Genomic DNA, 115,343 nt, shown 5'->3' on the forward strand with positions numbered 1-115,343 from the left:
TACATCTTTACGTTTCTTGATTTCTTCCCTTGCGGTTACAGAAGGAGATTGGGAAACTACGGTTTTTGAATGAACATTTGTTACTGAAGGTTTTGGGTCTGATTCTTTCGCATTCTGATCCGTACATCCTGCCAAACTCATCATTACGACAAGGGATAAAAGAATTTTAATATGTTTCATAAACACTTACCTCACTTTTTTATGCGGCGTATAACTAAAAAAAGCTTGGCTGTGAACCAGCCTTTTCACATAGAGTTATTCTTTATATTGTGGTTCTTCCTGTTCAATTTGTTTAATACGAGGAGAAATAGTATTTACAATTTCCTGCGTTTGCTGGGCTGCTTCCTGATACAATGTTTTGGCTTGCTGATTGTCTGTACTTAGTGCAAACGTTTCAAAACTTGCTTGAGCACTTTTAAGTTCAGCAACTGCAGTTTTCACCTGATTAATCACGGTCATTTTCATTCCTCCTTTATATAGCCTATTTCTTTAATAGAATGACAAAATACGGATAGGTTTATTCTTTCTAATTTTTCCCACATCAGTTGAAATATTTCACTCTGTTCTTTCCCCTCTACTATGAGCGGGGTTTTCACATAAAAAAAGACCCCATTATGGAGTCATTCCTTAGAATATGAACAAAACTAGATGAAGTCGGGCTTGTTTAAACTACGTGTTCAAACGCAAAAGAGGTTCAGAATGTATCATTCCGAACCTCTTTTGCGTTTATTTACCAATTCTATGATTTAATAAATCAATTGCTTGATCTTCGGTTATTCCATTTATGAGTCCAAGTTCGCTTGAAAGAAATTTCCGTGCATTCCCAAGCATTGATTTTTCACTTGAATTGAGTGTTTTTTCTTTATTCATTCGCATTAAATCGCGTAAGACTTCTGCACCTTCTTGAATTTTACCTGTTTTCATTTTTTCCATATTCGACTTATACCGTTCTTTGAAATTCAGAGTTCGGTCCGTTTCACCGTTATGAAATAAGCGAAGAACGTTTTCAAGGGTAAGAGTATCTACTACTTTTCGTATGCTGAAATTTTTAATTTTCCCGACAGGAAGCATAACTTGTATCTTATTTGGCATTTGCAGAACATAATACTGATGAACCTCTCCTTGAATTTCTTTGTCTTCAATTGATTCAATTATACCTGCTCCGTGCATCGGATAAACAATCTGATCGCCAATTTGAAACAAATAACGCACCCCCATATATAGTAACTACGTTAATCATATCACATTTTTCTATTTTTAACAAATTTATTATAATATCATATTTTCAAAACTTAAGTCAATCATTTAATCTTGAATTTTTAACTTTTTTATCTTACTTATTTTTATATTCCGAGGGCACTATTCTAGCTATTCAAAGAACGAATTCTTCTTTCTGGCTCGTAAGATATCTCCCATCCAACCCTTTTTTTTCAAATACAGATAAAGTGCCAATGTATTAATGACTATAAGGATTACAGAAATCAAATAACCAAACTGCCATTTAAGTTCTGGCATATGCTTAAAGTTCATCCCCCATAACGCACCCCACGCCATTACCGGAGTAAACAATGTGGTTAATAACGTTAATGTTTTCATAATTTCATTTCCTCGGAGGGAAGCCACCACATTTTCAAGATTGACCATCGATTCAATTTCTTGTTCGTATTCACGTAAAAGTGTCTTCGTACGTTGTATGCGAAGCTTAGTTCGTTTAAACTGGATTGACTCTTTAATTTCTTCTCCAAAAGCTTCCTCTAGAGCAATAATAATTTCCATCACCGGGACGACTAAATTTTTCCACACTAACAATTCATGCCGGCAATCAGCTATTTTCTCTAAAATTTCCTTGCCGTTCTTCGCTTTTACATCCCATAATAAATTATTGATTCTTTGTTCGAAGTGGCCTATCTTAATTAAAAATGATGAAATGATTTCACTTAAGATAATCATAAGGCCGTCAATTGGTGTTTCGACGCGGTCTAATAGATGGATAAGATCTTCTCCACTGATATCATCCAATAAAGAAAAATCTAGATATCCGGTTATTAAAAATTCATTTGTCAGGTAAAAATGAAATGTATGCTGTTTCTCTTTCTCCTCAACATCCTGTATATAAACAAGCGAACCCCAGATTGCTTCCTTTCCTTCATCTGCTATGTGTAATCCAAGATTTATCGATTTTTTGGAAAGGGTATTCTCCACCCATTTTTCACATTTTTTAGTCGTGCTTATCAACTGGTGTAATTGATGTTCATTGGTTAAATCCAGCTCATGCCACTGCCATCTATTCTGATTAAACGAATGTTCGCCCATAAGTTCCTCCAGTATCTCTCTTATTCACTCAATTCTTGCTATCCTATTAATTTCCCTTGCAGGTTTATATATATCTATTAAAAAGAGGCGCGCCAGGTATAGCGCGCCTTCTGTCATTTATTTACGCAAATAATCAAGTGCTTGATGAAGACTGGAAAACGTTAGGGTTGAATTAAATTTAATGCCGAACCCAACCATTGTTTGAGCAATTTCCGGCCTGATCCCTGTCAATGTTGTCTCGATTCCAACAAGTTTTAATGCCGCAATCACTTTAAAAATTTGATCCGCTACCATGGTATCTATAATAGGGACCCCAGAAAGATCAATAATGATGTAATCTAAGTTATGTTGAGTCCCTTGTTCAAGGGCTCGATCCATCAAAACTTGTGCTCTTTTGGTATCTAGGTCACCAACAATCGGTAGCACACCTGTTTTTTGGGTGACACGAACAAGCGGAATCGCAAGTTCATTCATTGCATACTCTGCCGACATAAGTTTAGCTGTATAACTCCTAGTATAAGAAATACTTAGCCAATAAACAGCCTCATCCACTACTGCATCGAATTGAGAAATAACTTCGTAAAATACATCAAGGCTAAATTGGTATTTTTGCGCTTCATTCTTAATAATATGACCTATGGTGTCACGGTAGAACCGAACTTCCTGTATCGCTACATCCAGCGGGAGCTCTAGTTCAACTAGTAAATCAACCAACTTTCCTCCCCACTGCTTTAATCGATCTATGGTTTCTTCATGGTCCTTAGAAATGGATTGTCCATAAATATCAATTAAATTCTCTCTCCAAGAGGTTAAAGAATCCGTAATCGTTTTACTATAAACATGCTCATCCGCTGCTTCCCGCTGCAGAGCTAGTTCTGACTTTCTTTTGAGTATAGTATGGGTTAATGCCTTAAATTGTCCTTCTAATTGGTTAGTTTCCATTGAATCCTCCTACAAACAAGTATCGAGAAACAATAACAAGTTTTTTTATTCCTTGTTTCTTTCTAAAGAGATCGTATTCCCATCTCCTCGATATAGATATATACCCAGATTTATAAGCAAGTTAATCCTTTTTCACCGACATGAGCACATTTACGGAATAAAAAAGAACCTCTAATGAAGACTTCCCTTTAAAAAAGGATATCTCCATTAGAGGCAGTTGTGTATCATTCATGTCATTTAATTAAGTCTGTTGCTCTTAGAAGAAAAAGAACGGCAAGAACGCAAGCGTTGCGATAGCACCTAATGCAAATCCTGCTGCTGCTCCTCCCCAACCATAGCCATAGCCGGGACCATAATAACCGTAGCCATAGCCGCCAAAGTTCCTTCTTCCGCCATTCATCGGCCGAAGATACACTCTATTTCGATCCACTCGCTCGACGATGCCTCTATGCACCGCACCCTGTTTCGTCCGTATTTCGACTGGTCTGCCTACACCTTGACGTAACGTGTGATAATGATTCATTCAACCTAACCTCCATTCACTTCTCGATTATCATATGTACAAAGTGATTTTCCTGCATGGACATACACACAGGAAATGGAAAAAGGACCGTCCATTTAGTTAGAACGACCAAGGATACCCCTTATATTACATTTGTAATACGAATAAATAATACATGATACATTTTGTTGATGCATACATAATCTAATGTACTGACGTGCAGGAGAGGAGACCCAAAGATGAATGATTCTTACCAAGATGCATTAGCTTTTTATGGAATTGACGGCGCACATCCAGGCGGGTTTCAACTGACTAAACAATTACTTCATGATGAGAAAATTACCCCTTATACAAAAGTACTTGATGCAGGCTGTGGAACTGGTCAAACTTCCGCTTATCTCGCAAAAACGTTTTCTTGTCAGGTTTATGCCCTCGATCAGCATCCAAACATGCTTAAGAAAGCGAAAACCAAATTTAAAAAAGAACACCTCCCCATTCACCTTATCCAAGGATCGCTCGAGAAGCTCCCTTTCTCTGACCAATTCTTTGATTTAATCGTCGCAGAATCTTCAACGGCTTTTACTAACATCCCTAAATCTCTAAGTGAATATGGTCGTGTCCTGAAACCAAATGGTGTTCTTCTTACCATTGATATGACCGCTGAGCCTCAACTTGAACTTGAAGCAAAAACAGAGTTGATTCAGTTTTACGAAATTCAAGACCTTCTCACTGAAAAAGAATGGCTCCAAGCATTAAAGCGTTCTGGGTTTAAACAAATTCAGATACTAAAGGCAAACACCGTGCTTAATGAACTCATGAATATGGAATTGGACGTAAATGATGACTATACACCACCCTCTTTTTCCGCCGATTCTTCGCTTGAACACATTATACTTACGCATCAAAATCTTACCCTTTCCTATGGTGATCGACTGGGTTATCGTGTATTTCGTGCGGGTAAAATAGATCTTCCGTATCAACCGCACAAAACGAACTCATAAAACAACCCATTTTTTTTGGAAGGAGACCTTGAGGAGTAACCAACTCTCCAGTTTATCAAAGTTTCCTTCAGAGCTTTTCTCTTTCAATACATAGTTAAGCTCAAGCGAAAAATGTAAATAAATGTCTGAAGTTTGAATTATGAAAAAATTAGATATCTCTTAGTTACGTGTTATAGTTCCAGAGGAGTTATTTATTGGAAAAAACGAAAGGGAGGTTATTCCCAATTATTGAATTACTCATCTCACACTTTATCTCCTATAAAAACCGGAAACCTACACATGCTGATGAATTACTGGATTACATTCAAGAGCAGTATGCAACTGGAAATCTATCTGCAGCCAACTACAAACACCTCTATTCAGAACTCGATAAACGAGGAGCGAAAAAAGCAAAATTCATTAAATAATCCTCAAAAAAAGCCTCCTGCCAAGTATTGATCTTGGCAGGAGGCTCATTTTATTGTGCTGCTGTTATTTTGACTTGGTTTTCTTCAACTAAGGTCGTAAAATGTTTAACGTCAGGTTGTTCAAAAATATAATCGGCAATTCCATCTTCAAGCTGTTCTTGTATGATCCTGCGAAGTGGTCTTGCACCAAATTCCGGATGATATCCTAATTCTGCGATTTTTTCTTTCGCTTCGGTTGTTACGTCTAGTTTTAATTCTTGAGAATTCAACGTTTCTTCTAATTCAATCAACATTAAATCGACAATTTGAACAAGATGCTTTTTATCTAAGGCTTTAAATTCAATAATGCTGTCGAATCTGTTTAAGAATTCAGGTTTGAAGAAACTTCCTAACGATTGGAGAATCGTAGCTTCTTCCACTGCACTGCTTGCTCCAAAGCCCATGACCTTCGGTTTATCCGTTGCCCCAGCATTACTTGTCATAATAATGACCGTATCTTTAAAATTAACCGTACGTCCTTGGCTGTCTGTCAAACGTCCATCCTCTAACACCTGCAAGAACATGTGCATGACATCTGGATGCGCTTTTTCAATCTCATCCAGCAAGATAATACTGTAGGGATTGCGTCGTACTTTTTCCGTCAGCTGACCTGCTTCTTCATGTCCAATATATCCAGGCGGAGAGCCAATCAGTTTCGCTGCACTATGTTTTTCCATATATTCGCTCATATCAAGACGAATCATAGCATTTTTGTCTCCAAATAGCTCCTCTGCTAACGTTTTAGAAAGCTCCGTTTTCCCAACACCTGTAGGACCAACGAACAAGAAGGATCCAATTGGGCGATTCTTAGATTTTAAGCCAGCCCGGCTTCTGCGCACTGCCTTAGCTACCTTCTTGACAGCCTCTTCCTGACCAATTACCTTTTTCATTAATTCTTCCTGCAGATGAACCATTCGTTTCTGTTCATCTTCTTGAAGCTTCCCAACTGGAATACCTGTTTTTTGTTCAATTATTTTTTGAATATCTGAAACGCTCACGCTCGGTGTGGCCGCTTGAGTTCCATCCTTAAGGATGTTTTCTAATTTTTCTTCTTCATCGCGTAAAACAGCTGCTTGTTCGTAGTTTTCTTCTTTTAATGCGCGTTCTTTTTCTTTATAGATTTCCGTAAGGCGATTCTTAACATCCTCCTCTTGACCTGTTTCAATCGTCAGATTCAGCTTAGCTCCTGCCTCATCAAGTAAATCAATCGCTTTATCTGGTAAATGTCGATCTTGAATGTAGCGATGTGACAATTCAACGGCTGCTTTCAGCACATCATCACTATAGGTTACAGAATGATATGCCTCATAATGCGGCTTCAATCCTTCTAAGATAGTCAACGCCTCTTCCGGTGTTGGCTCATCAACTTGAATAGGCTGGAAACGGCGTTCGAGCGCGCCATCTTTTTCAATCTTACGGTATTCAGAAAGCGTTGTGGCACCAATTAATTGTAATTCACCACGAGCTAATGCAGGTTTTAGTATATTCCCGGCATCCATCGATCCTTCTGCAGAACCCGCACCAACAATTTGATGAATTTCATCAATAAACAAGATTACATTTTTTCTTTCCTGTAGTTCTGCAATCAGCTGTTTCATTCGTTCCTCGAATTGACCTCGAATACCGGTATTTGATACAAGCGAAGCCACATCAAGCATATAGACCGTTTTTGTACGTAGTTTCATTGGAACTTTGCCTTCTGTAATCTTCAAAGCTAAACCTTCCGCTATGGCTGTCTTACCGACCCCAGGCTCACCAATTAACACGGGATTATTTTTATTTCGACGATTCAGAATCTCAATGACACGTGTTACCTCTTCATCACGGCCAATTACCGGATCAATTAACCCAGCTTTCGCTGCGTCTGTAAGGTTTCGGCCAAATTGTTCAAGCAGACCGCCGCTTTTCCCTTGTTCCTTACTTTCTTGCTTTTGTTCATTATGATTAAATGGATTTCCCCCGAATGCTTCAAATGGTGTTTGCCCATTGTTAAAGCTGTTCATGGCTGCCCCTAGTTTTGTACGTTCCTCTTTATAACAACCGGAGCACAAGTTCACTTCATATCTGTGCCCTTGAACGGCCATTCGAACTTGAAAATTCGCTTGATTTTCTTGACACTTTTCACAATACATACATGTACTCCTCCTTGATTTCGTTGTAATGTTTGACTATCTTTGACTATAGTATACTCTGACCTTCTTTGACTTTCAAGTATCATGCTTACATTTTAAAACTAACTATCTATTAATTGGGTATGATACTTAATTCCCTTCTCTAAAGCAAATGAAACGAACCGAAAGCCTGAGGCTTTCGGTTCGTTTCATTTGTTCGTCAGATAAACAGTAGTAAACTTACAGCCATTACAGCCATTCCTGCAATTAAACCATATATCGAGAGATGACTTTCATCATATTTCTTTGCAGCTGGTAATAACTCATCAAGCGAGATAAAGACCATGATTCCTGCAACACCTGCAAAAATAATACCAAACATTACATCATTCAAAAACGGCATTAAGAATAAATAAGCTACGATTGCCCCGACAGGTTCTGCTAAACCTGATAAAAAGGAAAGTTTAAATGCTTTTTTCTTATCACCCGTCGCAAAATAAATGGGAACCGAAACCGCGATTCCTTCTGGTATATTATGAATTGCCACAGCAACTGCAATTGCAAAACCAAGTCCCGGATCTTGGATAGCAGAAGTAAATGTCGCGATTCCTTCTGGAAAATTATGAATGGCAATTGCTAGGGCCGTGAAGGTCCCCATTTTTAATAGAGCAGCATCCTTTGCAGCAGGCTGATCCATATCTTCTACTTTTTTGACTTCATGCGGATTTCCAGCTTTTGGAATGAATTTATCAATCAAGGCAATGACCAGCATCCCACCAAAGAATCCAGCAACAGTCAGCCAATTTCCAGCAACGTTACCCATTGCTGCAACCAATGCATCCTTGGCTTTAACGAAAATTTCAATCATTGAAATATAAATCATAACCCCTGCAGAGAACCCGAGTGCTATGGATAAAAACTTCGTATTCGTAGTCTTTGTAAAAAAGGCAAGTAGGCTGCCGATACCTGTAGCAAGACCTGCCATTAAGGTTAGACCAAAAGCCATTAATATTTCTGATGACATCCTAAATTCTCCCCTTTTTCTTTTCATTACATTTCACGCACACTAAAATGTTTCCTTAATGAAACATTTTACCTTATAGGCAACTCTTACGTCAACGATTAACGCACTTCACTCTTATTCTCCATTTTAGAAACCTCTTCAGCTGGGTTTTTTGCTTTTACAGCCTATGCATGTAACTATTTAATGGTGTTTATGTATTAGTAAATTCATTTAACCCTAATTCCTATCAACATTTATATGTTTCATTTTTAAAAAAGATTTTGTATACTACTATTTAGGAATCCGAAATACATGTAAAGAAAGAAGTGTCATTTATCTATTCATCAATAGCAAAGCGTAACTTACTTATTATGTGGTTTGCCAACTTCTTCATAAACGGCAGTACCACCATGGTACTTCCGTTTATCTCGTTATATATAGGTACATTTGGAGATTACAGTGATCAATATATCCAGCAATGGTCAGGCTGGACATTTGCGGTTACCTTCGTCGTCGCCTTTTTTGTTTCTCCTATTTGGGGCAGAATCGGCGATAAGATCGGCCGTAAAAAAATCCTCTTATTCTGTGCATTTGGTATGGCCATTTCCATTTTCTTAATGGGCTATGTTACATCTGTCTGGCAGTTATTTGTTTTACGACTGTTTATGGGGATCTTTACCGGATTCGTCTCAATTTCACAGGCCTTTATCTCGACACAAACACCCAAAGAAATTGCAGGGCGCGTTCTCGGAACATTGCAAACTGGCAGCATTACAGGCACCCTGGTCGGTCCATTACTCGGCGGCGTTTTAGTTGATTCTTTAGGTTACTCCACTACCTTTAGGTGGACGTCCATTTCGATTTTCATATGTACGGCACTTGTACTGTTTACAAAGGAATTTCAGATGGAAGTAAAAGCTGGAACGAAAACAAATTATTCAAGTAAGGAAGTTATCTCTCATATTGTTCATAATCCTGTATTATTAACCGTATTGTTGATTTCCATGCTTGTTCAAATTGCTCATTTCAGCGTTCAGCCCATTCTTTCCTTATATGTTGGAGAACTTCATGGTCCTGAAAACCTCGGATTATTTGCGGGGATTGCCTTTTCTGTTGCAGGGGTGGGTAATCTCTTCATGTCGCGAAAATGGGGGGAGATTGGAGATGCACACGGACATATTAAGGTGCTCCTAGCCCTGCTTTTCTTTGCAGGTATTGCCTATATCCCTGGTGCGTTTGTGACAAGCTTCTGGCAGCTCGTTATTGTTCGTTTCACACTAGGAATTGCTATTGGCGGCATCATCCCTGTCAGAATTGCCTTCATCCGTCAGGAGGCACCGATTGCCATGCAAGGTGAGGTTCTTGGTTACAGCACGAGTTTACGCTTCCTTGGCAACGTCATCGGACCTATAATGGGCGGCATGATTGCAGGATTCTATGGAATCTCAGCAGTCTTTATCTCGACGAGTGCGTTGCTGATTATTGCTGGTCTATTCCTTTATGCATCGTTACACCGACATCCAGAGGTCATTAAAGATTATTAATGAAGGAAAGCTGTTGAGGAAGTACTCAACAGCTTTTTTCTATGGCTATTTAATTAAAAAACTTGCGCCATCAATGATTTCAATTTCCGGGTACTGTTTCAAATCATCCATAAGTTGAAACAGTGCCTCATCCTTTTGTTTCGCTTCAATCATACAATCAAGATGCGGAAGACTCCCCTTCATCCCATTTAAAAAATCGAGGAACATCTTACTGTCAATATAATCAGAGTGTGCACGGTACTCTTCATCTGAACGCGGGCTTGATATATGCATCTTAGGAGGAAGACTGGAATGCTGCCATGTTCCAATTACCCGCTCCCACTCCTCTTCCCAAGAAGGCATTGCTGGATGATTAGCAAGATGGTGGTGATAATCAAATACTTGCGGTATCCCTAGTTTTTCACATAAATAAAGGGTATCTGCCAGTCCAAAGGTTTTATCATCATTTTCTAAGATAATCATCTGCTGTAATGAAACTGAAATCAGCCCCCAATTATGGATAAACTGCTCCAGCGCTTTCTCCTTATCCTGATATCCTCCTCCAACATGAAGAACACATCGATGTTCCGGATTGATCTTCATCCCCTTTAATAGTTGTTGATGAATCCTAAGGGTTTTAACGGAATTAGTTAGAATATCTACCTGTGATCCATTTAAAAGCACAAAATGATCTGGATGAAAATCAACTCTCATTTTCGGATGTTTAGTCAGAAATTCAGCGATTTGTCCGAGCACATCACTAAGCGGCTTTAAAAACTTCCATTCCGGAAGATCTGGATGATTCGCTAATGGAATGAGCTTAGAACTTAAACGAAAAAAGGCAATATCATGAACAGCACAATGCCTTAAAATCCGTAGACAATTTTCAAGGTTAGAAGCAGCAATTCTCTCTAGTTTACGAATGGCCGCTTCCCGGTCTTTAATTTTCGAAAACTGAGCAAATGTCATCGTCTGCGATGGCGATGCATTCTTCAGAGACATACTCATCGCAACAAAACCTAACCGAACTACTGTCAAGATAACACCCCATCTCTCTTTACACTTTAGTATGCTCATTTCTTAGCAGTTTTAAAGCTTGAATAGAGTTGTAGTTCAGTTAATGAGGATAAACTCCCCTTCGTTATGTATGTGTATAGATCGCTCATTTAGAATCTAATCTAAATCCTTCGAATAAACGCCCTCCAAATGGCTCTAAAATTTCATCTGCTATTTTAATAATTTTAAATTTATTTCCATTCCTATAAAAATCATTAAAACGCAATGTTCCAAAACAGATTATAACGACAACAGTTTTTCAATTTCACAAGTGATTCCGTAGGGTCCCTTTTCTTTATTCGAAGGAATCACGAGTTTGACCTGACTGTTCGGATAAACGGAAGAATGGAAGCTCCCACCGGGATCATATCCCATTAGATGATACTTAAAAATCTCTCCCTCACGCTTAGTTATCCAGATACCATATCCATAATACTCTTCATCTTTCTCACAGACATAGGGTGTTAAAAGTGCATTCGTCATGCTTTCATTAAGAAGCTTATGGGCAAATAATGAATCCCATAACTTCATCATATCTTGAGCCGTAATAAAGGCTCCTCCGTCCGATCCACCTTTAATTGGCAGCGAATAGATATTGGTCGTCCACGTACCGTTCTCCTTATCCATATAACCTATCGCCGTATGTGCAGGCAGCTGATCTAATTCGAAATAGCCAGATTCCATCATATTTGCTGTTCTAAACACATTTTTTTCAATATATTCCGTAAATTCTACCCCTGTCTGTTGTTCAATGACTAAGCCTAGGATAATAAATCCCGCGTTATTATAGGAAAATTTTTCACCAGGTTGGAAATTCATGTGCTGACTTTGAAAAAGCGGTAAAAAGTCATGCAGCCTTTTAATGGTATACATTGGAACCGCCTTCCAAAGATCTGCAAAATCGTCCATGACCGCTTCATCAAAATAATCAGGAATTCCCGAAGAATGAGTTAATAGGTGATGTATCGTTATTTCCGAATCAAAATGGGGAAAATCTATGTCTAGACAATCACTAACTTTTGTATCAAATGATAGTATTCCTTTTTCAACGAGCTGACAAATGGCTATCGCAGTAAACAGCTTACATCCTGAAGCAATCCCAAAACGAGTATCGAGTGTATTGCTTAGGTTATTTGAACGATCAGCTTGTCCAAATGCTTTTTCTACGAGAATTTGATTCCTCTCTTTTAACAATACGACCCCAGAGAATCCCGTTTTTTCTGCATGGATCGAAACCATTTGACCAATGTCCATTTCCTTCACTCCATCAACTATTTTATTCCATATTATAACATAAGCAGACTTGCAAAATAGACTAGCATATAGTGAATCTATCCTGCTAATCTATTTTTTTGACGCTATTTATTTTTCGTATAAAAGTATAGAAACCAGACTGCGTGATTTTGCTCATCTGCTGCTGCATCGCGAAATACCTTTTTAATCATCCGATTCTCTGTAGTCTGAGCTATATCTAAATAATCATCCACGGTTTCCTGTTCATCAATAATAGATGCTTCTAATCCCGCTAAGTATTTGGTCGGGCAGAAGCCAATAATCTGCGGAGTGGGTTTCATGCCTGTAAGTGCTTCGTAAATACCGGTAAAAGCATTAAAATGCTTAATTTCATCCTGACGAATCTCTAGGATTTGATTTCTTTCCTTTACACCTTTAGCCATTCCTGCCAGCCGTTCATAGCATTGAATCGCGCTGTATTCACCATTAATTGCTTTTTCAAGGTCCTTAATTAATTCCTGCTCCCTGTTGTAGGCAGGATCCTGATAATACATACGAAGATCTCCCTTCCATTACTACTGACAGGATAGCCTATGTTGGGAACATCCTTCATGTACCTACTATTTTAGTTGAGTTGTTTTGATTTTCAGTCCAACTGCTTGTAATAAGCATCTACGATCGGATAAATATCCGGGTTTGACTTAATAAGTATCACCAATTTTACTAAGTGTTTTTCGTTATCAACAATTGTTATCGCATACAGCCATCTAAAAAAACCTTGAAGGGCAAACTGCCCCTCAAGGTTTACAACTTTATTACTTATTCCCAACCAAGACATAACTGCTCAATGCTGGTACAGTAACTTGGGTTGTTTTTATTTTTCCAAGCTCTTTCGTTCCAGCTTTTTGACCATTAACAAGGATTGACCACGTGCCTTTTTTCGGCAGCGTAATTTTCACATCTTTATTATTGGCATTATGGATGACGATGAGCTGTTTCTTAGCTTGTGCCTTCTCTGGATTCGTTACCCGATAGGCGATCACATTTTTAGGTGCATCAAAGAACTGTACATTCTTTTCTATTTCCTTTGCTGTTGCTAAACGGAACCCGGAGTACTGTTTACGGAGCTTTATCAGTCCCTTCATATACTCCACTTCTTTCGTAAATTCTGCTCTTCTCTTCCAATCTAACTGGTTAACTGCATCAGGAGATTTGTAGCTGTTATGGTCTCCCCCTTTCGTCCGCATAAATTCTTGTCCCGCATGGATAAAGTTAATACCTTGTGAGGTCAATGAAATGGACGAAGCAAGCTTATGCATTTGCTTTCGTTTTGTTAATGAATCTTTAGGATTAGTCAGTGCTAATTTATCCCAGAGTGTATGATTATCATGTGCTTCAACATAGGTGACTACCTGCTGCGGGTCTTTATAGGTTGCTAGACTGTTATCGTAGTTGATTCCGCCGGCAATGCCCTTTTTGATGATGTCTTCCATTCCTTGCTTTCCGTTGACAAAGCCCGTATCTAACTCATTAAAGACACTGCCTTTCAACCCATCGCGAATGCTGTCATTAAAGTGAGCGATTCTTGGCATTTGTTCAGCATTTTTTTGATTCGCCTTACGATTTGCGGCAAGCGGCGTATTTAGATCCCAGCCCTCCCCAATAACCATAATACTTGGATCAATCTTATCTAAAGCTCTACGGACATCGTTCATAGTTTGAACATCATGGATTCCCATTAAATCGAAACGGAAACCGTCTAGATGATACTCCTTAGCCCAATAACTTACTGAGTCAACAATGAACTTACGCATCATTTTCCGCTCAGAGGCCGTATCATTTCCGACACCGGAACCATTTGCAAGTGTTCCATCTTCGTTATAGCGGAAATAATAGCCAGGGACGAGTTGATTAAAATTTGATTCATTTACCGCGTACATATGGTTATAAACCACGTCCATCACGACCCGTAAATCCTGATTATGAACAGCTTGAATCATTTGTTTCATCTCGTTGATTCGAACCTTTGGTTTATAGGGATCAGTGGAGTAAGAACCTTCTGGTGCATTAAAGTTCTTTGGATCATACCCCCAATTATATTGCGGCTCATTCAGTTTTGTTTCATCAACGGTTCGATAGTCATACATCGGTAAGAACTGAACATGTGTGACACCCAGATCCTTAATATGATTCAGCCCTGTTTTCACACCCTTTGGACCCGTTGTCTTACTTTCTGCCACACCTAGGTATTTTCCTTTTTGTTTAATTCCACTTTCAGCTTGAATCGAGAGATCACGAATATGCAGTTCATAAAAAATGGCATCCTCTGCTTTGGCAGATTTCGGTTTTTTATTATTCCACTTTTTCGGATTCGTGCTCGATAAATCGGTCACAACTCCTTTATCCCCATTAACAGTAACCGCCCGAACATACGGGTCCACTGCCTCATTCCATTTATCTCCGATTTTTACCTTATACGTATAGATCAATCCATCTTGGTTTCCTTTAAGTTCCGTACTCCAAACGCCTTTGTCTCCTCGTTTCATGATTATTTCCTTACCTTCTGAGTCATTCCACGACTTATAAGTGACCAGTTTTGCTTCAGCTGCAGTCGGAGCCCAAAGTTTAAAAGTCGTTTTCTTTTTTTGATAAATGTTCCCTAACGTTCCAGTATAAGCGTATAGTTTATCGAAAGCTTCCGTTCGAATAGCTGCACCCATATCCACTGAAGCCGTTCCAAACAATTTCTTGGTAACTTGATAATTCTTAGATAAATCCAGATTTTTCGTTGTTACAATCCGGACTTTATTCGTTACATTTTCTTTGCCGGCATATGGAAGTACTTCTTTGATGTCTGCCCCATTTAGGGTGATTCCCGCATTGGTTTCTTCATCTAATGAGAAAGGGAAATTAGTTTCTAAGGTGATTTCGTTCAATTTATCAATCGTTGATTTGACAATTTTAGGTGAGCGGTCAATTTGAGCAGGATCATAAAACACTCGTTCAACTCCTTGTGTCAGCCAGATTTCTGCACTACCATCTTCTTTAAATTTTGTTATAAAGCGCTCATTAAATTCTTTATTCGCCCAATCGTTCCCATCCTTGCTTTGCCTCATAATAAATCCAGCTTTTTTAATTCCCTCAAGATCGGTTAATTCTACTTCAGCTACCTTCCCGAACTCATCCTCTTCCTTAAACTGAACGGCCTGTCCATCTTTTCCATCCGGCCACATCCACAAATTCCAGCCATCATATTGTTTGTCATAGCGGAAGTAATGAATCTTAATTTTCACTTTTTCATATGCTGGGAAATCTCGATACTCCCCGTCTGGCGGCTCTGAATAAGTCATTTCATCACCTGACTTTACCCATACTTCGCCTTCACCATTTTGAACATCCAGCCAGCGGTCATTCTCTCCATCTTTTTCCCATGACTCCGTACGAATAATGAATCCGACTTTCTTCGTATCAACAGGGAGTTCAATCTCAGCCGTTTTCCCAAACGCATCCTTTCCAGTAAACGAATATGCCTTTCCTTCCCCGCCTTCAGGCCAAACCCATAGACTCCAGTCCTTTGTATTTCCCTTCTCTTCTTGATAATGAATCGTGATTTTCGTCGTACTGCTGGCTTCTGCAATCGGTTGCACAAATGAAACGAGTAAAATAGAAACCAACAACGATACCACGGTCACCCAACTAATTACTTTTCTTTTAAACAAACTCTCTCCTCCTTCTTGGAAAATACTACATATTAATTATAGTATTTTTTGTAAGCGTTTGCATAATACTTTTCATATTTAAGCCATTTGAACTATGAATACCGGAGATGTTCTATTCCCGTCTGAAGTCGTCGTATTCCCGTCAGGAACATGGTTATTCCCGTCTAAGATAGGCATAATCCCGTCTGGCGTTAACTATATACCCCTATAGGTATTGACCTGTTCAAAAAAAGACCAGCACGAATGCTGATCTACTGTATGGAGACGATTTGTCTGGTTTCCTGTGATTCTATCGCTGCAAGGATGATTTCTAGGGATTTCATGCCTTCCTCACCAGGAATAGGGGGTTCTGAATTCTCTAGTATACTTGTAATAAAGTAGTCAATAATACTTGAGTTGCTTTGCCCGCCTTCTTCATTGGTTTGGATTTTCTCAAGTTGATGGTTAATGATGGTTCCATCCCGATACTCTTCAATGAGTGAATAGACTGGGTCCGCTTCTAATCGGAGGGTTCCATTTTCTCCATAAATAATGGTGGAATTATCTCCTCCAGTCACATAAGCCCAACTGGCGGTAAGCGTCCCTATTATTCCGCTCTCTGTCCGTAGAATACATACGGCATTATCATCAACTTCTGTATTTTGTTTGGCATTCGTTTCAATAAAAGCTCCTACCTCTGAAAATTCTCCCAGTAAGTACCGCATTAAGTCCGCTTTATGAACACCGAGATCGCCCATTGCCCCGATAAATGCCCGTTCTTTGTCGAAGAACCAACTTTCAGCTCCATCAATGCTCCACTCTTCAGGTCCTGGGTGTCCGAACGTCGTGGAGAAACTGTATAGTTTCCCAAGCTTTCCACTCTCGATAATTTCTTTCGCCTTTTGGTGGGAAGCAACAAACCGTTGATTATGAGCAATCATGAGTTTTTTTTCATTTAGCTTTCCTGCAGCAATCATGGCTTCTGCTTCATCCTTTGAGGTAGCCATTGGTTTTTCACATAAAACATGTTTGCCTGCGTTTAACGCAGCAATCGTTACTGAAGCATGAAGATAGTTTGGCAGACAGATACTGATCACATCAATCTCTTTATTCGCTAATACGTCCCGATAATCCGTATATGCTTTAGCACCATAGAGCTTCGCCATTTCTTCCGCGCGTTCTTCGACAATGTCGCACACGGCTGTAATCTCTACTTCTTTGTTATTATCGTATTCTAGTAAATGACGAACTCTTGCAATCGTTCCACATCCAAGTACTCCAACTTTAAGCATATGCGGTTCTCTATCCTTTCTTTAGTAAGAGTGGTTTTAAGTAATTTATACTGATTTCAATACTTTCAAATGGTGTGAGGCGGCTCATATCCTGCTCAATAATCCACCACTGAACCCCTGCGTCTTTTCCTTTTTCAAGTACAGCGTCTAAATCTACCCCGCCAGTTCCTAATTCAGCAAAAAATTGTTCTTCATCTTTGGTCATATCTTTCAAATGAACTAAAGGGGTTCTATTTGTGCAGCGTTCCATCCATTCGACTGGTTTTTCTCCGGCTTTTTCCAGCCAATAAATGTCCAATTCTGCTTTGACGTTTTCTTCTTTGGTATCTTCATAGATGGCTTGAAGCGCCTGTCTTCCATCATTCATGCGCTCAAGTTCAAAATCATGATGATGATAACAAAGAGTTAATCCTTCTTCTCGGCAAATCGTCCCCGCTTCGTCTAAAAATCGGATCAGCTTCTGATAATCTTCTTCCTTTCTTTGTTCAGGCATTAGGTATGGGCAGACAATATAGCCGCTTCCGAGTATCTTCTGATTCTCTATAACTTGCTCTAAATTGGATTCTAACTCTATTAGAGGGACATGGCTGGCTGCCGCTTGAAGCCCCAGTTCATCCAGTAATTCCTTTAAGTCTTTTACATCCCATCCTTCATATCCAGCAAACTCTACGCCATCAAATCCCAGCTCTGCCACTTTTCTTAACGTTCCAGCAAAATCTTTTTGACTTTCTTCCCGTAATGTATACATTTGGACAGCTACTTGAGTTGTTTTCATTTTATCTCCACCTCCATACTTTCATAATTAAATTAGAACCACCCCTTACTCAGGATGGTTCTATAAGCAGTTGATTGGTGTTTATTTATCCCAAAGTTCTAATCTGCTTTTGACTAACTTCGTATATTCCTCTTCAGCCTTCTCCACATCCGCTTTCTCTAAATCATTCATAAATGTATCCCATATCTTATCAAAATTTTCGGGTTTAGCTAAGATTGCTTCAGGTATCCGTTTTTTAACAATATCCAGACTTTTTTGCAAAATCAGCTCCAAATCAGAACCACCTGGTACTGGAATGTTATAGGCAGCACCCCAAGGCTTAACCGGGAAGTCTTCTTTCTGTGGATACAGATCTTTCCACATCTCTACATCATAATTTGCTAATACTTCTTTTTCTGTATCTGTGTACGCGTCTTTAATTTGGTCTGGGCTTGCAATCGTATATGTTTGACCAGTAGAATCCTCTACCCCATCTCCATACGGCGGTGCGAAACCTTTCAGTGCTCCTACTCCAGTTTGTTTCACGTAATTCGCATTATTGTTGCGTTCTTTCATTACGTCTTCTGGAATCACACGCTTTCCATCAACAATTTCATAATGTTCCCCTTCTATGCCCCAATTTTGAAGGATTTGACCTTCATCCGAAGCCAAGTAATCAAGGAATTTAATCGCCCGCACTGGATCCTCGTTATCGATTGAAATACCAATGCCCCACCCGCCTAGGTATCCTGTATCTTGAAAATTATGGTGTTCATATTCCTCGGTTAGTGTGACCGGATACATTCCATACATCCGCTCTTCCTTGCCAGCTTCACGTAATGCTCTTTGCGCCTCAGCCATTTCCCAATCTGCATCAATGAGGCCGATCACTCGTCCTGATGATATTTTCGCTAAATATTGATCATATTTTTGAACGAAGCTTTCTTTGTCTAATAATCCGATATCATTCATATGATTTAACCAACGGAAATATTCTTTTTCTTCTGCACGACGATAGTGCATTTTTGCTTCAAAGGTCTCAGGGTCAATATAAAACTCTCCGTCATCGGGTGCTCCTGTTGCAAAGAATGCAGGATTAGTCGTTGTAATTTGTATCCTCCAGTCATCTGCTAACAAAGATAAACCGACAGTTGGCTGCCCATCTATACTTGGGTTTTTCTCTTTATAGTCTTTAATGGCTTTTTCAAAATCCTTTACGGTACGAATCTTTGGATATCCGAGCTGTTTAACCACATCGTTCTGGAGCATGAACCCCGTGCCTGGCTCCCAATAGGTCTGATCAACCTGTGAAGTCGGCAGGATATAGATTGAATCATCTTCATTATCCCATTTTAACCGATTAAAATAATCCCCATAAATCTTCTTTAAATTCGGTCCATGTTTATCAATTAAATCCGTCAAATCAATTAGCGCTTCTGCTTCAACTAATTTAGCTGCATTCCCCTTTGGCAGAATCAAATCTGGATACTCCCCGCTGGCAATCATTAATGGAATCTTTTGTTCACCGCCGGCCACATCAAATTCCGCTTCCAGACTTACTCCGGTTTTCTCATTCACTTTTTTGCTGACCGGACTCTCCATTTTATCCCATTGCGGATGAGGGTCAGCACTGAATAAGGTAAATGAAACGGCTCCGGTAGATTCTTTATCCAAATCGACTTTTTTAGAAGCACCATCATTTTGACATCCAGCTAGAACCAGCATCGTTGTTGCGATTAATAGTCCAGATTGTTTAATTATTCGTTTCATCTTTACATCTCCCTTATGATTAAAATTAACTTTTGACTGCTCCTAATGTCATTCCTTGTACAAAAAACCGCTGTAAAAATGGATACACAATGAGGATTGGAATAATCGTCACCACAGAAATCGCCATTTTAATCGATTCCGGAGAGACATTTTTAGCTCCTTCTAGAGCCTCTGTCCCCCTGTATGCATTGGGATCGGTAGAACTAATCGATGTATTTTGTAAAATTTTCATCAATTCATATTGAAGCGTAGTCAAGCTTGGATCAGATCCATTATATAAGTACGTATCAAACCAAGAATTCCACTGACCTACCGCGATAAATAGAGCAATCGTCGCTAAAACCGGCGTACATAGGGGAAGAATAATTCTCCAAAAAATGGAAAAGTCGTTCGCGCCATCCATTTTAGCTGATTCTTGTAGAGCATAGGGCAGTCCATCCATAAAGGAACGAACAATAATAATATTGAAGGCATTCACCATGCCAGGAAGAATATACACCCAAAATGTACCTACTAGGTTTAAATCTCTCATCAGCATGTAACCAGGAATTAATCCACCGCTAAAATAGAGCGTTAAAACAAGGGTCGTTGAAACGAATTTTCTTCCTTTAAAATCAGCACGACTTAGCGTAAATGCAACCATTGCTGATGAAATGACGCCCAAAATCGTCCCAATCACTGTCCGTAATGTTGAATTGACAAAGCCTGTAATCAAGTTGTCGTATTCAAATATCGTAATATAGTTTTTAAATGTGAATTCTCTTGGGAAAATCGTGATACCGCCGCGAACCGTATCCGTCGCATCATTGAGTGAGATCGCCAGTACGTTTAAAAATGGGTACAAGGTGACCACAAACACTAACGTTAAAAACGTATAATTACAGATCGTAAAAATTAAGTCACCCTTACTAGATTTCACCGTCACTCTCCCCCTTTACATAACACTTTGGTTCGTAAACCGCTTAAAGATTCCATTCGCTAAAAATAAGAGAATAATACTAACTAAAGAATTGAAGATGCCAATAGCTGTTCCGTATGAAAAACGCCCTAAGCCAATACCATAATTTAAGGCATATAGATCTAATACTTCTGAATAATCGACAATCGTTGAATTTCCTAATAAAAACTGTTTTTCAAAGCCAATTGAAATCAGATGACCAATTGAAAGGATAAGGACCACTAATATCGTTGGGCGGATTCCAGGCAAGGTAATATGCCATATTTGCCGCAGTCGTCCAGCTCCATCTACTTTTGCTGCTTCATATAGTTGTGTATCAATCCCAGCCATGGCAGCTAAAAAGATAATGGAGTTCCAGCCCATTTCCTTCCATAAATCGGCGAGCGTGACAATTATCCAAAACAATCCGCCTTTGGTCATAAATTGTATCGGTTCATCCACTAGTCCAGTCGCCGTTAATAACTGGTTAACAGCTCCTCCATCACTAGACAATACTTTTGTCACAATTCCAGCTACAACTACCCATGAAACAAAATGCGGCAAATACGTAATCGTCTGGAGCGTGTTTTTAAATGCTTTCTTACGAACTTCATTGAGTAAAATCGCAAACACAATCGGGACCGTAAAACCTAAAATAAGACCCATAAGACTCATGGCAAGCGTGTTACGCAGAACTAAATAAAAACGCTCATCTTGGAAGAGCATAATGAAATGCTGCAGCCCCACCCATTCCTGTTCGCCCATCGACTTACCGGGGCGATAATTTTGAAAAGCCATCGTCCATCCCCATAAAGGCAAATAATTGAAAACAAAGACCCAAATCACAAAGGGCATCGACATAAAATATAAGTACCTTTGATGAATGAGTGATCCCCAAAAACTTTTTTTATTTTTGATGGGCTTGTATGTATGCGCTTTCTTTTTGGCGATTTCCATTGACTTCTCCCCTTTCTCTCTATCATCATACCTTACATTTCACTACGTCAATACCTGCTAGATTACGAGAAAAATCAGGTATAAATTTTAGGTATACGATTCGTGAATCAGCAAAAACAGACAAAATCAACTGACTTTGTCTGTTTTATGATATTCAGCTTATTTTTCCACATTGGTTTCGATAGGCGGAGGGAGAGGTTCCGACATATTTCTTAAACTTACGATGAAAATAGTCCACATTTGCGTAGCCAATCTGATCAGCCACCTCATAGACCTTGCTCCCCTTTTGCAATAGCTGCTTTCCTATGTCAATTCTCACTTTATCAAGATACGTGTTAAAATACTCACCCGTATAGTTTTTAAACAGCTTGCCTAAATAGGCACTGTTATAATTAAATACCTCTGCTAACGTTTCTAAACGCAGGTTTTTATTGTAGTGTTTATGAATTAAATCAATCATTTTCTTAATCTGTGTATCCGTATTTCCATTATCCAATACACCTATTATTTCACTGAATCGTTTTAGTAAAAATTGTTTTACACTCGGTAATGTTGGTAAGTCATAAATCTCCGCCGCCCGGGCATGAATGGCGGTCAGACTTGGATTATTTTTATTGGAAAGCAGTAATTTATTTAATAGGTTTGTATAAAGTTGAATACATCCTTTTTTGATTTCCATTTCGGTCATTCTGCAATGAACCATCTCTTCAGCGAGTTCATCAATCATTTTCTCTGCTGTCTTACTGTTAATTGATTCAAAAGCATATTGCAGACGACTAACATACGATTCAATCGCCACTATAGTCTTTTCGTCTGTTTCAATCATCCACTGATCCGAAAGATTACTTTTATCCATTACCATCTCTTTATCAAAATAATAATGATGAGTTAAGAGGGTTGAAGCGGTTTGAAACGATTGGTAAATGTGTGATAGAGGAACCTGTTCTCCTATTGCTGCAAAAAAGGTCTCATTGCCAATGCCCGCTTTCAGTTCTTCATATAGGTTCTCTTTAGCATGTTTGGACGTATAGGATTGTCTCAAGAGAACACCAATCTCATAATTATTGGTGAAAACATACCCTTTTTCAGTATATTCAAACAACTCTTTCGCTTTCTGTTTCAAAAAGCTGATGTCAGAATGAGCAGCCGGTGAGGTTACCTTCAGTAAGAGAACTTGAAAATTTCGTTGTACATGACTAAGTTCTTCATACATAGGCAAAAATTCTTTATTGAGGGAAACGTCATTCTCTTGGCATAAAGCAGTAATCAGTTTTTCTCTTTGCTGGTTTTTTTCTTCCGCTGCAAGCTGCTTTAATTTTTTTTCATCTGCTAATTTATTATAAATCATTTGTAAATAGAGAATTAATTCATCTTCATCGAGCGGTTTTAATAAATATCCATCTACATGACACCCCATCGCTCTTTGTGCATAGGTAAAGTCTGCGTGTCCGCTTAATATAATAAAATGAGTGTGTCGGTTGTCTTTTCTTATTTTCTCAATAAGTGTGATTCCGTCCATTTCGGGCATACGTACATCAACAATCATTAAGTCGGGCTTATATTCTTGATGTTTTTCAAAGCCTTCACGGCCATTCTGTGCAATATTAATGACCTTGAATCCATAAGTTTCCCAAGCAATAAGTGTTCGGAGTCCTTCTCTTATCATTGGCTCATCATCAACAATGATTACTTCAAACATCCTGCTTCCTCCTCTAGTGGAATCATAAATTGAATGCACGTACCTGTCCCTTTTTTTGACGTAATTTGAAGACCGCACCCTTTTCCATATGTAAGAACTTGCCTTTGGTGTACATTACGTAAACCAATGCGAATCCCCTCATCTTCCTCATTTATAAACTGAAGAATTTCCTTCAGCCTTTTATTTTCAATCCCAATGCCATTATCCGTAACGGTTACTTGCAGATAATGCCCGGACACTTTTGTTTGAACGACTACCTTTCCCCCAGCTTCTTTATTATCCAGGCCATGAATCACTGCATTTTCAACCAGCGGCTGGATTGTCAGTGGATTTACGAGAATGTTCCTTGAATCTGGGTCGATAGCTAGTTCATATTCCAGGCGTTCTTTATATCGGAATTGCTGGATTTCCAAGTAACAGCGTACTGTTTCAATTTCATCCCAAAGAGGGATTTTTCTGCTTCCTACCTCAAGACTCTTTCTCATTAATTTACCCAGCCGCTTCACGACATCTGCCACTTCATATACACCCTCTATATGTGCCTTCATCCGGATTGACTCCAGCGTATTAAATAAAAAATGGGGATTAATCTGACTAGCCATCATTTTAAGTTTGCTTTCATTTTGGCTTACCTGAAGAATATTCTTTTGTCGATTCGTTTCATGTACCTGATCGATTAACTGTCTCAAATTAGCAACCATCTCATTAAACTGATGCGATAGCTGTCCAATTTCATCGTTTCCATCGATCACAATTTGAGTATTCAAGTCACCCTTTGAGACGTTTTTAATTTGGGTGCCCAGGTTGGAAAGACGCTTTGTGAACAGATTACTGACTAATATAATGATGAGCATGGCTGCGATAAATCCGGCAATTGTTACCGAAATCCCAAATAAGCTTAATGAATTTGCATCTTTTACAATCAGTTTATTGGCTGAAATGGATACAATCTTCAATTGATTTTGACTCTGTTCAGGAAATAATTCTTCCATTATAATTTGGGAAGGCTCTCCCTCCCACACACCCTCATAGATAGAATTTTCCTTTTTCTTCATGTTATCAATCATATGATTAAACTGTTTTCCAATTTTATTTTTTTGATTAGAAGCTACCACCGTGTTGTTGTCATCTATAAGCATAGTAAGAAATGCTTCTTGATTTAATATCCAGTTTAATTGACTTGGATTAATGGTAATAATCAGCATCCCAAACGTACTATAGTCTAGAAAGTTAATGCGTCTGACTAAACTTAAAAAAGGTTGATCTTTTTTTGTTTCATCTTGTGCATAAAACCAACGAATATAGCCTGCTTCTTTCTCAGCTTCGTGATACCATTGCCTTTTTTTTGTCTCTGAATTAACGGGAATAAAGTCCCAGTTATCAATTAATGTAGGGTTATCCATGTAGAATCGAATTTTTTCAATTTCCGGATAATATTGAAGATAGTAAGAAAATTTATCATAATTACGATAAGCATTTACTACTTCATAGGTCGATTTAAATTCTGTATTTGCCAAAGTACTTAGCTGCTGGTCAAACTGAAGGCCATCTGATATATAGATAGGAACTTTTAAGACTTCAGCTGTTCTTTTTTTCACCCTTTCTACGTTTGTGATCGATTGATCTACTGCATCTAAAATGGCATTTTCTCTTAATTCATACGTTAGAAAAACGCCCACTATCATGATGGGAATGAACACCGACACGATCAACATCAAGATTAGCTTATCCCGCATTTTCATATTATTGATTCGTTTTATCATAAAAGATTTCATGTAAGGTTCTCCAACTATTTTTTAGTAAGCGCTTTCTTTAATTATAGCTTACTGCAATATGATTAAAATAGGAAGAAATAGGGATATATCTGACCACTTTTCATGTCAAAATTAGTGAAAAAAAAATAAGCGTACTAAGAGGCATCCCTTAGTACGCTTTATTACTCCTATTCAGCCTGAATCCACCCTAACTGAATGTCTCCCTTAAAAAGTAGATAAAGATCATGTAGGCCATCCGTTTCTACAGACATTTTTCCTTCGACCGTCGTCCAAGCTTGAAATCCTCCGGTTGGCGGTATCATGCATTCACCCAACAAGGGACCGTTCACTGAATCTAGACGAAATTCTAGTACCGCTTGCTGCCCTCCATTTGCTGCTCTTACTTTCATTTTTTTATACTGCTTGCTAATCTCTACTTCATGAAATGCTATCCAACTTTCCGCGCCCTTGTTTCTAATTGAATGACTGCCTTCCGTACATTCAGCTAAAAACACTGCCTGATAATCATCATAGTTTATTGCCTTTACTGGATGACTGATACTTCTAGGCGGAATGTGTTCTCCTGCCACCGTAATTTTCTTCTCGAGAATGATTGTTTGTGACGAGCTTCCAATCATAATGGTATAACGACCATCTTCGACACAATATCTATCTTGAGTAACATCCCAAAAAGCTAAATCTGCAGCGTTCAGTTCAAACGAAACCTGCTTACTTTCACTTGGTTCCAGCGAGATTCGTTTAAAACCTTTTAGCGTTTTGAGCGGCCGCTTCACTCTTGAACGGTCTGCACGTACATAGAGCTGGACAACTTCATCCCCTCTTCTTTCACCGTTATTCGTAATATTGACTGTCACGGTTAGATTCTCATCTTTTGTCATCGATTCCTCTGTAATAAGTAAATCCCGATAAGCGAATGTCGTATAAGATAAGCCATGGCCAAAAGGATAGAGTGGTTTTGAATCAAAATATTGATACGTCCTTTTCCCTTTTATAATGTCATACTCCATCAAATCGGGAAGTTGCTTAATCGATGAGTACCACGTCATATTTACTCTGCCTGCCGGATTATATTCTCCAAATAGTACATCCGTAACTGCTCGTCCAAGTTCTTGCCCTGCATGAGAAGTATACAGAACCGCAGGTACATGTTCTTGAATCCAGTTTACGGCAAACGGATAGCTTCCGACCATCACAACCACCGTATTAGGATTTACTTTCATGACTTCCTGAATTAAGGTTTCCTGTTGCGGCGGCAGAATAATATCTTCACGGTCAACACACTCTTTGCCATTGATAAATGGATTATTTCCAACAAACACAATCGCCGTTTCAACACTCTTTGCCGCTTTAACAGCTGTTTCAATCCCGTTCTCAACGATTTCTAAACTCAAATCTATCCATTCAGTTCCTTGAACGATTAAAGAGCCAGTTTCATTCATACTGATTGGCTTTTGGTCCCATGAAGATAGCTGAATCCCATCGTTTATCGTCTTTGTATGAAAAACTTCCTTTACAAACCAGCCTTTTGCTTCTGCGGCACTTGCTGTTAAGCAGCCGTCATCATCAATCGTTACAAACAGATGGTTACTCTCTGCGCGCAGCGTCTGATTGCCCCAGCCCCAGTCGGTATAAATGAATGTCTCCGCTTCCTCACCATTACATACTAACCTTTTTGTTTCAGGATCGACCATGATATATTGACCATTCACCTTTGAACGAAGCTTGATTCGATTACTGCCATCACAATATATGACATCACCATCAAGCTTTTGCTGAATCCCATCAAGTGGTGTAATCATATAGGGAGGTGTCCCGCTGTACCAATCCGTATATACTTCATTAGCTAGAGGGCCCAGTACGGCTGTTTTTTGTTTGGTTAACGGGAGTAACGAGTCATTCTTTAATAACACAATTCCTTCTCTAGCAGCGGTTAATGAAAGACTAGCATTCTCTTTTGAAGCAAGCTTTTCTTCTGGGATGTTGCTGTATGGATTTAGTTCGTCTGGATCGAACTCACCTAGACGAAAGCGGACTCTAAACGTATTTCTTAACGCGCTATCTAAATCCTTTTCTTCAAGCCAGCCTTGCTCTAGTGCATCGCGAATAGCCCGAAGCGAAATATCTTGGTCATCCGTTATACTATCAATACCATTTTTAATGGATAGCGCGACAGCCATTGCATATGATTCTACATAATGATGTTCATTGACCGAACCCAGAACATCGCCCGCATCACTGACGACAAATCCGTCCATGCCCCATTCCTGTTTAATAATTCTTTTTACTTCCGGATTCATGTTGCATAACGTTCCATTTACGGCATTGTAAGCCGTCATAATGGATTGAGCTTTTCCTTCTTTAATCTGCATCTCAAATGCCTTCAAGTAATACTCTCTCATATTACGAGGATCGATACTTACCGAACATTCGCCGCGATCTACTTCATTATTGTTTCCTAAGAAATGCTTCAATGTTGCTGCTGATTTTAGATACTTGGGATGATCGCCTTGCATCCCTTTGATGAGCTCAGTCGTCAGTCTCCCTGTTAAATATGGATCTTCTCCATAGGCTTCTTCGGTCCGCCCCCATCTTGGATCTCTTTCCATATCTACTGTAGGTGCCCAAATCGTCAAACCGTTCTTTTCAGGATCCATCTGGTAGTAAATTCGTGCTTCGTCAGCAATTACCGAGCCTATTTTTTTCATTAATTCTTCATTCCAAGTACATGCCAACCCGATATTCTGCGGAAAAACCGTTGCTTTTCCAAGCCACGCAATCCCGTGCGCGCCTTCCGTCCCATGCTTATATTTACGTACCCCTAGTCTTGGAATACCTTCTTGATATTGACACATAAGATTAATCTTTTCTTCGAGTGTGAATAGAGACACTAAATGATTTACGCGGTCCTCAAGCAATGCCTCCGGATTTTGAAAAAGATAGGTATCTGTGTGATTCATAAATTTCCTCACTTTCTTTTCCTAAATGAAATATAGTAAAACGCTCTCATACTCTATAATTCTTGCATAATGCGTTTAGAAGATTGCTGGTAAACTGCTTTTTGGGCCAGCCGGTAAAAGAACATGAATGATAAAAAGGCGGTAATTGAACCGACAAAAAATGGAAATAGAAAGGTTAACGTGGTACTGATATATACAATCACTCCATTCACCATAACAACCCCGAGGACCGAAAAGGGTCTTCCCACTGCAAGAATGAACGAGTTTTTCACTGATGTTAAAAAAGGAACTTCAAAATGCACATTGTAAGAAAAAAAGTAGATAGTCCAGGTAAATAAAATCATGGTAAATAGACTATAGATCACCATGGCGAGTCCAGGGTTCTGATAAACAAATAAGTAATAATTCATGGCCCATCCGATCCATACTAAGATAAATACCACTCCGCCAAGTACACTTCTTAAATAATTCTCTTTATAACAGGTTAAAAAGGTTGAGAAAATCGGAACTTCTGCATCTCCCATCACCCATTTTCTTACTACCCCAAACAAAGCCGTTGTGGCTGGAAATAAGATAAAAGGAGCTAACACAGCGATTGTTAGGGTCAGCACAAGTAAATCAGAAAGATCAGCCGATAAGAAATTCATCCCAACTAGAACGATTGGTACATTGAATAGAAGCCAAATTAAATTGGTTAGCAAGAAACGTAAAACCCAAACGGATGCTTTGTAAAAACCGCCCATCATATTACCTAATTCCATTATGGAACTCCTCCCTCTATGCAACTCTGATCCTATTTCCATCTAAAAGAACACGTTTCTCCTGCTATTAATACTACCCGCCATTCATTAGATTGGTTTAACTCACCTAGTAACCTCCATTCTTCGTTATTCCTAGATAGACTAATGACTAGTTCTTGATTAATTGCCGATGTGATTGTCAGTTCAATGTGTCGTCTCTCGAGGTCCCACTCAAAAGAATGAACATAGATTTGCCCCCGACAACGTGTACCTATTATTTTCCCTCGCGTGACAACTGTGGGAAGTGCAGGTAAAAGATCAATTTTTCCCGGTAAAGAAAAGAGGAATAAATTGTGAATTAACTCCGGGATACTACCGTTCGCATCTACATTAAATACGTTATATTCATCATAATGAGCGGTCATGAGACTGGGGTAAATTGCTCCGCCTGCTGCCATCATCCGTAAAATATCCCATACCGTATCGCCCATTCCCAGTCTGGCAGCTGCTAGTCCAGCATGCATTCGTCCGTGTGAAGAGGTATCGGTATTCGGATTATACAGCCAATGCTCCATTTTTTTCTGTAGAGCAATGCTTGATGCCTCCCACAGTTCTGGTGTTTTCTCTTTCGTGAATTCATAGCTTTGGAAAAGAGGATAGAGATGAGAAAAATGGCGGTGGTTATAATTATCCTCATGGTCCCCTACCGCCCATTCCTTTAAGGCTCCTTCTTCATTGATCAAATAAGGCGGGAGTTTTTCAATCATATTCCTCCAGTTTGGAATGGACTTCTCTTCTATCCCAAGCAACTGACATGAATCGATTAAATGCGTTAACACTTCTTTTGCAACAGCAATATCCTGTGTACTATTGGCCGCTATCCCATTTTCCGCTGAATAAGAGGGGTTAAACATATACCTGCCCTCTTGGTCCTCATAAAGGAAATCTTCATAAAACTGTACCACTTCTTTTAATAAGGGCACGGTATGATCTTTTAGGAACTCCTGATCTCCTGTATATAAGTAATAATCGTAAAACCAGTGGGCCAGCCACCCCGCACCACACGTCCAAAAAGCTCCGAAAAAAGTATCACATTCCCGGTCCCCCCAGCTGGAATCTCCCCAATGCAAATGTTTTCCACTCGTTGACGCACGGATTCCAGATAAAATCCCTCTACAGCCAAAAAGCATACGTGCATTATAACGAAAGTCTTCTAGAAACGATTCTATCAAGGTAACAAATGGTTTCATTCCTTCCATCATATTTCCACTGAATACCGACGCCATTGCCAACTGCAAATTGGTATCCAGTGTATAATCTGAAGACCAGGAAGGCTGCCAGGTACCAGTCCATATCCCCTGAAGGTTGGGAGGTCTTAGGCCAGCACTCGAAATAAACATATACCTGCCAGCGTCAAACAGTTTTTCTACCAGAGCCATAGACACTTCTTTTTCGTTTCGAACAGCAGCTAACAATTCATCCGTGCTCCAGCTTCGCTTCTCACCACCGTCCAAATCCAATGAAACTCTATTAAAAAGGGCACCATGTACATGTATATGTGAGGCTTTCAATTCCTTATAAATACCATCTAGTTCTTCAAAGTTTGCGAAAGAAGTTTGGCTTCCTTCAGCAAACGGGACGATTTTCATCATCACCAGTATTTCATTCGCACCAGATACAGTCATCTGATTTGAATCAATCACTAGTTCACCCTCGATAGGACTGATTTTGACAAAACTATCATACCCTCCACTCCCTTTGGTATATAAATGTCTGCTTATAATCATGTCGTTTTCATACCTGATTGAGACTTCCATACCGGGATGATTAATCTCTTCCATTCTTAAAGCTACTAACGGCATCGGCTCATTACTAGTAATAGACATAACAATCACCTTGTCCGGCCTGGAAGCGAACAGTTTTCGTTTACACTCAACGTCGCCCTCTCTCCATGAGGAGATGATTTCCCCTGTTGAAAAATCGACACTTCGAAAATAGTCTTCGATTGTACCAACAGGAGCTTGATCAATTTCGAGAAAAAAGCCTGGATGAAAGGAATCTGTATCGACGATGGTATGACCGCGTTCTTCTCCTTTTTTAATGAAAAATTCATGTGAAGCAAGATAGCCCTCGTTCTGGCTGATTCGACGAACTTCCTCCAAACAATCTGACATATCGGGCATATCCTGTTTCGCATCAGCTGGTAAAAATAATTCAGCATGATTCACGACTACCTTTTCTTTGTGCGGCAGTCCAAAATGCATGGCACCCATTTCTCCATTTCCCGTTACATTGCCGTATTCCCATATTTCCGCCGGTTCCGTACTGTACGCACCATGTTTCGGATACATACCCTCTCACCTCCCTAGCTACCTATTTTTTCATAATAATGCGGACATCTTTAGGTGCTATCTCCAAAGCAAATTGATAGTGTTTTTTCGTTACTAAATCGATATATTCGTCATCTAATTCAATACTTTCTTCCTTTTTATTATGGTTTAAAATAAAGATGAGTTCCTTATCATTTTTTATTCTTTTCGTCACTTCAACTCCCTTAGGTACAGCCGTACCTAATACCGGTTGAATACCGCTTTCCTCGCAAATTGAGCGAATATAATCATCTAAGAAAGACTGTTCTGGACTAGAAGCAATATACCAGGCACTTCCTTTGCCAAAGGAATGCCTAGTCACGCACGGTGTACCTTGATAAAAATCTTGTCCATACACTGCCATTACTTCCGCCCCTTCAGCATGGAGAAGATCACAAAGTAACGAACAAGAATAACGCTTATTCCCTAACCCGCTGTTTTCCTGCATTACGATTTCATTGGTTTGTCCGGGCGGCAGGGCATCAATCTCTTCTACCCAAATTCCTAGAACCTTTCTTAACTGACCAGGATACCCCCCTGTAATCACAAGGTCATGTCCATCAACAATCCCACTAAAAAATGTGGTGACAAACGTTCCACCTTCAGCTGTATAGTCTTCTATCTTTTGTGCAAAACCATCTTTTGTCATGTACAGAACAGGAGCGACGACTAGTGTATATTGATCAATCGGATCATCCACACCAATCATATCCACCTGAATATTTTGTTCATAAAAAGCTTGGTAATATTTTGATACCTCATCAAAATAATTCAAATCCCGACTCGGTCCGCTTGATAACTCTACCGCCCACCAATTGTCCCAATCAAACACAATCGCTGCTTTTGCCTGAATACGCGAATTGATAATCTGATCCCCAAGAACGGTTAACTCATGGCCGAGCGCAGCACATTCTCTAAATACTCTTGTATGCTCATGACCGACATGATCAATGACCGCTCCATGAAACTTTTCACAGGCACCTATGGATCGGCGAATTTGAAAGAACATAACGGTATCCGCTCCCCTAGCAACGGCTTGGTAACTCCAAAGCCGCATGACACCAGGCCTCTTCAAGGCATTATAAGGCTGCCAGTTTGTGACACTTGGTGTTTGCTCCATTAACATGAACGGATCACCTTGTTTTAAACCGCGCATTAAATCGTGCTTCATCGCCTCTTGGCTGATTTGAGAATCCACAGATGGGTAACTGTCCCAAGAGATAATATCCATATATTTCGCCCATTTTTGATAATCTAATTGTTTATATGCACCCATTAAATTAGTGGTTACTAATACGTCTGGTGTGAATTTTTTCAAGGCATTATACTCCATTTTGTAGCATTCTAGCATACTATCTGAATTAAACCGGCGGTAATCCAGTGAAATCCCTTGGAACGCGGTGTAATCATAGCTGCCTAAATGTTCGCTTAAATTATTGGGAAGGACGATTTCATCCCAATCATAGAAGGTATGGCCCCAAAACGAAGTATTCCATACTCGATTTAGCTCTGCTAACGTTTGGTATTTATTCTGCAGCCAAACGCGAAAAGCTTTTTCACAATTATCACAATAGCAATCCCCGCCATATTCGTTCGAGACATGCCATAGCACAAGAGCTGGGTGGTTTTGATAACGTTCTGCCAGTTTTTCTGCTAATTTCGTTGAATACTTTTTAAAGGTTGGACTATTAGGACAGGAGTTATGCCGCAAGCCAAATTTCCGCTTCCTTCCATCAAAGTCAACCCGAAGAACATCCTCATATTTGGCTGCCATCCAGGCCGGATGAACGGCTGTACTGGTGCCGAGACAAACATTTATCTGTTCTTGTTCCAACATATCCATTACTTGATCGAGCAGGCTAAAATCATATGTGTCTTCATCAGGCTGCAGCATTGCCCACGCGAAGACATTAATCGTCATAATATCGATATCCGCAAGCTTCGTTATCCGCATATCCTCTTTCCAAATTTCCTCAGGCCACTGCTCTGGATTATAATCTCCTCCAAAGGCAATTTTTTTTATTTTTTCATGAATCATTCAGGTTTCCTCCTCACCAAATAGAAAGCGCTTACTATTTGTACATTAGAGCATAATCTCAACGTGATACTCAGCTGACTTAAGGACAATCCCTTCGTTCGTTACTTCTGTCGTTCCGCTGCTCACCGATGCTTTTGTGATATTTCTTAATAATACAGAATAATTTTTCACCGTCTCACTCACTTTGAATACGATTGTATCTCCTTCTCGCTTAGCTTCTGCCCAGCCTGTTTTTATTCCTTTATTACTATATAACTCTGTAGATATAAGAGAACCATCTGCTAATTCAAAAACATGAAAAGTAACGTCAGAAAGATAATCATAGTCAGCCGTGCTTTCTACCGACCCGACCGCAATAATAGAATTTTCTTTAGCCATGAATGGAAGTGTCAGATAGCCATGTTCCTCTGTGTGCCACTTTTCTCCCTCAACTACCTGATTGGTTAAGAAGTTCGTCCATTTGCCTTTAGGAAGATAGTATTTAACGATGCCTTGGTCATTAAAAATAGGAGCCGCTAATAATGAATCGCCAAGCATGTACTGTCTATCCAAGTAATGACAGGTTTCATCCTCATTGAATTCTAGTACCATCGCTCTCATCATCGGTACCCCTGTCATGGTAGATTCACAGGCTATGCGGTATAAATAAGGCATTAAGCTGTTTTTTAATTTTGTAAACACGCGCGTAACATCAACGGCTTCTTCATCATAAAGCCATGGAACCTTATATTCTGTATTGCCATGATAACGACTATGAGAAGACAATAACCCAAATTGCGTCCAGCGTTTGTATAAATCTGGAGTGGCCCCTTGTTCAAATCCAGCAATATCATGACTCCAGAAACTAAAACCTGATAAACCAAACGATAAACCGCCGCGTAATGATTCAGCCATGGACGGGTACGTTCCCCAGCAATCCCCGCCCCAGTGTACAGGAAGCTTCTGACTGCCGACTGATGCAGACCGAGCAAATAGAGCCGCTTGCCCTTTGCCTAGCTTCTTTTCTAATAAATCAAAAACGACTTTGTTATATAAATAGGCATAATAATTATGCATCTTCTTAGGATCCGATCCATCATAATAACAGACATCGGTCGGAATTCTCTCGCCAAAGTCCGTTTTAAAAGAATCGACTCCCATATCTATCAGGCTCTCTAATTTGTCTTCGAACCAGCTGCTCGCTTCCGGGTTTGTGAAATCTACGATCCCTAATCCAGCTTGCCACTTATCCCATTGCCATACACTTCCGTCTGTCTTTTTGAGAAGATATCCCTTGTCACTTGCTTCTTTAAACAGTGGTGACTTCTGAGCAATGTACGGATTAATCCATAGACAGATTTTCAAGCCTTTTTCTTTTAGTCTCATCAGCATTTTCTCCGGTTCTGGAAATACCCGGTCATCCCACAGAAAATTACACCATTCAAATTCCTTCATCCAAAAACAATCAAAATGAAAAACATCTAATGGAATATCTCTTTCTTCCATTCCATTTATAAATTTAGTCACCGTTTCTTCATCATAATTCGTGGTAAACGAGGTGCTTAGCCATAAACCAAATGTCCATGCAGGGGGGAGACTTGGTTTTCCAGTCAATGCCGTATACTTTTCTAAAACCTGCTTTGGTTCAGGACCATTGATAATATAGTATTCTAACCTTTCGCCTTCCACGCTGAATTGCACCTTTGATACTTTTTCTGAGCCAACCTCAAAGGAAACTCGTTCAGGATGATTAACAAACACCCCATACCCTTTATTACTCAGATAAAAGGGGATATTTTTATAAGCCTGCTCACTTCCAGTGCCGCCGTCTTCATTCCAGATATCAATGGTTTGACCATTTTTTACAAATGAGGTAAACCGTTCACCCAACCCATAAATTAATTCACCCACATCCAAGGTAAGCTGTTCACGCATAAAGACTTCCTTTTGATCGGTCACAATATAACTCATTCCCATATCTCTGCTGCTTGCTAATTGCTTATCTTCATTATAAAAATCAAGTTTCCATTCGCCTTTCTTATGGAAAGCTGCGTGAAGGTTTCCGCTCGAGAAGAATAGTTTTTCATCATTTTCTTCAATTTCTACAGGAACATCTTCTTTATGAAGCTCAAAATGCGGACCCTTATCAATCCCTCCAGCATAATGTGACAGCTTTACACAAATGACATCCTCCAAAGGGGATGATAATTCAACGGTCATCATTCCTCCGTCTAATGTTTTACCTCTATGTATAATGGGCGTAAAAGGAGCATAAACAGTGAGACTTCTTTCCTTTTTTTCGACATCATATAATTCCATTGGGTGTTCGAGCGTATAGCCTTCTTTATTTAACCAGTTGCCATTGCTAAATTTCATTGTAATCCTCCATTCTAAGAAAAAATCTAAGACCTTTCTTAATTGTAGCGCTCATTACTTCAGTAAAACACCCACCTAATTGGTGAAAAAATCAGAACAAAATTAGATTTATCTTAGCAAAAAAGAAAATGCTCAGAAGTTAGCCTCTGAGCATTTAGTCACAACGATTACTTATGCGGTCCCTTTAATAGCAGAGCGTTCTTTAAGATATATATCAAGATCTGGGTGCGTTCCTTTTACAATTAAATCAGTGATAATCTGCGATAATATCACACTATAGACTGTTCCATTCCCGCCATACCCTAATAAGAAGTAACAATTGGGGTAATCTTGGTACATGCCGATTGTGGGCAACCCATCATGCGTTTCACCAAAGGACGCCCCCCAATAATAGTCTGCCTTAACTTGGCCAGCTAGTTCAGGAAATAATTCCACCAGCTTATCGAGTAATTCATCGCGTTTATGAATAATCATGGAATCACGTTTTTCACTATACCTTGTTGGTTCGTCAAGTCCACCAATGATAATCCGATTGTCTACCGTTTGACGAGCATAGAGATAGGGACGAGCGGTTTCCCAAATCATCATCGCCTCTTTCCAATTAGCCACATCTGCAACAGGATTGGTTGCTATGGCATACGAGCTTACGACCTTTGCATTTTGCTCGTTTACTTCTTCCTGTGCCTCGTAACCAGTCGCAAATATCACATACTTTGCTTTAATAGAACAACCGTTACTTGTGAACAATTCGGTATGATTGTTTTTAAGGATTTTTCCGTTAATATTTGTATGACCATACACGCGAACACCTTTATTCACAGCGTACTGAATCAAATTGTGTGCATGCTTAAACGGATTAATTTCTGCATCGTTACTTGTCACAAGTCCGGCAGATTTTGAAAAAGAAAACGTCTCAGCGATTTCCTCCTTTGTGTAATACTCAACCGGAAATCCGTGTTTTTTTAGAGTTTGGTATTCTTCCTTCAACATGAGCACGTCTTCTTTACTGGAAGCAAAATAAAGACTTTGTCTTTTTCGAAAATCTGAATCGCCATCCAAACTTGGAATCACTGTATGTTCTAAAGTTTTCATAGCCTCTAAACATAATTGGACATGACGTACTCCTGCCTTTTCTCCAAAACTATGTATATATGACGTTAATGTTTTATCATTTGTATATTGCAGCAATCCCGTATTTGCCATTGTGCTGCCTGCTCCAATATCCCGTTTATCAACAAGGACGACATTCAGGCCTGTTTCAGCTAGAAAGTACGCACAATGGGCTCCTGATGATCCACTTCCCACAATACAGACATCACAATCAATATTCTCTGTAAGCTCCGGATAGTTAGGTGCTTCCTTATATGTGTCACTCCAAAACATTTTTCCTGTCTTTAAGTCCATCATCCATTCCTCCTGAAAGTTAGCTGCCCTCCTGTTATTCCCTCTTTTTGGTCTAAGTCAAACTTCCTAAAAGCTGAACAACGAAAAAACCATTTCCCTAAAGAAATGGCTTTTCGCAGAGTCGTTCTTCCCATTTATTTTTTCAAATGATACGGTACAGTCGTAACGATGACATTACGTTTATAAAGTAAATACGCGCGAATCAGCAAACTGGATTGATTATGCAACATATTATGCCAGCTCTTTTTTGGTATGAATTGAGGAATCATGACGGTCACTCGGTAATTCATTTCGCTCGCTTTATGTTCAATGGTATCAATAAATTTAGTTAGTGGATGAATAATGCTTCGGTAGGAAGAATGTAAGGTGACCAGCCTGATTTCTGGCTGCCACTTTTGCCATTTTTCTTCGAATTTCCGTTCATCCTCCCTTTCGAATGAAACATTGACTGCAATAATTTGATCTACTCCAAGTGATTTTGCATATTCAAGTGAATTTTCTACGACATGAGTAATGCCCGCGACCGGGATAATCATTACATTCCCCATGATTGGCAGACTTTCTGCACAATTCTTGATTCTCAGTTGTTCACCAACAGACTCATAATGTTTCTTTATTTGGTGAAACCAAGTGACGATTAACGGAAGGAAGATAAACACCGGCCACACCTGAGTGAATTTTGTAATTAAAAAAATCAGCAGAACAAGCAGACTGATTAAAGCACCCACTAGATTAATCGTTAATTTGATTTGCCACCCGCTCGGTTTTTCCCGAATCCACTTAACAAGCATACCTGTCTGTGACAGCGTAAAGGGAATAAATACCCCAACCGCATACAACGGGATTAATTTTTCGGTATTTCCTTGAAAAGCTAGAATCAGCAAGATGGACATCGCTCCAAGAAAAATAATTCCATTTGAGTAACCTAGTCGGTCCCCTCTAATCGAAAACATACGAGCAATGTAGTTATCTTTTGCCAGATTAAAGGCTAAAAGCGGGAAAGCTGAATACCCCGTATTTGCTGCCAAAATTAGTATCAATGCCGTTGTTCCCTGTATGAAGTAATACAAATAATTTCGTCCAAAGGTTTGTGAAGCAAGCTGTGAGACGATCGTTTCATTTTCTTTTGGTGAAACGCCATAATAGTACGCAAGAAAGATGACACCTGAAAAGAGAATCGCGAGTAAAATCCCCATAATAGTCAGCGTTTTTGCCGCATTTTTCGGTGCTGGATCTTTAAAACTTGGAATGGCATTCGAGATGGCTTCTACACCTGTCAAAGCTGAACATCCTGATGCAAAGGCTCGAAGTAATAAAAATAAAGAAATCCCAGCAACCGGCGTCCCAATCGGTGAATGGAGATCAGCTGGTATGTCACCAGTAAAAATTTTAAAAATGCCTACACCAAGTAAAATGACTAATGCAATGACAAATAAATAAACGGGATAAGCTAAGATTGATGCAGATTCCGTAATCCCTCGTAAACTTAAAATAGTAATAATAACAACGAGTATAATAGCAATTAACACGTTATAGGAATGAAGGGACGGCAGTGCAGAAGTGATAGCGTCCGTTCCTGCGGACACACTGACTGCTACTGTCAGAATATAATCGACTAAAAGTGAACCTCCGGCTATTAATCCCGGATTAATACCAAGGTTTTCTTTAGAAACTACATACGCTCCACCACCATCCGGATAGGCATAGATGATTTGCCTGTAAGATAAAATCAGTGCTGCCAGTAAAACCAATACCCCCATCGCAATAGGGATTGAAAACCAAAACGCAACGGCACTGACTGTCATAAGAACTAATAATACTTGCTCCGGACCATAGGCAACACTTGATAATGCATCAGATGATAAAATCGCTAATGCCTTTAATTTATTTAGCTTTTGCTCTCCAAGCTCAGATGACTTTAAAGGGCGGCCAATTAAAAATCGTTTAATAGGAGAATACATGACTTATACCACCACATTCTGTAAGATACCTTCGTTTTTTAGACACAAAAAAGCCCACAAGGCATAGCAAATAGCCTTGTGGACCTATTATTTTTAGCTCACAAGCTTCACCCTTCCTCTCTTCATTACGCTTACGGAGTTAGCTGTCGGATTCGGGCCATAAGAGGAGCCCTACCTATATTAGGATTCACCCCTTGCAGTAATCTACTGCATTCGATGGGTCCTCCGTTCTATTAAGATTCAGCGATAAGAAATATGAAACTGTTGATTATCATACTCCCGCTACTCCATTTTGTAAATACATATTTTTCTACTTTTTCATGAAGTTTTTATAGGAGGGAAAAGCCTGATACTAAGCGGTCTATCACTCTATTGATTCAGCAGTTTATGGTATAATCTACAAAAAAAGGAGAGCGATCGCCATGCTGCATCATATTGAAATAAATGTTGCCAATCTTAAAAAATCAGCTGAGTTTTGGGGATGGCTTTTAACTGAATTAAACTATGAAGTTTTTCAAGAATGGGCGTCCGGCATCAGTTGGAAACAAGGAAACTCGTATCTAGTATTTGTTCAAACAGATGACCGTTTTATAGACAGCGGATACCATCGAGGGAGGATTGGCCTTAATCATCTAGCTTTTCATGGAGAGTCCAGGGAGCATGTTAATAAATTGTTCACGAAATTAAAGGAAAAAAAGATTCCTCTTTTATATGAAGAAAGTTTCCCTTTTGCTGGCGGACCGAATCATTATGCTGTATTTTTCGAGGATCCTGACCGAATGAAGGTTGAAATTGTGGCTCCGAACGAATAAAAAAAATGGACATCTTGAATGTCCATTTAACATAATTATTGGGAAACACTTGTTTTAATTTTCGCAGCCTGTTCATTTAACTTTGTCAAAGCCTCGTTATATTCTTGTTGAAGTGTTTTCACTATGCCTTCAACTGAATCAATTTTGTCGATCGCGCCTACACCATGACCAGCAGACCAAATATCTTTCCAAGCTTTTGCATCTGATTTTTGAGCCATACCGTCAAAATTAACTTTTTCTTTTTTGACTAGTTGTTCTGGGTCAAGGCCATTGTTTCGAATGCTCGGTTTTAACATATTACAGTTAACTCCTGAAAATGCATCCGTTAGGACTATATCTTCAGGTTCTGATGTTACAAGCATTTCACGGTAGGCATCAGCAGCATAACTTTCTTCTGCCACAATAAAACGAGTCCCCATATAGGCAAGATCCGCACCAGCCGCTTGAGCTGCAAGAATTCCTTTTCCTGTAGATATTGAGCCGGCAAGTAAAATGATTCCATCCCAAAATGTACGTACACTATCTACAAACGCAAAGCCATTCAACTCTCCGGCATGTCCTCCTGCGCCCGCTGCAACAAGAATCAATCCATCCACGCCTGCCTCAGCTGCTTTTTTAGCAAACGGAATACTACTAACATCGGAAAATACTAAACCGCCATAGCTATGTACAATTTCGACAACATGTTTTGGCGAACCAAGTGAAGTGATAACAATTGGCGGCTGATGCTTGATTACCAGCTCTAACTCTTCTTGAAGACGGCTGTACGTACTATGTACCACCATGTTCATTGCCCAGGGCGCAATTTTTTTAGCAGGATCCTTCAATTTCGCTTCTGCTAAACTGCTGCTGATGTCTCCCATCCATTCATCAAGGACCTCTATCGGCCTTGCATTTGGAGCTGGAAATGAGCCAGACACCCCATTCATACAACAAGATTTAACTAGCTCAGGTCCGGATATTAAAAACATCGGAGCTGCGATAACCGGCAAAGCAAGCTCATTCCACCATGCTTCAGGAATCGATTTTGTCATAGAAAGTTCCTCCTATTTCCAACTGAATTTTCAGACATATTCTACCTTATATTATCATACTTTTACATTCTACAATATTGATATCTTCCTTTTTTAGGATAAATTAGGTACCATAAGGTACACTTATGCCTACAAATAATAACTTTGTCAATTCTTTCATTTTCAATGGGTGTACATTGTAATTAGAAGGTTTCTCCAAACAGGGAAATGAGGAATGTAGAATGAAGATTGATTTTCATAGTCCAAGCAATTTCATAGATGGAAGGGTAAGTTTGAACTGTTCGGCTGCATTATAGGGTGATTCACCTTCCTCCTTCGTCCAGTTTATGACATCCATTTTTAATTGACCAGAATAGGTTGTCTCTAAACCAGCTTGTACAAGTAAGTAAAATGCGTTCACCCATTTTCGCACTATAGAACGATCAATGGTGTATTTTTAAGCCAAGGCCCTGTAGCCCCAAGTAGTCATTGACCACAGCTAGTTGCAAATTCACATCATCTTTGGCCATTAAAATACCCCCGAAAGTTATTATCTAACTTTCGGGGGTCGGTTCAGTCTAGAGGAGTTTTTCCATTATTCAAGTACCCATTTATGTATGGCTTTGGCTACTCCATGTTCGATATTAGTCGATGTTACCCAATCTGCCGTTTCCTTGACAATTTCTTGTGCATTGCCCATCGCCACGCCAAATCCAGCCGACTTTATCATCGCAATATCATTTAGACTGTCACCTACAGCCATGACTTCATCCATTGTTAGCCCGAGTTTTTCACAAACAACCTCAATAGCTTTTGCTTTATTTACGCCCACTGCATTCACTTCAATGTTTGTTGGACTAGAATTACTAACTTCTAGGCTTCCCTTTTCTTTCAATTGACGAAGAATATCATCACGAATTTCGTCATCTTCACTATCAAACCCAAACTTTAACCATTTTGAACTCGTAATGTCTTCCGGCATTTCTCCGCGATAAACGTGGTCGCAACTCACAGCCCAAAAATGAGTCTTATGACTTTGTGACAGGTCCCACATCCATTGAATCAGTTCTGTATCAACGATATTTTGTTCAATTAATTTTCCTTGTTCATTATAAATTTCACTGCCATTTACAGTAATTAAATAGGAAGATAAATTCAATGATTTAGCATATTCACTACAAGTTGCATAGGCTCGTCCAGTACTCAGCACAACATGTACACCCTTATTTTCTGCTTCAAGAATAGCTTTTCGGTTTTCTTCTGAAACCTCATCATATTGATTCAATAAGGTACCATCCATATCAAGAGCGATTAACTTAATCTTAGCCTTAGGTTTAGTATCTGTCATAATGTATTCCCCTTCCTGCTTAACGTAATGTGTACTTATACCTTATCAAATATAAACGGTGATCCAAAACGATAAAGCTCAAGAAAACAACCTGAGGTACATAACCTCAGGCCGTTTTTTTAAACTTTTGGATTTTCTTCTTTCAGAGTCTTTGAATCTTTCCAAGTAGTGACGCCATCATCTTGATCAAATTCAACAAGTACATCCGTTACGCCTTTTTCTTCGAGAATTGCCTTCACAAGCCGATCTTTTACCACGTCAGCTTGAGCAACCGTCATGGAAGCATCGAGTTCAACTTCCACCTCAACGTGGAAATCCTCTCCCTCTTTCAAAACAGTGATTGCTTCGATATCACGGACATCAGGATCCTGCATTACCATATTCCCAATTTTGAATTGGATGTCTGGATCAGCTTCTCCAAGCGCACCAGCTGCATTATCAAGAAATACTCGGCCAACAACATAAAACATCATTAAACCAATTAAAACGGATGCAATCCCTTCAGCTTGATTAAATGGAGTGAAATTAGCTAATAAGATCGCGATAATTGCTAAAACACCGCCGGCAGTAGCTACGGTATCTTCCATGAAAACTAATTTTGTTGCGGGTTTTGCATTTTTATAAGCGCCGAAACTCTTCGGTATAATAGCAAAACCTGATGCTTGTATATGCGTTTCATGCAACACTTCTTTCATCGCCTTATACAGAACAAATCCTTCTAACAGTACAGCAATTCCGAGCACAGAAAGGTTGATAATGATTCCTTTCGAATCGGCCGGATGTAAAATATGATGGTAGCCTTCTTTGATTGTCTCATAAGACATAATTCCAACAATTAACACCGCACCTAGTAAAACAAGATTGACCAGCCTTCCAAAGCCATTCGGAAAGCGTACAGTTGGTGCTTTTTTACTAAGAGCTGAGCCAATAAAGACAAACAACTGGTTCGCCGCATCACCGAGGCTGTGGAGCATTTCAGCGAACATGGCAACATTACCTGTTAAGAAGAAGGCAATGGCTTTTAAAATCGAGATAATCCCGTTCACAATTCCTGCAATAAATGCAGACTTATTTCCTTGTCGTAAAAGTGCAACTAGTTCTTTCATGTTGTTAATTCCTCTCTCTATCTTGGATATACTTTGATTACCCGTTTAGGGCACCATTCTAACCTGCTACAAAAAAATATGTATATCATCCTATTCTTAAACTAATAAATGATATTTATACTTAATTATATCTAACCCACGAGTCCATATACAACACAGGAAATTCATTTTTTTATTTTGTTATATGCTATATTGGTTAGACGAGAAAGTATTGGAGGCGTTGAAATGGCTAAGAAAAAAATCTATGCCGTCAAAATTGGCAAAAAACCCGGTTTATATGAGACATGGGCTGAATGTAAAAAACAAATAGATGGCTATAGTGGAGCAGTTTATAAAGGGTTTGCAACGAAAGCAGAAGCCGAACAATTTATTGGAAATAGTTCTTCTTTTACAGTTACTGCGGAAAAACATGATAATTTCAATATCGATGAGTATATTCGTCTTCTTGATGATCAAACACTGGTTGCTTTTGTAGATGGAAGTTACAATAAACTTTCTAAAACGTACGGCTATGGCGTTGTACTAATCACCAAAAACAATCCACTAGAAACCCTTATGGGATCTGATAACCATAGTGATTACGTGGAAACACGCAATGTAGCTGGTGAGATAGAAGGAGTAAAAAGTGCAATCAGATATGGCATAGAAAAAGGCTATAAAAAAATTGTTTTATTTTATGACTATATCGGGATTGAAAAATGGGCGATCGGTGACTGGAAAGCAAACGCTGCAATCTCAAAAGATTACATAGTATTTATTAATCAGATTAAACCCTCCATTGATATTGAATTTAGGAAAGTAAAAGCTCATTCAGGAATCATTTACAATGAGCTGGCTGATGAACTAGCGAAAAAATCACTTCAAAACAAAGCGTAGAGCAAACTTGCAGGCGGTCGAGCCAACCTCGTCCGCTTTTTTGATTACATATAAAAACAGCCAAATGGCTGCTTAGTTGTTCTCAACTTTTTTTAATTTTGATGGGTTGTTCACTTTATAACGCACTTCTTTACTAAATTTCTTATCGACAATTTTCCCATCGAATTCGAGCTCGACGCCTTCTTCTAGTTCAAGCTTTTTCAACGTTTTACTGTAGCCGCACCATGCATCACCAATATAAAGTTCTGCGTCACCTATGATTTTCACATCTTCAAATAAAACAACTTCATCTGTTTCTCCCGTGAAATGGTTCATCTTTTCTGTAAACTCCTTTACGGAAGCCGTGAAATGTACTTTTTCTTCAGGAAGCTCTAGCTTTGGCTTTGCAGGCGCTTTTTTGGCTTTTGCCTTTTTAACGACAGCCGGTTTTTCAACAGCTGTTACCGCTTCAGAAGTAGCCTTATCTGTCACTTCTTTCTTGGCAGAATACTCTTTAGATCCTCCGCTTAACAACTCTTTAGCAAAACCAGCACTCTGCATCTCTTTCAAATATGCTGGGTGAATGCATGTAAGCTCACCATCATCAAACTCCAAAACAATCGTATTAAACTGGCCATCAATGCCATATTCTTGATATCCCTTTAAGGTTACCCGCTCTTCATGTCGACCAGTTTTAAATACCAGCTCCTTTTTAACAGAACGAGCCGTTAACAGTCCCCATTCCATTCCCTTCGCAAGATAATGCTCCTCATCATTAAAGGTAAAGTAATCCCCTTGCGGCGGTATATAGTGAATATGATCTTTCTTATTCATCGTATCAGACACAAAAACCCTCCTAAAAAACTCATACCTCTATTTTATCAAAGGTTTGACCATCTGCAAAACAATGCATCGTAATATCGTACAACGAATTTGGCTGAGTTTGTTGATCCGACTGGTATCCATCGATTTCTCGTTGATACCCTTATGGGTATTTTTAACTCATTTTGAGGTGCCAGACGGGATTGCAGCCTCCTCATACGGGATTATTCTTGATTTCCAGGCAAAATCAGTTCATATACCCCCCTGGTCAATTATATTTTAGCTAAGTACGGGGATCAGACTGGCATAATCAATTTCTTTACAGACAGATACTCTTTTTTTAAAAATTCCATGTGTGGTGGATACCCATATAGGTATTTCCAACTCATTTTGAGGTGCCAGACGGGATTACGACCTCCTTAGACGGGAATAGTTAGCCTCCAGACGGGATTATGCTAATCCTTGACGGGAATACACGCCTCATAGACGGGATTATTCTTGATTTCCAGTCAAAATTAGTTCATATACCCCCCTGGTTCCTCGATAAGTAGTTAAAAGCCAGCTTTTTAGAAAGCTGGCTTTTATCTATTTTTGAAATTGTACTTTGTGCAGGTTGGCGAATACGCCGCCTTGTTTAATTAATTCATCATGTTTGCCTTGTTCTGCTATGCCGTCTTCAGTGACAACGACAATGCGATCTGCATTACGAATGGTTGCCAAGCGGTGAGCGATGATGAGTGTTGTTCTGTTTTTTGCTAGTTCGTTCAGTGCTTGTTGAATGATCATTTCTGTTTCCGTATCCAATGCCGACGTGGCTTCATCGAGAATTAGGATGGGTGGATTTTTCAAAAACATTCTTGCGATAGCAATCCGCTGTTTTTGTCCTCCTGATAGCTTTAACCCTCGTTCTCCAATTTGTGTGGCATATCCGTCGGGAAGGCCTGCAATGAATGATTCTAAATGTGCCTTTTTTGCCGCTGCTTCGATCTGTTCATCGGTTGCATCAAGCATTCCATAAGCGATGTTTTCCTTCAATGTCCCTGTGAACAGAAACACATCCTGCTGTACTAATCCAATCTGTGAGCGCAGTGAGTGTTTCGTCATGTCGCGGATATCAATACCGTCGATGGTAATGCTTCCTCTGTCCACGTCATAAAAACGAGGAATCAAGGAGCAAATGGTTGTCTTGCCTGCACCGGATGGGCCGACAAAGGCTACTGTTTCCCCGGCATATATTCGTAAATCAATATCTTTCAGAACGGTCTGTTGGTTATCATATCCGAAGCTTACTTGATCAAAAATGATGTCGCCGTGCAATAAATCCATCCGAACTGCATTTGGCTTATCTTGCACATCCGGCTCTACATCCAGCATCTCGGTGAACCGCTTAAATCCTGCCATTCCTTTTGGATAGAGTTCCATAAGAGCACTGATTTTATCAACCGGTTTGAAGAGAACATTTACATATAAGACGAATCCGACAAGTTCACCATTTGTCAGCTGACCATGAAATGTCAACCACGCTCCGACCACTAAAACAGCCAGTGTCATGAAACGGGTCATCATATAAATACCAGAAGAAGAAAAAGACATTACCTTATATCCGCCCAGTTTTGCATGGCGAAACTTTTTATTATTTTTTTCAAACAAAGCAATCTCATGCTCTTCATTGGTAAAAGACTGAACAACGCGAGCTCCAGAAACACTGTCCTCGACTCTCGAGTTAACATCAGCAATGTCACTGTACATCTGCTTCCAAGCTTTATTCATGCTTAGATTACTAAACACAATTAATACAATCAGGAAGGGAAGAATACAAACCGTCACTAAAGCCAACTTGACATTTATGGTCATCATAATCCAGAATGCACCGATGAAAGTCATGAATGCAATAAATACATCTTCTGGTCCGTGGTGAGCAAGTTCCCCAATATCAAATAAATCATTGGTTATCCGGCTCATGAGATGGCCGGTTTTGGTATTGTCAAAGAAACGAAATGACTGTTTCTGTACATGTTGAAACAGCTGCTGACGCATATCGGTTTCAATGTTGATTCCAAGCTTATGTCCCCAATAATTCACAATATATTGAAGAAGTGTACTACATACATAAACGATTAATAACCCTATGCTGACCGACACGATCATCGTCCAATTGTCACCTGGAATCAGCGTATCAATAAACCACTGAACAGCAAGGGGGAAAGCAAGTTCTAAAATGGCGACAAAGATTGCACATGAAAAATCAATGATAAATAATCTTTTATGAGGCCTATAGTATGAAAAAAAACGTCCTATCATCTTGTTCTCCTTTTATTTGATTCTTAGTTACCACTAGAATTATAGTCATATACCGATAAATATTCAACCAATTCTGAAATTTAATGGCTGCTCTGCAAATTTTTTTAATCAGACAAACTCTGTTCATAGTTTCTTAACATTTAAACATTATACTTTACTCATGCTGTTAGAGACTAACCCTAACACATCTACCCCTTTATCTTTTTCATTTTTACCATCTCAATTCTGAGGTGGTTTTTTTAATCGCCGCAAAGTAAAGCCGCAGATAGAAGACATCTACGGCTTGGTTTTTATTTTTTCCAATTTTCTTTAATAAACTCATCCCGTCCGGACTGTTTGCGGTCTTCTTTATAATGTGCTGGATTTTTTTTGTGGTAATCTTGATGATAGTCTTCAGCTGGAAAAAAATTAGAAGCGGCTAGAATTTCAGTCACGATAGGCTTTTTAAAAACATTCGCGAGCCTAACTTTTTCTTTAGATTGCTCAGCAAGATTTTGTTGTTCTTCAGTATGATAGAAAATCGCCGTCCGATATTGAGTCCCGCGATCTTGAAACTGGCCGCCATCATCGGTTGGATCAATTTGCGGCCAATACAATTCAAGGAGCTTTTCATATGGGAATAACTCCGGATTATATGTAATCTGAACAGCTTCGTAATGACCAGTGGTTCCTTTCTTAATTTCTTCATAGGTCGGATTCTGGACGTGACCGCCTGTATATCCTGAAATAATTCCTTCGATGCCTGGCATTTCCTCAAAAGGACTCACCATACACCAAAAGCAGCCACCTGCAAACGTTGCTTTTTGCATAATTTATTCCTCCTTAAACTAGCTTTCTAGTATGGCTAATTATACGTTAGTACTTGGCAGCTTGCATAGCATGAGAGCTTGAAAGGAAGAAAGCACTATCACAACTTTTAACATTAACCTAAATTATTACATATTTTCATAATTTGCTCATACTTTTTATCTTTTATGATAAAATTATAGGTACCTTATTTATAGCTTGGAGGGTCATCTTGTGAAGTATATTTTTGAAAACACACCTGTTCCTCGAACTCGGCAATCGATAAAAATGGATTTGGAAGCACTTGGAATTACTCCAGGTATGAATATACTTGTTCATTCCTCTCTTTCTTCATTAGGGTGGACAAATGGAGGCGCCATTTCTGTCATTCAGGCATTGATGGATGTTGTAACCAAAGATGGAACAATTATTATGCCTTCACAATCCACCGACTTGAGTGACCCTTCGGAATGGCAATACCCGCCTGTACCTGAAGAATGGTGGCAAGAAATCCGTGATACAATGCCTGCTTTTCATCCAGCTTACACCCCTGTCAGAGGGATGGGGAAAATCGTTGAGGTCTTTAGACATTTCCCAGATGTCAGCAGAAGTTCTCATCCTGCCTATTCGTTTGTGGCTTGGGGGAAAAATAAATCTGTAATCCTTACAGAACACTCCCTTACCTTTGGTTTAGGTGAACAATCTCCTCTCGCAAGGTTGTACGAATTAGATGCTGTGGTGTTATTTATTGGAGTTGGTTACAACACAAATACTTGTTTTCATTTAGCAGAATACCGTACGCCCTCTCCAACCGTAATTACGAAAGCCGCTCCGATTATGGAAAATAACGAACGAGTTTGGAAACTGTACCAGGAACTTGATTTTCAAGAATACCACTTTGATGAAATCGGCAGGGCATTTGAACAAGCATGTCCAGTGGTTTTAGGCAACATAGGATCTGCCACTTCCCGCCTCTTTTCGTTGAAAGAAGCTGTCGATTTTGCGCAAAATTGGTTAACCACAAAGAATTCATAGAAGAAATGGGTGGAGGGAATTGAACTGCGTAAAATATTCTGGTCCATTGTGCTGATTTTATTAATAACCATATTCCAAGCTACAACTACTACGACAATTGCAGGACTAGGATTTATTCACTGCCCTAAAGTCTTAGCTGAAAAAATGATTCCCAATCGATCAAGTTCGGTAAACACATCTCGACAACATCTACTAAAGAATGAATGGGTACCGCCTTCACCTGTAAAATCATCCACTCTCTCATTATGGAATGTCCCGCCTATATCCCCATTTGAGGATGCAGACCATCTTGAACCCCAAGTAGTGCATACCCTAATAATGAAGGCGAATGATCATTAAAAACCGATGCGATCATTTAGATCACATCGGTTTTCTTAATCCTAATCAATCCAAATGTTTGTCTGAATATACAATACAACACGGCACTAAGAGGCAGGGTGGTATAATCCAGCCATAATCCATTTTGGATAGGTTGAGAAGCTCGCACCCAGGCTACGTAACAAAATATTGCCAACAACAGGGTAACCGCTAGATAATACATCCATGGGCTATGCAGCCATTTATTATTTTTTACTCCTTTGAACAAGAGTTCTGTAACCAAACAAGAAAGTACGATGATAAAGTACACCGATAAAACTTCATTGATTGACAGGACTGTACCGATTTCAGAAGGAAAATAGTGGTTCGTCGCTGTGTTGGTAAGGATGAACAGGACAAATGTTACTAAACTCGTACTCCCTAAAAATTGCATGGTCTTAAATACCGGATATCTCTTCAACTGATCCCCTCCATCGCTTACATTTTTTAACATTATCGTACGTGAAACCGAATTATATAACAAGGGGTAAGAGCAAATAAATACCCAGTTTCCTGGGTATTTATTTTAGAGGCACCGTATTAAGGTATCGCCAAACGATCGGATATCCTCCAAATAATCGTACTCCGGAGGTGAACCAAAACTGTTAAGCATTCTAACTGCCACCAGATTATGTTCTGGCACCACTAACAACGATGTATTCGTATAACCGAGAATTTGATAAGAACCAGCAGGTACTTGGCTGCCTATTTCTGTTTTTAAGGCTGGATGCTCTTTCACGAACCATAAGAAGCCATTTTGTGGAGAATTACGATCCTCTAGAGTTGGACTATGGACAGAAACCGCTAATTCAAGGATTTCCCTTGGAACAATGGTCCTCCCGTTTATCACTCCCTGATTCAAATGGAGATAGCCAAAGAGAGCTAATTCACGTGCAGAGATATACATATTCATTTTATCGCCATCGATACTATTGCTTGTATACCATGATCGATCATTTGGATGTTGAAGAATAACGTCCGCAAGTTGTTTATGTTTTGTTCCATACCAGCCTGTTTCTTTAAAATCAAGGGGCTCGAAAATCAAGGTTCGAAGTAATTCAGCCACTGTTTTCCCTGTCGTTGCTTTAATAATTTGGGTCAGCCACTCGACACCAATTGCTCGATAAGCCCAGTTCGTACCGGCTGGAAACTCTCTGATGAGCCTGTCGTCTTTCTTAGTAAGCCCATGTGTATGCGTCAAAAGGTGCCGAATGGTTACACCTGCCGTTAATTCGCCGGCAATCATAGGCAAATATCGGGTAACAGGATCATCTATCGAAGAAATACAGCCAGTATAAACCGCATACGCAGCCGCAAAACCAATATATGATTTTCGTACAGAGGCAACATGAAATTGAGTATCTGCTTGTACCTTTCTTGCCTCGTCAGCTAAAGACTGTCGCCCAAAATAGTCCTCGAGAATGACCTGATCGTTCTGGATCACCATACAAGCTCCACCAGAACAAGCAACAGAGTCAGCTGTATGTTTTACATGCTTTTTTACTTCGTTAAATTGATTGGTTAGGTTTTTTGTAAGTACCATCTTTTACTCCCTTCAACTAGAAGGAGAACATGGATGTCTTGGAATTATTGTTTGATTTCTATCTTCTCTCCATCACTTGATACATAGATATTTCCTTGACGCGTTGTATATACCGTACTGCCTAACCTAGTTAATGCATCCACAACTTCTTTTTCTTCGGGATTTTTATCAGATGAGGTAATGACAGCATATTTCGGTTTTACCAAAGTAAAGAATTCCATGATTTCTGAATTGTATCTGCCATGATGCGGAACTTTCAAGAAGGTATGAGCTAAATTACCCTGCTTAATAAATTCCTGCAGTCGAATTTCTTCAGCGTCCCCTGCCAGTAAAAAGTTATTTGCTCCGTGCTCAACACTTACAATCAGTGAGTAATCGGTATCACCCTTATAGCTCGATTGTTGTGGAGGGTAAATTGTAAAATCTGCATTGCCAGCTTCTAGCGAAAATTCATCTGTCAGGGTGGTTGGTGTCAGCTGATTGGCGGCAAGTGCTGCTGCAAATTCTTGATAATCTGTACTGTCACTCTTATAATCTGGTGTGATTACCTGAGAGACCTTAAAATGATTTAAGAGAATATCGGCTCCTCCAACATGGTCTTTGTCAAAATGCGTGATAATCATATAGTCAATCTGATCAATCTTGCTATCTTTCAAAAACTGCAGAATTTCTTCTCCATCATCCTCTTCACCACTGTCGACAAGCACCGTTTTATTACCGACATTTATCACCATACTATCGGCTTTGCCTATTTTTAATACAACCAATTCTAACTTCTCCGCATATACTCCTGCTATAGGAGATGAACACCCACAGAGACATAACAGCAGAAAAGCAATACCTATAAGCGTCATTCGTTTCATTTTGCGCACAGCCCTACCTTTTTTATTTCTATAAAAATCTTTTGCGCACTTCTGGTGTTGGCAGGGTACATTGATCTTTTTTTCCAAACCATTTGTAGCGATTCTTTGCCAAAATATTATAAAAAAAATCCCGAATTGGATACGGAACAAGGATAAATATAAATAACAGCTTCCAAGCCCCTTGCAGATGTCTGCAAATGCGTAAAGCAGCCGATGATTTAAGATAATACGTATCATTTTCAATTAATATGATACTGTCGACGGAAGACGGTGCATGATGCTTCTTTATCATTTGTTGACCTGCTTCTCCTTGTTGAGAGGTAAAGGAAAAGATCGCCTCAGGGTCACGCTTAATAATAAACTGAACGCTTTTATCACAAAAATTACATTCACCATCAAATAATATAATCTTTTTCACGTGCTCACTTCCTTCAGTTTCTTCTATCAAGAGTGTACCATAATCCAAAAAAACATCGTAATAAATGAATTTCAAACAAAAAAGGCTGTTGAGCGTTCTCAACAGCCTGACTTAGACAGTAAGCCCTTTTCTGATTAATAGGTTACGCTCTACATACGCCCAGTTTTGTGGAAAGGCAAGCCCGATGTGCCAGTAGGTTACGCCAGCTAAATCGTAGGCGTCGATCAACTGATACTTAGCTGTAAAGCTTCTTATATCTTCAAACCAGACACTATGTTGTGCCTGCTCTGCATAATATCGATAATTAGGTGAAGCAGCCGCTTGGTCATATAAGATCGCACTGCCCACTTTAATCGCCCGATTCTGAGCACTAAGTGCAGATAAAGCTGTTGTCTTATTACTGGAGATGACTTTATCATAACCGTACAAGGGAAACGCCGACTGCAGTTTTTCAGTAGGAATGACGCTGCGAGCATAGCGAAGCACCTGTGCCATCCACCACAACGGTGCAATAGGTTCCGGCGGACCAGTAGGGTAGCCATAGTCAATAGTCATGACAGCAATTAGGTCAGCGACTTTACCTATTTCCGGATAGTCGTGCCCGCCGACAATCCGGTTTGTCGGATTGTCTTCTGTTTTAGCATGGACGTTTACATGAAGAATTTTCTCCTGCAACCCCTTTTTTAACTGTTTCAAAAACAGAACAAAATCAGCCCTTCGTGCCGGTGGAATAAATTCCATATCGACGCTTACACCGCCATACCCTTTCTCCTTAATGAACCTAAGTAAACTGTTCACGAGCCGATCCCGATTCGATTTACTAGCCAAAACATCTCCTGCAAGTTTCTCGTTAAAATCACCATCTTGATAATTACGAATCATCAAAAGTGGAATTACATTTAACTCTAGAGCCTTGTTAATAAGAGGTACATCATCACCTTCAATAAAGGCATTCCCCTCTTTTGTAAATGAATATGCCACGATGGCGAGTAAGGTTAGATGCTCAGCATTTTCGCTGAACGCAGTCAGGACGCTTTCACCAGCGACAGGGAAAGCAAAAGCAAGTGTGGTCAGTTCCAACTTAAAGGGCGATATAATTTCAAGACGCTGACCTGTGTAGAGTTGTTTTGGATCAATCCCTGGATTCGTTTTTAGTATATCTGAGACAGATACGTCAAATTTTTCAGCAATTTTTTCCAGCGTATCATTAGGCTGAAACAGATAAATTCTCGTAAATAATTCTTTCTCAGGAATATACAACGCTAGTCCTGGGACCAGTACACCTGACTGCAGACCATTTACGTCCATAATTCCGGTTACATCTGTATCGTATCTTTTACTTATTGACCACAATGATTCTCCCTGTTGGACAACATGAATGGCCATTCCCCCACACCCTTCCTACCCTTGCTTACAGGATATGGGGATCATGCTTATCCTTAGAACAAATTTTCAATAGTTTCATACTGTTTCTATCTATTCTATATGATTAAATCTCTTCAATTTCCGAACGCCTTCTAATTTTGATAAATTTAACGATATTCAGCACAATTGTTTTTGTCACAGAATAGGTCGGTATAGCAAGAATCATTCCCATAATCCCGGCAATATTCCCTGCAACCAGTAACACAATGATAATTGTTAATGGATGTGTATTCAATTTTTTACCGATTACAAGCGGTGAAATAATGTTTCCATCAAGCTGTTGGACAACTACGATGACAATGATGACGAAAATAGCCTGCATCGGCGAATAGAATAAGGCGATAACGACCGCAGGAGCAGCACCAATGAATGGTCCAACGTAAGGAATGATATTCGTTACAGCTCCTATTAAAGCTAGTACAAGCGCATATGGCATATCGATAATCAGATACCCGATAAACGTGGTAATTCCAACAAACAGACAAACAAGAGCTTGTCCTTGAATATAGGTAGACAGAGTTTCTCCAGTTTCAGCCAAGATGGTTAAACCTTGTGTCCGGTAATTGATCGGAATAAAACGAGAAATAGCCTGCGGCAGCCTATGACCATCCTTCAGCATATAAAACAGCATGAACGGCACGGTAACGACTATCAGTGTTACATTAGTTACAACGCTGAATACGGATGATAAGCTATTTGTAATATCCGTTGGTAAATTAGATGTATAGTCTAGCAGCGTGGCTTCGATCTTATCAAGCGATACATAGTCTTGGGATAATACCCACTTATACTGCTTAGAGTGTGATAGGTCATCGATAAATTGACGGACTTCATAAATATATTCAGGTAAATTAGAGAAAAGATCTGTAACCTGTTTAGATAAAGCTGGTCCTACCAGCGCACCGAACAGCGATACCAGCCCAATAGCAATAAGGTAAATAATTAAGATCGCGATTCCTTTTGGTAATCTTCTTCCGGTCAAAAACGTTACGACTGGATGAAAAATAAAATATAAAAAACCAGAAATTAATACAGGAAAGAATAACGTTGAAATAAATACCACAATTGGTTCGAAGAAAAAGGATATTTTTGTACACACATAAATTAATAATGAAATCATTAATAATTCAAATGTCCAAAAGTGCAGTTTTGATTTAAATTTAAACATCGGTTCTCCTCCGCTCCCTTAAGGGAACTAATCTTTTTATAATATGGGTGATAATAGTCTTGATATTGATTCTTTAATTCGAATCCACAATGATCGCTTTCCATACTCACTATGTGTCAGAATCCTTGAAACCTTAATATCATCTAAAAATGCTTCAGTCAGTTTCACTGCAATCTCCTCATCATAAATAAAGGCATTTACTTCAAAATTAAGTTTAAAACTTCTTACGTCAATATTCGCTGTACCAACTGAAGAAACTTCGCTATCAACAACAATGGTTTTAGAGTGGATAAAGCCATTGTCATATATATAGACAACAGCCCCTGCATCCAGCATGGCGCCAATATAAGATAACGTTGCCCAATATACAAAAATATGATCTGGTTTATTAGGAATCATGATGCTGACTTTAATGCCGGAAATTGATGCTATGCGGAGTGCATCAAGTAAACTCGCATCCGGAATAAAATAGGGAGTTTGGATAATAATCGATTTCTTTGCAGATAAAATTAACTTAATATAGCCATTTTTAATTTGTTCCCATTCGGAGTCAGGACCGCTCGTAACGATTTGCATACCTGTACTGCCTGTTCCTTTTTTACGGGGAAATAAATGTGCTTGATAGGAAATATCCTGTGTGTTTGACGCCTGGTTCCAATCGAGAATAAACCGAGTTTGGATAGCTAGGACGGCTGAGCCCCGAATTCTTAAATGTGTATCACGCCAATAACCAAATTTCGGGTTGATGCCAAGGTACTCATCCCCGACATTAAAGCCTCCAAGGTACCCAATTTCACCATCAATAATCACTAATTTACGATGGTTACGAAAGTTAATTCTAAGATTTAATAGTGGAAGCTTTGATGGAAAGAAAACTTCTACCTGACCGCCGGCCTCCCTGAATTCCTTGAAAAAGCGTTTCGTAAGACTGCGCGAGCCTAATTCATCATAAAGAATTCTAACGGTTAAGCCTTCTTTTGCTTTTTTCGTTAAAAGTCTGATAAATGCTTTACCCAGATTGTCTTTCTTAATTATATAATATTGGATATGTATATGATTCTTTGCTTCTTCAATATCTTTAAATAGACGGTCAAACTTTTGCTTTCCATCTGTAAAAATATCAACATGATTATTTTCTGTTAGAACCGACTCATTACCTCGTAAATGCATATAAATCAAATCTTGATTATCATAGGTTGATTTATTACGGAATTCAAATTCATTAAAAGCAAGCTGTTCTAATTGTTTTTTTAATATTGGTTCGATGCCGATTTTCTCGCGGTCTTCCCACTCAAACAGCCGATGCTTTCGCAAACTTTTTCCAAAAAGAAGATAGAGACAAAACCCTGCAACCGGCAGAAAAAACAGAACAAGCAGCCAAGCCCAAGATGCTCCTGCATCTCTGCGTTCCCAAAAAATCACCAAAAGAGCTAGTAGAATATTTACTACGGTGATTAAACCTAAAAAAATTGTAATTACATCCATTCAACACCCTCACAAACCCTATTAATACTCGAGGTAACTTTCCAGCTTCCGTCGAGGAATTGTCTATTATATCCTAGTGAAACATACGTATCCTATCATAAGAATACCATGATTTTCAGGAGATAAAAAGAAAACAACCTTTAAAAATATCCCCTTACAACTAAGGTTCCCTTTCAAAAAACGACTATACCTAACTGGGTCTATATAATGAAAGCCCCCACAAAGTTGTGGAGGCAACGGGATATTATTATTCAAGCATACCAACCCAAGCCAGCATGCCGCCTTTCATGTTTTTCACCATAAACCCTTGATCAAGTAAGAACTGGGCTGCTTGCCCGCTTCGAGCACCCGAGCGGCACACAAGGATGTACTCTTTCTTCTTATCAAGATCTTGTTTTCTAAATTCCAATAGTCCTAGTGGTATATTTAAAGCACCGGGTATTTTTCCATTTGCTGCTTCCGCCGCTTCACGCACATCGATAATATGGAGAACTTCTTCTTTATTTAAACGAACAGCTACCTCATCCGGTGTAATAGTTTGCACGATTCCATCTCCCTGATTACACGTAATTCATCTGCTCTTTACAAGCAGATTCACTGCTTCATTTACTAAAGCTTCGGGATCTTTGTCACCTTTTTCGTGAGCTTCCCGAACACATTCAACAAGGTTAGTAGAAACAATTACCCCAATGCTCCGATCAATCGCAGAACGAGCAGCTGAAAGCTGTGTTACTACATCCTTACAATTTTGTCCGTCTTCAAGCATTTTCTGAATACCTCGAAGCTGGCCTTCAATCCGTTTAATCCTATTTTTCATATCATTTTCATAATGCATATTTTATGCCTCCTTCTCCATTCCTTTATGAACACGAGCAATCTGTTACCGTATATCCTACCACTTTATAGCCATTTTTATGAAGATAACGAATACCCAAATTCTTTTCTAATGAATCAGTAGACACGATATACAGAGCCTTTTTCGGGATTTCTGCTGAATAACGTTTCAAGTAGGCGGTAGGAATGGTCAGTGATCCAGCAATTGGATCCTTCGCAGAATCCTGATAATCTCTGATATCAACAATCACCACATCAGCATTGCGTATTTCGGACTTTTCCATGCATGGAACACAGGGTACCGAAACATATCTATTATAAATAACAGCTGATAATAACACGACTAAAATCAGCAGAATCACAATCATTGATGATGCTCCCCCTAAATATTCAGGAATTTTACTTTATGACACATTTTATACCCATGCGGGTATGGTGTCAATCTTCTGAAACGGGAGGAATCCTTAGCTAACAAAAGTTAAGGTTTAGAGTTTTGAATTAACCGTTTTTTCATTCGGATAAAGAACTGGTTATTGTCCCTTGGTGAAAATACATTTTCCAGCTTCCCTCTCTCAATTTCCAAATAGAACTACGCAATGAATGCTTCTTATTGACCTCGTTATATATTCGGTAAGTGGTTAAAACGATTTCGTCAGACAATGGATGAATCTCAAAATTACTTAACTTCATCCGTACTGCTCCTATGCCCTCTTCACCAATACTTTCATTTTGATACAACACTTTACCAGAACTTCCAATTTCAAAAAAATCGCCGGCTAATAGATTAGTAAGTTCTTCTTTTGATGTCCGAATTTCTGGTTTTAAAAGCTTTTCTTCCAATTGAAGTAAATGCTCTTTTAAAAAAGACATACTTTCCATGGCTACTCACCTTTTTTTCTTATAGAATATATAGGCTGTTTTCTTAACACTTTAATTTAATTCACTACTAATTTTCTAGTTTCTTTTAGTTATTATCTAGTGATATAACTTCCATTTCCTAATAACTTGTCCAATCATTATGGTAATCAAAATGTTATATTTAGTAACTCTTTCATTTCAAGAAGAAGTTCAGCATGTTTTTCTTTTGATACATATATCATCTTTTGACCTTCCCCATTAGGTTTTTGCTTCTTACCATTAGGTTCTTGAAATATAATGTTTCCATCTTTTAGATAATTCAGTGTGTATACTTTATTATCCATTGTCTCTTTATCAGATAGTACAAAAAAGTAATTCCCTTTTTTCTTTAATTCTTTACTCTTCTTTACTATCTCCTTACCAGGAGGCTTTACAACTTTCATATTGTTTACTTTTTCTATGAAAGCTTGTATTTTATTGCTATCTGTAATGACTTTTAAAGTTGCTTCGGAAGAAACCCCCTTTTTATCAACACCTTGAACAAGTAAAGTTGTATATATCTCTTTATTAGGTATTTCTAAAACCACGTCTTTTGTACTTTTATTATCCAAACTACATGCAGTTAACAACATCATCATGAAAATACAACTAAAAAGTAGGTTTACTATTTTCAATTTCATTCCCTCCATCTTATCTAAAAAATACCTTCATAACTCCCGATAGATAATCTAAAAATATATAAATGAATATGGTATTTTTTATTTGGAGATGAATGCATTACTTTAACTACCCTATCTGGGCAACATAATCATAACCAATCTCTAACGTAAGCTACTAATCCTAAAAATGCCCCTAAACCCGTACAAATGAACACAATAATCGTATAATCAGCTTTTTTTTGACTTAGTTTTTTCTCACTCATTAAAAAACCTCCATTATTTTGCAACCTTTAAAATACACTATGTAATCCTTGGCATCTTCAATGATGCCGGAGAACGAGTCCATTCAAAACGACTCCAGCAGGGTTCCCTTTATTCGGTTTTCTACATATTGCATCATACTGATGAACCTTTATCCCAGCACAGTCTGTCTCATTACTAAACCTATATTCTATTTTTTATTTAAGAATTCCTTCTTCTCGAGTCTACAATTCAGGAGAAGCTAAATTTGTAGTGCACCGGCCTTTCTTAATAGAAAGAAAACAATTGCGAAAAAAAAAAACCAATGACTAAACAACGCCCGCAGGTAGAATAATCTGCGGGCGTTGTTTAGTGTTTCTTCTTCAGTTCGAGTGCGATTGCTTCTGCAAGTTCTTCTGCCATTTGAGGTACAAAGGTCTTCAATAACGAGTTGGCAATCGGCGCCTTATATCCGCTCGCTGTAATGTCTAAAAAACCGGTCATCTTCGTATTCCTTGGATCGATGGCTTCTGCTAAAAAATAGCCGCTTCCGGTAAACGGTTCATTCAGACCAGTGAGGTCAAATGTAACTTTACTTGGACCTTTCCATTCAATGATATCGACAATCAGCTCTATTTTCTTTTTCATCAAGCCTAAATCGCCTTTAAACTTCCAGGTAACCTGATTTTCATTTAATACAGTATGATTGATGTAACCAGGGACAAGCGGTGCCCAGTTTTCTACCTTGCTTACAAACTCCCAGATTTCTTCGATTGGTAAAGCCATTTTTATGCTGTGCAGCCCGGTTGGCAAAAGTCCCACCTCATTCGTGTTGTTACTTTCACTCCTACTGTATTATATTGTCCAAACTGTATAGAACCTTAAGAGTAAAATAGCTAAATCTTAGGATACGGTTTCCCGTAAATCAAGTACCTGTAATATTTCAGCCTTTATGAGAGCTAGATCCATATCGGTACGATTCCTTGGTTTGGACTGCTTGATTGTGAGTACCTCAGCTAATACACCTGGCTGCCCCTTTAAAATAAGAATACGATCACAAAGATATAAGGCTTCATCGATATCATGAGTAACTAATAGCATCGTCGTATTTTTCTTTTTCCAGATAGAGAGTAATAATTCTTGCAGCTGCATTTTGGTAAAAGCATCTACCGCACTAAAGGGTTCATCAAGTAATAGTACTTCAGGCTCCGTTACAAGTGCCCGCGCAATCGCAGTCCGTTGAGACATCCCTCCAGAAAGATCCTTTGGGTAATGTTTTTCAAAGCCCGTGAGACCTACCGTACCCAACAATTCGTGGACGAGAGCTTCTTGATCCCCCTTGAGCCCAAAGGATACATTTTGTTCAACTGTCAGCCAAGGCATCAGCCTCGGCTCTTGGAACATCATTCCGACTTCTTCCTTCTCAAGACTAAAGTTCCCTGTGTAGTCCTTATCCAACCCTGACAGGACACGCAGCAAGGTACTTTTTCCACAGCCGCTTGTTCCTAGTATCCCAATGATCTCTCCCTCCTCCACGGTGAAAGAAACATCAATTAATCCAGCCTGTTTATGATTGAATGTCCGTGAAACCTGTTGTACAGATAACATATCGATTCCTTCTTTCTCAATGTTGATTTGCCAAACTGTCCTGCCACCTTAGTGAGCGTTCTTCAATCATTTTTAGGAACCAGTCGGTTAGTTTACCTAGAATAGCGAAAAGAAGAATACTGCCGATTATCGTATCTGGAGAATACGTATTCTGGCCGACAATCAACAGGTAACCCAGCCCTTTGCTTGCCCCCATAATTTCTGCCGCCACAACAAACATCCATCCAAGGCCAAGACCGCTGCGGATTCCTGTCAAAAATGATGGAAGCGAGGCAGGAAGAATAATTCTGCGGACAATTTGAAACGATGTAAAACCATATATTTTACCGACTTCAATCAGCTTACGATCTACACCCCGTATCCCGGCCACCATGTTCAGATAGACTGGAAAAAACACCCCAACCGCGATGAGCGTCACCTTCGAGGTTTCACCAATGCCCATCCAGAGAATAAACAACGGTACCCAAGCAAGCGATGGAATCGATCGAAGCGCTTGAATAATGGGATCCACAAGTTCTTCAAAAATTTTCAGATAACCCACCAATGAACCAACGATTATGGCAGCCAGTGTTCCAATAAAAAATCCTGCAAACACTCTTGTTAAGGTCGAACCAAGATGTCCCCAAAGGGTTCCTTCCAACACCATTTGATATAGGCTGGCAATAATTACAGATGGTGCAGGCAGCAAATGGGCTTCAATAAGCCCCATTTTGCTTGCTGCTTCCCATAACACGACTAATGTCACTGGCAGGATGCTGCCCAGCAGAAGCCTACGATTACTCTGCGGCTTTTTACTTGTCATTGTCATTTTGTTTATTTGACCCAATTTAAGCGCACGATTACTTTGCTCTAACATCCTATTCCCCTCTCTTCTCCATTACTTGGTGACTTTCTCCGCGTATGTCGGGTTAAGTAACTTTTCTGTCAGCTCATTAACGTCGGTCGAGTCTTTTAATAAACCAGCTTCTTTGAGTACCTCTCCTGAACCAGTAATAATGGCTTTTTGTTCATCACCGGGAATCGGTTTAGAAAAATCCGTACGTTCCAATTGTTTTTTTGCAACCTCAAGTGAAATGCTTGCTTCTTTCGCAAGAATTTCTGCGGTTTCTTCTGGATGGTCGATTGTCCACTGCCGAGCTTCCTCATATGCTTCAAGAACTTTTTCCACATATTTTGGATACTTCTTAGCAAAGTCCTCACGAACATCCAACGTACTAAAACTATTAAAGTCAGGATTTCGGTAAAAGATTTGAATATCTGATTCCAATTCTACCTTAGCCATATGTGGATCAAGACCCGCCCAAGCATCTACATCACCTGATTGAACAGCTGCAGCTCCGTCACTGTGCTGTAGGTTTACAATTTCAACATCTTTCTCTGTTAATCCAGCTTCCTTTAACGCACGTAAGAGAAAAATATAGGGATCGGTACCCAGCGTTGCCGCTACTTTTTTCCCCTTTAAATCAGCTACTGATTGAATACTTCCTTTTTTGGCTAAAAGCGCCGTCCATTCCGGCTTTGAGGAAATATAGACGGTTTGGATAGGTGTGCCCTTTTCTTTGGCAAGCAAGGCTGCCGCACCTGCAGCTGAACCGAAATCAACACTATCTGAACTAAGAAATTCTAACGCTTTATTAGAACCTTGGCTGAGGACGAATTCGACATCAATACCCTCTTCTTTGAATTTCTTTTCAGCCAGCCCCTGATCTTTTAATACCAAGCTAACCGGTGAATAATACGCATAATCAAGAATAATTTTCTTTGGTTTTCCGTCCTTACCAGTCCCGCTGGCATCGTTCGAGCATCCTGAAAGTACTAATCCTACTAATGCCAATAATATAGCCCATTTCTTCATTTCCCTACCTCCGTTTTCTCTAGAATACCGATTTGCTTACTTGGTTTAATAAGCGCAAAAAACCCTCTTCAAAAAACAAGAAGAGGGTTTTTAAAAAAATCCTCCCTCATCTTTCAGATCAGTTGATCTGCAGGATTTAGCACCTTTTCAAGCATTTGCTTGATGGTTGCCGGGCTTCACAGGGCCTATTCCCTCCGCCGCTCTCGATAAGAGTGTCATTACTATTTAATTAAGGTATTTATCTGTTTGAAGTATATAGCACATAAATTTCAATGTCAATAATATTCTGAATATTTTATTTTATATTTCGATTCACTTTTCTTTTTTAGCGGCCTCTCTGACATTATGTAAATGTGTATCCTTCATTCCTTCAAAAAATTCATACTGTTCCCTAAGTGCGTCTTCACAATCTTCGCTTTGTTTTAGGGATTGTAAATAATGAATCGACTGATTTACACGCTGTTGTATGTCTTCCATTGAATTCGTTACACTCCCATGTCCCGGAATTAAAAGCTCTATGTTTCCTGAATCAATGATTTTCTTTATTTTGTTAATCGTTTTCTGATAGCTTTCATAATTGTCAAAAATAAAAGGAAACTCTACATCTGACAAGTGGTCTCCAGCCACAAGTATTCCCCCAGGTTCAATGACCGTAACGAGTCCATCATTGGTATGGCCAGGAGCAAGGTAAAATGTAAGCATACGATTACCTATCTTCATTGTTTCGCCGTCATTGGCAACGGCACACTCCACCTCCGGATACAAAATTGGATAAGAGCGTTTCAAATAGTATTTCTTATCAAAGTCATGGATTTGTTTGAGTGGAAAGTCCTTTGCAGGATGATTGGTAAAGGCTGCTGAAGCGATTACTACTGCATCCGGGAATGCTCCGTAACCAATAATATGGTCAAAATCACTATGGGTAAACAGCAGATACAGAGGCCTTCCTCTTCGAATTGCAGCTACATAAGATTGGATTTCACATACTTCTTCCGGCAGCCAGCCCGGGTCGATTAGCAGCAAAGACGTCTCTGCATCTATCATCGTTGAAGTGGTTTGGTACAGCGAACTTTGAAAAACGACAACGGTCTCATTCTGAAAAACAATCATGTGTTTCCCCCTTTTCCTACTATTATATCAAAGAAGAAGCAGCTTAAAAGAATACTGAAACGGCTGTTAACCTTCATAATTCCCCACCCCTCTCCAATATAAATCAGCTTAACCACCCTTTCTGGACGATCGAGCAAGATAGATGAAGTGGGGCGAATTTACTTGAATTTAAATTTAGGATTATAAATGAATCCTAAAAAGACCGCCATTGGCGGTCTTCTGAGCTACTAACACCTACGTTAGTTCATGAAAACAATATCTAATTTTCCAGTTACTTTACCAGAAGCGTATCCATCTTTCACGTCGACATAAAATTTACCTATTTTCATGCCTTTGAATAACGCCTTTCCACCAGCTAAGCTATGATAGCCTGTAGCCTTTCCAGTACTAGCATTGACGAGACGAACCTGTATTTTACTATAATCAGTTAATTTCTTACTTCCAGTAGAGGTCTTAAAATAGATTGGGGAAACTAGTTCGATTTGTATGTCACTACCTTTGTTAGGATTACCAATTTCACCATCATATTTTCCATCTTCAGTTTGAAAGGAATACCGTGGAACACTTGCTTGAGCTGAAGAATTATCTAATGCCAATCCACCTGCCAGAACGAACACTACAGTACTTAAAATTAAAAATATACGTTTCATTGTATCACCTCCTTTACCTCACTATAGCTTCTTTGAATTCAAACATCTTTTGGTAGCGTTATCACCATCGTTATAACAGTTTTAACCACTACGATTGTTGGACTATCTGTCCGTCTTAATTTGGTATACCAAAAGAATACGATATTGATGTGTCCAACATGTGTACATATAAAATAATCCTGATAAAAAAGAGCACAAAGAAAAAAGAGGCTGCAAATACACGCTCCTCTTCATGGGTAATCTTAGTGTTTTTTTTGCTCTAACCAGCTCCTCCAAGTAAGTTATAAACGTTCACCCATTTTCGCACCATAGAACGATCAATGGTCTATTTTTCAGGCAAATTCCTGTAACCGCAACTTCTTGCAAGTAGCCATTGATCACTGCTCAAATTCACATCTTATTTGACCATTAAAATCCCCCCGAAAGTTATTGTCTAACTTTCGGGGGTCACATCAACTGGGCAGCCTTTTTCATGTTTTTATTAACATAACCCCTGATCTCGGAAGCTGGCCTCGAGCTGGGTTTTTATTTTTATAGAAGAGTAGTGGGTGGTTCGTATTTTTAAATTCATTATGGGGTGTTTTTAGTACAATCTGATATATTATTATTATGTTAACGGTAGTTTATAACTGGTGATTGTATTAAAGAAAAAAGAGGATTGTATAAGATTTCAAGCGAGAGAAAAATTTAATTGAATAATTTTGAAAACCATTGTACTTTTATTTTTGTAATTATTAGTGGGATTTTCTTAACAATAGGTGCTGAAAAGAAAAGTAATTTATATTACTCTCTTAGCATCGGAGTAATTGGGTTATATCTGATATTTATCGTCTATTTAGTAGGTGAAAATGGTATAACTCTTTCGTTTGTCATTCAACATATGTCAGCACTTCTAGTATTGGACTGTGGCTATTTATATGAAGATAAAGAAAAAAGTAAAAGAAATAAAATTTTATCTAAACTAACGACAGGATTTATAATCTTATTTATGTTATCAATGTTTACAAGAAGTTGAAAAAGGAAATTTTTTTGCGTTATTTGAATGGAAGATACCTTAATGCACTATTTTTTACCTGAATTTGAATGTATGATTTGTGTAAGAATCATACATTCAAAAGAACGTCAATTGGTGGCCATTTAAATGTAATTTTACAATCGTTTTGTTATGATAGCTCCAAATCCAATCATCATATATATTCCCATCATACATATGATCAACATACCAGTTTCAATAAAATGAACACCCATTGAATATAAAGTTAGTAAAGCAACTCCACTACCACAAAGAATAACATATAGTACTATCATAAAATATCGTTGCATAAGCATTACTTTTCGTTCATCAACTTCTGGAACATTTCCATTTCTTTTTTTGTTCAATTTAGAAAAAAACAACCAGATGACAAATCCTAAGATTGCTCCACCTACCATAGGAATAGCTATATCATATCTGTACTCACTAGTGGCGTTACCCTCAATATATATACCTAAGAAAACTCCTAATATTATAGATACAATAACAACAGCCCAAATAATTTGTTGTAATTTTTTCATTTTCATAGTTATTCCCCCTTCGATTTCTCTAAATAAAATAATTCCTCAATTGGTACATCAAAATACTGTATTAATTTTAGAGCCAATTCCAAACTGGGATTATACTTGTTCTTTTCAATTGCATTTACAGTTTGACGTGTAATTTGTAAATCCTCTGCCAGTTTGACCTGTGTTATACCTCTTTTTTTTCTAATTTCCTTAATGTGATTTATCACTTTCATTTTAAATCCTCCAATTCAAGCGTAAAGATATCTTTACACTTTTATTGTAAAAAAAATACAATTTAATGTAAAGGTATATTTACATTAAATTGTATTTTTTTACTTGATATAAATGTATGATTATAGTGATTATCATCCATTCAAACCCTTGATTTCATTGACTTTCTTCCCTTTCTCTCTTTAACCTAAAAAAAAGAAAAAATCGTACATTCAAATCGTTGAACGCCAAGGGTTTCAAGACCCGGTTTTTGAATGTCGAACAAAAGGTCAAGTAAATATGGATTTACCAAAAAATGAACCGGCAAGAAGATTGAACTACTAGATAAGTTTTAAAAAGAATAATTGTAGTTTTTTCACATGAACAACGTTACTATTAATTAGTAAATATTAGGAGGACGTTATTAATTAAATAATAAAAAAAGATGATCCATTATTATTTTATAACGGGTCATCTTTTTTATATTAATCCCATCATTTTTCTTTATGCTTTAATTTAAATTCTTCCTTTTTTACATCCCATTCTACAGTAAACATAATATTTTCATCAGGATTTGTATAGCATTCACATTCCCCTCCACCAGCTTCCCAAACACCATCTATCAGTTCTACATGCGCATCGATAGTACCTAATTTATAGTATATTTTTTCTGGATTAGGGTCTTTACCAATATATTTAATAACTTGCGATGTACTTTCTAATTTATCAACCGACCGATCAAACGTTATTTGAACATCCCAATTTTTATTTTTACCTTCAAATACCAAATACACTTCTTCATCCTTTTTTGTGTTCCCATTCCCATTTTCATTAACACCTTTTGAACAAGCAATTAATAATACCGATATTATGCAGAAAATAAAAAACAATTTTTTCATATTAGTTCAACACCTTCCAATCGTTTATATAAAAATATACTTTATTATCCAATTTATTAATAGGAATATTCTTGATCGAGAAAATATGAAAGCAGAAAAAGATGTGCAGCCGATCCGGAATCGAAGACATTTGGGTACTGGTTTTACAAGGCCATGAAGAATATTGCGATGTTGCAACGGATCCTGCATCATGCCCATCCTTCTGTGACCCTGCGTTATATCGGCATTACCGAAGAAGAAACAAATAACGTATTGAAATCATTTAGTGTCTTTCAAGGAGCTAAAGGTTCGGGGATTTAGCCGATAAACTTCCCCTTATCGAGCTAAGGTAAAAAGTAAGTAAGCGATAATATAATAGCCTAAAAATCGTTCTTTTCCTTTAAACTTTTTTTCAATTAAAAGATATAGAATAAGAGCAACGAAAAGCGAAGTAATCAAATCTAAAATACAACCGAATCTCCTCCCAGTCTCTACACTTAACCATATATTCAATTTTTCTTGAAACTCTTCCTCTATTGGATGGCCATTTATGTAAACTAGGTTTCTAATAAAACTATGAATATTTTATACAAACCTAGTTTAAATAAACCCCTATTATAGGTACTGATAAGGGGATCGGTTGGAAATTCCTTTTAGCGCCGGATTGTGGAATATGATAATTGATTTATTGCACCTATACGTTGATGTATTTTAATTCAAAAATCCCCATTTTTAATAGCCTTCTTCCTCATGCTTATTTTAATCAATAAAGGTTATTAGAACGATGACAGTTCTATATTAGTTCGTTATTAAAAATTCACTAGATACATCGTGTTGACAATAGTCTAATTAGACTCTATAATATCGAAGTCTAATTAGACTATTGTGTAAAGGAATGAAAAGTAAATGATAAAATCTTTTTTAATGTTAGGGCAATCAAATATGGCAGGTCGTGGATTCTTGCATGAGGTAGAACCTATCTATAATGAAAAAATAAAAATGCTTCGCAACGGTCAGTGGCAAATGTTGACAGAGCCGATTAATTATGACCGCCCAGTTGCTGGTGTAAGTCTAGCAGCATCTTTTGCAGAGGCATGGTCGAAAGCCCACCCGGATGAAGAAATTGGTTTGATTCCTTGTGCGGAAGGTGGCAGTTCCTTGAACGATTGGCATCCGCAGGGTACTCTTTTTCAACATGCTTTGTCTGAAGCAAGGTTTGCTCTTGAAACTAGTGAAATTTGTGGCATACTTTGGCATCAAGGTGAAAGTGATAGCAATAATTCTCTACATGAAACGTATTATGAAAAGTTATCTCTTATCATTGAGACGTTACGAAAAGAATTAAACCTTCAAAATATCCCATTAATCATTGGTGAGCTTGGGGATTTTCTTGGAAAAACTGGTTTTGGAAAGTACTCAACAGAATTCCAAGAAATCAACGAACTATTACGTCGATTCGCTCATGAGCAGCAAAACTGTTATTTTATATCAGCAGCAGGTTTAACGGCCAATCCGGATGGTATTCATTTTAACGCCATTTCCCAACGGAAATTCGGTTATCGCTACTTTGAAGCATTTTCGAAAAAGTGTCATATCTTAGAGCCTCTTACGGATGAAGATCAATCACTAAAAATAAACAATATCTATTCGAAAACTGAACTAATTTATATTCACAGTATGAATTTGGCTCTTGGTAAAATCACATACGCTGAATTTGAAGCACAAATGGCAAAGTTGATGCAGCCTTGATTCCTTTACTTATCCTTGGCTTACTTATTCAAAACCCTGGCGCTCATGGATACGAACTATTAAGTTTAATGGAAAAACGACATTATAAATATATCGTAAATTTCACTAAAGGATCATTTTATTACAATTTGCAACAACTTGAAGAAAAAGGCTTGATTGAACAAACGTATCAAACCCGTCCAAACAATGGTCGTGAAATTCACACTTTTAAAATCACGTCTTTAGGAATGGAAGAATTCGATAAATTAATGGCCAAATATGGGGCTAAATCGGAATATGTAAACTTACAATTCTATGGCGCATTACTCTTTGCAGACGAATTCGATAAAAATAAATTATTAGAATTAATCCAATCACAAATTGATCAAACTAAAGCTAGAATTGCTCTTCTCGATGAATACCTAGCTAACACTAAAGAATTACCTGGTAAAGTTGATTATTTTCGTCGCATGAACGAAAATTCTCGTTCTCACCATTTAGTGAACTTAAAATGGTTTAAAGAATTGAAAGCAGACATAGAAGAAACTACTGTGTAAATAAAAATAAAAATCCCGTATCAATTGTAGTAAAATTGATACGGGATTTTTAATAGATCTTTTGTAGTACACCCACATATTGGGGTTATATTTTGGCTAACTACTTCTGCAATAACATCCTGGTAGGGTAACGATTTCATTCTGAAAGACGATCATTGACATCACCATTTTTATATCAAAAAAACCCGCTTAAACGATTCGTTCAAACGGGTGTTAGCTCATGAAAAATGGGATTGAAACCAGTCTGCTGCTGCATCGACTTCATTTCGTGTTAACTGATGACCATGCTGTTCCCACTTCACTTGAACAACTGAACCAGCTGCCTGAAGAAGATTCGCAAGCTCTTCCGTTTCCTTGGGTGCACAGATCGGATCATTGTTTCCTGCACCAATGAACACTGGGGTATTCGAAAGATCAGGAATCGCGACACCCCGTCTAGGTACCATCGGATGGTGTAAAATTGCTCCTTTTAAGGAGTCTTGATAATGAAACAAGAGACTAGCAGCTATATTTGCTCCATTTGAATAGCCGAGTGCAACCACATTTTTGCGATCAAATTGGTACTTTTCTGCAGCCGTATCGATAAAATCATTTAGTTCCTTTGTACGAAAGAGAAGATCTTCTTCATCAAATATCCCCTCAGCAAGCCTGCGGAAAAAGCGCGGCATTCCGTTTTCAAGTACGTTTCCACGGACACTTAGAACAGCAGATTGTGACGATACAATCTCCGCTAATCCAAGCAAATCCTCCTCTGTTCCTCCCGTTCCATGTAAAAGTAAAAGGACGGGTGCTTCTTTATTTCCTTCTTGGAAAATATGTTTCATAATTATTGGTCCTCCTTAAGTATTCTTGGTACAGCCGGCAGTAAAGTAGTTTCTAATTGAACCCGTCTTTCTTCTAACCAAGGTGGAAGCATCAACTTTGTGCCCATTGTTTCCAGTGATTCATCATGAGAAAATCCTGGAGGATCCGTTGCGACCTCATACAAGATTCCTCCCTCTTCTCTAAAATAAATGGCATCAAAATACTGACGGTCGGTAAATGGAGTAACATTGTAACCAAAGTTCGATATATGCTCACGCCATTCTTTATGGTCATCTGCATCCTTTGCGCGCCATGCAATATGGTGAACTGTACCTACCCCCAACGATCCCTTCCGTACTACCGTTTTCTTAACATCTATAATATTTCCAATATCTGCAGAAGATTGAAAACGAACGAAATCTCCTTCTTCACCGACTCTTACAAGTCCAAACACATTTGATAGGCTTTCCATTGTCTGATCCGGGGTAGACGACAACAAAACAGCTCCGCCAAAGCCTTTAACTGCTTTGTCAGCTGGTACGCCTCCAAACGTCCACTGACTGTTCTTTCCGCTCCTCCGAGCAACTATCTCTAAATGTAAACCATGGGGATCGAGAAAATCTAAATACTCTTCTCCAAAACGAGTTGTTTTTTCAACATTTATGTTGAACGTTTCTAGACGTTTTTCCCAAAAAGAAAGCGAACCCTCTGGAACAACATATACCGTAATCCCCACTTGTCCAGATCCAATTCTGCCCTGGTGTGCGTTCGGCCAAGGGAAAAAGGTTATGATGGAACCTGGTGAACCGACTTCATCTCCAAAGTATAAATGATAAGTGCCTGGATCATCAAAGTTGACCGTTTTCTTTACCATACGCATACCTAGTACACCTGCATAAAAATCTACATTTTCCTGCGGATTTCCAACAATGGCGGACATATGATGAATACCTGTCGTTTTTTTCACCGTACTTCCCCTCTTTTCACTATTATCTTGAATTAAAGATATATTAATTCAGAGTACATGTCAATTCCTTTCTAAAATTCCGGGACATGGACATACTAGTTTGGACAGATAATTTATAAAAAGGGGTAATCAAATGACTAACGATTTCTATTCTGCAATCCGTCAACGTCGTTCTTATTATGCGATTGATAACACACCAATTGTATCGGATGAAAAAATCAAGGAAATTGTGGATTTTGCTGTAAAATATACACCGTCTGCTTTTAATTCACAAAGCGCTAGGGTCATTGTCCTTACTGGAAGAAGCCACGAAAATCTATGGCAGATCACAAAAGAAACATTACAGAAGGTTGTTCCACCAGAGTCCTTTTCCTCGACTGAAGAAAAGCTGACATCGTTCAGAAACGGGTATGGAACCATCCTCTTCTTTGAGGATCAAGCGGTCATTCAAGGACTTCAAAAAAAGTTCGAGCTTTATAAAGAGAATTTTCCCATATGGTCCGAGCAATCGTCCGGTATGCTTCAGTTTATCATTTGGACAGGACTAGAATTAGAAGGCTTTGGCGCAAGTCTTCAGCATTATAACCCTTTAATTGATGATGAAGTAAAAAAAGAATTCGATGTACCTGACACATGGTTACTCAGAGCGCAAATGCCTTTTGGAAAACCGCTACAGGAACCCGGAGAAAAAGAATACCCTCCTCTAGAAGAACATATTTTCTATTATCAATAAAAACAAAGCGTGCAGTCCATCTGCACGCTTTTCTTGTTGCAATGTTCTGTTCTGTGCAGAATTAGGCGATTTGTGTGCAAAACCTTGTTTTGCTAGTAAGCATAAATACTTACTTTTTCAAATTTCTCCTATAAACTAATAGAAAACAAATAACTTGGAGGTAGCTAAATGTCAGAACATCACTTTTTTTTGAAAGCAGACTGGCCCGGTGGAAGAAATGACGTGGGGTCCATTGAAAGCGGGAACTTAAAAACGGAGATCAGCATCCCTCAGGAAATGGATGGACCTGGTGTAGGGACAAACCCTGACGAAATGCTGCTGGGTGCAGCTGCCACTTGTTACATCATTACCCTTGCTGCTATGCTGGAGCGAAGCAGACTGACTACAACAAGTCTTTCCATGCAGTCCGAAGCAATTGTTGAAGTGAAAAATGGAGTATTTACATACAAAAAGATCATCCACCGACCTCATATTATTCTGCCAGACTCAAGCTCTGAAAAGGACTTGGAACGTACCTTAAAGTTTGCTCAAAAAGCAGAATCATCTTGTATGATATCTCGTGCGATAAAAGGCAATGTTGACATTGAACTCGATGCCCGCGTGACTTTTGAATAACAAAAAGGCCTGACATGATGTGACCCCTAAAAGTTAGAGTTTATATTATGCAGCCAATTGGTTGGTGTGAAGACGGTATTGTACCGGGCTCATACCAGCCAATTTCTGTTTGATGCGTTGATTATTATAATAATGAATGTAGGACTCAATATCCCGTTTCAGTTCCTCGTACGTGCGAAGTGGTTCACCATAATACATCTCTTGCTTTAATAATCCGAAGAAGTTCTCCATAGGCGAGTTATCTAAGCAGTTTCCCTTTCGGGACATGCTTTGGAACACGTTATGTTTTTTCAATGTATGGACCCATTTTCTATGCTGATAATGCCAGCCTTGATCTGAATGGATGGTCGTTCGGTATCTTGCCTCTTTTACTACTCGAAGAGTTTCCTTCAAAGGCTCTATTACAAAGTCCAGTGTCGGATGCATACTCATCCCATATGAAAGAATTTCACCATTATACATATCCAAAATCGGACTGAGGTAGAGTTTACCTCCATCCGCACACTTGAATTCTGTGATGTCGGTGGTGAGTTTTTGATAGGGAATAGGGGTCTTAAACCGGCGATGGATTCTGTTCTTCGCTATCGTGCCAATTGTTCCTTTGTACGAACTAAATCGACGTGATTTACGGATGAACTTATCCCCCTTCAACCCAAGCTTTCTCATGATGCGTTGTACTTTCTTATGATTCACTAGGAGCCCCTGGTTCTTTAAGGCTAAACGAATTCTGCGATACCCATAGTTGCCATTATGCTCATCAAAAATAGCTTGAATGATTTCTTCTATTTCTTGATGAGGGTTTTCTTGCTTCATTTTTTTCACATGGTAATGATAAGAAGATTCGGGAATACCTATGAACGGAAGTACATCCTTCAGTCGGAATTCTTCTTTGAGTTCGTATGATAGCGCTGCTTGTGCTTTTCGAGATAACCGTCCGGATCCATCTGAAAAGCGCGCAACTTTTTTAGGTACGCAACCTCCAAACGGAGAAGTTCATTTTCTCGTTCGAGTTTCTGTTCAACGGTCATCTCTTTTACAGGCTGTTTTCTTCTTTGACTGTTCTTCGCTTTGTCTGACATGGCTGGTCGTCCTCTCGGTTTGTCCAGGCTATCAGCACCACCCTCAAGAAGTTTTTTATTCCACGAAGCAATCATCGGTGGATTCGTTAACCCGAATTGAAGAGCTGTTTCAGTTATGGATGCGCCTGTCCTTTTCATAAAGCTTAGTACATCGAGCTTGAATTGAACAGGATAAATTTTATTGTTTTTTTTCCTAGAAAGTCCAACTACACCATGTTTCTTGTATACACATACCCAATTTTTAAGTTGCGTTGGAGATTTGATTTCGTATTTACGCACGATTCGTTCGTAGCTTAGGGGACCATTCAGATACTCTGTCACAACCATCAACTTAAACTCATCACTATATTTAGACATACTAAAACACCCCAAAGGTTAGATTTTGACTCTAACTTTTGGGGTGCACTTCAACAGCTAATAAACTGTCAGGCCTTTTTTGTCATTCAATATTGAAGCTTGTGATCAATCTCTTGACACACTTGGTCAGCAGTCATTCCATCGGCATCAATAAAACTAGCCTTAGTAGATGTGTCTTGGATTCCCATCACATTCGAATCAAGTCCTGTTACTACACAAAGATCACAGTTTTGCGAATCAACTTCATTTTTCAATTCGACCACTTCATACCCTTTATCTCGAAGTGCCTGTTGAATATTACTCAATGATGGATCAACGGCGATTTTAGCCAAAATAAACACCTCCTCCTGGTAATGTGTCCAATCAAAAGGAAGTTATGTATCATTCGAAACGCTGTATAGTTTTATCTTTCATCGCAGACCCTATGAATGGAGGTGAAAGCCATGAACAACAAAACAAAAAAAGATCCATCTAGAAGTGAGCTTGGATCATCTCAAGTAAAAGGACAGGGAACAACGAACACAGAAACAGGAAATGTTGAAGCTTCTTCATCAAGGAAAAAGCAAAAAAGAAGTTAAATAGCAAAACAAGGCTGTTGAGCACCCTCGGCAGCCTTGTTTCTCGAATATAAAAAAAGATTGCTTACCACCGAAAAACGGTCGAAAGCAATCTTTCCGCTTAAAAGTATTTCTTTTTCCAAAAAAAGAAAGCTGTAGCTGACGCCAGTCCTGCAGCAATTGTTAAGGTTATTGCGAAGGCATGAGGATTATGTGAAAAGGGTAAATTCACATTCATTCCGAAGAAGCTTGCTACCATCGTCGGCAGGGTTAAAATAATCGTGACGGAGGTGAGAAACTTCATCGCAATGTTGACATTGTTCGAGATGATGGAAGCAAATGCATCCATCATTCCGCTTAAAATCGAACTATATGTTTCACTCATCTCAATTGCCTGGTTAGTCTCAATAATAACATCTTCAAGTAAATCCTTATCTTCCTCATACATCTTCAAATAGTTAAAGCGAAGAATTTTATCCAACACGACTTTATTTGATTTAAGCGAGGTTGTGAAGTAAACCAAGCTTTTTTCTAAGCCTAAGAACGTATAAAGTTCCTTATTTTTCATTGATTGATGCAGCTTACGTTCAGTATCATTTGTAATTTTATTCACTTGCTTTAAATAACGTAAATAGAATGAGGCAATTTCCGAGAGGATTTGCAATGCAAACCGCGTTTTTTTATTCGTATAAAAACTTTTAATTTTATTATTTTTAAAATTAGTCAAAATGGGACTATCCTTCAAGGAAACGGTTAGAAAATAATCTTCTGTAAAAATAAGTCCAATGGGAATTGTCTCGTATACGGGCGTACCTGTTTCATCATGAGTCAGATAAGGATAATCGACGATAATGAGTACTTCCTTCTCTTCACGTTCGATCCGAGGCCGTTCTTCATCATCTAAAGGGTCTTTAATAAAATTCTCAGGCAGATCCAACGTTTTTACGATTTGTTGTATTTCATCTTCGGTTGGCGCTGTCAGGTTAATCCAGCAGCCTTTTTCAATCTTAGTCAATTGCTCTATCTGTCTAGGTTCTGATGTTTTGTAAATTTCAATCATGCTTTAACCTCCTCTATTTTAGAGAAAGCCATACGATCTGCTATAGAATCGATACTAAACCGTTATCGTATATTCGATAATCACGATTGCATGAGCTTCCCCGTGCTCACTGGGTTCAGGATCGTAGGAACTACTATTCATGCGTATCAACTCTCTTTCATTTTAAATCAGTGATTACTCTCTATCTTAATCATAAATAAGCGAATGCACAATAACGATTCTTTTCCAGTAAAAAGCTCCCAGCATCATGACTGAGAGCTTTCATCTTAATCTTCTACCCCATTTGCCCGTAACCAAGTTCGCGCCATTAACAAATTCCCCGTTGAATTCATATGAACACCATCTGTGGTCAGCTTATAGTCGGGATGTTGTTTTAATACTTCTTTAAAACTCTGATGTTCTGGTACAAGCACACCGTTAAACATCACCGCTAGCCTGCGTACAATATCCACGTAAGGCTGCAGTTTACGATTACCTTCTGATTCCATGTTTTCTTCAATAATGGTTGGTTCCATAATAATAATTCGAGCATTCGTGTTGACCTTCACAAGAGATAATAGCTTTTGATAAATTTGTTCAAATTCACCTGGGTAAACCTGATTCATATCCGGGTTATCTAATTGTCTCCATACATCATTAATACCGATTGAAATCGACACGTAATCTGGATTAAGCGAAAGAACATCTTTTTCCCATCGATCAGCTAAATCCGTAATTCGATTTCCACTTATTCCTTTGTTTATGATGTCAGGAATTCCTTCCGGCTGTCTCAAACGTAAGTGATCCCGTATGATTCGTACATATCCGTCCCCTATCTTTTCAGAATCGGTATTTCTTCCACAATCGGTTATACTATCTCCAATAAAAATCAGTCTCTCACCCGACTTCATCATGATCCTCCTTCTATGTACCTGGTCATTATTTCAAAAAAAATCGAATGGACTCAACCATCCAAACGATTTTTTCCTCTATTTTAATATTTTAAGAATGGACTTTATCATTATAATAATTGACGCTAAACATCGCACCTTCGTCAACCATCTGATTATCACCGAAATCATATGGATCGGGATGACCGGCTTTTTCAATATCTTCATACAATACTTCAGGACGGTGTCGATACCAGAATTTCAATGCTTTATGTTTGACATCCTTATAAGAACAGATCACTTTTTCACGATTGGACTTTGTTGATAAAAACGAAACCCCAGCTACTCCAAATCCAATTAGAAGATATGGACCAACACTTTTTACTATCGCCATCATGATCATCCTCCTTGTCAGTTACTAGTATATACCCGGTGCGGAAATTAATAAACAAAAATTGGGAATATTCACAAAAAATATCTATTCCAGAACAGGTAATCGTGCTAACCGCTCTGAATGTTCAAAAAATGAAAGGAATCAGCTGTGAGGTTTGTTACTTTTAAGCTAAACATTTATACTATAAGATATGAGGTGATTATATGAATAAATGTTCTTCTACTTTATGTCCTCGCTTCGAAAAAGGAATGCAAATTCTAAGTAAGCGCTGGGCTGGTTTAATTATTCATCAACTGCTAAATGGTCCACAGCGGTTTTGTCATATAGAAGCAGCATTTCCAATCAGCGGCCGAATTCTTTCCGAACGGTTAAAGGATCTTGAACGAGAAAATATAGTCAAACGAGACGTATATCCTGAAACACCGGTACGAATAGAATATACATTGACTGAAAAAGGAATGGCATTGGGTCCAGTTATTGAGGAAATTCAACGTTGGTCTGAGGAATGGGTAACACCAGAATCAATGACAGAAGAAGTAAAGCAAGAAGAAAATGAAACAGCGAAAAAGGGCCTTTAATAGGTCCTTTTTTTTTTAGGATTACGTAAAAATTAACACAAGATTGTTATGGTTATACTACTGGAGGTGAATGATAACCATACAATCGGGATTTCTGGTATTGCCGGATTTATCGTGTTCCTATAACCACTTTAATTGTCCTAATTCATCATAACTTTCTTATGTATGGATTGTCTGTTTAAACAATCAACAGCTGGGTATATTGCTTATCATATAACTATACAAAAAGAAGGTGATTAATTGAAGAAACAAGATTGTCTAATTATTGGCGGCGGGATCGCTGGACTACAGTGTGCGATACAACTAGGCCGTTATAACCACGATGTTGCAGTAATTGATTCCGAACAAGGCCGGTCAACGATTACCTGGGGATTTCATAATGTGCTGGGCTGGCCACAAGGCATCACGGGTCCAGAACTGCGAAAACTTGGACGTGAGCATGCAGAGCAATGCAATGTCACTTTTTTAAAGGACCGTGTGGTCAGCGTTAAAAAAGACTCTGATATTTTTATCGTGAAAACAGCTCAGAACAACACATATGCGGCAAAAACCATTTTCATTGCTACTGGGATTACGGATAACTTACCTAAGATTAACAACCTTATGCCCTGCCTCGGTAAATCGATTTATATTTGTCCCGATTGTGATGGATTTGAAATCACAAATAAGAATACAGCAATCATTGGCGGAGGTAATTCAGGTGCTAATATGGCATTGACCTTAACCTATTGGACACATCTCTTAACCTTTATTAATCATACAAAGGCACCTATCGATGAAAAGTTGATGACAGAGTTGAATAAGCTGAAGATACCCGTCATTAATGAAACTGTAACTGATATTCTGCTCGATGTGGATGGCCAATTAACAGGAATCCAATTAGAATCAGGTAAGATCATTTCTTGTGAACGTGGATTCACCGCGTTCAGCGGGAATAAATTAAATAATGAGTTAACCACACAGCTTGGCGTCAAACATGATCAACGGAATCACGTCCTTGCTGATCCGCGTACGAAAGAAACGAATATAACCGGTGTTTGGGCCGGAGGTGATTTACTTGCTCACTCTGAACAAGTTACCATTTCAATGGGAGATGGATCACAAGCTGCCATATGGATTCATAAACGTTTGATGGGTATGCCTAGACCATCCGAATAAAAAATACCCCCGTCTTGTTGATGACGGGGGTATTTCAATCTAGCCTCTTGTTCGTCCTTTAATTACCTTGTACACAATAAGGATAACAGCAATGATCAATAGTATATTAACAAATCCTGCTGCAATTTTAAATACAAGACCAAGAACCCATAAAAGAATTAATAGTCCAATTATTGTCCAAAACATCTGCAACTTCCTCTCTTTTAAGGATTGTTCAATCATAATTTATGTAAAAAAATAATTACTTATGCTTAAAATACCCTGACAACCTATTTTAAAACACAATAATTTTTTTTAATGTGCTAATTGCCATACTTCCCTAATTTACCAAAAACTTTCTGGATAATTTATCTTGCGACACACATCCTAATTAAGATCAATAGAAGGGAGCATGTATATGAAAAAACTCGTATTTAGTTTACTGGCTTTTACCTTTTTATTAACCGCAGGTTTCAATGTTTCGGCATTAGCAAATGAAACTAAAGCGGCACCGGAACAAGAAAAAACAGTCACATTAACACAGGCACAACAAGCTGAGATTGGGGCTATCCATAAAGAACTTCTTGCTAAGCAAAAACAACTCATACAGAAATATGTTGAGTTTGGCGCTCTATCAAAGGAAAAAGCAGACCAAGTAAATAACCACTTTGAAAAACATTACGAAAGAATGGAACAAAACGGTTTTGAATTTCCACAACACAGACACCAAAAGCACGAGAAGCCAGAATAAAAACGAAAAAGGCTGTCGATAACTTCCTCGACTGCCTTTTTTATCAGTTACTCTGACCCTCATAATCTTCCACGATCATTCCATACACGTATGTATCCGTAAGGTTCTTTCCATCTGCTGATAAATCCTCACTCTTCAAAACTGCCTCTAACTGGAATCCCAGTTTCTCCGGAATCGCTTGGCTTTTTATGTTTGCTGCCTCGCATCTAATTTCTAATCGATTCAATGTCAATTGGTTCATTCCAAGATCTGTTAACCGCTTGATTGCTTCTATCATATACCCATTGCCGCTAAATTTCTTATTAATCCAGTAACCTATGTCCCCCGTCTTTATCTCCCAATCAATATTATGAATACTCGATGTTCCTATGAATTCTTCTGTCTCTTTATGGAAAATGAGAAAACGGAGACTTTCTCGTGCTAAAAACTTTATGTGCGCATTTCTCAGATTGGTCTCTGTTTCTTCGACAGGAGGGATTTCCTGCGCAAAGGGCAGCCATTTGCTTAATTCAGTAATGGATTCCCTAATTGCCTCGTTCACTACCCTTCCGTCACCCGACAAGAAAGGGATCCGAAGAATTAATCTTTCTGTTTCGAGCGATGTAGGAATTTCATTTACTATAGGATTCACTTTCATTTCACATCCATTTAAAGGTATATGCATTCATAGTATTTTACATATAAAAGCTTATTAATTTTATCAAATATTAACAATTACCCTCTTCCTTGTCAATCATTCCCTTTTGCTGGCCCCATCCTTTTAAAAAAACATTCATATGTTTACCAATAATCAAAAAGGGAACATTTTATATAAGTCAATATTATAAAGGAGTTTGATTATGCTTAATCATACAAAACAATACATCAACGGTGAATGGGTAAGCTCTACTGGATCAGACACGATTGAAGTAGTGAACCCAGCAACAGAAGAAGTAATGGGTAAGATTAGCGCAGGAACAGAAGAAGATGTGAATCGGGCTGTCCAGGCAGCAAAAGAGGCGTTTCATTCCTTTTCTCAAATGACTGTTGAAGATCGAATTAAACTTTTAGAGGATATTGCAAAAGAATATGAAAATCGTAAAGATGATTTAATCAAAGTAATGACCGAAGAGTTAGGTGCTCCCATTACAAAATCGGAGGAAATTCATTATCAAATGGGGCTTTCACACTTTAAGCAGGCCGCAGAGCAATTGAAGACGTTCGAATTTTCGGAGGAAAGAGGGAACTCTTATATCCAGAAGGAACCGATTGGAGTTGCAGGGCTGATTACACCGTGGAATTTCCCAACCAATCAGATTTCCACAAAGCTGGCTAGTGCATTGGCAGCCGGAAGCACCTTAGTGGTGAAACCTGCCTCTCAAACACCGTTTGCATCTATAATTCTAGCAGAAATTTTTGATAAGGTTGGTGTTCCTAAAGGTGTCTTTAACCTTGTAAATGGTTCAGGGTCAACCGTTGGGGAAGCAATCAGCAAACATCCTGATATCGCTTTAATCTCCTTTACGGGTTCAGGTCCGGTTGGGAGCAGCTTAATGAAGAATGCAGCTGATGGGATTAAAAATGTCTCATTAGAACTTGGAGGAAAATCACCTTTAGTCATTTTAAAAGATGCAGATGTAAATGTAGCAGCAAAAACCGCTTTAAGTCAGATTGCTACAAATACAGGACAGGTATGTTCCGCAGGAACGCGGGTGATCGTACCAAAAGAAATGCATGATGATTTCATTGAAGCAATGAAGGAATTAGTATCAGAATTTCCGGTTGGCGATCCTCAGGACAAACATACATTTATGGGTCCACAAGTTTCTAAAGATCAGTGGGAAACCGTTCAATCTTATATCAAAAAAGGTCAGGAAGAAGGAGCCACCCTTGCAATCGGCGGTCCGGGCAGACCTGATGGAATTGATAAAGGATTCTATTCTCAAATAACTGTTTTCACAGATGTAAAGAACGATATGACGATTGCTCAGGAAGAAATTTTTGGACCGGTCATGTCAGTCATTACGTATAATGATATTGACGAAGCAATTGACATTGCCAACGATACCATTTTCGGCCTAGCAGCATATATAATCGGAAATGATAAAGAAGAACTGAAGAAAGTCGCATTACAGGTTAAAGCCGGACAAATCACGATTAATAACAGTAAAGTAGATATGTCCGCCCCATTTGGCGGCTTTAAACAATCTGGTATTGGTCGTGAATGGGGAGATTATGGGATTGAAGAATTCCTTGAACCAAAAACGATAATGGGAATGCCCTCTTAATAAGTAAAAACAAGAGGCTGGGACATAACTAGCTTCAATTATCAAAAAAAGTGAAATGGATTAACTCCATTTCACTTTTTTCGGTTTTCCTCTATGAAACCTTACCTACTGACCGCGAATTTCCTTATATTCACGGCCATTAATGCAAATCCCATTTCATTTTCAACCTTTTTCTGTCCGCGGACAGAAAATCGGTTGAAACGCAAATTAGCCTTCAAAAATCCAAAAACTGGTTCCACATCTATTTTCCGTTGACGGTAGATGGAACTTGTTTTTTCTTCTGAAAGCTTCGCTCTTACATATTCTTTTTGCTGTTCCCATTTTTCATTCACCATTAATTTTCGGTTCGTACCTTCCTTTGCTTTGGTGCAAGAGGAACGGAATGGACAGCCTGTGCAGTTTTCACACTCATATAGTTTGAACTCGCGTGTGAATCCTGATTTGTCCGTACGCACGGAATGATTTTTGAAGACCAAACGCTGCTGATTCGGACACGTGTATGTATCGTTTTCTTTATCATACTGCCAGTTGTCTGGATTAAATTCGTTTTGTTTGTATTTTTTCTTCTGCTCTTTCTGGTACATCCCATAGGTAATTAATGCTTCCCTTTTACGATTCGAAAGAATATCATCATAATTCTGTTCGCTTCCATATCCGGCATCTGCGACGATGTGCTTCGGCAACTCGAAATAATTTTGCTCAATTTGATCTAAGAACGGAATGAGGGTGCGAGTATCGGTCGGATTCGAAAATAGGCTATAGGCCAGGGTGTATTGGCCTTCTGTTGCGACTTGAAGATTATAACCAGCTTTCAATTGACCGTTCTTCATATAATCATCTTTCATTCGCATAAAGGTCGCATCGGGGTCTGTTTTTGAATAACTATTCCTGGTGCCAAAGATTTCAAAGTCTCGCTGATAGTTCTGTTTTCTTATAAGTAAATTTAGGACTTGTTTCCGTACTTGTTTTGGAAATTTTCGTTCGCTTCTTAACGTTTTTCGTTCTGCCGCATCTGAAGATGCTTCTATTTCTTTGTCATATTCAGAAATGACATCCTCTACTTTTTGAACCACTTGAGCCAACTCGTCTGAGGACAATTGCTCTACGTTTTCTCGTTCGATTTCGGGAATGATTTCTTTTTCAATGAGCTCATCATATAACTGATTAGATTTTTCGATTAAGCTTTTATGATAGTTTTCAATAGACTTTTTCCACACGAATGTAAATTTGTTCGCATTCGCTTCAATCTTTGTTCCATCAATAAAGATTGCTTCTTGATCAATGAGTTTCTCTTGAACAAGCTGGCAACGGAATTGAACGAAACATTGCCGGATTAATTCCTTTACTTCTGGATGAACACGAAAACGGTTAATGGTGCGATAACTTGGTTCATATCCTTGTGCTAACCACATCATTCGGAGGCTGTCCTGTAAAAGAGCTTCCATTTTCCGCCCTGAAAAAACAGATTGCGTATAGGCACATAAGATAATTTTCAACATCATGCGTGGATGATAGGCAGGACAGCCCTCATTTCGCAGGAAAGGTTCCAACGCTTCATGAGGAATACTTTCAACTAAGTGATGGACGTGGAAGGCAAGATCATTTTTGTGTAATTTCACTTCTAAATCTAAAGGCAAAACTAATTGATTCATGTTATACTCTTTAAACATAAGGACACTTCTTTCTGTTTGAATTTTTGTTGTGGTGACTTAATTTTAGCAGAAAGTGTCCTTATGTTATGAGTAAAAAGACAAAGCCGGTGAAAATTTTACGTATCGTAAAATTTTCACCGGCTTTTTTTCATTTTAGAGCAGGGTTTTGTCCCAGCCTCTTTACTTTTGTGATGGATAGCTGCAAAGTTCAATCAATGTACCGTCAGTTGATGCAGGGTTAACATAAATTAGTTTCCGACCACGTGCGTTTGTACGAAGTGTATCCTCAAGAAAACGCACTCCCTTTTTTCTTGCCTCTAGTATCGCTTCATCCAAATCGTCCACTCGATAAGCAATATGGTGCACCCCTTTTCCACGCTGCTTAATAAACCGAGCCATTGGCGAATTCTTATTCGTAGGTGACAGTAATTCAATTACTTTATCATTCGTTCTGACAACCGCAACATGAACCTCCACCCCAGGTGCATCACTTGTATATCTGTCCTCCACTACTCCATTTAAGACAGTAAGGTAAAATGGAAGCGCGTCATCAATACTTCTTACCGCAATTCCAATATGATCTAAAATATAATCCAATGTAGTTCCTCCTCATGAGTACTTTTTATGTAAAAATGCTAGTAATTCAGGTACTCTTTCTCGAAAAGATAAATAATTATGTTCCGCATCTATAATCGTTTTTAATTTCACATTTGATGTTTTTTCTTTTAAGAGATCATAAATAGCGTTATTCGAAGCTAAAAATTCCTTATTAATGATTTCTTCATCACCAGCTTCTTTCGTTCCACAATCTACGTAGACTCTTTCAATGAATGACAAATCAGAATCTCGGATTAACGTTTCTAGTTCTTCTTGGTTCCGGTAAAAAGCTGAAGAAAAAACAGCAATATTTCTGAATACTTGAGGGTAACGACACATAGCGTAAATCGAAATAAGTCCACCTAAAGATATTCCTGCCAATGCAGTATGTTCTTTTAGTGTACGATATTTATTATCTATGTATGGCTTTAGATGATTCACGATAAAATCTACATATAGTTTTCCCTTTCCACCTTCATAACTATTATGACCTGTTATTTTTTTGCTATATTCCCCAGTTATCCACGGACAATATTCATTGATTCTCTCTTCACTATTTTGGTCTATCCCTACAACGATAACATTCAATTCGTTTTTATCTAGATAATGTTCAAGGTTTAAAGACGTTCCACCTATTGCGTCATGATCCTGAAATACGTTTTGCCCATCATGCATATACAAGACTGGGTAACTCTGTTTTTTGTTCGTATAATTTTTAGGTAGATATATTCTTATCCGTCTTTCTTCTTCAAAAGATGCTATGTATAAAGATATTATTTCTAGCAAACCTATCCCATCTTTCGTGAATAATCATTTGAATTTATGTAATAAACGAGATGATCGGTCCATTCGCCATATTCAAAGATAAACCCTTTTCTTACGCATTCAAACTCCATTCCAACATTCTCAGCTAAATGATAAGAAGGCGTGTTATCAAGGTTTATATGCGCCTCAATTCGGTGGAAAGCCAATTCTTTAAATGCGATTTCAAGTGCTGCTTGTACCGCCTCCTTCCCATAACCATTCCTCCAATACTGATTGTGTATAGTATAACCCATCCTCCCCCATTGAAAGTCATGTCTTGCTAAAGTGGAGAAATCTATTTGGGATGAAGCAACTTACTTAAATAGTATGATAATTATTCAGCTGATACACGCCATAAGACTTATCAGCCAACTAATCAAAAAAATGAATTAATACCATATCAATCAAATTGTTCCTACGAAATTCTCTTCTATCAATCGTATAAAAGATATGCAATGATGAGAGTATCTTTGCTTTTTTTTCATAAAAAGACAGGATATTTATTTCTGTTGTCGAAATATATAGCGTAAGAAATAGAGAGGATGAATTCTAATGACCTTATCTGGTATTCTCGCAGAAGATTTATTTGATTTAAAATCAGTTACCGATCCCCAGCTGTCTCCCGACGGATCGTATGTTGCCTTTGTAGAAACAAGCATTGACAAGGAAGATGAAGAGTACCTATCTAATTTGTTTGTTCATCATTTTCCTACAAACCAAACAACCCAATGGACGTTTGGCAGTCATCGACATTCTTCACCACGTTGGTCTCCCAATGGTGAGAGTCTTGCCTTTCTATCAAACCGTACTGGAAAAAACCAATTATATGTTTTACAACTTGCCGGCGGTGAAGCTAACAAACTGACGGATCTTGAAAATGGGGCTTCCACACCTATATGGTCTCCTGATTCGAAATCGATTCTTTTTTCAACAGCCATTAAATCAGGAAAAACACTCCATGAAAAGATTGAGAAACCTAAAAAGGAGAAAAAGACCGCTAAAATTTATGATCGCATTAAATATAAAGCAGATGGGAAAGGCTATCTGGAAGATACCTTTAGTCAGCTTGTGATAATCGATGCTAAGACGGGTGATACTAAGCAGTTAACCAATGGTGATCAACATTATAATCCAAGTTCTTGGTCTCCAGATGGAAAGCAGATTGCTTACACAGGAAATGATTCCGCGGACCGGGATTATCAATTGAATGATGACGTATTTATTCTTGAAATCGATTCGGATAAAACAGAGAAAATCACGCCTGGGACCGGCTTCTTCAATGATCCCAAATGGTCACCTGATGGTACTTGGATCTCTATTATTGGTCACGAACGTGAGTATCAAGGTGCAACACTTAGTAAAATCTGGTTATACAATACTATTGACCAATCATTCGTTTGTCTAACTTCTGAATGGGATGTTCAAGTTGGCGATGTAAGTGCCGCAGACTTCCATATTGGAACCGTTGATCCTGGTTTACTTTGGACAAATGACAGCCAAGGCTTTTACTTCCTAATCAGTGATCACGGGAATGTCAGCGTTTATTATGGGTCAGTGGATGGAGCGATGTATCCTTCCCTAAATGGACAACAGCATGTGTATGGATTGACAATCAATCCAGAAACTCATGAAGCGGTTCTGGCTATCAGTACACCTGTACAGCCAGGCGATTTGTATACATATAATCTTTCAACTGGCGAACTCGCTCAGTTAACGTTTATCAATGATGAACTTCTTAAAACCCGTAGTCTTTCAGAAGCTGAAGCAATCAGTTTTCCATCAAGTGATGGACGTGAGATTCATGGATGGATAATGAAACCCGTGAACTATGATCCAGAAAAACGGTATCCATTGGTATTAGAAATACATGGCGGCCCTCATGCGATGTACGCGAATACCTATTTCCATGAATTCCAAACACTCACAGCTCAAGGCTATACCATATTGTTTACCAACCCACGGGGAAGCCACGGCTACGGACAGGAGTTTGTTCAAGGTTGTGTAGGCGATTATGGCGGCATGGACTACCAAGATTTAATGGCAGCTGTTGATTATGCAGTAAACAGTTATGATTTTCTTGACGAACAACAATTGGCAGTTACCGGAGGAAGTTACGGCGGATTTATGACTAATTGGATTGTCGGCCATACCAACCGCTTCAAGGCAGCTGTTACACAGCGCTGTATTAGTAACTGGTTAAGTTTTTATGGAGTAAGTGACATTGGCTATTTCTTTACAGAGTGGGAAATGGAAGGGGACATCTTCGAATCTCCGGAAAAATTATGGCATCATTCACCTCTTAAATATGCGGCGAATGTGCAGACTCCACTCTTGCTGTTACACGGAGAATTAGACTTCCGTTGCCCAATTGAACAATCCGAACAATTTTTCACTGCTCTTAAGAGACAGAAAAAAGAGGCCGTTCTCGTATCCTTCCCAGATGAGACTCACGAAGTTTCACGCAGCGGCTCTCCACGACTGCGCCTGCAACATACAGAACAAATCAGAGATTGGTTTAATAAATATCTATAACAAAGAGAAGGCTGTCACATTTGACAGCCTTCTTTGTTTGGCTAATAAAGACTATCTTCCTCTCTTAAAAAGCCTTCCGCACAAGAATGGCCCTCAAGCGCACACAATTTGCCCGATTCCGCACACTAATCCCTTCGAAGCGCACATTAATCTTGCTGTTCCGCACATACCAGCTGCTGAGTACTCCAATCACTCCAGCAGCGCAGGTTCAATGCCCGTTTGTCTTATGAAAACGTGTACCTTGCTTTTAGCTAGCCTTGATTTTTCACTCTTGTTCAGACTTTAGCGACTATTTTTAACAACCCCTGCCATCTGGAAAAAAGTCTTCCGCACAGGAATAGATCTCAAGCGCACACAATTTGCCCGTTTTCGCACACTAATCCGTTCCAAGCGCACAATAATCTAGTTGTTCCGCACATAAACTCTTCTGTTCCGCACATACCAGATCTGCCGGGGCGCTCCAATCACTCCAGCAGCTCAGATTCAATGGCCGTTTGTCTTATCAAAACGTGTATCTTGCCTTTAGCTGGCCTTGTTTTTCCACTTTTGACTTTAGCGACTATTTTTAACAACCCCTGCCATCTAGAAAAAAGTCTTCCGCACAGGAATATACCCAAAGCGCACACAATTTGCTCGTTTCCGCACACTAATCCGTTCCAAGCGCACAATAATCTTGCTGTTCCGCACATAAACTCTACTGTTCCGATTAAGTCCATATAATTGTGTAAAAAAAGAGAGTCATTTTATTCGCTCTTGGAAACAATGTTTTCACCATGAAAACACATTGAAAAGAGGGAATATAATGACTCAGTTACAGTTTAACCTTGATATCGATCTTTTAAAACTTTCCATTATGAATTCTAATCTTGATGCCGTGATTAAATCAGCGGTTGTGTTGATCTTAAATGAGTTTATGGAGAAAGAGAGAGACAACCATCTACAAGTTTCATCTTATGAGCGCTCTACCGAGCGTCAGGATTATCGAAATGGCTATTATGAACGTGATTTTACGATGAGTATTGGCAAGATTAAATTGAAGGTCCCTAGAACACGTAATGGCGACTTTTCCCCTTCTGTATTTGAAAAATATGCTCGGGTCGATCAAGCGCTCGTCCTTTCCATGTTAGAGATGGTAATCAATGGAGTTTCTACACGAAAGGTTACTCATATTGTCGAACAGCTATGCGGTGAAAATGTCTCAAAATCCTTCGTTTCATCGCTGACTGAAAAGCTTGATCCCATTGTTAATGGCTGGGCAGGGAGGCCCCTCAATACCACGTACTACCCCTTTGTTTTCGTAGATGCCATGTATATCAAGGTGCGTGAGCACCATCAAGTTGTCTCAAAAGCCGTATATATTGCGACTGCCCTTACGGAACAGAATAAGCGAGAGATTCTAGGGCTCCATGTAGATCATGTAGAAAGCTTTGAATCTTGGTCACAGTTCTTTAAGCAACTAAAATCCCGCGGTCTTCAATCCCCGAAACTGGTGATTTCTGATGCCCATCAAGGGTTAGTCAAAGCAGTCCAACGGGAATTCATTGGGACCAGCTGGCAACGGTGCAATGTCCATTTTAAACGGAACATTATCGAAAAACTGCCTAAAAAGGGATCATCTGATATTCGCTTGATGATTAAACGGGTATTTGAAGCAGTCACGATAGATGATATTCGTCTATTTAAAACGGAGTTAATAAATAAATTTGGTGAGGAATCAAAATATGAAAAAGCCCTTCAAATTTTGGATGAAGGGTTCGAAGACACCATTCAATACATGAATCACCCTGAAAAAATCAGGCAGCACATTCGTAGTACAAATTCGCTGGAGCGTTTAAATCAAGAAGTACGCAGAAGAGAAAGAGTAATCCGGATCTTTCCTAATACCCAATCTGCTTTCCGATTAGTAGGTGCTCTCTTAATGCAATATCAAGACACAGTTTACGACAAGAAAAAAGCATTGTCGAAGTAGTTATTTTTCAAAACTTCCATCATGAATCATTTCACATTCAAACAGGGCTGTCAAAGTGAAAAGCCTTTGACAGCCCTGCCCGAATGCGAGAGAAAATGGCCATGGAAGTTTCCAAAAAAAAGTGTAAGGTTAGGGTTTTGTGCAACTCTAAAAACAGTTTTTTATCCGTTTGAAAGCGTCCAATTAATCAGAGTGAAAACATTGTTAACGAATTTACACAATAATAAGGACTTGACTACTGTTCCGCACATCACGTCTGCTGGGGCGCTCCAATCACTCCAGCAGCGCAGGTTCAATGCCCGTTTGTCTTATGAAAACGTGTATCTTACCTTTAGCTAGCCTTGACTTTTCACTCTTGTTCAGACTTTAGCGACTCTTTTTAACAACCCCTTCCATCTGGGAGAAGCCCTCCGTACAAGAATGCCCCTCAAGCGCACACTGTTCCGCACATAACAGCTGCTGACTACTCCAATCAATCCAGCAGCACAGGTTCTGAGGCTAACCTTAATCGGCCACTCTGTTTGACTCCCCTAAAAAAAAGACCGCTGCTAAAATAGCAGCGTTCCACAATAATTAGTGTTTATCACTTTTTTTATCCACTTGATCGATCGTGCCTGAATAATATCCGTCCATGACCTGATCATGGGTTTCATCTATTCCTGATGTTACTGAATCGTTTTTGCCCTCGGTTTCTTCATTATAGAAGTATCCTTTTTTTTCTGTTTTTGGTTCGTTATTTTTAGAATTTTTCATTGTGTGTCCTTTCCGTCAACGTATTTTCCGTAATCGGGTTTTGCAATCGAATCAAAATTATCAGATAGGTTCCTAAGTCCCTCTGCTAGTTCATTTCCTTCTACGAAAACACCATGTCCGGTTATCGCAACGGTAGGATGCAGCTGTTCAAGGGTCTGAACAGATTTTTTAGCTGCAGGCCAGTCTGTGGTTAAGTATCGTGGTGGTCCACTGAATTCTTTTTCTTGGGTAATCACTTTGTACAGATCTTCTTGTTTTACGGTTACGAAGGCGTCACCTGCAAGCAACGCTTTATCTGACTTCCGAAACAAAGAGATGTGTCCGGGTGTGTGACCAGGCGTATGCACCCATTCCCAGTCCGGCAGATCCGGTATTGAGCCATCAGCAGGTAATTGATGGACATGATTATCCAAATTGATGCCTTTATTCGGAAACATACCCGACATTTTTGCCACCATCCCGCCTTCCACCGTAGGGTCCGGTTTCGGGTAGTCTTTGATCCCTGTCAGATAAGGCATTTCAAGGGAATGCGCATACACTGGTGATTTCCAATGTTCGACTAACTCAACAATTGCCCCTATATGGTCAAAATGACCGTGTGTTAAAATAATGGCTTTCGGCGCAACATCTGTTCCATACAGAGATTCAGCTTCCTTGATAATCATTTCTGCCGAATTAGGCATACCTGCGTCTACCAATACCCAGTCTTTTGCACCTTTTTTTCCTATAAAGCAAACATTTACGATTTGAATAGGCAGGCAAAACAAATCATCTCTCGCAAATTTACCTTCGCCATTTGTGACGGAAGTTACCGGCAGTACCTTTTTTCCAACACCATTATCATCCATGTTTCTATCCGCCTCCTTAATGTTTCTTTACTTACTAATACCCCGAAATCATTTACTATTCAAAAGAAACAGCCCTTACACATAGCATGGGCTGTTTCCGAATTAATAAACATCTTGACGAGAAAAAACAGTAAAAGAAACAACAAGTGCTGCAACCAGCCAAACAAATAAAACGGATACGGATGAGAACAAAGTCATTCCCTCGATTGGCGGAGCAGCCCCACTTAAATAACTGGTTAATTTAAGATTAACCATAAAGAAATATTTAGCAGATGCCCAAGACGAAACCATATTACTTAAAATCATTCCTGAAATTAAAGCGGCCAGCATGACACCCATTCCTGCTGCAGTACTGCGGATTAATACTGAAAGCATAAAGGACAGCGTTCCAACAACAACCGCCACGAACCACACTAATCCCATTTCCATAAATAAGAATTCCCACTGATTCATCAATTTGACTCCACTTGTATTGAGATTGCTTCCTTCAACAGTAAAACCAGTAATTACAGGAGCTGTCCAGCCATGATAGCCAAAAACCGCGCCTGAAATGACATAAGCTAATGCTGCCGTGACGAGAACAATCAATGAAGTAGAGAGCAACAGCACAACATATTTACTGAGAAGTATTTTCCATCGCTGGACTGGTCTTGTTAGGAGCAGCTTTATCGATCCTAGACTATGCTCAGAAGAAACCAAATCACTGGCAATAATCATAATTAACAGTGGGATAAATAAGTCACTTGAGTTCTCAATAAACATTCGGACAAAGGTAGGTGCACCAGGTTCCGAAGGATTTATATTATTATCAAGATAATATTGTGATTGTTTAATACTAACTTGAAGCTGCTGACGCCATTCATCAGAAATACGGCTAGACCCGAGTCGGTTTTGTGAATCAATAATTTGCTGCTGCAATAATGACTGCCACTCAATCGTACCCATTCGTTCACGTTGTGATTGGGTTTCCTTATATTGTGCATACGTAAACATCGCAACCAATATCGCTACAATAGCCGTGATAATTAACAGACGTTTTCTTGCCAGCAGTTTCAGCATTTCATTTTGAATCAGCTTATTCAATTGAACTACCTCCCACGCCAGTCACTTCAAGGAATAGATCCTCAAGGGCTGGAAGTTTTCTGTTCATTTCAAGAACTGATATCCCTTCATTAATGAGCTGTACATTCCATTTTGGGATTTCCTTTTCCTCAAATGCGGTAACCAAATATCCATCCGTGGTTTCACTGACATCCGTCAATTGTGTTAATACGGCTTTCCCCTGTTCCATCGGATCTACTTTCCAGAGCATTTTTTCTTGACTGCTAAGTAAATTCTTTACAGAATCCACCTGAATAATTTCTCCATTTTTTATGATGGCTACCCGGTCACATAACAGCTGGATTTCGCCTAAAAGGTGACTGGAGACTAGAACACTGAGTCCCTCCTGTTCAGCCAGCTCCCGGATAAATTGACGCATCTCTCTAATTCCTGCTGGGTCTAACCCATTCGTTGGCTCATCTAAAATCAAGACTTTCGGATGATTTAGCATGGCCTGTGCAATCCCCAGTCTTTGACGCATACCAAGTGAATATGTTTTTACTTTCTCATCAATTCTAGCCTCTAATCCAACCATGGCCACTACCTCAGTAATTCTTGTTTCCGGTACATTCGGCAGCATTCTAGCAAAATGAAGCAGATTTTCTTTCCCTGTTAGATAAGGGTATAACTCAGGATTTTCAACGATACAGCCGATATGCTCCATCGCTTTGGTAAAATGCGTGCGAACATTGTAGCCGCAAACGACCATACTTCCTGATGTCGGTTTAATTAATCCGACAAGCATCCGAATGGTCGTCGTTTTACCTGCCCCGTTTGGTCCTAAGAATCCGAATACTTCACCTGCTTGTAATTCAAAACTAATCCCTTTAATGATTTGCCGTTTACCAATTTTTTTTGTTAGATTTTGTACGGAAAGAGTTGTCTTTGTCATTTTTTCTCCTCCTCCCATTTAATCAATGGTGAAATTCGCTTTGCAATCAATTGATATCCTTCTTTATTAGGGTGGAATTTGTCTGTATACAGATAATCATTAACAGATAGTTGGAAAATATCGTACGTTGGGACAAAGACAATATCTGAAAACGAAGATGCCAGATCCTCCGTCTGGAAATTCCACTCTCTGACGATACTACTGGTCGTTTCGTTATCCTCTAATTCAATAAAGGGATTATAAAGCCCAATCATGTATACAGTCGCCTGTTTATTTACGGAACGAATTGTGGTAAAAACCTCTTTTAAATTTTGCAGGTACTTTTCCTGTATATCTTCTATTCCAGCTGTCTCAATGTCCATTAATGTTTGTCCACCCTGAAATAAATCATTCCCGCCAATTGTCAGCATAATTGCATCGGCTTCTCCCAGCTGGCGCTTAATTTCCTTCTGCTCCATCTGATTCTTTAATTCAGACGAGACCGCTCCACTAACGCCTAAATTATGAACACTAATTTTTTTCCCAAAGCGTTCTTTTAAATCATCGGTAACGAGACCTACATAGCCTTTACCTGACTCATCACCTGTCCCTCTCGTTAAGGAGTCTCCAAGTGCTACCAAAGAAAACTTGCCCGGGTCAACAGCTTTCTCCGGCTCCTCTTGTTTGATCTCAACGGGACTAGCCTCTGAATAATAGTCTTGAACCGCCCAACCTAAACAAAAAAGCCAAAACAAACAGACAATCGAAGCAAAAATCGTTATGTACCTAACTTTTTTCGTATGCAGATGAATCACCCTCTCGCTCTATATGTTTCCATTAAAACACATGATTCCCTTTTTTAGAAAAAATAGAACTCTTACAAGCACATAAAAAACCTCCGCTACAATCACACGGAGGCTGTTAACTATCTATCTTTTCTTTTTTTCATAAGCGCTTTTACCTTTTCTGTCGGATCCCAACAGGTAAATTGATAGGTCGTCTTGGTTTCAAAGCCAAGTCTTGAGCACCTATATATGGTTTTTCCCACTGTTTTCTCAACGGTAAAAGATTTACATGTCGCACAGCAATGGTACATGATTGAAGTCCTCATTACCCAATTCGATCAAGTGTCTCAATTGGTTCTACTTTCTTTTTATCAGCCTGTTTTGCCCAATACGTTGCCAAGATAGGGCCAGAAATATTGTGCCATACACTAAAGATTGCACTTGGGACAGCTGCTAACGGTGAAAAATGTGCAGTAGCGAGAGCCGCTCCAAGTCCAGAATTCTGCATTCCCACTTCAATTGAAATGGCTTTTTGATCCGCAAATGGCATCTTAAGTATTCTTGCCGCTAGAAAACCAATAGCAAGACCCAGTACATTATGCAGGATCACAATGCCTAAAATTAGAAATCCCGATTCAAGGATTTTTTCTTTATTAACACTAACCACTGCAGCCACTACTGCTACAATTGTTACTACCGAAACAAGCGGCAAAGCTTTTGTTACCTCGGTCGCCTGTGTTTTAAAGACTAATTTAACAACAAGACCTAATACGATTGGAATTAAGACAATTTGTATAATCGAAAGTAACATATCAGTCCCCGATACCGGCAGCCACTTGCTCGCTAATAGGTACGTTAAAGCAGGTGTCAAGAACGGAGCAAGCAAGGTAGAAACAGATGTTACCGCTACTGATAGTGCCGTGTTGCCTTTTGCTAAAAAGGTCATAACATTCGAAGCTGTTCCTCCTGGACAACAGCCTACTAAAATCACACCAACTGCCACTTCTGGTGATAGGTTAAAGCCTGTGGCCAATAAATAAGCCAGTCCTGGCATAATAATGAACTGTGCAGCCACTCCAATAAATACACTCTTTGGCTGCTTTAAAACCGCTTTAAAATCATCAAATGAGAGCGTTAAACCCATTCCAAACATTATAATTCCAAGTAAAATAGATATGTATGGAGCAATCCAGGTAAATCCACTTGGGATCCACATGGCCAATCCAGCAAAAATTAATACCCAAATTGCAAAGGTATTTCCAGCTGTTTTACTGATTTTTGTTAATATATTCATCTTAATGACGTCTCCTCTTCTAGACTTAGCACCTATTGTCCTAAGAAAAATTTAATAAATCAAATTATACTATAAATTCTGACTATTTACTTTATAATTTTAAAAAACAATAAAAGAAAACCTTGTCTGCTTAAAAAAGCATAACAAGGTTTTTTAAATGATTGCTATCTATTTTTTCTTTCCAACCAGATTAGCCAAAGAGTCAGGATCACTCCGAATAAGGACAGTACACCAAAAAATAAATAAACGGTATAGATGTCTGCTTGTTCCATTATGATACCTGCGGTGAATGTACTAAACCAGTTGCCTAATCCGTTGCCGATCGCAGAATAAAACGTGATGGCTGTTACTATTATATGAACCGGCACAATTTTTCGAAGGTACTGTAAGCCTGCTGGTATGAATAAGCCAATAGATAGTCCTTGCATAACTGAGGTGAAATAAACGAGATTTAAGCTCGGCTCAAAATAATAGAGTGCCCACCGAAGCAGCGAAGAAAACGCAGCAATCAGAACAATAGGCAGGAGACCTATCTTCTTGACCCAGGAGCCTGCTGCTCGCATAAAAGGAATCTCTGACAAGACAGCAAGTAAGAAGGCAATTCCAATCCCTGTATAGGTACCGCCGCGATCTTCTATAAACAATCCATAGTAAACATTATTGGCTAGATTTGGTCCAAAGATCAAAAACGTGATCGCTAGGAAAATGAGAAATCGTTTGATTGATAACAGTTCTTTAACACCAAAGATTAGATTGGGTTTTGCCAAACTCTGTGGTTCTTCAGGCAGCCGTAAAGCCAAATACGCACTAATCACCAGCGTAATGAAGAAACTATAAAAAATAACCGACAAACCAATTGTTTCTGCCAGCCGCCCCATTATAAACACGGCTAGTGCAAAGCCAAGTGAACCGAAGAGACGAAGATTTCCATAATTGGCTTTGACCCGGGTTGCGTACTGCAGGGATATCCCATCTGAAACAGGAATAATAGCGCTCTGAAAGATTGCTAGAATAATAGCAATCATCACCAGCCACTGATAATCATGAATAAACAAATATCCGAGAGCAAGAACCCCGGCAAGCAGTGTTGTCAAAGATAAAATCTTCGCTGGTTTTCCAGACCAATCACAAACCATTCCCCAGATTGGCTGCATAAACATCATTGCGATTGGACCTGCCGACATGATGGTCCCAATTTGATAACCATTCATTTTTTCAACTTCGCTTAAATATACACTTAAGAGCGGTGTTAAACTGCCTACCGCAAAAAAAGAAAAAAGATAAAATCCCTTAAATTGCAGGAGATTCCTAGTTTGTTTATCCAAGTTTCGTTTCCCCCATGCTGATTAATTCACTAGATGATATAAGCGGAAGGACAATGGTAAACGTCGTGCCTCTATTTACTACACTTTCCACAAGTACGTCGCCATTATGGCCCTCAATAATTTTAAAACTGACCATTAATCCTAATCCATTTCCCGTTTTCTTTGTCGTGAAAAAGGGTTCTCCTAATTTTTTCAGCTTGTCCTCAGAAATGCCAATTCCCGTATCTTGAATCGCCAAGCGCACCTGGTCATTTGTTTGACTAAGATCTACAGTTAGGACCCCTCCACCAGGCATGGCTTCCATTGCATTCTTCACAAAATTTAAAATGACCTGCTTTAAGCGGTTTTCATCACAAGCAACTAGGCTCATTTTATTTTCTATTTTTAGTATGATCTTGATATTTCGCTTTTCTGACTCAAACTTAACCAAGGATAAAACACTTTCGAGAATCGGAACGATATTTTTATTCTCAAGGTTTACGATTTGCGGTTTAGATAGAATCATAAATTCCTCAACAATTAAGTTGACTCGTTCTATTTCATCTAAAATGATATCGAGGTACTCCAGCCTGTCTTCACTTTCTTCATCGAGTTGTAGAAATTCAGCATATCCTTTCATGGATGTTAATGGGTTCCGAATTTCATGGGCGACTCCGGCTGCCAATTGTCCGACAGCTGCGAGCTTATCCTGTTGATGTAGTTTTTTCTCAACTTCTTTCTGTTCGGTGATATCATTTCGGATGGATAAATATTGATAGACCTCGCCTCTTTTACGAAAGGGCACAATTGTGGTATGGACCCAATAAACACTTCCATCTTTTGCTTTGTTACGGATATCACCCTTCCAAACTTCTCCCTTCTGAATCGTTGACCATAAATCAGCAAAAAATTCTTTGGAGTGATAGTGAGAATTAACAATTCGATGCGTTTTTCCAATCAGTTCTTCTTCGCTATATTTCGATATATCACAGAACCCTTTATTCACTTTCGTAATAATCCCTTTTTCATCCGTAATTGCGACGATAGAGGATTGATCCAGTGCATAGGTAATATCGAAAACGTATTGATCACTTTTGGCTAAACGTTTACTAATGATTGTACTTGTGGCAATTAACCCTGCAACAATGCAGATGGCCACAAAAAACACTAAATACACCACAAACGACGTATCGTTCATCAGTTGATTAATCGTTTCAATCGGCTCTTTTACAGGAAGTGATCTGGTTAACAGAAAATGACCTTCTGCAATAGATCCTGTCATAATAAAAGCACTCAATGGCTTATGCCAGTAGTTAATACCTGTCTTCTGGTGCTTTGAATAATAAAGAAGCATAAACGCAAACAAAAACAAGGAAAAGATAAATAATACAGAGATAAAAAGATAACCGCTATGAAACGTCAGATTATGATTTAATGAATACATACCAATAATATAATTGGATAATACGGACATCGTAAGCAGCATGCTGCATTCTATTACTTTTCGCAGAGATATTGCGTCAGCCGAAACCGCTAAAAAACCCATAGCTGCCAAAGCTACACCTAGTACGAATGACAAAATGGTCAACGATATATTATAAGAAGTGGAACCCGTGTGATCAAAGGATAGGATTCCAAAAAAGTTCATCGTCCAGACAGCCGTTCCCATCGAAAAGCTGCTCCCTAGGAATAAGAACTTTTGATTACGTTTAGATGTACGCAGCATAGTTAATAAATCCAGCGCTGTGTATGATGCAATAAAGGTGAGAATACATGCAATTAACAAAAGGATTGGATTGGATGAATTAAATACTTGCCCCACTTGGCACCAGCTCTCTATAGTTGTCTTTAAATTGGTGTTCTTTTCCTATAAGTGTAAGTCAAGTTGCCTGGTTTTGTCGATAGAACTTTAGATATTTTACATGCATTCCCTATCTTTTCTGCATCTGACCTTCTCATAAAACTGTAAAGTCCCTCCACATTTCTGGCAGCAATCCTTGATATTTAGCTGTCAAATATCGATCATCTACCAAGATAACCATCCCGTAATCCTGTTCAGAACGAATTAACCGACCTCCTGCTTGAAGAACCTTATTCATTCCTGGATAGGTATAGGCATAATCAAATCCGTTCTTCCCACGTCTTTGAAAGTGTTTATTCATTAGTTCTCGCTCCTCGCCAAGCTGCGGCATTCCGACACCAATAATAAAAACACCATTGAGCCGATTTCCAATCAGATTAATCCCTTCTGCAAACACACCTCCCAAAACAGCAAACCCTACAAATAGTCCTTTATCACGTTCTTGAAAGGCGTCCAGGAACGCTGCCCTTTCTTCTTCAGACATACCACTTGTTTGCATCATACAGTCATCAGAGAAAACAGCCTTGAATTCTGTGAATACGGCATTCATATATTGATAAGAAGGAAAGTAAATCAAATAATTACCCGTTTTGCCTTCTAACATTTTTTCAATTAATCTTATAATTGGTCTGTATGACTTTTCCCGATCATGGAAACGCGTGGATAAGGGTTTGATATATACATCGTTTTGTTCCTTGCGAAAAGGAGAAGCCACTGTGATTGAATAATCTCCCTCCTTGCCTCCAAGCATCTCTGTAAAGAAAGGAAGCGGATGTAACGTAGCAGAAAAATAAACCCTCGCCTTAAAGCTGCTGGCCATTTGATCCAGCGCGTGGGAAGGGTCCAAACAAAATAGCTTTACTTCTACTTCACTTTTAGTGACTCTATAGAAGGTTTGATAGTGAGTATCATATAATTTAGCAATCCGTAAAAATGATTGGACGCCAAAATATGTCTCAAGAAGCACCGAATCATCTAATGAAATCTGCGTGATTAACAGACGTTCAGCTTCTTCGACAAAGTGATTGAGTAAATCCAGTAAACCATCAGGTAATGTATCTTCTGTCCAACTTTGTTGTTCAGCCTGCTTACGTATCGTAATAAACCACGCATTAATCTCCTTTGCAGCTTTCGACAAAGCTTTATGACTTATAAAGCTGCGCTTTACAGACAGAAAGGTTGATTTAATCAATTCTGCAGAGAACATCTCTCTGCCTCGATCGACGAGATTATGAGCTTCATCTACCAATAATACGGACCGCTTCTTCTCATCAAACCGCTTTAATGAAACTCTTGGGTTAAAAAAATAATTATAATCGCAAACAATTGCATCGGCTTGATAAGCTAAATCTAATGAAAATTCAAAAGGACATAAAGTATGCTTTCTTGCATACATTTCTATAATAGGACGATTAATAAGCTGCTCGTGTTCTAGTACATCCAACAGAGCCTCATTCAAGCGATTATAGTACCCTTGTGCAAACGGACATTCGTTAGGGTTACAAGTCTCCTCCTCATGAAAACAAATTTTGTCTTTCGCTGTAATCGTTACTACCTTCGCTTTTAGACCTTGCTTAACTAATACCGCATATGTATCTTCAGCACTCTCTCTTGCTATCGTTTTAGCTGTAACATATATAACTTTGGTCAGCTGGTTTTCACCCATCGCCTTTAACGCTGGAAAAATGGTTGAAATAGTTTTGCCAATTCCAGTTGGTGCATAGGCGAATAAGGTTTTACTTTCTCCAATCGTTTTAAATACGGCACCTGCAAGCTTTCGCTGGCCATGACGATATTCCTGAAAGGGGAATTTCAATTCTTCGATACTTTTTCTCCGTTCATTCCCATGATTGCTTTTCCATTTTGCAAATGGATAGATGCCCTTTAACAAGTTCTTCATAAAAGCGGCTAACTCCGTTTTCAAAAATGTTTGTTGAAATACCTTTATTGTTTCACTTTTAGGATGCACATACGTAAGCTGTACCTGAATTTCCTGTAAATCAGTATCTTCAGCATACATAAACGCGTAACATTTAGCCTGTGCCCAGTGAACCGGATAGGTATTTTCTGTTACACTCTCCCAATCCAAAGTTGATTTAATTTCATCAATTGTGATCCGTTCATTCGCTTTAAGGAGTCCATCACATCTTCCATCAATTTTAAAAATCATATCGCGGTAAGTTAGTTCGGTTTGTAAATAGACTTCCTTCCGATCTTCTTCATGATATAGACTTTGCAGCTTTTGATGGGCTGCAGTACCTTCTGAAAGACTGATATTGGTCTTAAACCCTGACTGGATACTTCCCTGACGATATACATATTCTACTAACGACCGGACTGATAGCTGAAACTTCTCACTCATATAATCACCTTTTTAAATTTGATTAGCTAAAACATACCGAATTGAGGCAGAATAATCTAGGGTATTTCGGAAGCATTCAATTTTTCACAACCGAATGAGACAAAAATCTTATCTTTTACCTGCTTATTGTTTATAATTAAATAGTTACCATAAAAATAGAGAAAGGGGCAGGAGAATGTCAGAAGTTGTTGAACTGACTGCAAGTGAGCATATCCGCAAAAAAACTCAACATCGAAAACTGACACTCAGACAAATAGTCCAGCGTGGAATTCTAATCACGATTGGTGCGATTTTAATGAGTGTGGCACTTGAAGTCTTCCTAGTCCCAAATCAGATTATTGATGGCGGTATTACAGGAATATCGATTATGCTATCGTATATTACTGGATGGAAACTAGGATTATTCATTTTTGTTTTAAACCTTCCATTCTTTTTTATTGGATACAAGCAAATCGGGAAAACATTTGCCCTATCTACACTGTATGGGATTACTATTCTATCCATAACCACGTCTTTCCTGCACCATGTACCCGCTTTTACCTCTGATATGACTCTCGCCGCTATTTTCGGAGGAATGATTCTCGGAATCGGAGTCGGTATCGTTATTAGATATGGTGGTTCTTTAGATGGAACTGAAATACTTGCCATTCTTGCCAGCAAAAAACTGCCATTTTCAGTAGGTGAAATTGTTATGTTCTTTAACCTATTCATCCTTGGAAGTGCTGGGTTTGTTTTCACTTGGGATCGTGCAATGTATTCAATTCTCGCTTATTTCGTGGCATACAAATCCATGGATGTCGTCATTGCAGGTTTAGATGAATCGAAATTCGTATGGATTATCAGCGACGAATTTCAGGATATTGGAGAAGCAATTCTTCATCGTCTTGGACGAGGTGTTACCTACCTTACTGGTGAGGGTGCCTATTCTGGAGATGATAAAAAAGTAATTTTCTGTGTAATTAATCGGCTCGAAGAAGCAAAGCTTAAGGATATCGTTAAAGATTACGACACATCAGCATTTCTTGCTATTGGAGATATTGCCGAGGTAAGAGGCGGACGCTTTAAGAAACGAGATATTCATTAAGTAAGGTTAGCTCCTCAAGGAAAGAATGATCTTAGGAGCAAGGTGGTTCTTTCCTTGAGAAGCTTCATAAAAAAAAGCACAACTCATAGAGTGTGCTTTTTTTATTTAGTATATTATTTATGACGTGGATTATTGATGGCCTGCAGCATTTTAGTACCAAGTACCATTTCACTTCCGCATAGTGGACAGCTAGGAACTTCACTGCTCGTAAAGTTATCACGGATCCAGCCTTTACAGTCTTCTGATGTACAATCCCACACTTTTGTTTCTTCAGGTATTACTTCTTCAGTATTATTACGTTTATACATACATCCCACTCCTTGGATTTGAATTGGTTTCTTACGGATCCCCAAAATCAAGCTTATTTAACTGGAATAAGATGAAAGACAAGTACCCTAATATGGTCTATTTTGTGGATTTCAACTCTATTATACCACAAATCACTGTCTAAAATGTATTTAAATCTCTGAAAGGGCGCATGACCTGAGATAAAGAAAGCTGCCCTTTCTCATAAGGACAGCTTTTTTCAGCCTGAATGCTGAATATGTTTTGGTTTCCAACCATTACGACCAAAAGAGTCTTGGCTCTTCGGAGGAATAGTGGAAAGCTTAAGAGCAATTATAACCTTAACCTAATACAATGAAAGCCCTGCCTCTTTTTCATCTTACGGTTCCAAGACCGCGCCAGTGAGAATCAGGTTTCAGTTTTAAAATACAAATTTATTAAAGGAGACTGAATATATGCCCGTCTTGGGGTATTTTTTGACTGGCAACATTTTAGTAGAAGTAAGTTAAAAATTTAGAAGTAAAAATCAAGTGAGGACTGTGTTGTTGACGTATTTCGTCATTCATTGAATTTCTAACTTGTTTCTATAAGCCGTCACGGCTGCTTTAATGCACAAATAAATGATGTACATTTGGCTTTAATAAATATGCTATTATGTTAATTACTCTTTTGTGCCTATTAAGACACTGAAATCTTAGTATAGCATTTGAAATAATATCTGTCAACGATAAAAATAAAAAGGCTGATGTATTTTATCCATCAGCCATTCTTTTTGGCTTATCGCTTTGGTTTTTATTCAACGATATGCATTATATTCTGTTAGTATTTGCGGCAATTCCCTAACTTCCTCAACAAGATTTCCACCGCACATTGGACAGGGTTGATTTTCTACTGCAAAGTCTTTTCTCATCCATCCGTTGCAGGATTCTGATTCACACGCATAGACGACAGTATCCTCTATTATTGGTTCTGGTTCCTCTGAATTCTTTTTACCAAAATACATGAGCGACCTCCTTTTTCTATACTATATGCAAAAGGAGGTAAAATTATTTATTTTAGACAAGCATTGTCTTTCTTACTAATGCCGCTTTAATCATGAAATAAGTAATGTCTGCAGGTAAAGCCTCTTTAAGCGGTTTTAACTTGTCTGCCCCTACTTCTCCAGCAGCCTTAAGAATCAGCTTCTGCTGTTCATCAGATAGGATCCGATTCCAATCAAGTTCCAACCCTTCTAACGCACATTTAATTAAATGATTTTCAACAGAAACGGGTGACAGACCGCGAATTTCTGCGATTTCATTTACAGTCTTGTTCTGTTGAAAAAAGTTCAACGACTCAAGATGGGTCGGTTCGCCTTTTTCTTTTGGCGTTGACTGGTTTGCTCCCTCTATCGGTGCTAATTCTGGATGATCGTTCAAAAACTGAGCAATCGCTGAAAGGAACGGTGCACCGTACTTTTCTTGTTTTTGTTTACCAACACCTTTAACCTCTAAGAACTGTTCATCTGTTTTAGGATATCTAGATGCCATATCTTTCAACGTTGCATCAGAGAAAATAACGAATGGCGGTACATTCTCAGTTTGTGCAATTTCCTTACGCAGCTGACGCAGTTCTTGGAACAATTCATCATCCACTGATAGTGCTGCAACTTTAACAATCTCCTTACGTAAGACTTGCTGCTTGCCGAGTAATACTTCTTTGCCTTCATTGGTTAATTTCAAAACAGGGAACTGTCCGCCTGAAAGGGCAATAAACTGGCGTGCTGTCAAGAAATCAATAAAGTCCGTAATGTCCTTCGCTGACTTTTTCCCCATTATTCCATACGTAGAAAGTGTTTTAAATCCGAATTCTTCAATTTTTTTATTCTTCGAACCAGATAAAACTTGAGCTACGAGTGTCTTACCAAACCTTTCACCCATCCTAATCATACAAGACAACACCATTTGTGCTTCTGTTGTTACGTCAACAGAAGATCGGCTGTCACGACAATTTTCACATCGACCGCAATCATCCGGATTTTCTTCACCAAAATAACGGAGGATAAATGCTTGTAGACACCCTTCTGTAAAACAATAGTCCTTCATCAAATTCAATTTAGTAAGTTCCTGATTCAGACGATCTTCTGAAGGATTAGATTGGTCAAGAAGAAAACGTTGTACTCGGATATCTTGAGGCGAATAAAGAAGGACACATTCACTATCCAGTCCATCACGCCCAGCACGACCTGCTTCTTGATAGTAACTTTCCATGTTTTTTGGAATTTGATAATGGATAACGAAGCGAACATTCGATTTATCAATCCCCATCCCAAACGCACTGGTGGCAACCATAACCGATATATTATCCTGGAGAAATAATTCCTGCTGCTCTGAACGTTCACGCTCACTCATACCGGCATGGTAATGACCAGCATTAACCCCGCTTTTAATAAGACGGGTATATAATCTGTCAACTTCCTTCCGCGTTGCCGCATAGATAATACCTGATTCCTCTTTGTTCTCAGTAAGATAACGGCTGAGATATTGATCTCGATTTTCATCTTTTAGGGTAGAAAAGATCAAGTTTTTTCTAGCAAACCCAGTGGATATCGCATCATCCTCATCAATCCCAAGTGACTTGCAGATATCTTTCTGCACGATGGGCGTTGCTGTAGCAGTTAAAGCCAAAACAACTGGACGAGAAGGAATCTGTTCTATTAATGGGTTGATACGTAAATAGCTTGGACGAAAATCATGCCCCCATTGAGAAATACAGTGAGCTTCATCAATGGCAACGAGAGAGATAGTAAGTGCTTGAAGTTCCCTCATAAAATATGGATTCTCCAACCGTTCAGGAGCGACATATACCAGTTTATAAACTCCATCCTTGATATCACGCAGCCGCTGATCTGCTTCCGAGGCACTAATTGAGCTGTTTAATAACGTAGCCTCAATTCCATTCTGCAGTAAGGTATCGACCTGATCCTTCATCAAAGAAATTAACGGTGAAATAACTAATGTCACCCCAGGCAAAATTAACGCAGGAATTTGATAGCAAATGGATTTACCACCGCCAGTAGGCATAACCCCTGCTGTATTTTTCCCGCTTAGGACCTGTTCAATGATCCTATCCTGCCCGCTTCGAAATTCATCATAACCAAAATATTTTTTCAAATACTGTCTTGCCTGTTCCATCATCATTTATTCCCTCTTCCCGTTCAAACTTCTCCCTTCATTCTACATTGAAACCCATCACACATCAAAGACGAAGAAATAGAATCCCTTTTTGGACTAGACTCGTATTTAGGTTAAGATCTCATACCCAAGCAGCTTTAAGCTGGATTGGTCACGTTTTTGTGGACTGGGTTAGTAAAATGAGGTTCTTTGATAGGTACGCTGTTTTGGCAGTCCCTCTAGTTGGGGAAAAATAAACCGAATAGGCGTTTTTACCTTGTTATTTGGATGATGAACCCACCTTCAAACCACTTTCAACTAGATTGATCACGTTTTTGTGGATGGGGTTAGTAAAACGTGTATCTTAATAGACAAATTCCCTGTTTTGGCAGCCCATCCAAGGCGTAAATGGCTAGGGCCGAATTGCTTGTTGTTTGGGCCGAATAAATCGAGGTTTGGGCCGAATGTTTTAGCTTTTGGGCCGAATGGGTTTTGTTTACCTTGTTATTTGGATGATGAACCCACCTCCAAACAGCTTTTCAACTAGAATGATCACGTTTTTTGTGGATGGCGTTATTAAAACGTGTATCTTAAAAGACAAATTCCCTGTTTTGGCAGCCCATCCAAGGCGTAAATGGCTAGGGCCGAATTGCTTGTTGTTTGGGCCGAATAACTTCCCATTTGGGCCGAATAAATCGGGGTTTGGGCCGAATGTTTGAACTTTTCGGCCGAATCGTCGCTATTTGACATCATATTTGGGGATAAAGAACCCACCTCCAAACCACTTTCAACTAGATTGATTATGTTTTTGTTGATGAGATTATTAAAATGAATTTCTTAAGAGACAAATTCCCTGTTTTGGCGGCTCATCCAAGGAGTAAATGGCTAGGGCCGAATTGCTTGTTGTTTGGGCCGAATGTTTGAGCTTTTGGGCCGAATGGGCGTTGTTTACCTTGTTATTTGGATGATGAACCCACCTCCAAACAGCTTTTCAACTAGAATGATTACGTTTTTTGTGGATGGGGTTAGTAAAACGTGTATCTTAACAGACAAATACCCTGTTTTGGCAGCCCATCCAAGGCGTAAATAGCTAGGGCCGAATGTTTGAGCTTTTGGGCCGAATCCGGCAGCATATCCAACTGAACAACTCATATGCCCAATAAAAAAACCAATGACCCGTCTGAGTTAGACGGGTCATTGGTCAGTATATGCTTGTCTTATTTAAGTACTTTTACGTTGACTTGTTTGACGCCCCAATTAATGGCATCTTCTTCGTCTGCGAAGAATAGGTCAATTTTGTTTCCTTTGATGGCTCCGCCCGTATCGGCAGCAGTTGCATAGCCATAGCCTTCTACATAGACTTTTGATCCTAGTGGAATGACAGTTGGATCTACGGCAATAACCATTGCGTCAGGGTTAGCATGTAAGTCTACACCTGTTGCCGTGATTCCTGTGCATCCTTCACAACTTGCGGTATATCCAGTTGCACGAACAGATAGTTCGTCAGATTCAGAAGCATTATCTTCTTGTGCTGGTTTTTCTTCTTGTACTGGTTCAGCTTGTACAGGTGCTTCCTCTTTTGCAGGCTGCTCTGGTTGAGATTCCTGTTTTTCAGCATCTTCTTGTACAGCTGCTTGTTTCGCAGGTTCAGCTGCTGGTTGAGCGTCGGGTGTATCGGCTGATTGATTAGTTAAGATGGACAGTTTATCGTCTGGTTGAATTAGATCAGAAGATAATTTGTTCCATTCTTTTATATCCTGTACAGTCACACCGAACATTGCTGCTATATGTGATAAGGTATCCCCGTTTTTAATTGTGTAGGTTTCTTCCCGGGAAACCTTTAAAAGATCATTAGGGTGAATCATATCTGAAGTTAAGTTATTCCAGGATTTTATATCGTTGATCGAAACTTCATGCTTTGCTGAAAGCCCCCATAATGTGTCTCCGTCTTGAACTTTAACGTTTTCTGCGTGGGCGTTGGTTCCAGCACCACCGGAAATTATTGCTGCAGCAGCAAAAGATAGAATTATTTTTTTCATAAATATAGTACCTCCTTGGTTACGCTCATTAAGCTAACAGGATTTATAATAACATAGGCACGTTTCATTCAAAGGACAAACAGATAAAGAACAGATGACGAAGGTAACAGCGAGATTTCAGTGTGTTACAAACGAGCAGTTTCTCCGTAAACTGTCATATAAGTACCTAATCCATCGCTAAAAATGGCCATCTTCCTCTAATTCGTAATTTATCACTTAATTCGGACTATGGATTTAATCAAAAAAAACACCGATGCATACAGCACCGGCGTTTACTTATGGTTCTTATTTTCGATCAGAGGAATAAGTCCAGCCATCTTCTTGATAGACTTTCCCTTCCTTCATTAGTTTTCCGAGTGCACGCTTAAATGCACCCTTCGAGATTCCAAAATGGAATTCAACATCATCAGGAGATGTTTTATCACTATACGGCATGGCTCCACCACGGTTCATTAAGTAACCATAGATAACTCCAGCGTCCCCTTCCATTTTATCTTGTTTAAATGGAAGTAATGAAACGTTCAAGCTGCCATCTTCTTTGATATCGATTACTCGGCCTTCAACAAACTGTCCAAGTCTTGGTTCTTGTTCTCGTTCACTTTCGTGGATAAAGCAGCGATATCCTTCTTGAGAAACGAAAAATGAACCAACCAGAAGCAGACGGTAGACGTTTCCTGAAACAGGTGTATTAAACATTCCCTTTTGTGGTGCATCTATGACTACTTCCTGCATAACATCTTCAGTTGCCAGCTTTCCATAGAGCCGGCCTTCTCGATCTGTTTTCAAACATATGTATAGTTTGTCTCCAACAGTCGGCCATAAATGATCAATGTTTGGTAAATCATCGAGTGACACCAACAAGTCTTTTGGAAGACCAATATTAACAAACACACCAAGTCTTCTTTCAACATCGACAACCTCAGCCCAAGCATACTGATCAAAACCGATTTCTGGAATCAATGTTGTAGCCGTAAAACGACCCTGCTTATCTACATATATAAATACCGTGACATAATCACCTATCGCTACTTCCAGACCTTCTTTAATCGCATTATGATGAAGCAAGACACTTTCTTCTGTTTCATCTATTAAGAAAAAACCAAACTCGACTTCACGATCCACTTCTAATTCAACGACCCTGCCGGCCTCTATAATTGACATAATAAAAAAACCTCCTGTAAACAACCATTGTATACCTTTAGTGTACCCATTTTTAAATTTCCAACCTATACGAATCTACCATTTTTCCGAACAACTGTATATAGCATCAGTGCTTCTCATGCCCCAAATCAAGAAAAAAACTGCATTTTTGGATGAATTCTAAATAAAAACGGAGCAAATTTGCTCCGTTAACATGTACGTTAGTCTCTCTGTGGAACCATAATTTGTCCTCGCTTGCCATTACTTAAAAGTGTATGGAGAATCATTTTTGATAACTGGCTTGGCTGATACGGTTTAACTAGGTAATCCTTTGCGCCCAAAGAAAATCCTCTTTCTTTCTCATCTAATGCAGTCGAGATAAAGATAGGCAGATCTTTCAATTGAGGATTCTCTTTTAGTTTTTGCATAAGAGCCCAACCATCCATGTCTCCTTCTTCAAGCATAATATCAAGGACTATAGCATCTGGTGGTACTTGCTGAATCATCTCCCATGCGGTTGTTCCGCTCTTTACATGGGTAACTTGAAAACCACTATCTTGAAGTTCGTGGTTAAGCAGCTCTGCCAGACTAAGATCATCTTCTATTACCATAATGCTATAACTAAGGGTATGGTCATCATCTGTAACCGGCTTTCCAGTGGTACTCACAACAACCTTGGGGAATTCAATGGTAAACATGCTTCCCTCACCATATACTGATTCAACAGCAATACTTCCCCCATGAGCCTTTACAATTTCTTCAACAATGGATAATCCTAATCCTGTCCCTCCGATCCGTCTGCGATCTGAATTATCGACTCGATAAAATTTTTGAAACAGATTTGGCAGTGCGTCCTTAGGAATTCCAAGTCCATGATCAATAACCGCAACCTTTATACGTCCATCAGTACTTGAAACCTTCACATGGATTTCCCCGCCATCCGGAGAGTATTTTATTGAATTATTGAGGAGATTTGTAAATACTTGTTCGACTTTCACTCGATCACCCATGATAACAGCCTCATCCATATCGACAGTAAATGTTATTGTATGAGCAGCATTTATTTCTTGATGCTCAATGGTTTTTTTCAGAACGGGAAGTAAATCAATGTATTTCTTTTCATATGTCTGTTTGCCCGATTCCATCCGCTGTACATCTAAGAAGTCATTTATAAGGGCCGTCAATCGTTTGGCTTCATTATAAATGGTTTGCAGATATTTCGTTTTACGTTCTGGCTTCAATTCTCGATTCAACATTAATTCTGTAAAACCGAGAACACTTGCCAACGGCGTGCGAAGTTCATGGCTCACAGTGCTGACGAATTCACTCTTCATTTGGTCTACTTCATATTCCTTCGTAATATCCCGGTGGACAATAACCGTTCCATAGGCTTCATCCCCTAGTTTTAACTTCTTGCAATACACCTTAATAACCTGCTTGCTGTCTTTCTTTTGATAGATAAATGATTGATCCTCCTGCTCTTCAGGCGAGTGAATAGATTCTCTCAAATTATCGATCACATTGTCTTCAACAACTTGTTCAGTGACAAGCGCTGTCCAACTCTCCCAAGACATGCCTACTAGTTCCTTGATGTTTTCTTTTCCAAGGATCTCAGCAAATTTACGATTAACATGGACGATTTCCCCATTGTTATCAACGAGCTGAATGCCCTCTTGGACTGTATTCAAGATATCTTGATTCAATCGGCTGTTCGCTTCTGATTGCTCATAAAGCCTTATTTTCTCCAAAGAGATACCAATTTGCTTTGCAAGTGTGACACATTCATCAATATTTTTCTCAGTGAACTGGTCTCCGTACCGACTGAATACCATGATTGCTTCTATTTCTTGATAAGCATTTAAAACAGGCAAATACAAATCGTAGCTATAATTGATGCCTTCATGGTAGCCTTTTTCAACGCTATCTTGTTCACGTTTAAAGGTAAACGGACGTTTAGTTGTTTTCAATCGTTGGTTAAGGCCGCTGTTTAAATTCATTTGAAACTGTTTGACGCCATAATCAGAAATGCCAAAAGCGGCAAAAGTCTCTTCTTTAATGAGAAAAATAATTCCACGTTCTGCTGAGATGATGTTACACATATTTTCGACAATGCTCTGTAATACTTCTGATTGATCTAAGGAGGTAGAAATCCCATTAATGAACTCATTTCGGCGTTTTAGCATTTGCTCATTTTCTGTAAGGATTTCAAGAGTTTCCTGCAGCTGATCCTGCTGAGAATGCAGTTCATCTTGTTGGGCGACTAATTCTTCATTGTGTGCTAATAAATCCTGTTCCTTCTCCTGAACACTTGCGACCATTTTTTTAAAGGCATTTGAGAGTGTGCCTAGCTCGTCCATCCGGTTTGAATCGAGAGTAATCACCGCATCTCGGCCGGCAATAATCTCATTCGCTGCAATGGATAAATCGGCTAGCGGTCTACCAATATTTTTAAAAAATACTCTTATGCTGTATTGCATGAAAATGAAAAAGAAGAAAAATATAACCACAGCTGCGATTTGGACATTTGATTGACGCTTAGTCAGCTTTGAAAGATTATCTTCAAGTTCATCGTCCATGTCTTTCATTACAAGTGAATTATTCTCACGAAAACTATTCACCCTAGGTGTGTCTGAGGCAGTTACCTTCTCAGCAATCGCCTGCTTGCCGCCTTTTTCAAAATCAGCAATTCTGCCGGGCAGTGTATTAATATAATAGAAGTCCGCAAAATCAATGATATCTTGATAAATAACCTGATCCTTTGCTGTACTCGTAATTTGCTTTAATTCTATGGCTTTTTTACGAATAATTTCTTCCTGGTTAATGGCGCTTTCCTTAAGCTCTAGGTTATCAAACGCAATATACCCGCGGATGTTTAGAAAGGTGGCATCATACGCTTCGTATATGTCCGTAATAAGCCGTTGTTTTTCCTTTATTTCGTTCCTCGTTTGAATAAAGTCCTCATTTAATTGCTGGAGAATATAAAATAATGCACCCACACAAACGATAAATATGATAATTGAGCTGCCCATGATCAACAGAACTTGTCTCGCCAGGCTTTTTTTAAAGTAATTTTTAACCTTCATTTAATATTTCCTCTATTTTTTCCACTAATTTCAAAGGACTGAATGGTTTAGCCATAAAATAATCGGCCCCCGCTTGGATAATTTTCTCTTGTTCGTATGTTTGGCTTTTCGCAGAAAGCATCATAATTTTCCCCTGAAACGTTTGATCTCCTCCACGAAGTTTTTCAATAATTTCTAATCCAGTGAATACAGGCATCATGTAGTCTAAAATCACAAGATCATATTCATTGCTCTGCAAATAATCGAGTGCCTCTTTACCATCAGCTGCTTCATCTACGTCGTACTCTTCGTCCTCAAGTGTATCAATGATTAACATTCTAAGTACTTCTTCATCTTCTGCTAAAAGAATTCTGCTCATATTATTTTCCCTCACTCACTTTTTTCCATATTAAAAAAGATATAAGCCTCATTACTGTGCTTATATCTTATATCGGCAGACGAACAATAAATCTTTGCAATAAAGAAGAAATCTCTTATTTAACTTGTTTTACCAGCCGTTCAATACGGCGTTGAAGTTCTTGAACACTGAAGGGCTTCGTTACATAATCGTCTGCACCAAGCTGGAGGGCTCGTGCAATGTCCTCTTCACTTTTTCTACCCGTCAGCATAAGAACGGTAAAACTGGCAGCATTCTTCGCTTGTTTAACGGTCTTCAGAACCTCTAACCCATCCATATCAGGCATAATCCCATCGAGAATTAAAAAATGAGGATGATTTTCCTTCGCTTGATTTGATGCTAGAAAAAGTCCTCCGTTCTCATAAGCAGCTACCTTCATATCGAGGTGATCTAAATCCATGGATTCCAAGATATTCGTTAACATCGTACGGATGATGACATCATCGTCCACAATTGAAATATTAAGCTCTTTCTTTTTAAACAACATATTCGACGGTTTGGCACCCATCGCTCTTGCTCTCCCTGAACGTTTTGCCAGGTACAATGAGCGGTCAGCTCTCTTAAATGCTGTTTCTGGGGTTACAGCTTCTTCTTCGACCGTATAGACACCTGCCGAAAACGTTACAGAAAATGTCTGGTCCTTACTAGTGAAAAGTACAGTTGAAAAGTTTTTAATCATTTGATTTAACAGCTTTTCCACATCCTCGTTACTTGCACGAGGAAAAATAATAACAAACTCTTCTCCTCCATAACGGAAAACAATATCTGAACTACGTATACTCTGTTTTAAGAACCTGGCAAATTCCATCAGAACCTGATCTCCCATTAGATGCCCATGAGTATCATTAATGCACTTAAATCGGTCTAAATCGAGGACAGCAATCGTGAATCCCTGCTTGGTCCTCTTGAAATCTTGGAAGTAGCGGGTAATACTGTCCTCAAAGAACCTCCGATTGTAAACCTGTGTCAATTCATCTATTAAAACCGATTGATCAAACAGTCTTTTTCTCTGGAGATGTCGATCCATCTTGACTAAGAACTCTTCCACGTCAATTGGTTTTCCGATAAAATCATCCGCACCCATTTTATAGGCCTTCAACCTGGATTCTTTATCATTTTGAATGCTGATCATAATCTTCGGAATAAAATACTTTTCGTTATGCTGTTGGATGTCGTCTAGTATTTGAAACCCAGTTTTAAAGGGAAGCTGAACGTCTAAAATTAAACAATCCGGCTGCATGTCAAAATATTGTTGAGTTGCTTTCTCAGGATCAGTATTGGTAATCACCATCCAACCGTTTTCCTCAAGAATATCTTTTAGAAAGATCAGCATCGAAACATCATCATCAATAATTTGAACAAGCCCTGCTGCTGTCTTACGGTGGACATCGGTTTTTAGTTCAACATCATTAAAATGTTCATATGCGTAGGTTAGTTCTATTAAATCAAACAAGAAATTACGCAGTTCATTTTTTCTCCAGATTTCAATTTCCATCTCATTACTAGCTAGAAGTAAATGATCTGAAAGCTGCATGAGCCCTCCTAACTGCAAGGTACCAGCCGTTCCTTTTATTGAATGAAGAAAGCGATAAACTTCTTCATTAGTAATTTCATCTATTTTATCCTCTTCAAACCATTGACTTAGTTGTTGTTTGATATTCTTAAATAAATGGTTTTGGTATTTTTCCAATTTCACATGTATCGCTCCTAATTAACCGGATCAATGCCAGTTACAGTTAAACAAAACAAATTAATTATCTATATCGAACAGAAACGCAATTTTTTCCGTTCAAGGAATATCTTAACGGAAATTTCACGTTGGATATATAGTTTTTTACCAAATAATAAATTGATCGCCAAAATTTTCACCATAATGTCGCTTTCTACCTGCTTACTTTTCTAACAAAAGTAAGTCGTGCTATACTTACCTAATTCAAAAATAGCAGAAAGGACGATCGACATGACTAAAAAATTATACTATTCTACCCCTCGTACACACGAATGGGAAACTACCATAACCAGTGTGAAAGAAACGGAAGGACACTTTTACATAACCCTGGCAGAAACGGCTTTTTACCCTGAAGGAGGAGGTCAACCTTCTGATCATGGGACGATAAACGGGATGGACGTCCTTGAATTAAGTCTTGTGAATGATGAAGTGGTTCATAAACTGGCATCCGCACCGTCTTCCGAAGTAGTATTATGTACACTCGACTGGTCTCGTCGTTTCGATCATATGCAGCAGCATAGCGGCCAGCATCTTCTATCTGCTGTTTGCCGGGAATTATTTGACGCACAGACACTTAGTTTTCATCTTGGACAAGACTATGTCACCATCGATATTGCGCTTACTGATTTGACTGACAGCCAGGTCTTAGCGATTGAAAATAAAGCAAATCAATACATCTATGAAAACCGTAAAATAACGACTTATTTTGTAACCAATCAACAACTGCAAGAGCTGCCCGTTGTTAAACCGCCTAAGGTTTCGGAGAATATTCGAATTGTAGAAATGGAAGGCATTGAATATAATCCTTGCGGAGGAACTCACGTTGAACGAACCGGGGAAATTGGTCTGCTTAAAATCATAAAAACAGAAAAACAAAAATCTCAAACACGTATTTATTTTCTTAGCGGATTGCGTACCTTAGCCGATTATACAGAAAGCAGCAAGATCCTCAATCGCCTTACTGCTCACTTCAATACTCATCGCTCAGAACTGGTTAATCGGGTTGAGAAATTAGACCATGACGTGAAAAACCAAGCAAAAGAAATTGAACAATTAAAACGAGAGGCTGCAATCCATGAAGCAGCAACATTGCTTTCATCAACTGAAAATGGGCTGTTGTCCAAAGTCTTTGATAATAAAAGCATGAAGGAATTACAAGTACTAGCTCATTCAATACTAGCAGAAGAGCCTGTTCTCGTTTTATTTGCAACCACAGTTGAAAATAAAGTCTACCTTACCCATAATGGAACAAATTCACTTGATTGCGGTCAATTTTTTAAAGAGCAGCTGCCTCTTTTTAATGGTAGAGGCGGTGGGAGTTCTAAAGCGGCACAAGCGGGATTTACAAACGAGCAGTTACTGAAATTCTTTGAATTCGCTAAACAACAGCTTCAGTAATAACAAACGCTGCATGATTTTTTCATGCAGCGTTTGTTATAGAAGATAAGGCAAAAACCATGCCAAATGATAGATATTAATGAAGACATATAGAACAACAGTGACGTTCATTAAGTGGTAAATCCAGCTCTTATTCACTAAGTGAATGACAAGCAGCAGAATCATCGGCAGACCAAGCTTTACCACAAAAAAGAGGCCGACATTTAACTCAATTAGGTAGTGCATAAGCGGGTTTCCTTCCTCAATCAAATGGAGAGAAAGTCCTGCGGTAGTTAAGATGGCATCAATCGCACATAACAGAAAGATCATCGTGGCTGTATTCATTTCATCTACCCCACTCCCTTTTTAAATCAGTATAAAGCACAAATAATTCTCAATCAAGAACTAGTAAGTAATATAAAAACCGTACCAGTCACTCGGCACGGTTTTTTATCAACCATTAGTTATTCGTTTACTTCTGTAACAGAAAAATAAGCTGCTTTTTCAGTATCCACAACATAATGGGCATCATTTTTCACCATATTATAAAAGCGATGCTTTTGAATATTGCTAATCAGTTGGGTTGTATCCTCGTTCCCTTCCACTTCATGTGTTAGTTCTTTTCCTCCAGCAAAATAAAAACCAATGATGTGTTTCGTCATGATTACGACATTCCCTTCATTTTTTCAAGTATTTCATTATTTTTTTCTTAGCTCTTTTATTAAATAACCTACGTTGACCCCTTTTAAACATCCAATTCATATATTTAGCAAATAGACATCCAATTATCCCCCCATAAATACCAGTAACCTGTTACGTAGAAATCTTCTCGCCAAACGTAACAAACTTTCGTAAACTATACGAAGAAAACAAAAAGAAGGAGGACAAAATGGTTCAGATTAGACAAGCAGTATATGAAGATGCTGAAGGAATTGCCTATGTTCATGTTAACAGTTGGCGGACAACCTATAAAGGCGTTGTATCAGATGACTACCTAAATGGGTTAACGACAGAAACTAGAAAGAAAAATTGGCAAAAAAACTTTCACACCATTAACTCATGCGTATTTGTAGCTGAAGATGAGCACGGAGAAATCGTCGGTTTTGCAAGCGGAGGTCCTGAGCAGACACACCATCATAAATATTATCGAACAGGTGAAGTGTATGCCATTTACCTGTTGGAATCCTATCAACGGAAAGGAATTGGGAAACAATTAATTAAAGCCATTCTTGACCACCTGGATGACCTGGGTTT

The 115,343-nt window shown here is 38.9% G+C and carries 109 protein-coding genes, 2 pseudogenes and 2 riboswitches (2 of these 113 running past the window's edge); of the genes and pseudogenes, 23 read left to right on the forward strand and 88 right to left on the reverse strand.

The genetic code is table 11. From position 1 onward, the window contains the following. The 6 genes from MHI18_RS03030 to MHI18_RS03055 all read right to left on the reverse strand — a co-directional run. Positions 1 to 180, reverse strand: partial view of a YhcN/YlaJ family sporulation lipoprotein gene (locus tag MHI18_RS03030; protein WP_340845942.1) — the 5' portion only. 273 nt of this gene lie to the left of the window's left edge; the window shows 180 of its 453 coding nt (coding positions 1-180); its start codon is at positions 178 to 180; the stop codon falls past the left edge of the window. A gap of 75 nt (positions 181 to 255) precedes the next feature. Next, positions 256 to 459 (reverse strand): DUF1657 domain-containing protein, encoded by a 204-nt coding sequence (locus tag MHI18_RS03035; RefSeq protein WP_340845943.1) that lies wholly within the window; start codon positions 457 to 459, stop codon positions 256 to 258. A 267-nt stretch (positions 460 to 726) separates the two neighbouring features. Next, positions 727 to 1,218, reverse strand: coding sequence for a CarD family transcriptional regulator (locus MHI18_RS03040; RefSeq protein WP_340845944.1), 492 nt, complete (start codon positions 1,216 to 1,218; stop codon positions 727 to 729). Between the two features lie 150 nt (positions 1,219 to 1,368). Continuing rightward, entirely contained in the window at positions 1,369 to 2,313 is a 945-nt protein-coding gene (locus MHI18_RS03045) for a magnesium transporter CorA family protein (RefSeq protein ID WP_340845945.1), read from the reverse strand. A gap of 117 nt (positions 2,314 to 2,430) precedes the next feature. Then, entirely contained in the window at positions 2,431 to 3,255 is an 825-nt protein-coding gene (locus tag MHI18_RS03050) for an STAS domain-containing protein (RefSeq protein ID WP_340845946.1), read from the reverse strand. Positions 3,256 to 3,511: 256 nt separating this feature from the next. After that, the gene (locus MHI18_RS03055; RefSeq protein ID WP_340845947.1) at positions 3,512 to 3,778 is read right to left on the reverse strand and encodes a hypothetical protein; all 267 of its coding nucleotides are present in this window, start codon (positions 3,776 to 3,778) and stop codon (positions 3,512 to 3,514) included. A 218-nt stretch (positions 3,779 to 3,996) separates the two neighbouring features. On the opposite strand from MHI18_RS03055, the gene MHI18_RS03060 reads away from it, so the two are divergent. Both MHI18_RS03060 and yppF read left to right on the forward strand, forming a co-directional pair. Continuing rightward, positions 3,997 to 4,758, forward strand: a complete 762-nt coding sequence (locus tag MHI18_RS03060; protein ID WP_340845948.1) for a class I SAM-dependent methyltransferase — start codon at positions 3,997 to 3,999, stop codon at positions 4,756 to 4,758. Between the two features lie 194 nt (positions 4,759 to 4,952). Next, positions 4,953 to 5,165 (forward strand): YppF family protein, encoded by a 213-nt coding sequence (gene yppF, locus MHI18_RS03065; protein WP_340845949.1) that lies wholly within the window; start codon positions 4,953 to 4,955, stop codon positions 5,163 to 5,165. 50 nt (positions 5,166 to 5,215) lie between these two features. Here yppF and MHI18_RS03070 read toward each other — a convergent pair whose 3' ends face one another. Both MHI18_RS03070 and zupT read right to left on the reverse strand, forming a co-directional pair. Beyond that, positions 5,216 to 7,336 carry an ATP-dependent Clp protease ATP-binding subunit gene (locus MHI18_RS03070; protein WP_340845950.1) on the reverse strand — a complete coding sequence of 707 codons (2,121 nt, stop codon included), beginning with the start codon at positions 7,334 to 7,336 and terminating at the stop codon, positions 5,216 to 5,218. Between the two features lie 199 nt (positions 7,337 to 7,535). Then, positions 7,536 to 8,339, reverse strand: coding sequence for a zinc transporter ZupT (gene zupT / locus MHI18_RS03075; RefSeq protein ID WP_340845951.1), 804 nt, complete (start codon positions 8,337 to 8,339; stop codon positions 7,536 to 7,538). 350 nt (positions 8,340 to 8,689) lie between these two features. On the opposite strand from zupT, the gene MHI18_RS03080 reads away from it, so the two are divergent. Next, entirely contained in the window at positions 8,690 to 9,862 is a 1,173-nt protein-coding gene (locus tag MHI18_RS03080; protein WP_340847553.1) for an MFS transporter, read from the forward strand. Positions 9,863 to 9,907: 45 nt separating this feature from the next. Here MHI18_RS03080 and uvsE read toward each other — a convergent pair whose 3' ends face one another. The 18 genes from uvsE to MHI18_RS03170 form a co-directional block, all read right to left on the reverse strand. Beyond that, positions 9,908 to 10,879 carry a UV DNA damage repair endonuclease UvsE gene (gene uvsE / locus MHI18_RS03085; RefSeq protein WP_340845952.1) on the reverse strand — a complete coding sequence of 324 codons (972 nt, stop codon included), beginning with the start codon at positions 10,877 to 10,879 and terminating at the stop codon, positions 9,908 to 9,910. Positions 10,880 to 11,137: 258 nt separating this feature from the next. Then, entirely contained in the window at positions 11,138 to 12,151 is a 1,014-nt protein-coding gene (locus MHI18_RS03090) for a serine hydrolase domain-containing protein (RefSeq protein WP_340845953.1), read from the reverse strand. 104 nt (positions 12,152 to 12,255) lie between these two features. Next, positions 12,256 to 12,684, reverse strand: coding sequence for a ferritin-like domain-containing protein (locus MHI18_RS03095; protein ID WP_340845954.1), 429 nt, complete (start codon positions 12,682 to 12,684; stop codon positions 12,256 to 12,258). A 261-nt stretch (positions 12,685 to 12,945) separates the two neighbouring features. Then, positions 12,946 to 15,849 carry a type I pullulanase gene (gene pulA, locus MHI18_RS03100; RefSeq protein WP_340845955.1) on the reverse strand — a complete coding sequence of 968 codons (2,904 nt, stop codon included), beginning with the start codon at positions 15,847 to 15,849 and terminating at the stop codon, positions 12,946 to 12,948. A gap of 251 nt (positions 15,850 to 16,100) precedes the next feature. Continuing rightward, entirely contained in the window at positions 16,101 to 17,120 is a 1,020-nt protein-coding gene (locus MHI18_RS03105; protein WP_340845956.1) for a Gfo/Idh/MocA family protein, read from the reverse strand. A gap of 10 nt (positions 17,121 to 17,130) precedes the next feature. Then, positions 17,131 to 17,895 carry a sugar phosphate isomerase/epimerase family protein gene (locus MHI18_RS03110; RefSeq protein WP_340845957.1) on the reverse strand — a complete coding sequence of 255 codons (765 nt, stop codon included), beginning with the start codon at positions 17,893 to 17,895 and terminating at the stop codon, positions 17,131 to 17,133. Positions 17,896 to 17,976: 81 nt separating this feature from the next. Further along, positions 17,977 to 19,644: an ABC transporter substrate-binding protein gene (locus MHI18_RS03115; RefSeq protein WP_340845958.1), complete on the reverse strand. Its 1,668-nt coding sequence runs from the start codon at positions 19,642 to 19,644 to the stop codon at positions 17,977 to 17,979. Between the two features lie 25 nt (positions 19,645 to 19,669). Then, complete coding sequence (locus MHI18_RS03120) at positions 19,670 to 20,563, reverse strand: carbohydrate ABC transporter permease (RefSeq protein ID WP_340845959.1); 894 nt, start codon at positions 20,561 to 20,563, stop codon at positions 19,670 to 19,672. A gap of 15 nt (positions 20,564 to 20,578) precedes the next feature. Further along, positions 20,579 to 21,538, reverse strand: a complete 960-nt coding sequence (locus tag MHI18_RS03125; RefSeq protein ID WP_340845960.1) for an ABC transporter permease — start codon at positions 21,536 to 21,538, stop codon at positions 20,579 to 20,581. A gap of 154 nt (positions 21,539 to 21,692) precedes the next feature. Next, the gene (locus tag MHI18_RS03130; RefSeq protein WP_340845961.1) at positions 21,693 to 23,237 is read right to left on the reverse strand and encodes a response regulator transcription factor; all 1,545 of its coding nucleotides are present in this window, start codon (positions 23,235 to 23,237) and stop codon (positions 21,693 to 21,695) included. Then, the gene (locus MHI18_RS03135) at positions 23,225 to 25,012 is read right to left on the reverse strand and encodes a cache domain-containing sensor histidine kinase (RefSeq protein WP_340845962.1); all 1,788 of its coding nucleotides are present in this window, start codon (positions 25,010 to 25,012) and stop codon (positions 23,225 to 23,227) included. The genes MHI18_RS03130 and MHI18_RS03135 overlap by 13 nt, the downstream gene beginning before the upstream one ends. Positions 25,013 to 25,179: 167 nt before the next feature. Continuing rightward, entirely contained in the window at positions 25,180 to 27,969 is a 2,790-nt protein-coding gene (locus MHI18_RS03140; RefSeq protein ID WP_340845963.1) for a glycoside hydrolase family 3 protein, read from the reverse strand. A 53-nt stretch (positions 27,970 to 28,022) separates the two neighbouring features. Then, a complete protein-coding gene (locus tag MHI18_RS03145) occupies positions 28,023 to 28,730 on the reverse strand; it encodes a YesL family protein (RefSeq protein WP_340845964.1) in 708 nt (235 codons plus the stop codon). A 32-nt stretch (positions 28,731 to 28,762) separates the two neighbouring features. Beyond that, complete coding sequence (locus MHI18_RS03150; protein WP_340845965.1) at positions 28,763 to 31,060, reverse strand: glycosyl hydrolase family 95 catalytic domain-containing protein; 2,298 nt, start codon at positions 31,058 to 31,060, stop codon at positions 28,763 to 28,765. A 22-nt stretch (positions 31,061 to 31,082) separates the two neighbouring features. Further along, on the reverse strand, positions 31,083 to 33,116 hold the full coding sequence (locus MHI18_RS03155) for a beta-galactosidase (RefSeq protein WP_340845966.1): 2,034 nt from the start codon (positions 33,114 to 33,116) through the stop codon (positions 31,083 to 31,085). Between the two features lie 45 nt (positions 33,117 to 33,161). After that, positions 33,162 to 35,471 carry an alpha-xylosidase gene (gene yicI, locus MHI18_RS03160; RefSeq protein WP_340845967.1) on the reverse strand — a complete coding sequence of 770 codons (2,310 nt, stop codon included), beginning with the start codon at positions 35,469 to 35,471 and terminating at the stop codon, positions 33,162 to 33,164. Positions 35,472 to 35,642: 171 nt separating this feature from the next. Continuing rightward, positions 35,643 to 36,875, reverse strand: a complete 1,233-nt coding sequence (locus MHI18_RS03165; RefSeq protein WP_340845968.1) for an NAD(P)/FAD-dependent oxidoreductase — start codon at positions 36,873 to 36,875, stop codon at positions 35,643 to 35,645. A gap of 134 nt (positions 36,876 to 37,009) precedes the next feature. Continuing rightward, positions 37,010 to 38,836: an APC family permease gene (locus MHI18_RS03170; protein ID WP_340845969.1), complete on the reverse strand. Its 1,827-nt coding sequence runs from the start codon at positions 38,834 to 38,836 to the stop codon at positions 37,010 to 37,012. A 113-nt stretch (positions 38,837 to 38,949) separates the two neighbouring features. After that, positions 38,950 to 39,092: riboswitch (cyclic di-AMP (ydaO/yuaA leader) on the reverse strand. A gap of 166 nt (positions 39,093 to 39,258) precedes the next feature. Between MHI18_RS03170 and MHI18_RS03175 the strand changes: the two genes are divergently transcribed. Next, positions 39,259 to 39,648 carry a VOC family protein gene (locus tag MHI18_RS03175; RefSeq protein WP_340845970.1) on the forward strand — a complete coding sequence of 130 codons (390 nt, stop codon included), beginning with the start codon at positions 39,259 to 39,261 and terminating at the stop codon, positions 39,646 to 39,648. Between the two features lie 35 nt (positions 39,649 to 39,683). Here MHI18_RS03175 and MHI18_RS03180 read toward each other — a convergent pair whose 3' ends face one another. From MHI18_RS03180 to MHI18_RS03195, 4 genes are all read right to left on the reverse strand, one after another. After that, complete coding sequence (locus MHI18_RS03180) at positions 39,684 to 40,682, reverse strand: NAD(P)H-dependent flavin oxidoreductase (RefSeq protein ID WP_340845971.1); 999 nt, start codon at positions 40,680 to 40,682, stop codon at positions 39,684 to 39,686. Between the two features lie 235 nt (positions 40,683 to 40,917). Then, the gene (locus MHI18_RS03185) at positions 40,918 to 41,082 is read right to left on the reverse strand and encodes a hypothetical protein (protein WP_340845972.1); all 165 of its coding nucleotides are present in this window, start codon (positions 41,080 to 41,082) and stop codon (positions 40,918 to 40,920) included. 174 nt (positions 41,083 to 41,256) lie between these two features. Then, complete coding sequence (locus tag MHI18_RS03190) at positions 41,257 to 42,009, reverse strand: Cof-type HAD-IIB family hydrolase (protein ID WP_340845973.1); 753 nt, start codon at positions 42,007 to 42,009, stop codon at positions 41,257 to 41,259. A 119-nt stretch (positions 42,010 to 42,128) separates the two neighbouring features. Then, the gene (locus MHI18_RS03195; protein WP_340845974.1) at positions 42,129 to 43,115 is read right to left on the reverse strand and encodes a cation diffusion facilitator family transporter; all 987 of its coding nucleotides are present in this window, start codon (positions 43,113 to 43,115) and stop codon (positions 42,129 to 42,131) included. Between the two features lie 225 nt (positions 43,116 to 43,340). Here MHI18_RS03195 and MHI18_RS03200 point away from each other — a divergent pair, with 225 nt between their 5' ends. After that, complete coding sequence (locus MHI18_RS03200) at positions 43,341 to 43,991, forward strand: ribonuclease H family protein (protein WP_340845975.1); 651 nt, start codon at positions 43,341 to 43,343, stop codon at positions 43,989 to 43,991. A gap of 72 nt (positions 43,992 to 44,063) precedes the next feature. Here MHI18_RS03200 and MHI18_RS03205 read toward each other — a convergent pair whose 3' ends face one another. The 3 genes from MHI18_RS03205 to msrA all read right to left on the reverse strand — a co-directional run bounded on the left by MHI18_RS03205 (position 44,064) and on the right by msrA (position 47,902). Then, positions 44,064 to 44,816, reverse strand: a complete 753-nt coding sequence (locus MHI18_RS03205; RefSeq protein WP_340845976.1) for a hypothetical protein — start codon at positions 44,814 to 44,816, stop codon at positions 44,064 to 44,066. Positions 44,817 to 45,377: 561 nt separating this feature from the next. Continuing rightward, positions 45,378 to 47,093, reverse strand: coding sequence for an ABC transporter ATP-binding protein (locus MHI18_RS03210; RefSeq protein WP_340845977.1), 1,716 nt, complete (start codon positions 47,091 to 47,093; stop codon positions 45,378 to 45,380). Between the two features lie 290 nt (positions 47,094 to 47,383). Then, entirely contained in the window at positions 47,384 to 47,902 is a 519-nt protein-coding gene (msrA, locus tag MHI18_RS03215) for a peptide-methionine (S)-S-oxide reductase MsrA (protein WP_340845978.1), read from the reverse strand. Positions 47,903 to 48,167: 265 nt separating this feature from the next. Between msrA and MHI18_RS03220 the strand changes: the two genes are divergently transcribed. Beyond that, on the forward strand, positions 48,168 to 48,914 hold the full coding sequence (locus tag MHI18_RS03220) for an aminoglycoside N(3)-acetyltransferase (protein ID WP_340847554.1): 747 nt from the start codon (positions 48,168 to 48,170) through the stop codon (positions 48,912 to 48,914). 9 nt (positions 48,915 to 48,923) lie between these two features. Beyond that, entirely contained in the window at positions 48,924 to 49,253 is a 330-nt protein-coding gene (locus tag MHI18_RS03225; RefSeq protein ID WP_340845979.1) for a hypothetical protein, read from the forward strand. Between the two features lie 16 nt (positions 49,254 to 49,269). On the opposite strand, the gene MHI18_RS03230 is transcribed toward MHI18_RS03225, so the two are convergent. The 18 genes from MHI18_RS03230 to MHI18_RS03315 form a co-directional block, all read right to left on the reverse strand. After that, positions 49,270 to 49,692 carry a hypothetical protein gene (locus tag MHI18_RS03230; RefSeq protein WP_340845980.1) on the reverse strand — a complete coding sequence of 141 codons (423 nt, stop codon included), beginning with the start codon at positions 49,690 to 49,692 and terminating at the stop codon, positions 49,270 to 49,272. Between the two features lie 105 nt (positions 49,693 to 49,797). Then, positions 49,798 to 50,814 carry a serine hydrolase domain-containing protein gene (locus MHI18_RS03235; protein ID WP_340845981.1) on the reverse strand — a complete coding sequence of 339 codons (1,017 nt, stop codon included), beginning with the start codon at positions 50,812 to 50,814 and terminating at the stop codon, positions 49,798 to 49,800. A 44-nt stretch (positions 50,815 to 50,858) separates the two neighbouring features. Then, positions 50,859 to 51,677: a ComEC/Rec2 family competence protein gene (locus MHI18_RS03240; protein ID WP_340845982.1), complete on the reverse strand. Its 819-nt coding sequence runs from the start codon at positions 51,675 to 51,677 to the stop codon at positions 50,859 to 50,861. 28 nt (positions 51,678 to 51,705) lie between these two features. Beyond that, a complete protein-coding gene (locus MHI18_RS03245; protein ID WP_340845983.1) occupies positions 51,706 to 52,095 on the reverse strand; it encodes a thiol-disulfide oxidoreductase DCC family protein in 390 nt (129 codons plus the stop codon). A gap of 111 nt (positions 52,096 to 52,206) precedes the next feature. Continuing rightward, complete coding sequence (locus MHI18_RS03250) at positions 52,207 to 53,481, reverse strand: LysM peptidoglycan-binding domain-containing protein (RefSeq protein ID WP_340845984.1); 1,275 nt, start codon at positions 53,479 to 53,481, stop codon at positions 52,207 to 52,209. A gap of 103 nt (positions 53,482 to 53,584) precedes the next feature. After that, positions 53,585 to 54,688 (reverse strand): AI-2E family transporter, encoded by a 1,104-nt coding sequence (locus tag MHI18_RS03255; protein WP_340845985.1) that lies wholly within the window; start codon positions 54,686 to 54,688, stop codon positions 53,585 to 53,587. A gap of 36 nt (positions 54,689 to 54,724) precedes the next feature. Then, on the reverse strand, positions 54,725 to 56,173 hold the full coding sequence (cls, locus tag MHI18_RS03260; RefSeq protein ID WP_340845986.1) for a cardiolipin synthase: 1,449 nt from the start codon (positions 56,171 to 56,173) through the stop codon (positions 54,725 to 54,727). 247 nt (positions 56,174 to 56,420) lie between these two features. Beyond that, the gene (locus MHI18_RS03265; protein ID WP_340845987.1) at positions 56,421 to 56,717 is read right to left on the reverse strand and encodes a rhodanese-like domain-containing protein; all 297 of its coding nucleotides are present in this window, start codon (positions 56,715 to 56,717) and stop codon (positions 56,421 to 56,423) included. 27 nt (positions 56,718 to 56,744) lie between these two features. Next, positions 56,745 to 57,008 (reverse strand): metal-sensitive transcriptional regulator, encoded by a 264-nt coding sequence (locus MHI18_RS03270; RefSeq protein WP_340845988.1) that lies wholly within the window; start codon positions 57,006 to 57,008, stop codon positions 56,745 to 56,747. Positions 57,009 to 57,033: 25 nt separating this feature from the next. Then, positions 57,034 to 57,375 carry a rhodanese-like domain-containing protein gene (locus tag MHI18_RS03275; RefSeq protein WP_340845989.1) on the reverse strand — a complete coding sequence of 114 codons (342 nt, stop codon included), beginning with the start codon at positions 57,373 to 57,375 and terminating at the stop codon, positions 57,034 to 57,036. 142 nt (positions 57,376 to 57,517) lie between these two features. Then, entirely contained in the window at positions 57,518 to 57,886 is a 369-nt protein-coding gene (locus MHI18_RS03280; protein ID WP_340845990.1) for a nuclear transport factor 2 family protein, read from the reverse strand. Between the two features lie 146 nt (positions 57,887 to 58,032). Continuing rightward, a complete protein-coding gene (locus tag MHI18_RS03285; protein ID WP_340845991.1) occupies positions 58,033 to 58,539 on the reverse strand; it encodes a hypothetical protein in 507 nt (168 codons plus the stop codon). 594 nt (positions 58,540 to 59,133) lie between these two features. Beyond that, entirely contained in the window at positions 59,134 to 59,577 is a 444-nt protein-coding gene (locus MHI18_RS03290; RefSeq protein WP_340845992.1) for a CoxG family protein, read from the reverse strand. Positions 59,578 to 59,667: 90 nt separating this feature from the next. Beyond that, a complete protein-coding gene (locus tag MHI18_RS03295; RefSeq protein WP_340845993.1) occupies positions 59,668 to 60,372 on the reverse strand; it encodes an ABC transporter ATP-binding protein in 705 nt (234 codons plus the stop codon). A 16-nt stretch (positions 60,373 to 60,388) separates the two neighbouring features. Beyond that, the gene (locus tag MHI18_RS03300; RefSeq protein ID WP_340847555.1) at positions 60,389 to 61,180 is read right to left on the reverse strand and encodes an ABC transporter permease; all 792 of its coding nucleotides are present in this window, start codon (positions 61,178 to 61,180) and stop codon (positions 60,389 to 60,391) included. 69 nt (positions 61,181 to 61,249) lie between these two features. After that, entirely contained in the window at positions 61,250 to 62,227 is a 978-nt protein-coding gene (locus tag MHI18_RS03305) for an aliphatic sulfonate ABC transporter substrate-binding protein (RefSeq protein WP_340845994.1), read from the reverse strand. A gap of 103 nt (positions 62,228 to 62,330) precedes the next feature. Next, positions 62,331 to 62,440, reverse strand: a riboswitch (SAM riboswitch). A gap of 99 nt (positions 62,441 to 62,539) precedes the next feature. Further along, the gene (locus MHI18_RS03310; protein ID WP_340845995.1) at positions 62,540 to 63,337 is read right to left on the reverse strand and encodes an MBL fold metallo-hydrolase; all 798 of its coding nucleotides are present in this window, start codon (positions 63,335 to 63,337) and stop codon (positions 62,540 to 62,542) included. A 239-nt stretch (positions 63,338 to 63,576) separates the two neighbouring features. Next, a complete protein-coding gene (locus tag MHI18_RS03315; protein ID WP_340845996.1) occupies positions 63,577 to 63,987 on the reverse strand; it encodes a hypothetical protein in 411 nt (136 codons plus the stop codon). A 691-nt stretch (positions 63,988 to 64,678) separates the two neighbouring features. On the opposite strand from MHI18_RS03315, the gene MHI18_RS03320 reads away from it, so the two are divergent. Continuing rightward, positions 64,679 to 65,002 carry a hypothetical protein gene (locus tag MHI18_RS03320; protein ID WP_340845997.1) on the forward strand — a complete coding sequence of 108 codons (324 nt, stop codon included), beginning with the start codon at positions 64,679 to 64,681 and terminating at the stop codon, positions 65,000 to 65,002. Between the two features lie 134 nt (positions 65,003 to 65,136). On the opposite strand, the gene MHI18_RS03325 is transcribed toward MHI18_RS03320, so the two are convergent. The 3 genes from MHI18_RS03325 to MHI18_RS03335 form a co-directional block, all read right to left on the reverse strand. Next, positions 65,137 to 65,547 carry a hypothetical protein gene (locus tag MHI18_RS03325; protein ID WP_340845998.1) on the reverse strand — a complete coding sequence of 137 codons (411 nt, stop codon included), beginning with the start codon at positions 65,545 to 65,547 and terminating at the stop codon, positions 65,137 to 65,139. A 2-nt stretch (positions 65,548 to 65,549) separates the two neighbouring features. Next, on the reverse strand, positions 65,550 to 65,762 hold the full coding sequence (locus MHI18_RS03330) for a helix-turn-helix transcriptional regulator (protein ID WP_340845999.1): 213 nt from the start codon (positions 65,760 to 65,762) through the stop codon (positions 65,550 to 65,552). A 471-nt stretch (positions 65,763 to 66,233) separates the two neighbouring features. Further along, entirely contained in the window at positions 66,234 to 66,638 is a 405-nt protein-coding gene (locus MHI18_RS03335) for a hypothetical protein (protein ID WP_340846000.1), read from the reverse strand. A 168-nt stretch (positions 66,639 to 66,806) separates the two neighbouring features. Between MHI18_RS03335 and MHI18_RS03340 the strand changes: the two genes are divergently transcribed. From MHI18_RS03340 to MHI18_RS03350, 3 genes are all read left to right on the forward strand, one after another. Beyond that, the gene (locus tag MHI18_RS03340) at positions 66,807 to 66,938 is read left to right on the forward strand and encodes a hypothetical protein (protein WP_340846001.1); all 132 of its coding nucleotides are present in this window, start codon (positions 66,807 to 66,809) and stop codon (positions 66,936 to 66,938) included. Between the two features lie 585 nt (positions 66,939 to 67,523). Beyond that, positions 67,524 to 68,366, forward strand: coding sequence for a sialate O-acetylesterase (locus MHI18_RS03345; RefSeq protein ID WP_340846002.1), 843 nt, complete (start codon positions 67,524 to 67,526; stop codon positions 68,364 to 68,366). Next, on the forward strand, positions 68,363 to 68,902 hold the full coding sequence (locus tag MHI18_RS03350; protein WP_340846003.1) for a PadR family transcriptional regulator: 540 nt from the start codon (positions 68,363 to 68,365) through the stop codon (positions 68,900 to 68,902). The genes MHI18_RS03345 and MHI18_RS03350 overlap by 4 nt, the downstream gene beginning before the upstream one ends. 218 nt (positions 68,903 to 69,120) lie before the next feature. On the opposite strand, the gene MHI18_RS03355 is transcribed toward MHI18_RS03350, so the two are convergent. Beyond that, positions 69,121 to 69,726: an alpha/beta hydrolase gene (locus MHI18_RS03355; protein WP_340846004.1), complete on the reverse strand. Its 606-nt coding sequence runs from the start codon at positions 69,724 to 69,726 to the stop codon at positions 69,121 to 69,123. Positions 69,727 to 69,728: 2 nt separating this feature from the next. Further along, positions 69,729 to 70,646, reverse strand: coding sequence for a ring-cleaving dioxygenase (locus MHI18_RS03360; protein ID WP_340847556.1), 918 nt, complete (start codon positions 70,644 to 70,646; stop codon positions 69,729 to 69,731). Positions 70,647 to 70,806: 160 nt separating this feature from the next. Here MHI18_RS03360 and MHI18_RS03365 point away from each other — a divergent pair, with 160 nt between their 5' ends. After that, on the forward strand, positions 70,807 to 71,406 hold the full coding sequence (locus MHI18_RS03365; protein ID WP_340846005.1) for a nitroreductase family protein: 600 nt from the start codon (positions 70,807 to 70,809) through the stop codon (positions 71,404 to 71,406). A 168-nt stretch (positions 71,407 to 71,574) separates the two neighbouring features. Further along, positions 71,575 to 72,021, forward strand: a complete 447-nt coding sequence (locus tag MHI18_RS03370; protein WP_340846006.1) for an OsmC family protein — start codon at positions 71,575 to 71,577, stop codon at positions 72,019 to 72,021. A 45-nt stretch (positions 72,022 to 72,066) separates the two neighbouring features. On the opposite strand, the pseudogene MHI18_RS03375 reads toward MHI18_RS03370, so the two are convergent. The 3 genes and pseudogenes from MHI18_RS03375 to MHI18_RS03385 all read right to left on the reverse strand — a co-directional run. Next, positions 72,067 to 72,900 (reverse strand): annotated as a pseudogene (locus MHI18_RS03375) (IS3 family transposase); the annotation flags it as partial. Then, complete coding sequence (locus tag MHI18_RS03380; RefSeq protein WP_340846007.1) at positions 72,894 to 73,457, reverse strand: helix-turn-helix domain-containing protein; 564 nt, start codon at positions 73,455 to 73,457, stop codon at positions 72,894 to 72,896. The pseudogene MHI18_RS03375 and the gene MHI18_RS03380, both read right to left, overlap by 7 nt. A gap of 86 nt (positions 73,458 to 73,543) precedes the next feature. Next, positions 73,544 to 73,789: a YkuS family protein gene (locus MHI18_RS03385; RefSeq protein WP_445669945.1), complete on the reverse strand. Its 246-nt coding sequence runs from the start codon at positions 73,787 to 73,789 to the stop codon at positions 73,544 to 73,546. A 111-nt stretch (positions 73,790 to 73,900) separates the two neighbouring features. Here MHI18_RS03385 and MHI18_RS03390 point away from each other — a divergent pair, with 111 nt between their 5' ends. Next, on the forward strand, positions 73,901 to 74,035 hold the full coding sequence (locus MHI18_RS03390) for a YuzL family protein (RefSeq protein WP_340846009.1): 135 nt from the start codon (positions 73,901 to 73,903) through the stop codon (positions 74,033 to 74,035). A 100-nt stretch (positions 74,036 to 74,135) separates the two neighbouring features. Here the strand turns inward: MHI18_RS03390 and MHI18_RS03395 are convergent, their stop codons facing one another. From MHI18_RS03395 to MHI18_RS03405, 3 genes are all read right to left on the reverse strand, one after another. After that, the gene (locus MHI18_RS03395) at positions 74,136 to 75,074 is read right to left on the reverse strand and encodes a magnesium transporter CorA family protein (protein ID WP_340846010.1); all 939 of its coding nucleotides are present in this window, start codon (positions 75,072 to 75,074) and stop codon (positions 74,136 to 74,138) included. A 266-nt stretch (positions 75,075 to 75,340) separates the two neighbouring features. Next, the gene (locus tag MHI18_RS03400; protein WP_340846011.1) at positions 75,341 to 75,964 is read right to left on the reverse strand and encodes an SGNH/GDSL hydrolase family protein; all 624 of its coding nucleotides are present in this window, start codon (positions 75,962 to 75,964) and stop codon (positions 75,341 to 75,343) included. A 91-nt stretch (positions 75,965 to 76,055) separates the two neighbouring features. Then, on the reverse strand, positions 76,056 to 76,337 hold the full coding sequence (locus tag MHI18_RS03405; protein WP_040374812.1) for a hypothetical protein: 282 nt from the start codon (positions 76,335 to 76,337) through the stop codon (positions 76,056 to 76,058). Between the two features lie 203 nt (positions 76,338 to 76,540). Here MHI18_RS03405 and MHI18_RS03410 point away from each other — a divergent pair, with 203 nt between their 5' ends. Further along, the gene (locus MHI18_RS03410) at positions 76,541 to 76,915 is read left to right on the forward strand and encodes a winged helix-turn-helix transcriptional regulator (RefSeq protein WP_340846012.1); all 375 of its coding nucleotides are present in this window, start codon (positions 76,541 to 76,543) and stop codon (positions 76,913 to 76,915) included. Between the two features lie 240 nt (positions 76,916 to 77,155). Next, entirely contained in the window at positions 77,156 to 78,073 is a 918-nt protein-coding gene (locus MHI18_RS03415) for an NAD(P)/FAD-dependent oxidoreductase (RefSeq protein ID WP_340846013.1), read from the forward strand. Between the two features lie 39 nt (positions 78,074 to 78,112). Here the strand turns inward: MHI18_RS03415 and MHI18_RS03420 are convergent, their stop codons facing one another. Further along, positions 78,113 to 78,259, reverse strand: coding sequence for a lmo0937 family membrane protein (locus MHI18_RS03420; RefSeq protein WP_152526467.1), 147 nt, complete (start codon positions 78,257 to 78,259; stop codon positions 78,113 to 78,115). 211 nt (positions 78,260 to 78,470) lie between these two features. On the opposite strand from MHI18_RS03420, the gene MHI18_RS03425 reads away from it, so the two are divergent. Continuing rightward, on the forward strand, positions 78,471 to 78,803 hold the full coding sequence (locus tag MHI18_RS03425) for a YckD family protein (protein WP_340846015.1): 333 nt from the start codon (positions 78,471 to 78,473) through the stop codon (positions 78,801 to 78,803). A 43-nt stretch (positions 78,804 to 78,846) separates the two neighbouring features. Here the strand turns inward: MHI18_RS03425 and MHI18_RS03430 are convergent, their stop codons facing one another. After that, positions 78,847 to 79,434, reverse strand: coding sequence for a GNAT family N-acetyltransferase (locus MHI18_RS03430; RefSeq protein ID WP_340846016.1), 588 nt, complete (start codon positions 79,432 to 79,434; stop codon positions 78,847 to 78,849). A 208-nt stretch (positions 79,435 to 79,642) separates the two neighbouring features. On the opposite strand from MHI18_RS03430, the gene MHI18_RS03435 reads away from it, so the two are divergent. Next, on the forward strand, positions 79,643 to 81,070 hold the full coding sequence (locus MHI18_RS03435) for an aldehyde dehydrogenase family protein (RefSeq protein ID WP_340846017.1): 1,428 nt from the start codon (positions 79,643 to 79,645) through the stop codon (positions 81,068 to 81,070). A 101-nt stretch (positions 81,071 to 81,171) separates the two neighbouring features. Here MHI18_RS03435 and MHI18_RS03440 read toward each other — a convergent pair whose 3' ends face one another. The 4 genes and pseudogenes from MHI18_RS03440 to MHI18_RS03455 all read right to left on the reverse strand — a co-directional run. Continuing rightward, complete coding sequence (locus MHI18_RS03440; protein WP_340846018.1) at positions 81,172 to 82,740, reverse strand: IS1182 family transposase; 1,569 nt, start codon at positions 82,738 to 82,740, stop codon at positions 81,172 to 81,174. A 162-nt stretch (positions 82,741 to 82,902) separates the two neighbouring features. Next, positions 82,903 to 83,319 carry a VOC family protein gene (locus tag MHI18_RS03445; RefSeq protein ID WP_340846019.1) on the reverse strand — a complete coding sequence of 139 codons (417 nt, stop codon included), beginning with the start codon at positions 83,317 to 83,319 and terminating at the stop codon, positions 82,903 to 82,905. A 12-nt stretch (positions 83,320 to 83,331) separates the two neighbouring features. Next, entirely contained in the window at positions 83,332 to 84,105 is a 774-nt protein-coding gene (locus tag MHI18_RS03450) for an alpha/beta hydrolase (RefSeq protein ID WP_340846020.1), read from the reverse strand. A 2-nt stretch (positions 84,106 to 84,107) separates the two neighbouring features. Then, a pseudogene (locus MHI18_RS03455) lies at positions 84,108 to 84,422 on the reverse strand (GNAT family N-acetyltransferase); the annotation flags it as partial. A 253-nt stretch (positions 84,423 to 84,675) separates the two neighbouring features. Here MHI18_RS03455 and MHI18_RS03460 point away from each other — a divergent pair. Further along, entirely contained in the window at positions 84,676 to 86,655 is a 1,980-nt protein-coding gene (locus MHI18_RS03460; protein ID WP_340846022.1) for a S9 family peptidase, read from the forward strand. Between the two features lie 802 nt (positions 86,656 to 87,457). Then, the gene (locus MHI18_RS03465; RefSeq protein ID WP_340845447.1) at positions 87,458 to 88,624 is read left to right on the forward strand and encodes an IS256 family transposase; all 1,167 of its coding nucleotides are present in this window, start codon (positions 87,458 to 87,460) and stop codon (positions 88,622 to 88,624) included. 573 nt (positions 88,625 to 89,197) lie between these two features. On the opposite strand, the gene MHI18_RS03470 is transcribed toward MHI18_RS03465, so the two are convergent. From MHI18_RS03470 to MHI18_RS03510, 9 genes are all read right to left on the reverse strand, one after another. Beyond that, positions 89,198 to 89,377 (reverse strand): YozQ family protein, encoded by a 180-nt coding sequence (locus MHI18_RS03470; protein ID WP_340846023.1) that lies wholly within the window; start codon positions 89,375 to 89,377, stop codon positions 89,198 to 89,200. Further along, positions 89,374 to 90,225 (reverse strand): MBL fold metallo-hydrolase, encoded by an 852-nt coding sequence (locus MHI18_RS03475; protein WP_340846024.1) that lies wholly within the window; start codon positions 90,223 to 90,225, stop codon positions 89,374 to 89,376. The genes MHI18_RS03470 and MHI18_RS03475 overlap by 4 nt, the downstream gene beginning before the upstream one ends. A gap of 102 nt (positions 90,226 to 90,327) precedes the next feature. After that, positions 90,328 to 91,308: an ABC transporter permease gene (locus MHI18_RS03480; RefSeq protein ID WP_340846025.1), complete on the reverse strand. Its 981-nt coding sequence runs from the start codon at positions 91,306 to 91,308 to the stop codon at positions 90,328 to 90,330. Next, positions 91,301 to 92,218 (reverse strand): ABC transporter ATP-binding protein, encoded by a 918-nt coding sequence (locus MHI18_RS03485; protein ID WP_340846026.1) that lies wholly within the window; start codon positions 92,216 to 92,218, stop codon positions 91,301 to 91,303. The genes MHI18_RS03480 and MHI18_RS03485 overlap by 8 nt, the downstream gene beginning before the upstream one ends. Beyond that, the gene (locus MHI18_RS03490; protein WP_340846027.1) at positions 92,215 to 93,012 is read right to left on the reverse strand and encodes an SGNH/GDSL hydrolase family protein; all 798 of its coding nucleotides are present in this window, start codon (positions 93,010 to 93,012) and stop codon (positions 92,215 to 92,217) included. Before MHI18_RS03490 ends, MHI18_RS03485 begins: the two co-directional genes overlap by 4 nt. Positions 93,013 to 93,307: 295 nt before the next feature. Continuing rightward, positions 93,308 to 94,276, reverse strand: coding sequence for a bile acid:sodium symporter family protein (locus MHI18_RS03495; RefSeq protein ID WP_340846028.1), 969 nt, complete (start codon positions 94,274 to 94,276; stop codon positions 93,308 to 93,310). 164 nt (positions 94,277 to 94,440) lie between these two features. Then, the gene (locus MHI18_RS03500) at positions 94,441 to 95,601 is read right to left on the reverse strand and encodes an MFS transporter (RefSeq protein ID WP_340846029.1); all 1,161 of its coding nucleotides are present in this window, start codon (positions 95,599 to 95,601) and stop codon (positions 94,441 to 94,443) included. Continuing rightward, on the reverse strand, positions 95,594 to 97,402 hold the full coding sequence (locus MHI18_RS03505) for an ATP-binding protein (RefSeq protein ID WP_340846030.1): 1,809 nt from the start codon (positions 97,400 to 97,402) through the stop codon (positions 95,594 to 95,596). The genes MHI18_RS03500 and MHI18_RS03505 overlap by 8 nt, the downstream gene beginning before the upstream one ends. A 133-nt stretch (positions 97,403 to 97,535) precedes the next feature. Beyond that, positions 97,536 to 99,803: an ATP-dependent DNA helicase gene (locus MHI18_RS03510; protein WP_340846031.1), complete on the reverse strand. Its 2,268-nt coding sequence runs from the start codon at positions 99,801 to 99,803 to the stop codon at positions 97,536 to 97,538. Between the two features lie 175 nt (positions 99,804 to 99,978). Between MHI18_RS03510 and MHI18_RS03515 the strand changes: the two genes are divergently transcribed. Further along, positions 99,979 to 100,887, forward strand: coding sequence for a YitT family protein (locus MHI18_RS03515; RefSeq protein WP_340846032.1), 909 nt, complete (start codon positions 99,979 to 99,981; stop codon positions 100,885 to 100,887). A 113-nt stretch (positions 100,888 to 101,000) separates the two neighbouring features. On the opposite strand, the gene MHI18_RS03520 is transcribed toward MHI18_RS03515, so the two are convergent. The 9 genes from MHI18_RS03520 to MHI18_RS03560 all read right to left on the reverse strand — a co-directional run bounded on the left by MHI18_RS03520 (position 101,001) and on the right by MHI18_RS03560 (position 112,679). Next, positions 101,001 to 101,195 carry a cold-shock protein gene (locus MHI18_RS03520; protein WP_040376133.1) on the reverse strand — a complete coding sequence of 65 codons (195 nt, stop codon included), beginning with the start codon at positions 101,193 to 101,195 and terminating at the stop codon, positions 101,001 to 101,003. Positions 101,196 to 101,968: 773 nt separating this feature from the next. Continuing rightward, the gene (locus MHI18_RS03525) at positions 101,969 to 102,175 is read right to left on the reverse strand and encodes a cold-inducible protein YdjO-related protein (RefSeq protein ID WP_340846033.1); all 207 of its coding nucleotides are present in this window, start codon (positions 102,173 to 102,175) and stop codon (positions 101,969 to 101,971) included. Between the two features lie 52 nt (positions 102,176 to 102,227). Next, positions 102,228 to 104,348: a DNA helicase RecQ gene (recQ, locus tag MHI18_RS03530; protein WP_340847558.1), complete on the reverse strand. Its 2,121-nt coding sequence runs from the start codon at positions 104,346 to 104,348 to the stop codon at positions 102,228 to 102,230. Positions 104,349 to 105,272: 924 nt separating this feature from the next. Continuing rightward, a complete protein-coding gene (locus MHI18_RS03535) occupies positions 105,273 to 105,476 on the reverse strand; it encodes a hypothetical protein (RefSeq protein ID WP_340846034.1) in 204 nt (67 codons plus the stop codon). Between the two features lie 65 nt (positions 105,477 to 105,541). Continuing rightward, on the reverse strand, positions 105,542 to 106,363 hold the full coding sequence (locus tag MHI18_RS03540) for a LysM peptidoglycan-binding domain-containing protein (protein ID WP_340846035.1): 822 nt from the start codon (positions 106,361 to 106,363) through the stop codon (positions 105,542 to 105,544). A 285-nt stretch (positions 106,364 to 106,648) separates the two neighbouring features. Beyond that, complete coding sequence (locus tag MHI18_RS03545; protein WP_340846036.1) at positions 106,649 to 107,524, reverse strand: CvfB family protein; 876 nt, start codon at positions 107,522 to 107,524, stop codon at positions 106,649 to 106,651. A gap of 200 nt (positions 107,525 to 107,724) precedes the next feature. Continuing rightward, positions 107,725 to 110,586: an ATP-binding protein gene (locus MHI18_RS03550; RefSeq protein ID WP_340846037.1), complete on the reverse strand. Its 2,862-nt coding sequence runs from the start codon at positions 110,584 to 110,586 to the stop codon at positions 107,725 to 107,727. Next, positions 110,576 to 110,944: a response regulator transcription factor gene (locus MHI18_RS03555; protein WP_340846038.1), complete on the reverse strand. Its 369-nt coding sequence runs from the start codon at positions 110,942 to 110,944 to the stop codon at positions 110,576 to 110,578. Before MHI18_RS03555 ends, MHI18_RS03550 begins: the two co-directional genes overlap by 11 nt. 115 nt (positions 110,945 to 111,059) lie before the next feature. Continuing rightward, positions 111,060 to 112,679, reverse strand: coding sequence for a GGDEF domain-containing response regulator (locus MHI18_RS03560; RefSeq protein WP_340846039.1), 1,620 nt, complete (start codon positions 112,677 to 112,679; stop codon positions 111,060 to 111,062). A 264-nt stretch (positions 112,680 to 112,943) separates the two neighbouring features. Between MHI18_RS03560 and MHI18_RS03565 the strand changes: the two genes are divergently transcribed. Further along, positions 112,944 to 114,110 (forward strand): alanyl-tRNA editing protein, encoded by a 1,167-nt coding sequence (locus tag MHI18_RS03565; RefSeq protein WP_340846040.1) that lies wholly within the window; start codon positions 112,944 to 112,946, stop codon positions 114,108 to 114,110. 36 nt (positions 114,111 to 114,146) lie between these two features. On the opposite strand, the gene MHI18_RS03570 is transcribed toward MHI18_RS03565, so the two are convergent. After that, positions 114,147 to 114,434 carry a DUF5658 family protein gene (locus tag MHI18_RS03570; protein ID WP_340846041.1) on the reverse strand — a complete coding sequence of 96 codons (288 nt, stop codon included), beginning with the start codon at positions 114,432 to 114,434 and terminating at the stop codon, positions 114,147 to 114,149. A gap of 119 nt (positions 114,435 to 114,553) precedes the next feature. Continuing rightward, the gene (locus tag MHI18_RS03575; protein WP_340846042.1) at positions 114,554 to 114,751 is read right to left on the reverse strand and encodes a hypothetical protein; all 198 of its coding nucleotides are present in this window, start codon (positions 114,749 to 114,751) and stop codon (positions 114,554 to 114,556) included. Positions 114,752 to 114,978: 227 nt separating this feature from the next. Here MHI18_RS03575 and MHI18_RS03580 point away from each other — a divergent pair, with 227 nt between their 5' ends. Next, positions 114,979 to 115,343 carry the 5' portion of a GNAT family N-acetyltransferase gene (locus MHI18_RS03580; RefSeq protein ID WP_340846043.1) on the forward strand. Its footprint extends 166 nt past the window's final position, so the window shows 365 of its 531 coding nt (coding positions 1-365); the start codon lies at positions 114,979 to 114,981; the stop codon falls past the right edge of the window.

The organism is Peribacillus sp. FSL H8-0477 (assembly GCF_038002765.1).
GTDB lineage: Bacteria > Bacillota > Bacilli > Bacillales > DSM-1321 > Peribacillus.

What these genes read in the sequence shown, in the direction of transcription:
- MHI18_RS03035 (WP_340845943.1), bottom strand. Translation starts at nt 459, where the DNA reads ATGACCGTGATTAATCAGGTGAAAACTGCAGTTGCTGAACTTAAAAGT.
- MHI18_RS03040 (WP_340845944.1), bottom strand. Translation starts at nt 1,218, where the DNA reads ATGGGGGTGCGTTATTTGTTTCAAATTGGCGATCAGATTGTTTATCCG.
- MHI18_RS03045 (WP_340845945.1), bottom strand. Translation starts at nt 2,313, where the DNA reads ATGGGCGAACATTCGTTTAATCAGAATAGATGGCAGTGGCATGAGCTG.
- MHI18_RS03050 (WP_340845946.1), bottom strand. Translation starts at nt 3,255, where the DNA reads ATGGAAACTAACCAATTAGAAGGACAATTTAAGGCATTAACCCATACT.
- MHI18_RS03055 (WP_340845947.1), bottom strand. Translation starts at nt 3,778, where the DNA reads ATGAATCATTATCACACGTTACGTCAAGGTGTAGGCAGACCAGTCGAA.
- MHI18_RS03060 (WP_340845948.1), top strand. Translation starts at nt 3,997, where the DNA reads ATGAATGATTCTTACCAAGATGCATTAGCTTTTTATGGAATTGACGGC.
- MHI18_RS03070 (WP_340845950.1), bottom strand. Translation starts at nt 7,336, where the DNA reads ATGTATTGTGAAAAGTGTCAAGAAAATCAAGCGAATTTTCAAGTTCGA.
- zupT (WP_340845951.1), bottom strand. Translation starts at nt 8,339, where the DNA reads ATGTCATCAGAAATATTAATGGCTTTTGGTCTAACCTTAATGGCAGGT.
- MHI18_RS03080 (WP_340847553.1), top strand. Translation starts at nt 8,690, where the DNA reads ATGTGGTTTGCCAACTTCTTCATAAACGGCAGTACCACCATGGTACTT.
- MHI18_RS03090 (WP_340845953.1), bottom strand. Translation starts at nt 12,151, where the DNA reads ATGGACATTGGTCAAATGGTTTCGATCCATGCAGAAAAAACGGGATTC.
- MHI18_RS03095 (WP_340845954.1), bottom strand. Translation starts at nt 12,684, where the DNA reads ATGTATTATCAGGATCCTGCCTACAACAGGGAGCAGGAATTAATTAAG.
- MHI18_RS03105 (WP_340845956.1), bottom strand. Translation starts at nt 17,120, where the DNA reads ATGCTTAAAGTTGGAGTACTTGGATGTGGAACGATTGCAAGAGTTCGT.
- MHI18_RS03110 (WP_340845957.1), bottom strand. Translation starts at nt 17,895, where the DNA reads ATGAAAACAACTCAAGTAGCTGTCCAAATGTATACATTACGGGAAGAA.
- MHI18_RS03115 (WP_340845958.1), bottom strand. Translation starts at nt 19,644, where the DNA reads ATGAAACGAATAATTAAACAATCTGGACTATTAATCGCAACAACGATG.
- MHI18_RS03125 (WP_340845960.1), bottom strand. Translation starts at nt 21,538, where the DNA reads ATGGAAATCGCCAAAAAGAAAGCGCATACATACAAGCCCATCAAAAAT.
- MHI18_RS03130 (WP_340845961.1), bottom strand. Translation starts at nt 23,237, where the DNA reads ATGTTTGAAGTAATCATTGTTGATGATGAGCCAATGATAAGAGAAGGA.
- MHI18_RS03135 (WP_340845962.1), bottom strand. Translation starts at nt 25,012, where the DNA reads ATGAAATCTTTTATGATAAAACGAATCAATAATATGAAAATGCGGGAT.
- MHI18_RS03140 (WP_340845963.1), bottom strand. Translation starts at nt 27,969, where the DNA reads ATGAATCACACAGATACCTATCTTTTTCAAAATCCGGAGGCATTGCTT.
- MHI18_RS03145 (WP_340845964.1), bottom strand. Translation starts at nt 28,730, where the DNA reads ATGGAATTAGGTAATATGATGGGCGGTTTTTACAAAGCATCCGTTTGG.
- MHI18_RS03150 (WP_340845965.1), bottom strand. Translation starts at nt 31,060, where the DNA reads ATGTATCCGAAACATGGTGCGTACAGTACGGAACCGGCGGAAATATGG.
- MHI18_RS03155 (WP_340845966.1), bottom strand. Translation starts at nt 33,116, where the DNA reads ATGATTCATGAAAAAATAAAAAAAATTGCCTTTGGAGGAGATTATAAT.
- yicI (WP_340845967.1), bottom strand. Translation starts at nt 35,471, where the DNA reads ATGAAATTTAGCAATGGCAACTGGTTAAATAAAGAAGGCTATACGCTC.
- MHI18_RS03165 (WP_340845968.1), bottom strand. Translation starts at nt 36,875, where the DNA reads ATGGACTTAAAGACAGGAAAAATGTTTTGGAGTGACACATATAAGGAA.
- MHI18_RS03170 (WP_340845969.1), bottom strand. Translation starts at nt 38,836, where the DNA reads ATGTATTCTCCTATTAAACGATTTTTAATTGGCCGCCCTTTAAAGTCA.
- MHI18_RS03175 (WP_340845970.1), top strand. Translation starts at nt 39,259, where the DNA reads ATGCTGCATCATATTGAAATAAATGTTGCCAATCTTAAAAAATCAGCT.
- MHI18_RS03180 (WP_340845971.1), bottom strand. Translation starts at nt 40,682, where the DNA reads ATGACAAAATCGATTCCTGAAGCATGGTGGAATGAGCTTGCTTTGCCG.
- MHI18_RS03190 (WP_340845973.1), bottom strand. Translation starts at nt 42,009, where the DNA reads ATGACAGATACTAAACCTAAGGCTAAGATTAAGTTAATCGCTCTTGAT.
- MHI18_RS03195 (WP_340845974.1), bottom strand. Translation starts at nt 43,115, where the DNA reads ATGAAAGAACTAGTTGCACTTTTACGACAAGGAAATAAGTCTGCATTT.
- MHI18_RS03200 (WP_340845975.1), top strand. Translation starts at nt 43,341, where the DNA reads ATGGCTAAGAAAAAAATCTATGCCGTCAAAATTGGCAAAAAACCCGGT.
- MHI18_RS03210 (WP_340845977.1), bottom strand. Translation starts at nt 47,093, where the DNA reads ATGATAGGACGTTTTTTTTCATACTATAGGCCTCATAAAAGATTATTT.
- msrA (WP_340845978.1), bottom strand. Translation starts at nt 47,902, where the DNA reads ATGCAAAAAGCAACGTTTGCAGGTGGCTGCTTTTGGTGTATGGTGAGT.
- MHI18_RS03220 (WP_340847554.1), top strand. Translation starts at nt 48,168, where the DNA reads ATGGATTTGGAAGCACTTGGAATTACTCCAGGTATGAATATACTTGTT.
- MHI18_RS03235 (WP_340845981.1), bottom strand. Translation starts at nt 50,814, where the DNA reads ATGGTACTTACAAAAAACCTAACCAATCAATTTAACGAAGTAAAAAAG.
- MHI18_RS03240 (WP_340845982.1), bottom strand. Translation starts at nt 51,677, where the DNA reads ATGAAACGAATGACGCTTATAGGTATTGCTTTTCTGCTGTTATGTCTC.
- MHI18_RS03250 (WP_340845984.1), bottom strand. Translation starts at nt 53,481, where the DNA reads ATGGCCATTCATGTTGTCCAACAGGGAGAATCATTGTGGTCAATAAGT.
- MHI18_RS03255 (WP_340845985.1), bottom strand. Translation starts at nt 54,688, where the DNA reads ATGTTTAAATTTAAATCAAAACTGCACTTTTGGACATTTGAATTATTA.
- cls (WP_340845986.1), bottom strand. Translation starts at nt 56,173, where the DNA reads ATGGATGTAATTACAATTTTTTTAGGTTTAATCACCGTAGTAAATATT.
- MHI18_RS03270 (WP_340845988.1), bottom strand. Translation starts at nt 57,008, where the DNA reads ATGCATTATGAAAATGATATGAAAAATAGGATTAAACGGATTGAAGGC.
- MHI18_RS03275 (WP_340845989.1), bottom strand. Translation starts at nt 57,375, where the DNA reads ATGATTGTGATTCTGCTGATTTTAGTCGTGTTATTATCAGCTGTTATT.
- MHI18_RS03280 (WP_340845990.1), bottom strand. Translation starts at nt 57,886, where the DNA reads ATGGAAAGTATGTCTTTTTTAAAAGAGCATTTACTTCAATTGGAAGAA.
- MHI18_RS03295 (WP_340845993.1), bottom strand. Translation starts at nt 60,372, where the DNA reads ATGTTATCTGTACAACAGGTTTCACGGACATTCAATCATAAACAGGCT.
- MHI18_RS03300 (WP_340847555.1), bottom strand. Translation starts at nt 61,180, where the DNA reads ATGACAATGACAAGTAAAAAGCCGCAGAGTAATCGTAGGCTTCTGCTG.
- MHI18_RS03305 (WP_340845994.1), bottom strand. Translation starts at nt 62,227, where the DNA reads ATGAAGAAATGGGCTATATTATTGGCATTAGTAGGATTAGTACTTTCA.
- MHI18_RS03310 (WP_340845995.1), bottom strand. Translation starts at nt 63,337, where the DNA reads ATGATTGTTTTTCAGAATGAGACCGTTGTCGTTTTTCAAAGTTCGCTG.
- MHI18_RS03315 (WP_340845996.1), bottom strand. Translation starts at nt 63,987, where the DNA reads ATGAAACGTATATTTTTAATTTTAAGTACTGTAGTGTTCGTTCTGGCA.
- MHI18_RS03325 (WP_340845998.1), bottom strand. Translation starts at nt 65,547, where the DNA reads ATGAAAATGAAAAAATTACAACAAATTATTTGGGCTGTTGTTATTGTA.
- MHI18_RS03330 (WP_340845999.1), bottom strand. Translation starts at nt 65,762, where the DNA reads ATGAAAGTGATAAATCACATTAAGGAAATTAGAAAAAAAAGAGGTATA.
- MHI18_RS03335 (WP_340846000.1), bottom strand. Translation starts at nt 66,638, where the DNA reads ATGAAAAAATTGTTTTTTATTTTCTGCATAATATCGGTATTATTAATT.
- MHI18_RS03340 (WP_340846001.1), top strand. Translation starts at nt 66,807, where the DNA reads ATGTTGCAACGGATCCTGCATCATGCCCATCCTTCTGTGACCCTGCGT.
- MHI18_RS03345 (WP_340846002.1), top strand. Translation starts at nt 67,524, where the DNA reads ATGATAAAATCTTTTTTAATGTTAGGGCAATCAAATATGGCAGGTCGT.
- MHI18_RS03355 (WP_340846004.1), bottom strand. Translation starts at nt 69,726, where the DNA reads ATGAAACATATTTTCCAAGAAGGAAATAAAGAAGCACCCGTCCTTTTA.
- MHI18_RS03360 (WP_340847556.1), bottom strand. Translation starts at nt 70,646, where the DNA reads ATGTCCGCCATTGTTGGAAATCCGCAGGAAAATGTAGATTTTTATGCA.
- MHI18_RS03365 (WP_340846005.1), top strand. Translation starts at nt 70,807, where the DNA reads ATGACTAACGATTTCTATTCTGCAATCCGTCAACGTCGTTCTTATTAT.
- MHI18_RS03370 (WP_340846006.1), top strand. Translation starts at nt 71,575, where the DNA reads ATGTCAGAACATCACTTTTTTTTGAAAGCAGACTGGCCCGGTGGAAGA.
- MHI18_RS03380 (WP_340846007.1), bottom strand. Translation starts at nt 73,457, where the DNA reads ATGTCTAAATATAGTGATGAGTTTAAGTTGATGGTTGTGACAGAGTAT.
- MHI18_RS03390 (WP_340846009.1), top strand. Translation starts at nt 73,901, where the DNA reads ATGAACAACAAAACAAAAAAAGATCCATCTAGAAGTGAGCTTGGATCA.
- MHI18_RS03395 (WP_340846010.1), bottom strand. Translation starts at nt 75,074, where the DNA reads ATGATTGAAATTTACAAAACATCAGAACCTAGACAGATAGAGCAATTG.
- MHI18_RS03400 (WP_340846011.1), bottom strand. Translation starts at nt 75,964, where the DNA reads ATGAAGTCGGGTGAGAGACTGATTTTTATTGGAGATAGTATAACCGAT.
- MHI18_RS03405 (WP_040374812.1), bottom strand. Translation starts at nt 76,337, where the DNA reads ATGGCGATAGTAAAAAGTGTTGGTCCATATCTTCTAATTGGATTTGGA.
- MHI18_RS03410 (WP_340846012.1), top strand. Translation starts at nt 76,541, where the DNA reads ATGAATAAATGTTCTTCTACTTTATGTCCTCGCTTCGAAAAAGGAATG.
- MHI18_RS03420 (WP_152526467.1), bottom strand. Translation starts at nt 78,259, where the DNA reads ATGTTTTGGACAATAATTGGACTATTAATTCTTTTATGGGTTCTTGGT.
- MHI18_RS03425 (WP_340846015.1), top strand. Translation starts at nt 78,471, where the DNA reads ATGAAAAAACTCGTATTTAGTTTACTGGCTTTTACCTTTTTATTAACC.
- MHI18_RS03435 (WP_340846017.1), top strand. Translation starts at nt 79,643, where the DNA reads ATGCTTAATCATACAAAACAATACATCAACGGTGAATGGGTAAGCTCT.
- MHI18_RS03440 (WP_340846018.1), bottom strand. Translation starts at nt 82,740, where the DNA reads ATGTTTAAAGAGTATAACATGAATCAATTAGTTTTGCCTTTAGATTTA.
- MHI18_RS03460 (WP_340846022.1), top strand. Translation starts at nt 84,676, where the DNA reads ATGACCTTATCTGGTATTCTCGCAGAAGATTTATTTGATTTAAAATCA.
- MHI18_RS03465 (WP_340845447.1), top strand. Translation starts at nt 87,458, where the DNA reads ATGACTCAGTTACAGTTTAACCTTGATATCGATCTTTTAAAACTTTCC.
- MHI18_RS03470 (WP_340846023.1), bottom strand. Translation starts at nt 89,377, where the DNA reads ATGAAAAATTCTAAAAATAACGAACCAAAAACAGAAAAAAAAGGATAC.
- MHI18_RS03475 (WP_340846024.1), bottom strand. Translation starts at nt 90,225, where the DNA reads ATGGATGATAATGGTGTTGGAAAAAAGGTACTGCCGGTAACTTCCGTC.
- MHI18_RS03485 (WP_340846026.1), bottom strand. Translation starts at nt 92,218, where the DNA reads ATGACAAAGACAACTCTTTCCGTACAAAATCTAACAAAAAAAATTGGT.
- MHI18_RS03495 (WP_340846028.1), bottom strand. Translation starts at nt 94,276, where the DNA reads ATGAATATATTAACAAAAATCAGTAAAACAGCTGGAAATACCTTTGCA.
- MHI18_RS03510 (WP_340846031.1), bottom strand. Translation starts at nt 99,803, where the DNA reads ATGAGTGAGAAGTTTCAGCTATCAGTCCGGTCGTTAGTAGAATATGTA.
- MHI18_RS03515 (WP_340846032.1), top strand. Translation starts at nt 99,979, where the DNA reads ATGTCAGAAGTTGTTGAACTGACTGCAAGTGAGCATATCCGCAAAAAA.
- MHI18_RS03520 (WP_040376133.1), bottom strand. Translation starts at nt 101,195, where the DNA reads ATGTATAAACGTAATAATACTGAAGAAGTAATACCTGAAGAAACAAAA.
- MHI18_RS03525 (WP_340846033.1), bottom strand. Translation starts at nt 102,175, where the DNA reads ATGTATTTTGGTAAAAAGAATTCAGAGGAACCAGAACCAATAATAGAG.
- recQ (WP_340847558.1), bottom strand. Translation starts at nt 104,348, where the DNA reads ATGATGGAACAGGCAAGACAGTATTTGAAAAAATATTTTGGTTATGAT.
- MHI18_RS03535 (WP_340846034.1), bottom strand. Translation starts at nt 105,476, where the DNA reads ATGAGTTGTTCAGTTGGATATGCTGCCGGATTCGGCCCAAAAGCTCAA.
- MHI18_RS03540 (WP_340846035.1), bottom strand. Translation starts at nt 106,363, where the DNA reads ATGAAAAAAATAATTCTATCTTTTGCTGCTGCAGCAATAATTTCCGGT.
- MHI18_RS03545 (WP_340846036.1), bottom strand. Translation starts at nt 107,524, where the DNA reads ATGTCAATTATAGAGGCCGGCAGGGTCGTTGAATTAGAAGTGGATCGT.
- MHI18_RS03550 (WP_340846037.1), bottom strand. Translation starts at nt 110,586, where the DNA reads ATGAAGGTTAAAAATTACTTTAAAAAAAGCCTGGCGAGACAAGTTCTG.
- MHI18_RS03555 (WP_340846038.1), bottom strand. Translation starts at nt 110,944, where the DNA reads ATGAGCAGAATTCTTTTAGCAGAAGATGAAGAAGTACTTAGAATGTTA.
- MHI18_RS03565 (WP_340846040.1), top strand. Translation starts at nt 112,944, where the DNA reads ATGACTAAAAAATTATACTATTCTACCCCTCGTACACACGAATGGGAA.
- MHI18_RS03570 (WP_340846041.1), bottom strand. Translation starts at nt 114,434, where the DNA reads ATGAATACAGCCACGATGATCTTTCTGTTATGTGCGATTGATGCCATC.
- MHI18_RS03575 (WP_340846042.1), bottom strand. Translation starts at nt 114,751, where the DNA reads ATGACGAAACACATCATTGGTTTTTATTTTGCTGGAGGAAAAGAACTA.